The organism is Petroclostridium sp. X23 (assembly GCF_030013905.1).
Lineage (GTDB): Bacteria > Bacillota > Clostridia > SK-Y3 > SK-Y3 > X23.
This window is the reverse complement of the sequence record NZ_CP124862.1, coordinates 1,845,486-1,960,828: the sequence shown is the minus strand read 5'-3', so window position 1 is coordinate 1,960,828 and position 115,343 is coordinate 1,845,486. Positions and strand designations below refer to the sequence as shown.

The following is a 115,343-nucleotide window of genomic DNA, read 5'->3' as shown; positions in this document are numbered from 1 at the left end:
AGATGATTTTTGCCGTTATTGGCCTTGTACCGTTACTTGGGATAGCGGCAATATGCTTAGGGGTCAATAAGAATACTCAATAAATAATGGAGGGAATAAATCATGAAATACAAGCACTTGTTTAAGCCAATTCAAATCGGAAGCACGATCATCAAGAACCGTATCGCGATGGCGCCTATCAACAATTCCACGCAAATGGACCCTATTACAGGGCAGACTACCATGACTATGGTTGAGTATTTTGCTGAGCGTGCCCGCGGTGGTACCGGCCTACTTGTCACGGGTGTCTATAAGGTAGAATATGAAGTGGAACAGTGCATCAATAAGAAAGAAAATCTCAGGAAGTGGTGTTTCTTCAGCCCTCAGTCAATCCGGATGCTGGGTGAAATGGTGGCACGCATACATGCTTACGACAGTAAAATCTTTTTTCAACTGTCTGCCGGTCCGGGCCGCGTAACGCCTGCCGAAACCATTAAATCCGGTGTGCAACCTGTATCTGCATCTGAGAACCGTTGCTTTTTTATGCCGAATGTATGTTGCCGCGCACTTACCACCAAGGAAGTCGAGCAGATTGTAGAAGCGTTCGGTAGGGCTGCGGTGTTTGCAAAATCTATCGGAGCGGACGGTATTGAGATCCATGGTCATGAAGGCTATCTTATCGACCAATTTACCACTGCTGTATGGAACCGTCGTACTGATAAATATGGTGGAGATTTAAGGGGGAGGCTGACTTTTCCGATAGAGATACTCAGGGCTATCAAAGAGGCTGCAGGTGAAGATTTTACCGTTACTTACCGCATGGGCGTCAAGCATTTTGTGGAGGCTCCCTTTAAGGGGGCGTTGCATACGGGTATGAATGAGATAGGCCGTGAAATTGAGGACTCGGTTGAACAGGCCAAGCTGCTTGAAGAGGCTGGATATGATGGCTTCTCAATCGATATGGGCTGCTATGAGAGTTCCTACTGGTCTCATCCGCCGTATTATATGCCGCATGGTTACGGTGTAGACATTACCGCTGCCATTAAGACTGCCGTCAAGGTTCCGGTCATGGTAGCCGGACGGCTTGGTATGCCGGAGCTTGCTGATCAGGCAATCGCTGAGGGAAAGACCGATATGGTCGCGATTGGACGTGACCTGCTGGCGGATCCCGACTGGCCAAATAAGATTGCGCGTGATGAAATCGAAGAAATCCGTCCATGCCTTGGCTGCCATGACGGCTGCATGGAGCGTACTGGACAGGGAAGATTCCTCTCGTGTTCGGTAAATCCTGCTTGCAGCAGGGAAGAGATCAATAAGATCATACCTGCATACAGGTCCAAGAAGATCCTAATTGCCGGTGGCGGTGTGGCAGGTATGGAATTTGCACGTATTGCCGCCCAGCGTGGACATGATGTGACCATATTTGAAAAGACCAATGAGCTCGGCGGTCATTTGCTGGAGGCTGGGGTGCCGAATTTCAAAGATGATATCAAGCGCCTTGTTGCATGGTACCGTCGTCAAATTTCCCAGATGGATATTAAAGTGGAATTCGGTTGCCCGGTGGATATGGATGTGTTCAAAACACTCAACCCTGATGCAGTTGTCGTAGCCACCGGTTCCACATACAGACTTCCAAAGGTTGAAGGTGTAAACAAGAGCAATGTCGTGACCTGCTGTGAGCTTCTTCGTGGAGGGAAACAGGTAAAAGGCTGCGTTGCCATCATCGGCGGTGGTATAGAAGGCTCGGAAACCGCACTCTGGCTGGCACAGCAGGGGGTTAAGGTTACCATCGTTGAGTTGCAGGATGATATCGTAAAGACCGGTATGATCCGTTGCAACCGCAACATGCTCATCGATCAACTCAACGAGCTTGGCGTTAAAAAAATGGTGGATCAGAGACTATACCGTATTATTGACAGCGGCATAGAAGTGATCACCAAGAAAATGGAAATAAATACTATTAAGTGTGATACCGTTGTTATGGCAACCGGCGTAAAGGCCAATAATGAAGTGTATAGCAGCTTCCTTGGTACTGCAGGCGAGCTATACCAAATCGGCGACTGTAAGCAGCCTAGAAAGATTCATGATGCTATTTGGGAAGGCTGGTACATTGGTTTGCATATTTAATAGGCAGGCAGGGGTTTTACACTAAGAATACATTCATGGGCTGTTTGGTTGCTTGACAGTTGAGAAGGCTGTAGCGGTGGCGGGACAGCCCGTATTGTTTAAATAATGCAAATGGAGGGATGAATATGCGTAAGCCTATGATTGCAGGGAACTGGAAGATGAACCGAATACCCGAACAGGCGGTTCAATATGTAAGGGCCCTGATTCCACTTGTAAAGGACGCAGCTTGTGATATTATAGTAATGCCGCCGGTTATTTGTTGTTCATATATCAAGCCGATTATAGAAGGAACAAACATCCGCCTTGGGGCCCAGAATGTACACTTTGCCGAATGCGGACCATATACCGGAGAACTTTCTGTCCAAATGCTGATGGCTATTGGCGTTGAATATGTGATTATCGGTCATTCGGAACGCAGGCAATACTTTTGCGAAAACGATAAGACGATAAACCTCAAGACGAAAGCGGCCGTAAAATCCGGACTTAAGCCGATTGTCTGCGTGGGAGAAATGAAGGAAGAGCGTGATAGTGGTTATGCCGATATCAAGATTTCTTATCAGGTATTGATGGCACTTAACGGGCTTACCGATAAAGAAATCGAAAAGACGGTAATTGCCTATGAACCGATATGGGCTATTGGTACGGGGGTTATGCCGGCGCTTAACGAAGCAAACAATACGCTCAGTATGATACGTAGTGCAATTGAAAGAAACTATGGCAATAAACTTGCGCAGAAGGTGCGTCTATTGTATGGGGGCTCAATGCGTCCAAACAATGCGGGAGAGATTATTGCACAACCGGAAATTGATGGAGGACTTGTCGGGGCCGCCACGAAAGATGTGGAGGATTTTGCGAAGGTAGTAAATTTCCAGAAGGGAGGGAGGCAATAAGGGTGTATAAAAAACAAAGTGTTAATATTGCAGTTGTAAATTTTGAAGCTATAAAGGAAAATAAAACTGACAATTTGAACCGGATGAGAAAATATATTAATGAGGCGCATACCAAGAATGTTCAAGTGCTTGTATTTCCTGAAATGTCTTTGGCAGGATATTGTTCATCTGGCGATTCCGAATATGCTGTTGCCAATGCAGAATCAACAGATGGACCTTCTGCATTGGTGATTTCAGAGCTTGCAAAAAAGTTTGAAATGTGGATAGTATATGGCGGAACCGAAACTGTCAATGATGATTTGAAGCATGCGTATAATTCCGCTTTCATCTGCTCCCCTGAAGGCAAAGTAACCTCCTACCGCAAAATTCATCCGGTAGAAGGTGATTGGTGTATCTCTGGACAGAGACTCATGATGTTGGATACGGAATGGGGATTAATGGGTGTTGGGATTAGCCAGGATACATACTGTTCACCGGAAATAGCAAGGATTTATCGAGCTAACGGCTGCATTGCTTATTTGAATCTTTCTGCTTTGGAAAGTTTTGATAACTTTCAATGCTACTATTCGACGCACCTGGAACATTTAGTTTCAAGAGATGGAATGATTTGTGCAAGTGCAAATTTGACCGGAGCAGGTGGGCCCAACGGCAGTAACAAGTTTGCCGGCGGAAGTTGCGTTATCAGTCCGATACCTCATTACATCAAGTACATGGCCGGAAAAGCAGATAATACCGAACCGGGTTTATATACCGCCGGTGTGGATTTAACTTCCATTTCTCCTGAGAGCCTCATTACTGCCACATTCTTCAAACCTCAATTGTATTCCGAATTGTATCAGGAACTGGCGGATAAAGTGTCATCAGGCAGAAAACTAACATATACAAGTACAGTTGCCAAAGGTCCTAGGGTTGCAAATGTACAATGTGTTACAACATGGGGGAATAAAGCCGCCAATCTCCGCATGATGATTCAATATATTGAACAGGCAGCAAAGGAAAAAACAGATATGATAGTATTCCCTGAAATGGCTCTTACAGGTTATGCTTATTCCGAACCGGCGGATGATGGAAATACCATGCAGTTTAAAGAATCAGAAGTTCTGCCGGGAAAATCGTCAAATTTATTGTCGGAATATGCTCAAAAATATGGAATGTATATTATTTACGGTTTTCCGGAAATAAAAAACAGAAGAATTTACAACTCCGCTGCTATTCTGTCTCCTGATGGTAAACAGGCATCCTTTCAAAAGATTCATGGTATCCTCGATGAAATAAAGTGGGCTACTGATGGTACAAAACCTAATATGCTTGAGACCGAATGGGGCAAGATGGGAATTAGCATATGTATGGATGGGCATAATGTGCCTGAACTAGGACGGTATTATGCTGCAAATGGATGTACCATTTTAATCCATCTTACTGCAACCAATTATGGGGGGCAGTATAATCCCTCCAAATTACCATGGTATCGGCAAGGACGAATGGGTTCCTATACCATTCGGGATGGAATGGCTGTGGTTAGTTCCAACCTTTTGGGAAAAGAACTTGAGAATAATCCTTTTGCCGTATATGGCGGTTCCAGTGTTACTATTACAAAGCATACTAAAACAAATAATCCGCGCTGGGGCGCCCCCATTAATATGAATGGAACAAATAGAGCACCCTACATGACGGAGCCTCATATGTATATCACTAATTTGGATATGTCCGGTTTGGGGTTTGATTCATCGCAGTTTAAGCCGCAGTTATATGCTAATGAATATAAGAAACTTGAAATGTTGAAAAAGGCTTTACTGACTAAAGCTGATTCCCCAAAATAATCTTAACAAATCATATAAAAGAAACTCGGATATATTTTGATTATATAAGTTGAACTAAACAATTGTATAATTTATTCCGATGCACGCTTTTTTTGTTGGATTTCTTTACGTATTTATAGGTCAAAAATCGGCAAAATAGAGAATGCTGCAAATAATAGAAAAAATTTACTGATTTTTGGAGTGTTTGGTGCATCAGCTATAGACGGTAGGAGTATTTTGCTAATATATATTTATATGATCTTATCCTTTTTTTACATACACCAAATGAACAACAATCTTTTTTATCCTTGTTGACAACATAATATCAATATGATATTGTTTGCTGTGGATAGCTTAGTTCTGCCTCTAAAGATGTGGAAAGGCTTGGAAATCCAGGGGTTGATGCTTAATTATTTAGGTACTGTTAATAGAGCAGTGTACTATATAAAATTGAGCTATGAACTGAGGGACTTAAGAATAAATACCGAGTCAGATAGGATTGCTGAAAGAACCGGTCTTTCCGTTGAGAGGGCGGCGGCTGATTATATATATGAAAGGGAAGAGGTCATGAATAAAACAGAACTTTTAGGTAGATGGACAAAGGAAAAGTCTGAAGAACTATACGGTATTAAAAACTGGGGTGCCGGTTATTTTTCGATCTCTGATAAAGGAGAGGTATTAGTAAACCCTTACGAGGGAAATGATTCCGCTGCAATTAGTATAATGGATATTATTTCAGGTGTGCGTGAACGTGGGCTTGATATGCCGGTATTGTTGCGTTTCGAAAACCTGTTGGATTCACAGATTTCTTTTCTTAATAATTCTTTTAATGATGCGATTAAGAAGTTGAACTATAAAGGTGCTTACCGTGGTGTTTATCCTATTAAGGTTAATCAGCAGCAGCAGGTCATTGAGGAAGTGACCAAATTTGGTGAGCGCTATCACCATGGTTTGGAAGTAGGTAGTAAAGCCGAATTAGTGGCAGCACTTTCCCTTATGAAAGATAAGGAAGCCTGCCTGATTTGCAATGGATACAAAGATGAAGAATTTATTGATTTGGGTCTATATGCTGTGAAAATGGGATTCAAATGTTTTTTTGTTATTGAAATCCCAAGGGAACTTGATCTTGTGCTGGAGCGCTCACAGGCGTTAGGGGTTCAGCCGAATATAGGTATTCGAATCAAACTTTCCGCAAAAGCCGGAGGTCACTGGACTGAATCCGGCGGTGACCGCAGTATATTTGGCTTGAATGTATCTCAGCTTATATCTATGGTAGATACTTTGAAAGAGAAGAACATGCTGGATTGTCTCAAACTGCTTCACTACCATCTTGGTTCCCAGATACCTAATATCCGGGACATTCGTTCAGCAGTATTGGAAGCCGCCCGCGTGTATGCCGAGTTGGTAAAAGAGGGCGCGCCCATGGGTTATTTGGACTTGGGCGGAGGACTTGCGGTTGATTATGATGGCTCAAACACCAATTATACCAATAGCCGTAACTACACGGTACAAGAGTACTGTACCGATATCGTTGAGGCGGTAATGTCCATACTGGACACAAGTGATATTCCTCATCCTGTGATTGTGACTGAGTCAGGCCGAACGACGGTAGCATATTACTCAGTATTGCTATTTAATGTACTGGATGTGGAAACATTTGAGGAGCATCAGCTGCCGGATAAACTTGATGACAATACATCGGAGCAGATTAAAAACCTATATGAGGTTTATAAAAACATTACGTTAAAAAATATCCAGGAGTGCTATAATGATGCACTTTACTACCGTGACGAGATCCGCGATATGTTTAAACATGGAAGGATCAGCCTGCGTGACCGCTCGTTTTCGGAAAAGATCTTCTGGAATATTATCAATCAAATTGCAAAAGAAAAGAAAAAGCTTAAAAATGCTCCACCTGATTTAGAAGATATCGAAAGCGCTATTGCAGATATTTATTATTGCAATTTTTCGGTATTTCAGTCTATACCGGATAGTTGGGCGATTGATCAGTTGTTTCCGCTTATGCCGGTACACCGCTTATTGGAATTGCCCAAGCGCAATGTGGTAATAGCCGATATCACCTGTGATTGCGACGGAAAGATCGACCATTTTATAGATCTTCATGATGTCCGAACCACACTGCCTTTACATGAAATGAAAAACGGGGATGATTATTACCTGGGTGTTTTCTTGGTCGGTGCATATCAGGAAACACTAGGTGATCTTCATAATCTATTTGGAGATACCAATGTAGTCAGCGTCAGGGTCAATCCCGACGGCAATTATGACTTGGTAAAAGAAATTCACGGAGACAGCGTAGCGGATGTATTATCTTATGTTGAGTTTGACCCGAAAGATATGCTGGTAAGTTTCCGCGAGAAAGCAGAAGAAGCGGTCCGTACCGGACTGATTAGTGCAAGCGACAGACGGGAAATCATGCGGGCGTATGATAATGGACTTCGTGGCTACACTTATTATGAACGTTAAGTAATTAAATATAAGTACGTGTTAATACTAGCAATGCTACATGGGATAAACTTCCTATGTAGCATTGTTTTTTTATATTATTCAAAGAATGGTTCCCGTAAAATTCTGTGGATAATCTGGGTGTAGGGGCGCGTAGTGCGCGTCCGCCTGGGTAATCTGTGATAGTGGCGGACGGCCGATGGCCGTCCCAACAGTAGTTGGCCCTTAGACGTAATTTGTTCTGCCAATCATAATTAATTCGAATTATATAAATATTGTAGAATTCAAATAGTATATTTACTGATAATCATAAGAGATAAAACAAATACTATTTGTTATAAATAGTTCAAGTCAGCCTTATCATTTATTAAGTGGTATATTCAAAATTTATAATCTTATTATCTGAGTTGGTAACATATGTTACTGTATCGATAATTAATCATGATTATAATATAAGTGAAAAGAAAATCATAAAGCAATATTGGTAAAAAAAATACAAAAACTATAGGAAAGGAAGTTTAAAGATGAGTTTGTTTCTAGGAAAAATACACTATTGGTTATATAATAAGATTGTTTGGGCTGAAAGTTTGGAAGAAGAAATCATTGGCTGGGCAAAAAAAGCCGGTCTTCCTGTAGAAGAATGGCTACAGCCGATTTATTCAAGATATGGCATGCCGACAGGCAATAAACCTTTAGAGGAGATTATAGATACTTCCAATATCCATGGGTGGCTTCAGCAAACTATTGCAAAAGCGGAGTCAAGGCAAGCTGCCTTAATAACTCAAATAATAAATGATAACAAGGCTAATAAAGATGAACTCTTGAATCTTTTTAGTAAGCAAGGAAGCGCAGTGGCTTCCCAATATGAAGGAAAAATCAATACACCTGAAGATGCGTATAAGATATTAAACGATTTTATATTGGAAGGAATGCCTTGTGATAGAGTAGCAGAAGTAGTTGATAATAATGATCAGGAAATCGTTTGGCGTACAACGGCATGCTTGCATAAGTTCTACTGGGACGAAGTGCAAGGGGATGTTCAAAACTTTTATGATTTAAGAGAAGGTTGGATTAAGGCTTTTGTGGAAACATTGGGTAACGGTTTGCGATATATGAAGGTTTCAGCAGACACTCAAAAAATACAAAGGACATAAGGAGGAGACAATATGGATTGCATACAACTGATGGTAGACGAACATAAGTATATAAAAAGAATGCTCATAGTTATCCGGAAATACTGCTATAAAATGTTGAAGGGACAGGCAATACAGTATGAGGATTTCTTTAAAATGATCGATTTCGTTCGAAATTATGCAGATAAGCATCATCATGGGAAAGAGGAAGATTTACTTTTTAATAGAATGGTAGAAGAACAGGGACCGGCTGCAGAGAAATTAGTACGTATGGGCATGCTGGTGGAGCATGATTTGGGAAGATTGCATATGCAGGAACTGGAAGCAGCAGTTAGAAAAGTGATGGACGGAGACGAGGAAGCGAAGCTGGATGTCATTGCAAATGCTATTTCCTATACACACTTGCTTCATCGACACATTGATAAAGAGGATAATGTGGTTTATAAATTTGCGGAAAGAGGACTTTCACAAAACACATTAGATAAAATCAATGATGAATGTGTTGGTTTTGAAGCTGAGGCACAGGCAAAAGAAGTACAGGAAAGATATATCGGTTTACTTGAAGCGCTTGAGGCAAAAATTTAATATGAATGATTCCAGACTGTTTACGTATTACGGAAACAGTCTTTCTATATTTTGATGATTTTAGTTATTCATAGAAAAAATTCTATGAATGTATTTACCTAATTTTTACAATGTGATATACTTTATATGTTTGCAATATTAATGAAAAATATTACTAGTAAGGAGTGGGGAGTGGGGACCGGAGGGTTAGGAGAGGATACAAAAACTCCCCATTGTTCACTCCTCACTACATCATTGCAAACTATAATAGTTCTTGGAGGATTATAAGATGACAAAAGTCAAGGCCACCGTTTTTCTATTCATTACTTTCGTTGTAATATCAGTTCATACCTTGTGTTTTGCGGAAACAATCGATACAAAAGATACTATGGATAGTCAGCAAATAAGTGCTGAGCACTTGGAACAGCTGATTGAAGCTGTTGAAGCAAATGAGACAGGATATAGCTTGATGCAAGAAGGGAAGTATGAAGAGGCAATAAAATTATTCCAGAATGCGATAAAACTTGGTTTGCAAAATGATGCGGCTCTAAATAATCTAAGCTGGGCGTATTATGAGCTGGGAGAATATCAAAAAAGCTTCGAGTACAGCGAGAAAAGTTTAGCCATTCAGCCCAATGAAGATGCAGAATATGTTAATTACGGCAACGCATTATACGGATTGGGAAAATATGAGGAAGCATTAAAGGCATTCAACAATGCAATTAAGATGAATGAAAAATCCAGCTATGCATATTATGGAAGGGGAATGACCTATTTTGCTCAAGGGAAGTTCAAAGAAGCGTTTGGAGAATTTGAAAAATGTCTATTATATACGCCGGATGATTATGGCGCCCAGTGCTACAAAGCTATCTGCTATTTGTTGAACGGCAGTGAAAAAAAGGCTTTACAATATATTGAGCAATGTATAGAAAAACAGCCGGATATAAGCGATTTGTATTTAGCTAAAGGAAATATCCTTGAATATACGAGTACCTATGATGAAATAATGAAGTTTTACGAAGATGCAAGTAAACTTTTTCCTGATGATATAAGCTTCTTGTCAAAGTTGGGGAGAATAGCGTTTAATGCAGGTAATTATGATAAAGTACTCGAATATTTCATTCCCGGATTAAAAAAATATCCTAAAGAGCTTGAGTTATATTATGGAATTATATATAGCTACAGTGCGCAAGGGAATTTTGACAAAGTAAAGGAATATTGTCTAAAAGCAATCAATAACAATAAGAAAGATCCAGAGCTATATAATATTATAGGAATGCTTTATCTGGACGAAACGCTGTATAAGGACTCAGTACAATATTTCGATACCGCGATAAAACTTGATAAGAATTATCTTGATGCATATCTGAATAAAATGTTTGCTTTATACATTACTCACAGATACTCAAAGTGTATAGAAGTAGGGAATAGTATCCGCGATAAATTTGATGCAAATGAGAGTATCCTTTGGTACATAGCCGATAGCTATTACGGGCTCGACAAATTTGATGAGGCTATAAAAACATACGGAGAACTGGTAAGTATTAACGACAAAGATGATAGTGCATTGTCCTTCATTGCAATGGCATATTATAGAGATGATAATATTGGCAAAGCGAAGGAGTATGTGGATAAATGTTTGGATATTAACCCGGATAATCAACAAGCGTTATGGATAAAGACAGAAGTTGAAAATAAAGATAAGCCGTTTATAAAGCAGTTGGAGGAATTATTTGTAGACAATTATTTGTATTACGATGATTCCATTGATATTAAGTCTAAAATAGCTACACTGAAGGACAATGCCAATATTACTGACCAAGAGATTAACAACTTTGTTGAGGATATCAAAATGGCAGAGGACCAGTTTACTTTTGTAGTAAGTGGTAAAGATTATGATTATGTAAAAAGTAACGAGGAAGAAGATATAGCGCTTATGAAAATGAGCGATCATCTTTATTATACTAGGATTCTAAGTTTTAATGGCAATACTGATGAACGCTTTATTGAGCTGATGGATACTATAGAAGATACACAGAATAAGACGCTTATTATTGATTTAAGATCTAACACAGGTGGTGTTACGGATAGCGCGACCAATATCCTTAATGAAATGCTTCCGGAATGTAAAACCAGTTATCTGATATATAAAGATGGCTACACTTACGATTTTTATTCAGATGCCTCACAAACTAAATTCAAGAAGATATATATATTTGTTGACGAGTATACTGCAAGTGCTTCGGAATTAACGACATTAGGGTTAAAAACTTTTTTGAACAATGTTACTATAATAGGACAAAAAACGTATGGAAAAGGCGTAGGTCAGTACGTTTATGAGAACTCGAAAAGGAAAGTAATGCTTTTTATCGTCAATCACTATTGGAATGTAAGACAAAAAAATATCCTAAATGACCATATTGAACCGGACATATATGTTGAAAGTGATAATATAGAAGATTATTTCAAAGCAATTGATGATTTACAATAGTAGGTACTTTAAAGTTTTTTTATTTTTTACAAAACAATTTATGTAGAATTTTGTGGCTGTTATGATGGTAGGGGAGGCCATTGGTCATCGGTATTGGTAATCTGCGGTATTTGCAAACGACCGATGGTCACCTCCTACAGTAGTAGCACCAAAGTAAAATTTATTCTGATGACTATTTGAGTATATCCTTGCGGAAAGACATTTCAAGTCTATTTTACAGGTTGTTCTTCAATAAGTTCATTAAGTATCTCTTCATGATGTGATGTCTCTCCATAAAAGAAAACATCGTAGTATATACCGTTTTCTTTCCATAGGTAATTGAAGCAGTCCGGATCTTCAGGACTAAATTTGTTTTGATATTTGTATATATGCATTCCGGCAATAGTTAGCATTTCACTGTTGACTCTTTTAATTTTGCGGTCTTCGCCTTCAATAAATTCGAAATAACCTTGTTTCTTTAGGTCGTCATAATGCTTATTGATTTTCCCTTGTGTAAATACGATTGTCCCATTTTCCTCCGGTTGATAGAATATGTTCAGTTCATAGTTTTTATTTTCTTGGTTTCCATTCCATTCTGACGAAATATTTACCCACGCATCTACTGCTTTTATATTTTCTAGAAGGGTTAAAGGGAATTTCGGGGTGAACTCGAGTAAACCTTTGGTATTCTCTAAGTCGTCCTTGTCATATATGGCCATCTGACCGACTTCTGTTGAAGCTTCAGCCTGAATCTTATAGTTTGTATCGTTGATTTCTTGAGGATATTTTAAAGAGGTTATAATGACCTCGATATCATCAAAAGAAAGTTCAAAACGCTTTGTCAACTTTCCACTAGATGATTTGTAGCTTTCAAAAAATTTTATACCATACCATAACCGGTCATTTGTAAATACAAAGTATTTGGAATTTAGTTCCAATGATCCGAGTGTTTTGTCGATTGTTAATATTCTACCGCTTATTTCTCCGATGTTGAAGTGTTCCGTTATATTATAGACATTATTATCATCCTTGCCCGGCCCTCTGCCGTCAGTTTCTTTTAAAAGCTCTAAGATATCTGCGTCTGAAGCGTAGAAAGAAAATGTTATAGAGCGTGTATCTTTCTTAGAATAGAATATCTCCAGCATATTACTGGAATCCGATACTTTTTTTAGGTGGAGCGCGCTTGCCTTATTTCCTTGCAGGAGATCATCAGGAACTTTAAATTTAAAACCTGCAACTTCATTCACTTTATTGATATCAGTATATGATTTTAACGGCGCATCAATGAGAAATTTTCCGGTTTCACTTTCACTCTTATTATCTGAGGTGTTTTTGACTGCCGGTACATTAATCGGATCTTTGATGATTGCGGTGAAATCATCTGAAACTTTCTTAGAACTTGCTGCATTTGTTAAAGTACCTGCACTTACCAATATAAAAAATAGCATGGCAATTACAGATATCTTATATGACCCTTTTTTAAACGTTTTTATCATATGTATTCTCCTCTCGATTTGTTTGTCCGTTTGGAAAAAGCTAAGCAGACTTAATTGTTTACAATCGTTTGTAAAAAGCTTTGAAATATTCAATATTGTCATACCATAGGATACGGATTCCTGTTCTCCCAGAATCTCCAACACACAAGTGTCACATGCGAGTTCGCGGATCAGTTTCATTTTCTTCACTGCAAGCCATACCATGGGATTAAACCAATGTAGGGTAACTGCTAATGTGCCAAGAAGGTTATAGAATAGATCTTTTCTTTTATAATGGACCAATTCATGAAGAAAAATATGTAAGAGTTGTTGCTGTTTCGCTATATTCAGAGTTTCACGAGGTAAATATATTCTGGGGTTTATAATCCCTATAATGCAAGGACTTTTAAATGATTTATCTACATAAGCGGAAATCTGTTTTTTCATCCCTACCTTTTTGGTGCATGCTTCTAGTAAAGATAAGATATTCCGGTCAGTTATTCTATCATAAGTTGAAAGCGTTATTCTTAACTTGACAGCCGTTATAAAGATAGCAATAGCCATTAACATAAATCCAATCAGCCATATGAATGATACTATCTTAAGCATATAATGCATGATATTTGAGTGTTGAGTTCGATCATTGCTTGTAGATTGATTACCACTTGGTTGATCAGAAAAAACTGAATCATCATAAGGTTCATTAGCATCATAGCTCGAAGAAGGAGAGTATCCTTTGCTATTCCGGCTAAATATCCATTTTTGAATATTAACGGAATTACTGTAATAAGTATTGAATATGTTTTGATTTTTCAATGGCATAAGATTAAACAGACTCAGAGGGCTTTCGGGAACAACGGGTAATAAAAGTCTTGCGAGTACTAAAAGCCATAAAGCATGATATAATCTTATACCAATACGATTTTTTAGAATCTTTTTTAGCAGTAATACCATTAGTATAATAATACTGGCTGTAAGGGATGAATATAAAATCCGTAAGAAGACTGTACTCAAAATGTCCATTTTATTTTCTCCTTAACATTAGGAATTCTTTTTTTTCTTTTCTTCTAAAAGCTCTTGCAGTGCTTCTATCTCTTTTGCTGATAAAGATTCTTGTTCTAAAAAATTGGTAAAAAGCATCCCTACAGCTCCATCATATACCCTTTCAAGGAAAGATTTGTTCTCTGCTTTAATACAGTCTTTTTCAGAAATCAAAGGGTAATACATATAACATCTTCCTGATTTCTCATAGTCAATTACTTTTTTGTTTAATAGCCTATTGATAAATGTTTTGACTGTTTGTGATGACCAACGCATCTTATCAGTAAGTATAGAAATTAGTATGTCAGATGTGATAGGATTATTTTTCCATATTAACTTCATCACTTCCCATTCCGCTTCTGATATTTTAGGAATGTTCTTCATTGTGTATCCCCCCAATCAAATTTTGTTTACACATGTAAACTTTCATAATAAGTTTACATGTGTAAACAAAATTTGTCAATAGTTTTATTACATAATGGGTGTTTTTAGAAGGATGAGTTAACCTGGCTTCACTTACTGATTTATATCGGATTACTCAGCTTATAAATGAACTCTTATGCACTTGAAGTTTATTGCATAAATCGGATATACTTGCAGTTCCACTTAGGCTATCCTTAAAAAATAGCACAACATCATTGTGCTATTTTATTTTTATCAAAATTATAAATATTAGTAAAGTGAATAAAATAAAACATTTGTCTATATAAAGCTAAAAAATGATTTGCTATTATAATAATGTATTAACCAATAAAAAAAGGAGTGAAGTTATGAAAAGAAAAGGAATAGCCCTGATTTTAGTTCTTACGCTTATTCTTTCATTGTCATTGGCTGGATGTGGGACAAAGCAGATGACAAATGAAGAAACAAAACAACCCGCAAGTGAGGGGTCAAAAGACACTGCGAAAGAAAGTACTAAGAAACCGATTGTCTTGAGACTAGGTCACCACGTATCAGAAACTCATTCTACCAATAGAGAATTTATTGAAAAATTTATTGAGTTAGTTAACGAAAAATCCGGAGGAAATATTACGGTTGAAAATTATCCTAATGGACAATTGGGTGGACAGCGAGAATTATTAGAGGCGCTTGAGCTAGGCTCATTAGACATGTCCTATGCCGATTTGGGAATGTTTGCGAATTATGATTTAGCAATAGGTATTTTAGATTTACCGTTTATTTTTGATGATATTGACCATGGACAAAGAGCCCTCGATAGTGGGGTTGAAGCGATGATCCAAAAGAAAATTGAACAAGCTTCTAAAATAAAGACGCTTTCAATTATTCCAGTTGCCTTTAGAAGTACATTGCTGGCAACTAAGACAATTACTTCTTTAGAGGATTTCAAAGGGGTAAAAGTTAGAACGCCTGAATCACCGGTACTGATTGAAACCTTTAAAGCTTTAGGGGCTACTCCAACTGCTATTCCTTCAGGAGAAGCATACACGGCAATTCAGACCGGGGTAGTAGATGGAATGGAAGGCCACAAAGAATTCTTACATTCAATCAAAGTATATGAAGTAGCTAAAAAATGGACAGAAACAAAACACAACTTAACTTTCAATACAATTAATATCAGTCAAAAAGTGTTTAATGAGCTTCCGCAAGATGCACAAACAATATTAGTTGAAGCCGCAAAAGATGCAGCAAAGCATTTCTATAAGGCCAATAAAGAAATAGATGCGCAATTCAAAAAGGAAATGGAAGCAGAAGGTGTAGTCTTTAATGATATTGATTTAAATGAATTGAGAAAGGCAACAGAAAATATGGTTAATACATTTATTACTAAGAATAACGCGCAAGATATTTATGATGCAGTTAATGAGGCTCGATAGTACAGCCTTCATTTTAATAGGTTATTTAAAATGAGATAGCTTCCTATTAATGTGCATTACTACCTTCAAACAAGAACATTCGTTTTCGATTATGTTAGTATTGACAGTAAATAGATATACCATGCTAACGAATGTTCTTGTTTTGTTTTCTAAACGTTATTATTATATTTTGAATATTTAAGTTTTTTATCTACAGATCATACGCGTTAAGTTAAGCTATTTTTTACCAATTTAATTGAGCAAATAGTGTTCCTGCAATCGCTCAACCGTGGTTTTGCGATTACGTTTATCATGTAAGCTTTGTTCGGCCGCTCTTTTAAGAATCAGTCGCAGTTCCGATATTGCTTCAGTGGTTGCATAAAGGCTTGAAAATATTTTTTCCACCTTTGTCGCAATTAGTTTGATAAACGACATCATACTAATGCATCTGTTTTTTTGTTGGTACATGAGGGCATACAGTGCTGAGTAGACTGTGAAAATTAGTATAATGGCAATTAACCTTCCATATAGAAGACACTCTAATTGCTCTTTACCACAGTTGCCTACTTTGCCAAGGTTTAGATAGCTTTTGCAAGCCTTAAATAAAAGCTCTATCTGCCATCTAGCTCTGTACAATTCACAGGCTGCCTTTGGAGTAAGCATATGTGCTGGGGCGTTAGTAATTAGAAGGTTCCATCCTAATAACTCTAAGTCATAGTCACTCAGTGTTTTGCCTTGTGACTTTGCTTTTTTATTTGCTTTGCGCCTACGTTCATTAGCGACTTCATCAGGTAAACGTACACCAATCAGCCGACATTGTAGTAATTTAGAATACTTGGTGCCAAAGTATACATCTATATCAACACTGGAGCTGTTTTTTAAAACACTTAAAAGGTCTAAGGCTTTAAAAGATTTAGTGTCAGAATTTTGTATTTGAAAAACAGTATTTGATTTAATTCGGCTAAGAAAATATGCACCTTTGGATATTATTTTCCTAAACAAATCTTTACTGTAATATCCTAAGTCAGTAATTAACAGCTCACCATGATGAATGTGTTTTAGAAGTTCATCTTTATAGCCGGCATCTGGACCAGGCGCCTTTGTCAACTCCATATTTGTGATAGTTCTGGACTTAAGGCTATATATAGTCTGGATTTTTAGAGCAGCTTTTGCATTATTGCCACCAAGACCTTTCCAGACATCTGCTAATTTGTCCGGAAGAGTAACTTTAGAGCTATCACATATTTTTACATCAGTAAAAGCTTGGAGCACATCGAGATTCTGGACAGTTATTGCTCTCTTGGCAGAATACTCAACTGCTGACTGGAATACTTGTTTTAGCAATAAAGCACTTGTAGCCAAACGTTGAAAAAGTCCTTCGCGTGTTATACTAAGTCCGCGTTGAATATTTTCGCATTTAGAAGCAGTTTGACGTAAGGATGGATTAGGGGTGTCCCATAAGCCGAATGTAAATACTTTTACTATAGTATCTGGCAGCAGCTTAGAGCGGCGCACCGTAAACCCTGTGTCCTTAGAAATTTCCAGTATTTTTGTCTTTCCTAAAAAGCAAATAAAGCTTATAATTAGTGATATGGGAACTTGAAACATGGGAACCTCACCTTTCATTTCTCTATTACTTTGAGGTTCTCATGTTTTTTTCTTTTTTGCAAATGTAATTATTGGTTTACCATAACATGGCTTAGCTTAACGCGTATGATCTACAGATAGAGAAAATACATTAAATATGTAAGGAGGGTGTGACGGTTGAAAATCGTAAAGAAAATAGAGGAGATCGTAAATTATATTATTGTAACTTTTTTTGCCTCGCTTGTAATCATAGTACTACTACAGGTCTTTTTTAGATATGTTTTGGGACATTCCCTTGTTTGGGCAGAAGAAACCGCTCGAATTTTATTCATATGGATTATTTATATCGGTGGAATTGTGACGGTTAAGAAAGGAATGAATATAACTTTTGATGTAGTCATTGATTCGGTACCTGATAAAATTTGGAAGTACTTATTTCCTTTTGTTAATCTAGTAAGTTGTATATTCTTGTTATGTATCGTTGTACTTGGGCTTAAGATGTCCATCGCTAATATGAGACAGTTAACTTCGATGTTAAGAATCCCTATGGGAATCATCTATTTAGCTATTCCCGTAGGTGCTCTAGGAATGCTTTTTTCGCAAGTCAATTATTTTATTAAAAACTATAAAGAAAGGGTGGGAGGAATTTGTTAACGGTAGCTTTCATAACTTTCTTAATATTTTTATTTCTCGGTGTACCAATAGCTTTTGCGATGGGTACCGCAGCATTATTAGGTGTAGGATTGATGTCGGATGTTTCATTGACATTGATTTCTCAAAAACTGTTTGTTGGAGTAGATTCCTTCAGTTTAATGGCTATTCCGTTCTTTATGCTTTCAGGAGAACTCATGGAAACAGGAGGAATATCAAGACGACTGGTTGATTTCTCTCATTCCTTGGTGGGTCATATCAAAGGCGGTCTGGGAATGGTAAGTATTTTAACAAGTATTATTTTCGCAGGTGTTTCCGGATCTGCTGCGGCCGATACGGCAGCAGTTGGGAGCATACTCATTCCGGCAATGAAGAAAAAAGGCTATCCGGCGGGGATGGCAGCCATGCTGCAAGCATCGGCGGGTTCTTTAGGACCCATTATCCCACCAAGCTTGACCATGATTATTTATGCCACACTTACCGGAGTCTCTATCGGAAGCTTGTTCTTAGCAGGGATCATTCCGGGGCTTATCATCGGAATAGGACTAATGTTAGTCACTTATTATTATGGTGCTAAATTTAACCTTATGGGAGACCGGCGAGCATCATGGAAAGAAGTTTTAAAGGCGACTAAGGAAGCGAGTTTAGCATTGGTTATGCCACTCATTATTATCGGAGGTATTATTCTAGGGGTATTTACTGCAACTGAAGCGGGAGCGATAGCGGTTTTATACGCATTTATTGTCGGATTCTTTGTTTATAAAGAATATACATGGAAACAGCTGCCGGAAATTCTTTTGAAAGCAGCAGCCTCCACATCAATGGCAATGCTTATTATCGCGGCAGCTTCAACCATGGGATGGATTATTGCATTTGAAAAATTCCCACAGATAGTCGTAGGATTTGTGACTTCAATTACTCAAAGTCCAACGCTTGTAATGATGCTGGTGATTGTATTTCTAATTTTTGTAGGGATGTTTATAGAAACTTTATCTGCAACCATTATAGTGGCTCCTATTCTGATGCCCCTTGCAGCAAAATTTGGTTTTGATCCGATACACTTTTCTTTAGTAATGGTTGTGACTTTGGTTTATGCAGGAGTTACGCCTCCGGTCGGAGGAATCCTATTTATCACAATGGGGATCGCACGCACTAAACTAAAAGAGCTGTTGAGGTTCCTTCCTTCTTACGTAGGAATCATGTTGATTGTTTTATTAATTGTTGCGTTGGTACCTCAATTTTCATTGTTCATACCAAATATGATATTCAAGTAAAAATGTGTAGATGAGAGAGGAGAATAATTAGTATGTTAGCAGTGGTTTATGATGGAAAACCGGAAATGGAAATAAGAGAAATAGATATCAAGCCCGTAGGTGCCGATGAAGTGTTGATAAAGATAGATACGGCAACCATATGCGGGACCGATCTGCATATATTGGACGGAAAATTTGAGGTTAAGCCGCCGGTTGCGCTGGGACACGAGTTTTCAGGATATGTAGAAAAGATAGGGGAGGAAGTAACCAATTGTAAGGTGGGGGACTTGGTATCGGTAGAACCCCATATCTATTGCGGTTTATGTAAATACTGCCGCATTGGAAGACCAAACCTATGTGTGGCAAGAAAAGCATGGGGTATAAATATGAACGGAGGCTTCGGCCAGTACGTCGTTGCACGGCATGATACGGTATATCAAGTACCGGAGGCGGTTTCAGCAGAGAAAGCAGCCTTGGCCGAAACCATCGGATGCTGTTTAAATGGGATCAATCAAGTGAATATCCGTATCGGGGATACGGTTGTCATTCAAGGTGGAGGAGCCGCCGGTGTGATCATGACACAACTGGCAAAGCAAAGAGGAGCGGCAAAAATCATTGTATCGGAGCCATCGTTGGAAAGACGTGAGTTTATATTAAAAAGAGGTGCGGATATTGCTGTAAATCCTTTAGAGGATTCTTTGGTGGACATCGTAAAAAAAGAAACCAATAACTTGGGAGCGGATGTGGTCATTGATGCCGCCGGAAGAAAAGAAACGGCACAGTTATCTATGGAACTGGTATGTAAAGGGGCTAGGATCTTATTCTTTGGTGTAGTTTCTCCAGGTCAATATATCAGTGTTGAACCCAATTACATGTTTGAGAAAGAGTTAACCATTATGGGGTCTATCAGGAATCCATTTACCCATCATCAGGTGCTGGAGATTCTACCCAAGCTTGATTTGGAGGGAGTTGTTTCTCATCGTTTTCCTCTTAAAGACTTTGAAAAGGCATTTGAAATGGCCAGAAAAGGTCAAGGTTTTAAAATTGGCATTAGTCCCAATGAATAAGTGGGAGAGGAGACAGAGACATGATTGATTGCATTTTTTGTGGTGCGGCAGCTTATGACATCTTATTTCTGGTAGACAGAGTACCAAAGAGTGACCAAAGAATAGGCTCATACAAATCGGTAACCAGCGGAGGAGGACCTGCCGCTACAGCCTGTGTTGCGTTTAACTCTTTGAGAAAAAACGCCATGCTGGTAAGCGCAGTTGGAGATGACCTTTTTGGGAATCTGATTATCAAAGAGTTTAATGAAAGAGGAATAGATACCTCTGAAATAAAAATCATCCCTAACAAACCTTCATCCCTGTCAGTGATGCATGTCGAAAAAGACTCGGCAAAACGTACCATCACCTACTATGGAGGATGTCACAATGAGCTTAGCATAGATCAAATCAACAAGGAGATTTTCCATCAGTGTAGAAGTGTGCATTTAGACGGCAACAATCCTAGTCTGGCATACGAAGTAGCAAAATATTGCCATCAACAAACTGAGGCGGTGGTTTCCCTTGACGGTGGGAATATATCCAAAGAAAACATGATGGAAATATTACCCTATGTAGATATTTTTATTCCGGACAACAAAACCACCTTTAATGCACTAGGTGAAAAAGACATGAAAGAGGCCTGCAAGATCTTTAGGGAAATGGGTCCGGAGATTGTCTGTATTACTTTAGGTGCTGAAGGCAGTATCGCATTTGATGGTAAAAAATATTACTCCGTGCATGCATACCCGGCAAATGAAATAGATACAACCGGTGCCGGTGATAATTTTCATGGAGCCTTTATGTATGGCTATTTATCCGGATGGATGTTGGAAGATACATTAAAATTCGCCAGTGCTTATGCATCGTTGACATGTGAAGGATTGGGAGGAAGAGAAAGAATGCCTTCGGAACAGGAAGTCAAAGAGTTAATTGATAAAACCGATAAAAAATAAAATTTTAGGAGGATCGCATAATGCCTTTGGTAACGCTTGAGCCTTTATTAAAAGATGCTATAAAAAACAAATATGCCGTGCCGGAATTTAATATTGATAATATTGAGTTTGTACAAGCGATTTTAGAAGCAGCAGAGGAAGAAAAGACACCTTTCATCTTTGGTGTAGGGCAGGGTGCCATACAGGATGGAAAGTTGGAGCCATTAGCGGCGGTTGTAAAGCAGTTTGCAGAAAAGTCAAAGCTGCCTATTGCGCTGCACCTTGACCATAGCAGAAGTTTCGCCCAAATCATTCAAAGTATCCGGGTAGGTTTCACTTCAGTCATGATTGATGGATCTTATTTATGCTTAAGTGAGAATATAGCAGTAACAAACAAGGTATCGGAAATATGCCGAACAGTTGGTGTTTCTGTAGAAGCTGAACTGGGAAAAATCGGTGGGGTTGAAGATAATATAGAAGTTGGTGAAGAACAAGCGGATCTGGTGGATATAGAAGATTTGAAGAGATTTGTCTCGGAAGCACCGACAGATGTTTTGGCTGTGGCCATCGGAAGTGCACATGGCATTTATAAAGTGGAACCTAAATTGGATTTTAAGCTTTTAGAAGAAATAAATAGAATCACCGATATTCCTTTGGTGCTTCACGGAGGTTCCGGAATCCCTGCAGAATCGGTAAAAAAAGCAATTGAACTAGGTATAAACAAAGTAAATATAGGAACTGAAATGAGAGTTGGTTTTATAGAAGGTATGCATGAAGCGATACATCAGAATAAAGATATTTACAGTATCCTGGATAATGGCCGTAACAGGATTAAAGAGATCGTACGAGAAAAAATATATATGTGTGGTGCTCAAGGAAGAGCATAGAGACATAGAGAGGGTTGTTTGCATAGTAAATTTATCTATAAAACATATCTTTTAAAGATTAAACGCTCTGGAGTTATATAGAAGCAAATGTTATGCTTATATATAATTCCAGGGCGTTTGATGCTTTCAAACCGCCGCTATAGCCGGCAAAATAGTGATACTCGATGTTTGCGAGACAGATCCGCCGGTCTGCTTGGGTTACTGGGGTAAATATATCAACGGGAGTACCGCGTGAGGTCACACCAAGATGTTTGCAGTTCTCGGCGTCGCTGTCAATACAAGCTACTGACTCAAAAACTTCATCGCCTACTAAATATCGCATTTCCTCAGGGGTATGCTTTCGGTGACTGCCAAGGGCAAATACAATGGTAATATCCTGAGCCTTACAGCCTGCTGAATAGAGTTCTTCTAATAAAAGAGGGAGAACTTTTTTGCTGGGCATGGGTCTGGTAATATCGCTTGTTATAATTGCTATTTTCTCACCCGGTTTGATGATGTTCGAGAGGCGTTCGGACCCGATAGGGTTCATCAGTGCGGCTTTTATTACTGCGATTTCCGAAAGGTCTTTTTTTATTTCATTTGGTTTTATTATTTTTAATAAATTTTCTTCAGGAATATCAAAGCTGAGTTCCTGTTTGTCATAATGCAAAGCAAAGTTCACGGTATGCCTCCCTTATGTAAATTACGGCAAGCAGATTATCAGTACTTTGCTTGCCGTAATGTTTTGCTATTATATTTTTGGTTATTAAATCCTATTTTCATTAAATGTTTTATCACAACAACCAGTCAGTAGTATTTTTTCTTTAAAGTCCATTTGATACTATATAGTCGGTGGAAATTTTTTAGCAGCGTCACGAAGAGCTTTTACCGCCGGAAGTTCTTCTCCGGTCAGAAAGCGAATAAGAGCGCCGCCGCCGGTACAGATATATGACATGCTGTCTTCAAGTGCGTACTTATTGGTCGCGGTAATGCTGTCCCCGCCGCCAAGTACCGAATAGGCGTCGGAATTTGCGATTGCATGCCATATTTCCTTAGTGCCGTACTCGCTTTCGTCTTTTTCGAATACGCCCATAGGCCCATTGATAAATACAGTAGCCGCTTCACTGATGGTGCGTTTGTAAGCTTCCGCCGTTTGACTGCCGATATCCACCAATAGTGAGTCATCGGGAAGATTGTCGATACCGACTTCAATTCTCTTATTATCAATATATGCAAGATCATCAGGGAGAGCGATCTTTTCACTATGGTTTTTAAGAATATTCTTTGCTATATCTATGAATTCGCTAAGATTATTTTTTGTAATGAACGCCATTGATGAGGTACCTATATCAATATTCTTCGCAGCCAGCATAATATTTGCAACCAATCCGCCGGTAAGTACCTTATCTGCAATGCCGTTATCCAACACGGTATTCATCATTAAAAAAGCATCAGCGATCTTTGCGCCACCTAAGATAAATATACAGGGACGTTTTGGTGCTTCCATGATACTAGAGATAACACAGAATTCTTCTTCAAATAATCTTCCTATTGCAGAAGGCAGATATTGTCCGAAACCGCAGAGGGTAGGTTGACTTCGGTGAGCTGCTGCAAAAGCGTCGCAAACAAAAAGGTCGGCGAGCGGATAAAGCTTTTGTACCACTAACGTCTTTGATTGTTCTTCTAGTGAAAGATTAAGCTTTGTCTCGAAAAGCGTCATTTCTTCAGCCATATGGCGGACGTTATCAAGAAGCAGTATTTCCCCATCGTTTAGCTTGGATATTTCAAGCCTTGCAGAAGGGCCGCAAACATCATCTATGAATTTAACTTTTTTACCTAAAAGCTCAGTTAAAACTTCTGAATGCGGTTGTGTTGTATAATAATTTTTGTATTCTATATCACTGCCCTGATGGGCGAGGAGCACAACCTTTGCGCCTTTATCCGATAGTTCTTTTATGGTTGGAATACAGGCTTTGATACGTGTGGTGTCTTTTAACTTGTTGTTAACTTTATCAATGGGTTGATTGATATCTATTCTGCATAGTACGGTTTTGCCTTTCAATTCAAAATCATCCAGGGTACAGATCCCAAATTTCATAATAAAACACCTCTATTTCATGTTAAGGTATTTGTTGGTTTCAGACACACCTGTTATACGTTCGGTTTGCATGGAAAGTGATGCCCTTATACCGTCAATGCTTTCCGGAATAACAACAGATTCTTGAGGGATGTTGATGGCGAACATAATATCATTTCCCGAGTTTACGATCGCTTCTTCCCATGCAGCTATTTCGTACATATCACCGCGTGGGTTGCCCAAATCACGGGCATATCTGAATAAAGAAGCATTGCCTAAAAATCCGTCGGCAAGACGAACAACCCTGATGCGTGCATGTTCTTCGAAGAGTTCAAGTAAATCCTTTTTGATGATTTTTTTCTTTGGAGATGCCACGACGGTAATGATATGTCCATGAGTGACCGGTGTATGTACTAGTATACCTGTTGCATCAATGTGAGGCATAATTGTCATCAAATCTTCCGCTTGATGTGAAGGTGCCTTATCCACCTGTAAAGCATTGGTAAGTCCTCTGTGGTAATCGCCGGGGTCCGCAACACGCCGGATAATGGTGATCGCTACTTTCTCAACACCTACGGCACGGTCGATACAATCGACTGCTCTAATAACACCTGTGGTATTGCATGAAGTGAGTTTTAGGAATTGTTGCCCTATACCTTTTTCATAATTCGCGTATCCATGAAAGAAAACATCCGCTACGTTGTTTTTCTCACCACCTTGGAATATTGCCCGTTTACCCATTTTTTTATAGAGTTCTTTGTTTTTTTGACCGATACCGGCACTGGTGGCATCAAGAACAATATCGCATTGTTCCACCATATCTGTAAGAGAACCGGAAATAGGCACACCGGCGCTTTTTAACAGCTGGTCATTTTCAGGGAGTGCACTATAGAAATGATATGGCATCCCTTTTTCTACTAATGCTCGAATCGAGAGGGTTGGTGACACATCTGCAACGCCTACCAATTCCATATCACCTTGTCTTGCTACACCATCAGCAAGTCTTTGACCGATAACACCATAGCCTACTACACCTACTTTAACCACTTTAAATTCCCCCATTCATTTAAAAATAAATATTTGTAAAGTGTGATTCTACGAAACATATTTTCAATATGTTTCTATTTAGTTAATAAATATTACAAAAATAGACTGAATAAAAACAATAAGTGTAATTAATTATAATCAAATGATCTATATTCATAAAATATCATCATTTACTACACATGTCAAGTTAAAATTTACACAGGATCGATGATTAAAATGATATAATATTAAGTGGAATATTGCTTGAATTGCTGAAAATAGCATTTTTAATATGTTTCTAAAATGTTTCGAAAATGTTTTTAAAAATTTATTTTGCTTTACTTTTCTCTCTGTATGGTATTTACTTTTTAAAAAAGATACGCTATAATAAAACAACAAAAGCCATAGAAAAATTATCTATTAATATTTTAAAGGAAGAGGAGAAAGAGATGAGTACAATACATCGCCGGAGAGCTATAATGGATATATTGACAAACCATCAGGATGTGTCTATAGCAGAATTGATGGAAGAATTCTCTGTATCTTCAGTAACAATAAGAAAAGACTTAGCCGCTCTTGAAAAAAAAGGGCTTCTCACTCGTTCGCGCGGTGGGGCGCACCTGGAAAATCCTTCTCATGTATTGCCTTTTGCGTATAGGAATGAGATGCATTCGAAGGAAAAGCTTGCTATTGCAAAAGCTGCCTTAGAGCTAATTGAAGATGGAGATTCCATCATTTTTGATTCAGGAACAACCATCATGGCTATTGCAAAACAATTATCGGGTTTCTCCAATCTTACAGTTATAACTAATTCAGTCCCTATTGCCTCGATGTTATCCACTAACAATAACATAAGTACTTCTTTGGTAGGGGGAATTTTACTTAGTGATCATATGTGTCTTGTAGGGCCCGATGCCGAGATATATCTGGAGAATATTGAAGCGAAGAAGTTGTTTTTAGGTTGCAGTGGTACGAGAAATTCCATAGGAATTACGACATCTTCACCATTTGAGGCTAATATTAAGCGGCAAATGATTAAATGCGCAAAAAAGGTGATAGCTGTTATGGATTCAACTAAGTTTGAAACTACAAGTGTACATTTGGTGGCCAAATTCGAGCAGCTTGACTGTATAATTACCGATGGAAGAATGAGAAATAGAGAGATTATGAAAACGCTTGAAAGCTTTAATATTGATACTATTTACGCAGATTGACAAAGTATTTGTAAGCTTTAAAAGATTATGGCGGATGGAGACATTGTTTCCATCTTTTTTTATGCAAATTATAGTTTGATTTAACACGAAATAAATAGATAGTATATAAAGTTGTTTCTTTAGACTTTCCAAATGTTCAGTTTATATTACAAATTTTATAGAAAATATGTAATATAGTTTCGAAAATATTCTTGACAACTTTCGAATATGATGATATTTTATAATTATCATATAAAAAAACGATGTTTTTAAAAAGTTATGAAACACAAATAAAACATTTGTGTTTTATTTTAAAACTCAGCTATGTTTTTAATACTAATATTCAATTCAATTTCTAGGAGGATAATATCATGTGGCAGTTTTCCAATATGATCTTAAAGCTTCCTTATACTAATTCTGAGCTTAGATGTATAGATGTTATTCCTATTCTTACTAAAGGTCCAAACTAAGTGTCATTGAAATGAGTTTATGGAGAAGAAAGAGATTTAGATATTTTAAAATTTACAAGAAATGGAAGGGAAAATAATGCCGATTGTACCCTTAAGTCTTTTAATGGAAGATGCAGATCGAAGAAGCTATGCTGTTCCCGCCTTTAATATTGATAATTTGGAAATGGCAAAAGCGATTTTCTTAGCGGCAGAAGAAGAAAAAGCCCCATTCATCGTAGCGGTGGGTCAAGGTGCTATTGCTGAAAGCGGTATTGATGTTCTTGCTGGCATAGTACATACTCTTGCGGAAAAAACAAGCATTCCGGTGGCTTTACATCTTGACCATAGTCGAAGCTTTCCACAAATTGTGCAATGTTTAAAAGCTGGATTTTCTTCTGTTATGTTTGATGGATCACATTTTGAACTTGTACAAAATATTGCAATTACCAAAAATGTTGTAGAAGCTGCATATGCTGTGGGAGCATCAGTAGAGGCGGAACTTGGGAAGATTTCGGGAACCGAAGATGATTTGACGGTTGAAGAAGCGTCTTCCAATTTAGTTGATAGTAATGATGTAATCAGTCTTACATCTGCAGTAAAATTTGACGCTTTAGCAGTTGCTATAGGTAATGCGCATGGTATGTATAAGGGAGAGCCGAAGCTGGATTTCGAACTCTTAAAAAAAGTAAATGAAATCACAGGTATACCGTTAGTACTTCATGGGGGATCCGGAATTCCGGATGAAATGATAAGAAAGGCAATATCTTTAGGTATTTGTAAAATAAATGTTGCCACCGAACTGAGGATCTCTTTCATACAGGGAATTTCAGAAAAATGTGAAGAAGGATGTATGGATATATATAAGGTATTAAACTATGGAATTGATAAAGTGAAACAAACTGCCAAAGAAAAAATCAGACTTTTCGGAACTTCGGGAAAAGCGCGATAAATTGTGACTCGAATGATATCAATATACCCATCTAAGATTGTGCAGTATTTCTATTCAGTAATATTATCTGATTATGAAAAAGACCGATTGTCTAATAAGTGGCGTCAAACGTTATTTTTTATAAATAGTAATGCCACTTATTAGACTTGCTTATCAATATTGTGTTGAGCTTTGCTTGGTACTATTAGCATAGTTTCCGCTACTCATTAAATCTTGAGGTGTTAGTATGAAACGGACAAAAATATTTACTATTTTATTACTTATTGTAGTCATTGTATCTCTAATACTAACCATTGCTATTAAATTTAACAATCCATTTTTTAAAAATGAAGCGCCATATGAACTCCTTGAATCGTTTCAATATCATTTCATTGCAATACTCCCAACTAAAAATTCTTTTAATGATGATTTGCTTAAAGTAGGTTTGAATAAAGCAAGTACGGAATATAATTCGTTCACCGAGGTTTATGAAGTAGAAACCGGGCAAGAGCAGATTGAATTAATGGAAATTGCTATTCGAGCAAAAGTCGATGGAATTATTGTTTATCCTATCCAAAGTAAGAACATAGACAAATATATTGAACTTATCAATGTTGCTGCCGAGAAAAAAATACCCGTAATTACAGTAGGGTATGATATACCGCAGAGCAGACGTTTTAGTTATATTGGATCTACCGAAGTTTCCGCAAAAACAATCGCTTATGAACTTCTGAACATCACTAAGGCTAAGGGGAAGGTAGCGATCATTATTACTGAAGATGATTTTGAATATAATGTAATGACCATAAACGCAATAGAAGAGATTCTTAATAGTTATGGTGATCTAAGCCTTTCTGTTAATAAAATAGATAGGAATTTTTATACCGGACAAACTCAAGTAAAAATGATATTAGATGATAGTCCTGACTTGGTATTAAATTTAAGTCCCGATTCAGTTTATCAGGTTATTAAAACGGTTGAGGAATCTCGTAAGGATATACCTATTTTTGTATATTCAGATTCCTATGATGTATTTAATCTGGTTGCTAATAAAAAAATAAACGGATTATTTTTAAATAAAGGTGAATATATCGGATATCTTACAATTAAGTATCTACGCAGTAAGATACAAGAGAAATGGGTTCCTGAAAGATTGGATCCCGGACTAATTTTAATTAATAGTAAAAATATTAAAAACTATATTAATGATGAGGAATTTGCTAAATGAACAATGAATATTCATACATTCTTTTTATGGGGCTAAATCTTATCTATGATTATGTATTATTAAATGATCAAGAAAAGGCTTTAACTTGTATAGAAAAAATGTTATTTATACAACGATATGTTTCGGCTGGCCAAGATAAGCCGGTATCATTTAACAGCGAGATCCGCTGTATTGTTTATATTTTGGACCTATTTAAGCTTCGTTATGAAACTGCGTTTAAATATTTCATAGATGAGGATGAATGTATCAATGATATATTTATCAAAAAAAATTCAATATTACGACTGGTGGCACAAGTATTGCATTGCAATTTTTCAAGCTGTTTAGACACACCGGAGATTGCTTTATTTATAAAATTTAGTATGATAGATCATAGGATGAAGCTTAATATATGTGCAAATGCGACTACGCTATTAGATGAATGCATAGATGTAAAATAATTTTAAGACTAGAAGGAGTTAGTTTATTTGAAAATCTTCAGAAGATTATTCTCAAATTCATCTATTCATAAGAAATTGATCTTCTTTATATTAATCATTATTATCGAAACGGCTTCTGTTTGTTTAACAACAGTATTTTTGTCTAAAATAATCGTCAAAGATTATGATAATATTTTAAAAGAGATAACTATTTTAAATGGAATCAAGAAAAAAATAAGTGATGTAAAGTACCTTGCTGAAGATTATTATATGCTGGAAAATTATTCTTCAAAAGACCTGCTGATACAGCTAACTGATGAAATCAATACAGATTTGAAAATTTTGCCTAGATACATATATTCTGATAAAGGTAAAATACTGTACACCAACGTAGATAAAATTTCTAAAGGTTATTTTAAAAGCCTGGATATACTGATAAACTCCATGAACAGCAGTGTGAAATCGGACATGTATACTGAGGTGCTTAATGTAAATAACTATTTGGATAGAATGGTGAACTTATTGATAGATTATGAACTTGAATCTCATAGTCAGGTATATGAAATAGTACACAATCTCAATAATAATTTGATTAATATCATGATTGTCCTATTATTTATGATCTTTATTATTAATATTTATTACGCTTTCTCTTTTTCAAAAGATTTATACCAGCCTATTTCAAAGCTGGTTAATAGTGCAAAAGAATTATCCCAAGGAAATTTCTCCAGTCCCGATATAGAGGTTGCTCGTAATGATGAAATTGGTTACTTAATTGCTATATTCAATAAAATGAAAAATGATATTTTTGAATATATAAAGACTTCGGAAGATAGAGCGCGTATTGAAGCACTTTTAAAAGATGCTGAGCTGCGTGCGCTGCAATCCCAAGTTAATCCGCATTTTTTGTTTAATGCTTTGAGTATGGTCATAGAATCAGCGCTGCTTGAACAAGCAGATGAGACATTGGGTATAGTGGAGGAAATCTCTTATATCCTTCGGTATAGCTTAACCAGTTTCAAAAAAAAGGTATTTATTAACAATGAGATTGAAATGATGAAGAATTATATTTCTTTGCAGCATAAACGCTATGGTGACCGAATCAGAATTGATGTGATAATAGAAAATGATCTGCCCAATATTGAAGTGCCCAGTATGATTTTTCAGCCCATTATTGAAAATGCGGTCATACACGGTCTGGAAAGCAAACTTGAAGGAGGCAATATTAATGTTTATTTATGCAATATGGGAAATTATATTCTTTGCCGGGTGAACGATAATGGTGTAGGTATCAGTCATGAAAGATTAATAGAAGTGTTCTCAGATGACAATATCAGTCATGTGGGACATACCACTGGGATTGGGATAAACAATGTAAAAAGCCGTCTTGAAAATTTTTATAGAGCTGCAATGGAATCACAAAAAATAGACTTATTAACAATAAGCTCTGAAGTTGGAGTGGGAACTAGCGTTAAAATTCTATTACCAATCATTTATCCGTGGGGTGAAAGTAATGTATAAATTATTAATTGCTGATGATGAAATGAGAGAAAGAAATATCATAAAAGTCTTATTAGACAGGTACTGTAATGAGAGTTTCCAAATATATGAAGCTGCAAATGGCAATGATGCCGTAAAATTATTCAATGAAGTCCAGCCTGACCTTGTATTTATGGATATTAAAATGCCGGGACTAAATGGAATGGAAGCCATCAATAGTATAAGAACGCTGAATAAATGCGTATATATCATCATATTAACAGCCTATGATTATTTCGAATATGCAAAAGAAGCTATTAAATCAGGGGTCAATGATTATCTGCTAAAACCATTAACCAGAGATAAAATGAAAACAGCTCTTGAAGCTTTTTTTAGTGAACACTCAAGAAAAATAAAACCTATAGATATTCAAGACCACGAGAATATACATCATTATAAAAGTATTATTTCTAAGACGCTTGCTTCTGATTTAGCGTATTCTTTGTTTAATCAGACAAAGATTATCAAATATCTTAAATTATTGGATATTGATTTTCTGTTCGGTTTTTGTGTCATATTAAAAATAGATATTCCCACTTCAAGCAGAAATATTAGAACAGACTTTATTGAAAATTATTTGGAAAAGCTAAGTACTTATGTACATACACGAATGACAGAGTATAATATCGGATATGTCCGAACAGCAATGAGTAATAAACTGGTATTATTCATTTTAGCAGATAAACACAAGAATATGTGTAAAATTAGACTACAGAATAACTTAGCGATGGCACTTGATAATATAGAAACCAGATTTAATTTTTTTGCAGTAAATAGGGCGATAGGTGCTTGCTATACTGAAATCAGTAATATTCATAAATCCTTTGAACAGGCGATGCACCAATTAAATAATGCAGGTCATGTAGAGATGCCAATGGATATTGAGCAGTATAAAAAGATGATTACCAAGCTGGTAAGGGAGTCAAATATTCTCCACATTGAAGAAATTATTTCTGAATTGATTTCAAAGATTAATGTATTTCAATTAGAAATTGCGGTACAAAAAACTCTGTATGTGGAGCTCTTTACATATGTAACAAGAGAAACTATTAGCAAGAGTATGCAGAGAGAATATATCGACAAGCTAAGTAATATTATCAATCTATCCACTGTTGATGAGATTCGAAATTTCTGCATTGGATTCTCAGGTCAGCTTATTGTTGATGTTGAGAAACAATCTAAAGAGAGGACAAACTATATTATCGAGAAAGCAAAAGAATTTTTATATGAGAATTATAATAAGGAAATCACTGTTCAAGACTTAGCTGAAAAATATTCTTTGAATCCACATTATTTCAGTAAGCTATTCAAAATTTATGAGAGTACCGCTTTTAGTGATTTTCTGACAGATATCCGGATTAAAAAGGCCATCAATATGATGAGAGAAACAACGAAGAGTTTGAAAGAAATCTCTAATGAAGTTGGATATCAAGATCCGAATTATTTTAGCCGGGTGTTTAAAAAAACAGTTGGTATCAGTCCTAAAAAATATAAAAATAATTTTCTGAAATAGAGTCGGGAGTATAGTTTATTTGTTGAAACTATTAAAAAAAAGGAGTATAATAAAACTGTACTATTTAAGTTTAAAAGTACAATTTTATTATACTTTTTTTATGAGGATGAAGATAAACGTGAACCAAAGTCAGAAAAAGCTTCAGAGATTAATGAACAAAGCGGAGGAATTGTTTTGGACATACGGCTACAAAGCAGTATCCATGGACCAGATTGCCAAGGAAGCCGGAATCAGCAAAATGACAATGTACAAGCACTTTCCTTCTAAAGATGACCTGTTTATACAAGCTTTGAAGAATAACACCATATATCATATTGATAAAATCATGGATATCATCGGGCAGAAGGAACATACCCTGGAAAAAATAGAGTGCTTGTACCAGTATATGTCGGAAGTATCCAAGCAACTGCCGCCCACACTTACCAAGGATGTGATGGAGCGAGCGTATGTGATGGAAGCATTAGTACCTTTTAAGCGGGAAAAGGTACTGGCGATTTGGCGGCATATTTTGGAGCATGGGATACAAAAAGGGGAAATTCGGATGTTGGATGTTGAGTTCGCAGCCAACATTTTACTGGATTTGCCTATTCTCTTTATGAAACCGGAATATATAAGCGACGAAAAAGCACGAGAAGAGCTATACAAAAACTTTTTTGATTTTATAAAATACGGTTTGTTAGGCGGGATACAAAGTCCTGAATATTCCTCGGAGATGGAGTGTGCTCAAGATGCAGAAAAATGTTCTAATGAAAGTAGAAAAGATAAGTAAAAACTATCAAATGGGTGAAGTAATGGTGAGAGCTCTTGAAAACGCAAGTTTTGAGCTGTATGAAGGAGAGTTTGTCGTTATTCTGGGTCCCAGCGGTTCCGGGAAAAGTACTTTGCTTAATATTCTGGGAGGCATGGATTTACCGTCGGAAGGCCGGGTTTCGGTACAAGGAGAAGAAATAACAAACTATAATGACCGTAAGCTAACCGCTTACAGGCGGGATCAGGTAGGGTTTGTTTTTCAGTTTTATAACCTGATGGCGAATCTGACGGCGCGGGAGAATGTGGAGCTGGCTACGGAAATGTGCAAAAATGCTTTGAAAGTTGATGAAATCATGAAAGAAGTAGGATTAGGTGAGAGAATGAACCATTTTCCTTCTCAGATGAGCGGAGGAGAGCAGCAGCGTGTAGCCATCGCCAGAGCGGTTGCAAAAAATCCTCTGATGCTGCTCTGTGATGAACCAACCGGTGCACTGGATTTTAAAACGGGTGTAATGATTTTAGATTTACTTAAAAAAATTAATAGAGATTTTCATAAGACCGTGGTAATTATCACCCATAATATGGCCATCGGAGAGATGGCGGACCGGGTTATTAAGATGAGAAGCGGCAAGATCATAGAAATGAAAGAGAATGATCATCCGATTCCTCCGGAAAGGATCGAGTGGTAATGAAAAAATTAGATGTTCGTCTGCTGCGAATGATCAAGAACTCTAAAGGGCAATTCCTATCGGTTACCGTCATCATAGCGGTTGCATTATGCATCTATGTATTATTCAACATGACTACCCTCAATATAAAAAGTGCGGTAGATACTTATTATGATGTTACAAATATCAACGACATCCATGTGCAGCTATTAAAAATTCCAAAAGGTGCTATAAACGAATTGAAAACAATTGAAGAAGTAAAGGAGGTTCAAGGACGAATCAGCTTTGATGTACCGCTGAGGGTAGACAACAAGGATGAAAAGGTTACCATCCGATTGATATCCATTCCTGAGAAAGATGAGAAGATTAATAAATTGTACCTTTTAGATGGGCAGCGTATCAAGATAGGCAACGATCATGCGATGTTGCTGGAGCAATTTGCAAAGGCTAGAAATATAAAAGCCGGTGATGAAATATCCCCATATATCAATGGTAGAGCCTATAAATTGGAGGTGGCGGGTATTGCAGCCAGTTCGGAATTCGTTTATCTCATGGAGAACGATCAAGCGCTTTTGCCGGCGGCTGAAAAATTCGGAGTGGCCTATGTAAGTGAGGCCTTTGCACAGTCTGTTTACGGGTATAGAGATAGTTATAATGAACTGCTCATCACGGTGGAAGATGAAGCGAGAATAGATGATGTGCTTGATCAAGTTGAAAAGAAACTTGACAAATACGGTGTTAAAAGGATTACAAAACTGGAAGATCAATTGAGTAATAAGATGTTAACAGAAAAAGTAAAAGGCATTGACAAAATGGCATCAACGGTTCCGGTTCTATTCCTGATGGTTGCGGCGGTTATCATATCCATCATGCTTTCAAGGATTGTAAACAATGACAGGGTAGCGATTGGTGTGTTAAAGGCATTAGGTTATGGGAATTTAAACATTCTGTCCCATTATACGAAATACGCTTTGGCAATAGGACTGATGGGTTCTATGATTGGCATTACAGCGGGGACATTTTTAGCCGGACCTATGATTAAGGTATTTGTCGCCTATTTTAATATTCCTTTAGTCAGTATAGAAGTATACTATGACTTTATGATCAAAGCTATTATACTAACCGGTGTTTTCTGTATTGCATCGGGATTATTCGGTGCGAGAAACGTACTCCGGATTATGCCTGCCGACTCTATGAGACCCGAAGCACCCAAATCAGGAAAACGGATATTGCTGGAGAGAATCGGGTTTTTCTGGAATAGCATTGGTTTTAGTTGGAAAATGGTGATTAGGAATATCATGAGAAACAAACGACGGTTTATATTTCTGGTATTAGGTCTGGCGTTAACCTACGGTATTAATACCATTCCTCTTTACCAGGGGCATGCGATGACCGCTATGTTCGAACTGCAATACGGCGAATATCAAAAAATGGATTATACGGTGGAATTCACCCGTCCTATGAGCAAACGTGTAATGAATGATTTAATACACCTGATTGACGTGGATAAAATGGAACCAAAATTGGAATACCCCTTCGAATTCAGCAATGGCTGGCGCAAAAAAAACGTGAATATTATAGGCATACCCTGGGATACCTCCTTTTATGAATTCAGGGATAGTGATCAGAGGGAAGTAAAATTGCAAAAAACGGGAATAACCATCACTCAAGCATTGGCAAAAGCACTGCATGTAAAAGAAGGCGATGACGTTACCATTAAAAACTTCCTGCCCGGTAAGGAGGATGCTGTTGTGGAAGTAAGCAATGTGGTTGAGCAGTATTTGGGGATGAATGCTTATATGGATATTGATGTGATGGAAAGATTATTGATGGAAAAAGGAATGATTACCGGTGTAGTCATTGATAGCGATGATCAAGTAAAAGAGAAATTGGAAGATGTTAAAAATATTTCTTCGGTTCGCTCTGTTTCAGATATCAAGAACTCATTTATGGAGTATCTGGATACCATTGCAGTAGCCATAAACTTCTATATGTTATTCGGCGGCATTTTAGGATTTGCTATTATCTATAATTCAACCATTATCAGCATATCCGAGCGGAGCATGGAATTTGCCTCACTGCGGGTGATGGGATTTGATAAAAAAGATATTTACCGGATGATTAGTAAAGAGAATACATTGATGACAATCATAGCAATGCTTATAGGTGTTCCGATGAGTATAGCAATGATCCGTGGGGTTGCACAGTCTTTCAGCTCGGAAGTGATTACCTTCCCTGTTCTATTAACACCAAGGATTTTTATTACAGCAGCGGTTGCCACTGTGGTTTTTGTTGCCGGTGCGCAATTGGCAACGTTAAAGAAAATATATAACCTGAATTTCATTGATGCATTAAAAAGTCGGATTTCTTAGGAGGATGAACGATGAAAAAAATGATTTGGATAGCTATCATCATTGTTGTATTGATTGCCGCGGCCGGTGTATTCATTAGGATATCCGGCAGCCAGGCAGTTGAAGTGGATATGGACACGGTGGAAAAAGGAGATATCTATAAGTATGTAGAGGAAACCGCTGTAGTGCAGCTTGAAAATGAGGTTTCGGTCTATGCTAGGGAGAGTGGCAGCATTGTAGAGATATATGCCGATATAGGAGGTGCTGTGAAGGCAGGAGACCTTCTGGTGAAAATGGATGACACAGAGGTGGTGCTGCAAAAGAAGGCTTTGGAAGCACAGAAGCAATCCATAGCGGCACAATATGAAGAAATGAAAAGACCTGTAGACCAGGAAGAAATCCGAAAACTGGAAGCGCAGATGCGGTCTGCCCAATCTTCTTATGAAGAAGCAAACAGAGAGGTCAGCAATCATCGAACATTATATGAAGAAGGTGCTATTAGTTTTGATGTTTATCAAAAGAGTCTCGCCAAGCTAACTGAAGCAGAAGCCAACATAGAAGTGGCAAAGAGTAATATAGCATTAGCTAAAAAAGGGATATCGGGTTATGTGAAAAAGCAGTACGAAGCACAGATTGCCGAGGTACAAGCACGGATAGACCTGTTGACCAAGAAACAAAATGATATGGTAGTAAAAGCCCCTGTTGATGGAATAGTAATGGACAAAGAAACGGAAATAGGAAGTACGGTACAGCCGGGTACGCTGCTTATGGAGCTTGGTAGTGAAAAAGGTGTTTTTTTAGAAAGTGATATTCTGGTGGACGAAATAAGTGACGTGAAACAAGGTGCCGCTGTTTTAATCGAAAATGAAGATTTAGGTATAAAAAACATGAAAGGTACGGTTAGAAAGATCTATCCTAAAGCCTTCAGTAAAATGTCTGAACTTGGCATTGAACAAAAAAGAGTAAAATTGGAAATTGACTTTGACAATGATATTCGGGAATTAAAATCAGGATATGATGTGAATGTAAAAATTATTACTGATTATAAAGAGAATACAATCGTTATTGATGAAAAAGCGATTTTTGATTACCAAGGTCAAGATCATGTTTTTGTAAATGAGAATGGTACGGCAAAGCTTAGAGCGATAAAAAAAGGAATAGAAGGTGATGAAAAAGCAGAAGTGCTGGAAGGATTAAAGGAAGGTGAAAAAATCATTTTATCGCCTGATGAAAAATTAGCAGAAGGAGTCAAGATTAAATAATATTACCTAATAAAAATCGAATATTTCCTAATAATATGAATAGGACAAATGATGTTCAATTCAAAAAAATTAGGAGGGATTTTTACGAAAAGAAGACTCTATATTTTAACGCTAATCGTACTATTGCTTTTTACAGTATCATGTGCACAAAAAGCTGTAAAGGGTGTAGAATCTTCAGTCGCTAAAGAAGGAGACATTAAAAGAGTAAAAGTGACGGCCGAGAGAGCAGAGGTAAGAACAGGCTGTTCAAACGATACGCCTGTGATTCAGACTTCCGATAAGAATAGCACTTTAGATGTAGTAAACAAAGTTGAAGATTGGTATGCGGTAAAGCTTCCCAATAAGCAAATTGGATTTATTCCTCAGAACCAGTGCACACCGGTAGTAGTGGAAGATAATAAAACAGGTGCAACGCCCGCCACGCCTGGAACCACACCGGGAACGACGGTAGGAACTACCCCAGGAAGAACAAACGGAACAACACCGGGAACAACACCAGGGACAACTGGGACAACACCTAAAACAACACCTAAAACAACACCGGGAACAACCACGGGGACAACTCCAGGAACAACGCAAGGTACTACGCCGCAAATACCGGATAATACAAAAAATAATTCAACAACGCTTACCAGTCAAGAACAGGAAATGTTAAGATTAGTAAATGAGGCACGGTCTCAAAACGGTGTGGCGCCTTTGACAATAGATATGGAGCTAACCAATGTGGCAAGGATCAAGTCGCAGGACATGATAGACAATAACTACTTTAGCCATAATTCTCCGACATATGGCAGTCCTTTCGATATGATGAAGGATTTTGGAATAGAATATGTTCGCGCAGGAGAGAACATTGCGGGAAACCAGACGGTTCAAAAAGCACACGAAGCATTGATGAATTCTCCCGGGCATAGAAAGAACATACTAAGTCCTGACTTTACGCATATAGGATTGGGAATAAAAAGCGGCGGTTCTTATGGAAATATGTTTACACAGATGTTTATTAGCAAACCAAAATGATTATTCAAATATTGGCGGCAAGGGAGAATCTCGCTTGCCGCAATGCTTGTTTGCGTCTATTACTATACAGCCTATGTAAGTGAATAATTCAAGCTTCTTCTCTAAATTTCCCTAATTTTTTATTATATATGTTCACACACCGGTATAAAAATTCCTTGGTTTTTTCAAAATTCTATCATAGGTACATCTTGTTTTAAAGTTATAGTGAACTCAAATTTTCTTTAGTGAGCTTAACAGGCTCGAAATAGCTTTGATTTACCTTTTCTAATACTAGCTTATATATCTCTTCTTTTCCTTGATTGGTTACTTGCAACAAAACTCTTATTGAGTCGGCACTTTCTATATTAGGTGCTAGGTGGGGCTTACCACTTCGCCAGAATTGAATCTGTCCGATGTTGATTTCCTTGCTTTCAAGCTTCCCGGAAAAGAGCTTACCCAGTTGAATATTATCCACAGTTTCCTGAATTATTTCCTCTATTTCTTTCCGTAGTGTTGAGTAAGGAAAAGTACTGAAGCCTATAACATACCAATTACCTTCACTTTTGATTAATTCTAAAGCATAATCCATGGTATTGCTTCCGCCGTAGTAGTTTTTTGTGTCCACTCCAATGGTGATAGATGCACCATCACTCATAGAGTTGATGTCATAGCTTTTCATTTCAATCTTAATCATGTATGTCGAAAAAGCTTCTGCTAATGACCTGTTGGCTTTTTCTTTAAACATTATTTCCATATCCAGATAGGCCCACTGTTCAGGTAATTGAGTATTTTTAAAATACTTTTTTAAACTATTCCAGTTTTGTTCTCCTTTCAGCTCGAAATCATAAAGTGTAGTCATCGCTCCTCTAATTGTTGCGTATATCTTATGCAGATCGTCTGCTTCATAATCTTTTGTTTGAGTATTTTGTTGAACCAACTTATTTTGAACAAAGTCAACCTGCTGCCATTCTGGGCCGCTAATGTAGCCAGAGTTTCCATCAGGTAAAACAGCAACGCTGCCTCCATAGACTTTAAACTTTTTTAAGTAATCTCCGCTATTATCCACTATATGTAAATAGAACAGATTAGTATCTATATCATCGGCCTTTGTAGTATAGGCAATTTCCCCATTGGTAACAAATTTAACATCATAGACATACTCTTCTGTTAAAGCTATCATTTCGTCTAAGCTATTAATATCTCTGATGTAGTATAAGCCAAAGCCCGTTTCTCCAACGACTAACAGAGATTTTTGATATGCGTCTCTAAACCTTCCCTGGGTTAAGACTTTAATTATTTTTCCCTGTTTATCCAGAATAACCGTATTAATATCACCACCGGTTAAGTCCCACTTTGTTCCATAGTAATAGTTGCTGTCCAATTTTCCCTTGTAGTAGGTTTCTTCTCTAGTCTCATAAGCTTCTACCTTTTTTTGAGAAGCCAGATAGTAGATGCTGCCATTAGCTAAATTTGGCTGCTCTGAGTAGAGCTTATCTTCATTGACTGGTGACCAAAAAAAATTAGTAATAGTATCTTGTGCTAGTTTCTCATTCATAAGAACATTGTTATTTTCCACATCGTAAACTGTCAATTTTCCTCCCCCGCCAAAGGCCACCATATTTCCCTCTGTATTCCAAAGTACCTTAGAGACAAATGGAATGTTTTCTATAACAATCTTCTGATCTTTAGTAGCTATATCTTCCTTGATAATTCTAACCTTTTCATCTGGATCTCCCATAATCACATGTGAAAGGCTGCTTGCTTCAAATTTCTCCATTATATACATTTCGTTTCCATCTGGAGAAATAGTCAATAAGATACGATTTGAATTATATTGATCTACAAGGCTTTGGTTAACATACTTTTGAAAAGGGATTCTTCCCTCAATATTTAACATATCTCCTGCCTGTTCTTCATGGGAATTATCATCCTTTACCACATAAACTTGACCTTCCTTTATTTCTTGTTGAGTACAACCTGCCAGGACCAATATAAAGAAAAGAAAAAAAACTATTCTATTCATTCTACCATTCCTTTCACTCGCCTTTTTTTAATTATACATTTTTTAAGATATAAATAAAAGAGACCTCTATTAAGGAGGTCTCTAAGGTGTTTAATATGTTAATTTGCTACTATTCTTTATCTTGCTCTTGAATTTCGTTTTGCTCTTGAGCTTTGTCTTGTTCTGCATTTTGAGCTTTGTCTTGTTCTGCATTTTGAGCTTTGTCTTGTTCTGCATTTTGAGCTTTGTCTTGTTCTGCATTTTGAGCTTTGTCTTGTTCTGCATTTTGAGCTTTGTCTTGTTCTGCATCTTGAGCTTTGTTTTGTTCTGCATCTTGTACTTCTTTATCTAAGTTCTCTTCTTGCTGCTCTGCTGCTGGATTATCTCCTGGCTTTTTTTCATCAGTACAGCCAACCAACATAGTTAGTCCTAGCATAGCAACTAATAAAAGTGCAAGTACTTTTTTCATTTTTAAATTCACCCTTCCTATATTTTTTCCTTACAGATGTTATTATAGCAGGGGATTTTATCCAAATTACTTCTAACTTGTAACATTTTTGTAAACTTTATTTTTATTTTTGTACCTATACCAATCTTACTTTCTATTTCAAGTTCGGCACCATGCTCGTCTGCAATTTGATAACAAATAGCCAATCCTAAACCAATGCCTCCTTCTTTTCTAGAGCGAGATTTATCGATACGGTAAAAGGGCTCTGTTATCTTCTTTGTTTCACACTCTTCCATGCCCTTTCCTTCATCTGCTACAAAAATGCATACCTTTTCTTGGATTTTTTCGACTCCGATAGTAATCTTTTGCCCTGCATTGCTTGCGTTTATGGCATTATCCACTAGATTGGTAATGGCAACCTTTAATAAGTCTCTATCCAGTAGAATCCGAGTATCTTCTCCTACTACTTCCAAGACTATGCCTGCCTTCTCTCCCTTTACTTCCATAATATTTCTAACCTCTATTAACAAAGGCATAACCTGTACTTCTTTAAGCTGTAATGGTTTTTCTCGTACCAAAATCATATTCATCAGTGTTTTAGCAACCTTCAACATACGATTTCCCTCAGAGTAAATATAATTTAGGCTTTTTTGAAATATTTCCGGATTATATTTTGCCTTTAACAGGTATTCTGCATAACCTATAATTGATGTGAGAGGAGTGCGAAGCTCATGAGTCAGATTGTCAATAAACCGCTGCTGACGTTGACCTTCTTCCTCCAGTTGATTTATTTTTTGCTCAATCTTGTCAGCCATGGTGTTAAATTGCTCGGCTAATAGACCTACTTCATCCTTTCTATTCACTTTGGCTCTGACGTGATAGTTCCCTGATGCAATGTTTTGAGTTGTTAAACTTAGTTCTCTAAAGGGCTTTAGGAGAAATGTACTCAACCCCCATGTGATTATAGCCACAAAAGCCAGCCCTATTAGTCCAGTCCTTATAAAAAGTAAGTACTGTTCTTTTCGGTGGTTATTCACATGGGTGATGTCCTTAATAAGAGATAGGACAATTTTCTCCTCATTAATTTCTAAGACATTTGTGACAAATAAATAAAGTTGATCTTTATCTCGTTTTAGCACAAAGTTTTTTTGCCCCTTCAAGGCTACATCCAGCTCATCACGGGAGAAAAACCAGGCACGTGGAGCATTTGTGGCTAAAAGATTAAGCTTTTCATCAAATATCTCCAGGTAGTTTCTATCTGTCTTGACCATGTCAACCATACTTTTACTGTAATTTTTTAGTTCAATCTTTTCTTGAGCAATACGCTGATTGTTTAGTAAATACAAAGCTAAAGTAGAGTGAAGATTACTCTCTTCTTCTAAGCTTCGCTCTATGTCCTTTTTTAATAAACTCTTATATGTATTTTCAGTAACTACCATCCCCGTTATAGTCAGAGAAATCACATAAATTCCCATGCAAAGAAAAAAAATTTTCCAACCGAACTTCATTTTCTTAATCCTCCATTCGGTAACCAACCTTATATATAGTCTTAATCTTATCTATTTCCAGCTTATTTCTCAGCCGCTGGACATGTATGTCAACAGTTCTGGTGTTTCCTTCAAATTCATAGCCCCATACCAGCTCTAACAATTTATCACGAGACATGGCATTACCCTTGTTTTCCGCCAACAAACGCAATAAACCAAACTCCTTATAAGTCAGGTCTACTTCCTTGCCATTTTTCAAAACCTTCCGTTGGTCTAAGCAAATTTCAATATCGTCAACTACAATTCTTGTTTTTTCTTTTCCTGTTCTCCTTAAAACAGATTTGATTCGAACTAGAAGCTCCACAGCTTCAAAAGGTTTCGTCACGTAGTCATCTGCACCCATGTCTAAACCTCTAACCTTGTCCTTCAATCTATCTTTAGCTGTTAGCATGATTGTGGGAATATTCTTCTTTAGAAGTATAGGTAATAATTCATAGCCATCCAGCTTTGGAAGCATTATATCTAAAAGTACCAGATCTATTTTTTCGTTGTTTATATAATGGAGTCCCTCCTCCCCGTCACAGGCTTCTAATATTTCATAGCCTGCCATATCCAAATTTAACTTTATTAGCTCTCGAATAGGCTCTTCATCTTCTATAATTAAAATTACACTCACAAACTTCACCTCATTTTAACACTTTTTATACTACACCTAGAATTCTATTTTATTCGAGCAGGTTTTGCAATGAAAATTTTTCTGTGACATGGGGACCACTTTATTATTTAAAAGAGATTGAGGGATTTTTTATTTTATTTTGCTGCAAAAGTCAGGATACTACACCAAGGGGGCATATTTTTTATATGGAAGAAGATCAAGGCTTTTAAATGATAGTCTACTTACAGTCGATTGACAAAATTTTGGCTTATTTATATAGTGTAGCTATACTACTTTATGGGAGAAAAGGGGTAATAGATTGGATAATGAAAAATTCGGTAAATTTGTATGTGAGATTAGAAAGGAAAAACAGCTTACACAAAAACAACTTGCAGATCAGTTGCACTTAACAAATAAAGCAGTTTCTAAATGGGAACGAGGATTGAGCTTTCCGGATATTTCAGTCTTAGAAAAACTGTCACAAGTATTGGATGTGAGCATATTGGAACTTTTATGTGGTGAAAAAAAAGAAGAAAAAAGTGTTGAAAAGAAAGAAGTAGAAGAATTACTTGCAGATACAATGAAGGATTCTTTTAAGAAAGAAAAAGCTACTAGACAAAAATACTTTATTATTCAATTAACAGTTATCGTAGTCTTTTTATTTTTATTAGTTTTCCAGAAAAATATATTCAATTTTTGTATTGGTGCATTAACAGATAGGTTTGAAACAATTTATCATACTTGTAACTTTAACGTAAATAAAAGTCAAAATACAGATGTGATCGGATGCTATGTGTATGAAGAAATCCTGAAAGAGGAAGAAGGAAGATACAACTATCACGTTATGGGGATTGATAGTAATAAAACGGTATCCCAGTTGTTCGTTTTAGAAGAGACTGGAATGAAATTGGACCGTTCTCCGAAAATGATTTATGAGGAGGACTGTTTATATGTTTTATTTGAGGGATTAGATAATGAAGATTCAGTGGAACGAATATATGACGGCAAAATAGGAGCTGATCCACAGGCCTTTGTACCTTATCTTTATAAATATACTTTTTCTACAGAAGATGTTGAAAAAATAGACATTAAGAATAGCAAATATTCGCTGCTATTAGATGCTTTTTCTTATGACAATAAAGCGATCTATCTATCTCAACAATTCAAAGGAATTGTTGGGGGACTTGATTTGGGATTGTATAAAGGGGAAAAATCCTATAGTAATCTTGGTCAGGGGACTAAGTTAGTCAATTTAATTGGAGATGGTGGAATGAAAACAAATGGTTGTTTGAGTAACAATGTTTATTATATAGAGGGTTTATCTGGTATTTATCGATTAGATTTATTGAGTGGAAAAATAAGTTTGATTAAAGAAACTGATTTATCCTTATGTTATCGAAGCGAAATACGATGTATGATGTTGAAAAATGGGCAAAAGGGATATGCTACAGTTAATGGATTTGTGGATGAAGTAGGTCGGTTTAATGAACCTAAGACACTTAAAACAGTCGTTACTTTGTACGATGAAGGATTTCATGAAATAAACAAAACAGAACTAGATATGGGTGCATCTTCAATTGAATGGGGTAATGAAAGTGCTATTGTTTCGGAAGTGGAAGAAGATTGTTATAAGAGTATTTTTATTGATTTTAACACAATGAAAACAAAAGAGCTAATTAGTGCTTCATATGATGAGATTGCGAATGAATTAAAAGGTGTTAGATGGCAGGAAAAAGATCAATATCATTTAGATTTCTTAGATCGATGTACGAGCCAGTGGGTCTATTTACATGGACATAAAAAATATGTTTTCACAGGAGGAGATAAATTAGAAATAGAAGAGTAATTGAAAAGATTTATTACTTCATAATCAATTATTAATAGAATTGAATATTATGGGAAACTTATTTACAAATTATGTACAAGTCATTTGTACGAAATTTAGGTAACCAAGTATATATACAAGGAAGATGAGCAATCATCTTCCTTGTATATATGGAATCTACCCTTATAAATTATTAAACTTATTAGTCTTTGGAAATTTGATTATAGTATATTTCTAACTTCAGATTTGGTTATCTATAAGAGATCAATTTTATATTTATAGACATAAAGCCAAGTATCTTACTTTGATTTTCTTGCAATACTTGAGATAGCTTTCACAACTTCAGTAATAATTTTTATGTAAATAGTAACATCCTGGGCGCTTTCTCGAAAAACAGACACGGTTTCAGTAATACCTTCGCTGATGGCGGTGGCGGAAGAGTCAACTTTTTCTAAAGTATCTTTTACCGAGCCGGTGATATGACTTGTATTGGATGTTATGGAAGCTACATTTTTTGTTACTTCCGGCATGGGTTTGAGCATTTTGGTTATAGATTCTTCATTGGTTTCAACAATTTTTCTAACACGTTTTAATACCTCTGACAAATGGATCAATACTAGAATCAAATATACACTGAATATTACGGCGAGGATGAAAAGAAGAAAAAGTCCTAGGTCTGCCAATGTAATTGTCATCTGGAGCACATCATCACCCCTTTATTTATAAGTTAGTTTTCTTTTGTACATGAAATGCAGGCATACATACTTAGGATTGTTCGGATTGAATTGTATCTTCTTCCGGATTCAGTTCTTCCGACGTTTCATTTAACGCTTTCTTTTTCTCTTTCAATTCCATAAAAGATTCCTTTAACGTAGAGATGGCCTCTACAATATTTTTTTCAGCACTTTCAAGCCTATTTTTCAATTCTCCGGCAGAATCTTTTAATCCTTCTTTCACAGAATCAGTGGTTTCACCGATTTTGTCGGAAATATCTTTTCTTGTTTCTTTGCCTGATTTGGGAGCGAACAAAACCCCTATGGCAGATCCGACAATCGTTCCTATAGTAACCCCGGTTGCGATATTTTTAGCTGCTTCTCTTTTGCGTTCACGCTCTTTTTCTTTTTGGATATGTTCCATCCAATCTTTAATAAACACTCTGTCTACCTCCCTTAAATGATTTTATTATATTGTAGTAAATTTCACCATATATATACCACATTTGGCAGAAATTAAACGATTTAATGAAATTATAGGTAGAAATCGATTATTTTTATATTTTTAATACAAGATGTTTGCTTTTACGTTGAATGTTGGTTAGAATAACTATGATAGAAAAAATTGCCTATGGTAGGAGGAAGTAATATGTGGTTTCATCATAAGTTTTTTAAGTATGCAACAGGTATATTATTAACCTTATTAATTATCTATGTGTTTGGAAGAATAGATTTCTTTTTGCAGCCTTTTAAGGAAGTTTTTTATACGATTTCCATACCCATATTTATTGCCGGACTCCTTTACTATATACTTCGTCCTTTAGTCCGATTATTACAGAAATATCGTGCTCCTAAAACGGCTTCCATTATCATTTCCTGCATTGTGATTATACTGTTTTTTGCGTTGATGGCAAGCTATTCAGGCTCTATATTTGCAAAGCAGTTTGAACAGTTTAAGAATGATTTTCCGAGAATCTATCAAGCAGCGCAGGAAAGAATTACATATTTTATAAGTGATGAGCGGTTTGGCTTTATTTCCACTCTGAATTTGGAGCAAAAAATAATCGGTGCTTTTGAAAAAGTAACTCAAAGCTTGGGTACTATCATTTTCGGAGTGTTATCTACCCTTACAAATATAGGAACGGCACTCCTGATAGCGCCTTTTATCTTATTTTATCTTCTTAAAGATGATCATCATTTTATTGAAAATGTGATCAAGATCGTTCCGAAGAGGCATAAAGATAATAGCGTAATCATCATAAAAGGAATCGACACAGCGCTTTCTTCGTATATTTTAGGTCAGATGATTGTTGCTTTGGCCATTGGTATATTAATGTTGATCGGTTATCTTATGATAGGACTGAAATATTCTTTCCTGTTTGCTTTGTTTGCAATGATCACCGCCATTATTCCATTTTTCGGCCCATGGATAGGAATTCTACCGGCGCTGCTTATAGGGATTACCGACAGCCCGTTTATGATGGTTAAGATATTAGCGGTAATGATCATTGTACAGCAAATCGATGCCAGTTTGATTTCTCCGCAAATTATGGGCAAGAGTCTGCACATTCATCCGGTAACCATTATTCTTTTATTACTGGCAGGTGCCTCGCTATTTGGATTTATCGGATTACTGATAGCACTGCCGGTTTATGCAGCGTTAAAGACTACCATTAAAAACATCTATGAGATGTACTTTGTGGATAATATGAGATAAAGCGCTGAAATATAGCTGTTATAATGAAAAAGCTTTCTTGACTTCATTATTTAATAGCTATATAATAAGCGGTATAATACTTAAGTGACTTAATGATTAAGGGGGTAAAATATCGTGGGTAGAAAGAATTGGTTTGAAGATTTCGGAAAATTGTCTTTTGCAATTCATAAGAATATGAGGATATACCTGACAGAAGGTATTAATCCTGCTATTAGTATACCGCATATCTATTTGCTTGGATTCATCAAGGTGTATGGGCCGAGTATTGTAACAGATATCTCCAACTTTCTGGGTATTACATTAAGCGGCGTAACCAGCCTTGTAAATAAGCTGGTTAATTTGAAACTGGTAAACAGAGAACGAAGCGAAGAGGACAGGCGGATTGTAAAAATTTCTCTAACGGAAGAAGGAGAGCGAATCCTGGATATCGTACAGGGAAATAGAATGAAGTTGTTTGAAAAGTGCTTTTATAATATCACCGATGAAGAGATGAGTTTTTTCTTTAATGTTCAAAAAAAAGTTGCTGATAATTTGCTGGCGTTAAATCATCACGTTTAAGCAAGGATATTTTAAGTAAAAATTACGGGGGTTCATATGATTAATAAGAGTAAAATAAGTATTTTATGTTTAACTGCATTATTGATAGTTTCCATATTTTCAGGATGTGGCGCGAAGAAAGCGGCAGTGGATTCGGAAATCGATGTCCAATCTGACATTACCGTTGAAGCTGTGGCTGTCGGCAAAACAGACATTCATTCACGCATTACATTCAATGGAAAGATTAAACCGACACAAGAAGTAAGCATTAGTCCGAAGTCAGCGGGAAAAGTCAGCACCATCCATTTCGATGTAGGACAGCAAGTGAAAGCAGGAGATATACTCTTTACGCTGGAAGATACCGATGCAAGACTGCAAATGGCTCAAGCACAAGCCTCTTTGGCCAGCGCGCAGGCAACACTTCAGAAGACAAAGGGCGGATCTGCGGAACAGCAGATCTCACAATTACAAACTGCCCTTGCAAATGCGGAAATACAATATAACGATGCAAAGGAGAACTATGACCGGATGAAAGCGCTTTTGGAAAGCGGCGGTGTATCCCGGCAAACTTTCGAACAGGCGCAGACATCCTATAGGGTTGCGGAGCAGCAATATAATGCGGCAAAAACATCTCTGGATTTGACCGTTCATAAAATCAACCCTGAAAATGTGATGGCGGCGGAAGCGGGGGTCAAGCAGGCTCAGGTTGCATATGAGATGGCAAAGGTGCAGGTTGATAATACGATTGTCAGATCTCCCATTGCAGGTGTTGTCTCTTCAAGGAATATCGAAGTCGGAGAATTTGCGAGTTCAGCGGCAGCATCAATGACGGTAATGGACCTTAGCACAGTATCTGTTGATATTAATGTTCCGGAGAATGTTATTAATAAAATCAAGCTGGAGGATAAAGTTCAAATAAGAGTGGATGGTGCGGGTATGAATACGGTAGATGGTACGGTATCCAGTATCAGTCCGGCCGCTGATGTTAAGACACAGAGCTATCCGGTTAAAATAGCGTTGGAAAATAAGGATCAGTTACTTAAAAGCGGCATGTTTGCTGAGGTTGATTTTGTTGTAGAAAGAATAGAAAATACCGTTGCGGCACCTTTAACTGCGCTGATCGATGAGCAGGGAATCAAATATATTTATGTTGCTGAAGGGGATACGGCTAAAAAACGCCAAATAAAGACTGGTGCATCTGATGGCAAATTTATTCAAATTATCGATGGAGTAAAAGAAAATGAACTGGTGATTGTGAAAGGCCAAAACCTATTACAAGATGGATCAAAGATTACAATAGTAAAGTAGCAGAAACGAGGTGTAAATATGAAAATCCATGAAATATCTATAAACAGGCCTGTAGCAATCCTGATGTGTGTGATGATTGTTCTGGTACTGGGGGTCGTATCGTTAACCCATATATCGGTAGCACTCATACCGGATATCGAATTTCCAATGGCCATTGTTTCTACTACGTATTCAGGGGTAGGACCTCAGGAAATCGAAAGTATTGTTACCAAACCCATTGAAAATGCGGTTGCTACGGTAAATAACGTAAAAACCATACAATCTCAATCCTCAGAAGGAAATTCCATGGTAATGGTGGAGTTTAATTCCGGGACAGATATGGATTTTGCCGCTTTGCAGATGCGGGAAAAAATAGATATGTTTAAAGGAATGTTACCGGACGATGTCAGTAATCCGATGGTAATCAAAGCAGACCCCAGTATGATGCCGGTTGTAAGCATGGGAGTTGAAGGAAAATCTAATGAAGTGGAACTTAAAACCTTTATTGAAGATAGGATTAAGCCAAGATTGGAAAGTCTTGACGGAGTCGCATCCATTTCCGTGACCGGCGGCAAAACCCGTGAGATTCGGGTAGAACTGGACCCGCAGAAAATGGCAGGATACGGCATTACCTTCAATCATATTAGCAGTGCGCTTCAGACCGAAAACTTAAATCTTCCGGGAGGAAGTGTAGAGTACGGAGATAAGAATTTGCTGATTAGAACGACAGGACAATTCAAATCTGTCGAGCAAATAAAGAATATTCCTATGACCCTGTCAACAGGAAATATCATTTATATCCGCGATGTCGCCGAAGTGAAGGATGACTATCAAGAGGTTACTTCATATACCAGAATGAATGGGAAGGACAGCATCAGCATATCGGTACAAAAGCAAACCGATGCAAATACGCTAAATGTTGTAAATCTTGTAAAAGAAGAAATGATTAAGATACAAGATGAACATTCCGACATACACATGGATCTGATTTTCGATCAAGGTGAATATATAGAAAAGGCGATTGGCAATGTGGCGCAGAGTGCGATATTAGGGGGTATCTTTGCGGTAATCGTACTATTTATCTTTCTGAAAAATATACGAACTACTTTTATTATCGCAACATCCATACCGATTTCCGTTATTACTACTTTTATCGCGGTTTATTTTTCCGGCATCACCATCAATATGATTTCACTGGGAGGGCTTGCCCTTGGGGTCGGGATGCTGGTAGACAACTCTGTTGTTGTATTGGAAAATATATACAGGCATAGAAATGAAGGATACAGCAGGATTGAAGCGGCTAAACTGGGAACGCAGGAAGTTGGGGGCGCAGTAATGGCTTCTACGCTGACCACCGTTGCGGTATTTCTGCCCATTGTCTTTGTTCAAGGCATGGCAGGACAAATCTTTAAAGAGCTGGCTCTTACGGTAGCCTTCTCATTAGGGGCCTCACTATTGGTATCTTTAACGCTCATACCGATGCTTAGCTCCAAGTTTTTGAAAATGGTGAAGCCTCATGAAGCATCTAGAGCGAAAACCCTTAATAAAGTTTTTGATAAATGGGATGATATGTTAAACGGGCTGGATCATTTCTACCGGAAAGTACTGCAGTGGGTATTGGGACATCGAAAAACGACAGCGGTTACGGTTGCGGCCATATTTATTCTTAGTTTATGCGCCTTCCCGCTTATAGGGATGGAATATATGCCTAAAACCGACCAAGGACAATTTTCGGTGAATATTGAGCTTGCGCAGGGAGTTCTGTTGGAAGAAACCAATAAGATCACCCAGCAGGTAGAAAAAATTCTGATGGATATTCCTGAGCTGGAAAAAGCTTTTGTGAATGTGGCTACGTCAGGCAGAGGAATCAGCTTGGGCGATGAGTCATCAAATACTGCAAGTATTACGGGAACACTGGTATCCTTGAACCAGAGGCAGAGGAGTACGGCGCAGATTGTGGATGAAATCAGACAAAAGGTAAAGGCCATTCCGGGAGCGGACATAACCGTCAGTGAGGCAAGCTCTTCAATGGGCGGAGGGATGGGAAGTTCTTCTCCGATCTCCATTAAAATTAGCGGTCCGGATATGCAGAAGCTTGAGGAAATATCGACACAGGTTGTAGAGCTGGTAAGCTCCGTAGAAGGAACACGGCAGGTAGAATCCAGTATCGCTGAAGGCCGTCCGGAAGCGCAGATCTATGTAAATAGGGATAAGGCTTCTTATTACGGTTTGGGAACATCCCAGGTGGCATCGGCCATTAGAACTACCATCACAGGACAGGTAGCAACCACGTATAAAGTGGGTGGAGATGAAATTGATATAAGAGTTCAGGTGCCCAAAGAAAAAAGAAAAGATTTTCAGCAGTTAAAAAATATTAAAATCGTAACAGCTTCCGGAGTGGAAGTGTCTTTAACAGATATTGCCGATGTCGTTTTGGAAGAGGGACCGGTAGCCATTGGGCGTGAAAATCAGCAGAGATATGTCAGTGTCACCGCAGATATATTCGGAAGAGACTTAGGAAGTGTAAGCAGGGATATCGACGGCAAGTTATCCGGTCTTTCGGTACCGTCGGAATATGCGATTACTTCCGGGGGAGAACAGAAGGAAATGATGGAGTCCTTTGTCAGTTTGATTCAAGCACTGCTGTTGGCGGTTCTACTGGTATATATGGTGATGGCAGCACAGTTTGAGTCATTACTGCACCCGTTTACCATTATGTTTTCCATACCTCTTGCTTATACGGGTTCATTACTAGGGCTGCTGATTACAGGTAGAAGCTTAAGCGTAAATGGATTTATCGGTGTTATTATGTTAGCAGGGATCGTAGTAAACAATGCCATTGTTCTTGTAGATTATGTAAATACGCTGAGGGCGACCGGCATGGAAAGACGGGAAGCAATCCTGAAGGCAGGACCTACCCGATTGCGTCCTATATTAATGACAACGCTGACAACCATTCTGGGATTGCTGCCTATGGCCTTGGGAATAGGAGAAGGGGCGGAGATGCAAGCACCAATGGCAACGGTAGTAATCGGAGGACTGATTACTTCCACCATATTAACATTGGTAATCATACCTGTTATTTATACGCTATTTGATGATATCGGTATGAAGATCAAAAACCGCAGAAAAAATAAAAAAGCATCCCAGGCAGCAGTAGTTTGAATCGTTAAAGAAATTGTTAAATAAACCGTTAAATAAACCGTACTGAATATTCAGTATGGTTTATTTAACGATAAAAATTTATCGTAAAACAATAAAAATATATTGAAAAATAGTAAAAACCATATTATACTTATAATGAAATCTAAAAAGGAGGCATGAGAAAGTATATGATCATATTAGGCGAAAAAGGTTTATCGGGAATGGTAAAGTATCTGTTGGATTTGATTTTTGTAGGAGGAATCGGCATTTTTATCAGTTTGCCGTTTAGTTTAAAATGGTATCTCAATTATATGTATGGAGGGGTAAGTGACAACATCTATTATTTTTTGCTGGCATTGCTATATGTAACAGGCGTTTTGGCACTAATGATCGTAAATGAAATCAGAAAGATATTTAAAACATTAAACAGAAAGAATCCGTTTGAAATGGATAACGTACATAGTCTTAACCGTATCGCGGTTGCATCCTTCTTTATCGCTTTCTTTTATGTTTTTAAAATTATTTTCTTTACTTCGGTACTTACCATTATTCTTGTAATGGTGTTTATCATTGCGGGGTTTTTTTCGGTTATTCTGGCCGAAGTCTTTCGTCAGGCGGTAACGGTGAAGGAAGAAAATGATTTCACCATATAGAGGAGGTAGGCTATGTCGATCATTGTTAACTTAGATGTCATGATGGCAAAACGAAAAATCAGTTCTTCCGAGCTTGCGGAGAAAATAGGGATTACACAAGCGAATCTGTCTATTCTAAAAACAAGTAAGGCTAAGGCTATACGATTTTCTACATTGGAGGCAATATGCAAAGTATTGGACTGTCAGCCGGGAGATATTTTGGAATTTGTAGATGATAATAAAGCAGAGGAGGGAAAGTAACATGTTAAAACAGGGAGAATTAATACTATATAGTTTAATTTTAGGTGCTTTATACAGCTTCTTATTTTATGAGCTTCAACCGGGTATTTCCGTTATCATTTGGGTTATTGGGCTTTTGATGTTTATGATATATTTTATTAAGCAAACAGTAGGTTTGAAAAAGGATATGGCTTGGCTGTTCAGTATCCCCATATTCTTGTTGTCTTTACGATATTTTTTAAGCACAAATACCGTCCTTGATTTTTTCAACAGTTTTGTACTTGTATTTCTATGCGTAAGTATGTCGCTATTTTTAACTGGAAAATATAACTATACCTGGACCAATATTAGATTTATCGAAAAACTTTTTATAGCTTGTCTTTTACCTGTTCAGTTCTGTTTAAAGCCTTTTGAATGGGTGTATAAGCATGTCATTGGTAAAAGGAAGGTTAAGATTAACCCTAATATAAAAAAAGTACTGCTAGGATTGCTTATTTCGATGCCGTTATTATTGATTATTCTTACACTATTGGCTTCAGCGGATATGGTATTTAATAAGTCTTTATCATTTTTTCCCCAGTGGATGGAATGGATATTTGATAGTATGACTATAGGACGAATAATAGGAATCACTATACTTACGTTAGTCATTGCAAATTACTCTTACTGCTATGCCTATAATCTTCTTGAAAGGGAAAATAATGGAGAGAATACACAACAAGTTATACAAGTGACAAAAGATAAAAAAATAATTGACCCTGTGATTATCATGACCGTACTTACATCAATCAATGTTGTATACCTTGTATTTTCGGTTATTCAGTTTGCATATCTTTTCGGAGGTGGAGCAAATACACTGCCGGGAGGTTTTACTTATGCGGAATATGCCCGCAGAGGTTTCTTTGAACTGCTGTTGGTCACTATGATTAATTTCAGTATTATTCTTTTAAGTATGTTCTTTACAGAAAAAGAAAGTATAAGGAGTGCTAGGATAATAAAAAGCCTTCTGACAATAATGGGAGCAGTCACGTATGTGATGATTTATTCATCCTTTTATCGGATGGGTTTGTATGAGCAAAATTACGGATACACCCGTTTGAGAATATTTGTGTATTTCTTTTTATTATTGGAAACCGTACTTTTGCTGGCAACGCTAATTTATATTTTTGCATCACGTTTCAGTTTGCTTAGAATTTATATTCTTACATCTTTGATATTTTATATAGCATTAAATTATATAAATGTAGATGTTTTGATTGCAAAAAGGAATGTTGACCGATATTTTACAGAACAAAAAGTCGATATAGAGTATCTAACCCGTCTGTCTATGGATGCAGTACCTCAAGTCAGCCGATTATTGGATGCATCGGATGGAGAGATTGTACAGAGAGTAAGCGATTATCTTAATACAGTAAGAGAATCATTGGATAAGCCGCGCCAATGGCAGGAATTTAATGGAGTGGAGTATCGAGTGAAAAAGTTGCTGTCTACTATAGAACATACCAAATAAAAAATATATCGGTTTATAAAAAAGCAGACAGCACTGTCATGAGGGTGCTGGCCATAGCGTATTTATCTGAATTTTGATAAATATTATTATTTTACATGTAGGCGTGTTTTTTGTAACAGGGATTTAGTTACAGGTCTAAAGTGCCGCAGATGCTAATTTAGTCATATCATTCAAAAGCAATGCATATACAGAAATAGAAGCGACATGACGTATATGGAGGGAATGTTTATGGTAAGAAAAAAAATCAGTTATTTTATATTCCTGTGTTTACTTGCTGGGGCATTATATTTTGATAGAGGCTGGACCGAATATATAGCTTCTTCTGCAACACAACTACCGAATGATGATGTGACCATGAAACAAGATGTTTTATGCCTTATGATGGCTTATCCGGAATATGTAGTAGGAGTAGAGAAAAATGACGACGGAAATATCTATGTAGTCATGAAATCGGGCAGAAGAATATTGTATGATGACAAAAAAGTAAAAAACCATGCTCAAAAGCTGTCTAATCCTGATTTGCAGGATATGCTGGAACAGAGATATCCTTTGAGTGACAGTACAGGGATTATGCCTGTTGATTTTGACCCGGGACGTGCCCGAGTATATCCGTTACTCAAAGAAGTATATGGAGGTACAAAGGAAGAAATTCAAAAGAATCTTGTCAATGTCGGATTGGCAGCCGGAAGCTCTCAATTTAATAAGAATAATCATGCGGCTGCTTCTCTCAAAAAAGTGATGCAGGAATTGAAAGCACTAATGCAGAACAATACTAAGATATCGGGTTTTGTTTACCCGATGAGCGGAACCTTTAACTATCGTGTGATTGCGGGAACAAATCAACTGAGTCCTCATTCCTTTGGCATTGCCATTGACCTTGCGAGGGATAAAAGGGATTATTGGAAGTGGGCTTCAAGGGAGCAGGGGGAAAAAAGATTGGCTTCTTACTCTCGGGAGCTTGTACAGATTTTTGAGAATAACGGTTTTATATGGGGCGGCAAGTGGGGGCATTTCGATATCCTGCATTTTGAATACCGGCCGGAATTTATTATCAAAGCTAAGTATTTCGGAACTAAACCGGATATGGGAAAGCAATGGTACGAAGGGGTGCCCGTTGAAAACAATGAAGTGAAAAATTATATACAAGCAATTGATAAAGCATTTGAATAAATGCTCTAAATACAATATAATAATGTTAATAAAAAATATGAATTATTATGCCAAAGGAGAGAAGCCGATGGGAATCAAATCTTTTGAATTTTCCGGAGTACCCGATATTGTATTTGGTGCCGGTACATTTGAAAAGATAGACCAATATATTCTTAAATATGGGAAAAGAGTGCTTATAGTTACAGGAGGTGCTTCTTTTCGTGCGTCGGGCAAATACGACCGGTTTGTTAAAAAATTAGAAGAACAATCAATACAAGTATTTAGCGCTGCAGTAAGCGGAGAACCCTCACCGGAGTTGATAGATGAAATAGTCAATATCTATAGAGACGAACGTATAGATGTTATAGCCGCAATTGGAGGTGGCAGTGTAGTGGATGCCGGAAAGGCCATTTCAGCCATGCTGCCGCTGTCTGATTCAGTGATGAATTATATTGAAGGAGTGGGAACCGGAAAAGAGCATACAGGAGAAAAAGTGCCTTTTATAGCAGTACCCACCACAGCGGGCACCGGGAGTGAAGCGACTAAGAATGCGGTGCTTAGCCGGGTAGGTGCAGAGGGATTTAAAAACTCTCTCCGTCATGATCATTTTATACCCAATGTAGCGTTAGTAGACCCGATACTTGTTCTTTCATGCCCTGCAAGCATAACCGCCGCCAGTGGGCTGGACGCTTTTTCACAGCTTATTGAAGCATATGTGTCTTCTTCTGCTTCGCCGATGACAGACGCATTGGCATTTGATGGATTAAAGTATATCGTTAAAAATCTCATTCCCGCATGTACGACCGGAGCGAAAGAGGTAGATGTAAGAAGCGGGATGGCCTATGCGTCTTTGATGTCGGGCATCGTACTTGCAAACGCCGGATTGGGTATCGTACACGGATTGGCAGGACCTATTGGCGGATTTTTCAATATACCTCATGGTGCAACGTGCGGAACATTGTTGGCAGAGATGGTCAAAATAAATATAGACCTGTTGCGTCAGACCGAGGGACAAGAGAATATCTTCCTTAAAAAATATGCAAGAGTAGGCGCTTTGTTCATGGGACATGATGAAAACGATATAGATGAATGCTGCAATATGCTGGTACAGAAGCTTGAAGAATGGATTGTACAATTAAATATTCCGACTTTAAGCCAATATGGCGTATCCGAAAAAGATATTGATAAAATAGTTGAGAAGGGAAGCAATAAAAATAATCCTGTTAAACTGAACAAATATCAAATCAGGCAATTGTTGATGAATAGGCTGTAAAATATGTACATATAGAGGAGGAATGTGGGGTATGGTAACATCTACTAGAATAGTAAGAACAACCGGTGTTGACCCGTGGCGGAATCTTGCAGTAGAAGAGTATCTGCTGAATAATGTAGAAAAAGGGCAATGCATATTGTATTTATGGCAGAACCAAAATACCGTGGTTATTGGAAAAAACCAGAATGCTTGGAGAGAATGCCGGACGGACCTTCTTGAAAAAGAAGGAGGAAAGCTCGCGCGTCGCCTTTCCGGCGGAGGTGCGGTTTTTCACGATCTAGGCAATCTTAATTTCACGTTTTTAATGAACCGGGAGGATTATGATCTTGAAAAGCAGGTGACAGTGATTCTAAAAGCAGTAAATAAGGCGGGAATTCACGCTGAGATGACCGGAAGAAATGATTTGACTGTTGATGGAAAGAAATTTTCAGGGAATGCTTTCTGTTTTAGAAAATCCAATGCGTATCATCACGGTACCATTCTTGTAAAAGCAGATATGGACAAGCTTTCCAAGTATCTTCAGGTGTCTAGAGAAAAGATCGTGTCGAAGGGGATAGAATCGGTTCAATCAAGAGTTACAAACCTTGTAGAGTATAACGGACAGCTTACCATTGATCAAATGGCAACGCTATTAATGGAGGCGTTTGCAGAAATTTACGGGGGTTCATCAGAGTATAGCGATGGCGCCGAATTAATAGAAAACCAAGCTATTAAAGAACTATATGAAAAATATTCATCATGGGAATGGCGGTATGGACAAACACCTAAGTTTGACATAGAGATGACCCAGCGCTTTGCATGGGGTGGCATTGAAATAGGTATGCAGCTTAAAAACGGTATCATTGAAAAAGCAGCAGTTTATTCCGATGCGTTAGATGAAACATTTATAGAGATGCTTCCTGAAATTTTAGAGGGGTGCAGCTTCCAATCAACGGCTTTGGCTCATAAACTAAGAGCACTTGAGGTACAAGAGACAAGAAGAGAAATGATAGAAGATATCGCCGGATGGCTGGAAGAAAAGGGATTTTAATAGATTGGATATATATCATACTTAAACTAAGAACCCGTAAGCGTTTATGAGCGCTTATACGAGGATGTGATAAAGTCTAATTTAGCACGCAGAAGGAGTGAATCATGGGGACGGACCTACTGCTGCGCTTGCTTTTTAAGGAAGCAGTAGGTCCGTCCCCATGATTTGCGACTGACGAATCAAGCACTTTTTCACATCCTCCTATAAGGTTTTTATTGTTTTTTTCTAATTGAAGAAAATTAAACATTACTGTATTCTAATACGCTTATAAGGTCCGTTTTCAAACATGGATTCATAGTAGTTGTCTTTCACAGGGGAATACAGCAACCCTTGATACACTAAGTCGGGTACGTCGGTGTATTGGTAGACAAGATCGGAACTCAATTCCACTTCCAGTATTCGTGCATCAATATCATATCCCACACTTTTGATTTTTTCTGAGTTCACTGGTTGTCTGTTCATTGCATTCACTTCCCATATGTGTTTTATAAGAAAAAAGGGAGGGTCTTCTCATTTTTCTTATATCTCTATACTATATAAGTTGAATTAAAGATTTGAGTCGGAACGGCACAGGGGCCGTTCCCTACATAGAACACCAAATTCCATTCATACATGATTTGCAATTTGTAGGGAACGCCCCCCGTGGCGTTCCGTTGACTTGTAATATCCAATTATTTAATTCAACTTATATAAAATAGTATTTGAATTCTGGGAAATTAATATACCGGATAAAAGTGATATTAAAATTTTATATAGCTATTGCCGTCTAAAGGAATAAGTGCTTGCAAAGGAGGCGTACCATCCACAAGACCTACGGCGTAAACAGTATAAAATCTATTGGGCTGCAATGTAATGTTAGGAACATATAAAACGTTTTGGTCGGTTCCTGTAGGGCGAACATAAATCGCATATGTTCCCGGATTAACCGGTATATAATCTGTAACTTGCTTATAAGTTACGTTGTTAAATAATTTTGTTCCGTTAGGCAATACTACGTCAACATTTGGTGCATTTGGTGACAAGTGTGCAAATCTTACATATACTTTACCGGCAGGGATCGGCATTGTCGGTTCTCTTATAGGAAGAAGATTGAGATTTGCGAGTTTATTAACGGCTGCTACAGTATAGATGGAATAAGGTGGTATATTTAGGTCGGTAGTCAGTACGGCATTATCTTTTCTTCCTGTGGGGTAGACTTTAATATTATAACTTCCCGGAGTAACGGTTACATAAGGAGTGAAGCCTTTATAGGATAAGTTCCTGGCGATCAATTTATCGTTTGCATAGATATCTACTGCAGGTGCATCGGGAGAAGCGTGCAAAATCCTGATGTATGATTGTACCGGCTGCGCAATCTGGTAGTTGTATGATGTATAATACGGATTATAAAACATTGTATCAACCTCTTTCATATAAGTTCTAGTACAATATATGCATATGAAGGGTAAAAAGTTCACATAAAATAGAGCTGCATAAAATAACCATATTTTATGCAGCTCTATTTTAGTTGACTTCAATACTATAGTTGTTGCCGGAGTTGCTATCCCAGTGATTTGCACTATCTCGAAATGCGATTTGAAGGTAGCCTCTTTTTTTGAGGGGCAAATTAATTTCAAAACCATTTTGGCCATTTTTTTGCATTTCATCTTGCTGGGCAGTTTTCCATTCATTATTAAAGGTGTTAAACATCCAGATTTTATCTGCACCTTCTTTGGTTAATTCACCTTGATAAGTGATGCGTATCATATCGCCATAGTGGAAGTCTTCCGGGGTGAGGGTAATACCGTTTTGCTCAAAAGGTTGGTTGGGCATATTCAAAACCTCCTAATATCAATAGTGTTAATCATATATAAAATTATTTGCGAAATCAATTATTTTATCCATATGATCATTTATTAAAAATTTTTGTTTCGTCTTATGGACGAGTGGTATATATATAACATAATAGAACAAAGGAGATGATTCCCTTGAACCACTTAGGAGATGAAAATGGAATCGGTAAATCTTTGTAATGGTTTGATGAAATGTTCGGAATGCGAACAAAGGGATTCCCCTTAAGAGGAATACAAGTAGTAGAATTTGAGCACAACGATATATAGCATATGATGATGGAGATGATGCCATTGATGATTGTCTCTTAAATAGCAAGTATCCTTTGAACAGAGAGGACTCTGATTAGATAGATTCTGTTTGAGGAAATCAGTATTTGCTGCGAAGATAAAAATGTATTTTGTATGTTTACTGTAAAAGAAGCGTATACTCTAAGTTAACACAAGATTAAAAGGAAAAGAACCAGGTATGGATTCATATCATTGGTTCTTTTCCCATATGATTATATAGATTTTCATATAAATAGATAATTTAAAATTTAATTTTAATTGCCATCTCACAAGCCTCAGGTACGCTGGAATAAATACCTGCGCCTACACCGGCCAGCAGTGCTACACCCAGTGCCGGACCTTCGCTGGAATTGATAGTTACAATATCGGTATTGAACATATCTGCCTGCATCTGTCTCCAAAGCTTGCTCTTTCCGCCGCCTGATCGCCACCACCGCCGACGACAGGAGTACCTTCCGATAGGCCGATAAGCTTGGCGGCTTTAGGGTAAACTTTACCGCTGACTTCCTGTGATTCGTACACATCTGCCAATAATGCCTTATCAATTCCCAGTTTTCCTAATACTTCATCGTTCCATTTTCTTTCAGCTACATTCAGGAACTGCATGCCGCTTGCATCAGAGACTTCGGTGGCAAACTCACCGGTAAGCATAAAACGAATATAGTCCTTTGGAAGAAGTATCTTAGCTGCTTTTTCAAATATCTCAGGCTCATGGTTTTTAACCCACATTACCTTGGAGGCTGTAAATCCTGTTAAAGCCGGATTGGCTGTAATTTCTATCAATCTTTTTTTATCGACAAGTTCTGTGATTTGCTCGCATTCCTTGCCGGTTCGCTGATCACACCAAATGATGGACGGTCTGAGGACATTATTTTCCTTGTCCAGTAATACAAGACCATGCATTTGTCCGGATAAACCTATTCCTTTGATGTCTTCCGGTTTAACGCCACTCTTTTTAATGACAGCTTGAATTGTGCTGACAGTCGCATTCCACCAATCTTCCGGCTGCTGCTCCGCCCATCCTACATGAGGTTGATACAAAGGATATTCAACCAATGCACTGGCTACTGAATTACCGTTAACATCAAATAATACGGTTTTAGTTCCCGAAGTGCCAATATCAATACCTAATAAAAAAGCAGCGATTTCATCCAACTTCTTGTTTGTATCGGCAAGATTTTCACCCTCAGGGGCAATGTCTCTCTTTAAAAAGTTAATTTAAAAGTTTTGGAAGAAATACCCCTTTTATAGCAGCCTGTACTCTTTCCTTTGATTCACGTACAGCAGTATCGGGAAGTCCAACGATTTCAAAAGAAGGCAGACCGTTTGAAATATCCACCTCAACTTACCAGCAAATATCGACTTACAGGGTAGGGGCAGGCCTTGTGTCTGCCCGTCTACCATAGTTCGGGTAGGGCGATTTTTTTGTTGTGCTAAAAGATAGTTTGACGACAAAAAACAAATTTATTTAACAAATTTTAAATATATAATTAATTTTGCTGATAAACTGCGTTATAATAGTTGTAAATTAAGGTTATATTTGCTTGCAGATCCCCACATATTTCTACATGCGTTATGGTATAAAATGCTGTTTAAAAACTGGGGGAATTGTCACAGTTGCTGAAGAAGGCTAGTGTATTAGGTGCTTGCACATATAAGTTGGAATTTATAAAATAATAGCTTGGACGGTGAAATTATGAACGATGAAAAAGCAAATTTTAAAGTTTTACATCCTAAATTACCGAAGAAATTAGATATGCTTGATGTCTTAACTAAAAAAATTGAAAGTGAAGATGTTTTATCTTCAGGGATTATTTGTAATGGTACAATTGAAAATGAATTTGCAGAACATGTGGCTTTTAAGCAAATCATTTTTAAAAATGTTCTTTTTAAAGACGTATCATTTAAGTTCCTTGATTTGACGGATGTTAGATTTGAAAATTGCGATTTGTCCAACGTAAATTTGAGTGGGGCCGTAATTCACAGAGTAGAGATGGTAGAATGTAAAATTGTAGGTATTAACTTAAGTGATTCAACATTAAGAAATGTAATATTTGAAGACTGCAATGGGAAATATGCTTGTTTTCGATTCTCAAACTTGGGGCAGGTAAGTTTTAATAATTGTTTGCTCCGGAATGCTGACTTCATGGAGTCCAATTTCCTAAAGGTTAACTTCGAGTATTCTGACCTTCAGCAGGCCCAGATGTCAAGTACAAAACTAAGTCAAATTGATTTCAGTAATTGTAATATAGAAGGCTTAGGTGTTAGAGTTGAGGATTTACACGGTGCAATTGTTTCCCCTATGCAAGCAGTCTCTCTGTCGAAAATGATAGGTCTTATTATAAAAGAATAGCATAGTATAAATTGTTGGATTTGCGTAAGTTTAGGAAACAATAAGATGATTGAATGATATAGATTTACATAATAAAATAGACTTCATTATCAAAAGTGAAGTCCATTTATCTATATAAAAGAGAACTCTGTATCTAACTGAAGTAGGTATTAATATTACTCAAAAATATTAAGCAAAGTAAGTAGCTACTTCAGCAAATGTGATTAATGCACCAACTGCAAAGAAAGCAAGCATTCCGAAAAAATCTTTCATGTTCTTTCACCTCCTTGAATCTTTATATATTTATTATACAATCATATTGTTAATTTGTTAACATGTTATTTTGACAAATATCACAATTTAATACGTCAATTTTTGTGGATAATGCAAAAAACTTTTTGGCAAGTTATAGTAAAATAACAACTCAGATGAATAAATAGATATATTTTATATAGAAGTATTTCACATATTGACATCACCCTATTAGGCTTTTATTGCCGGTATAACCGTTGGTGTAGGTTCAGGTGATTATTTGATGGCGGCTGAGGTTTTAAAGTATCCTAACACGGTATACTTTCAAGATCACCCAGCAGAACCGGGATTTTTTGTAGTCAATTGATTTACTTAAGGTTTTATAAACTCATTGACAACTAAGAGAATTTCTGTTAATTTGTAGTAGAACAAACTTTCGCATCTTTAGTATGACATTCAAGGAGGACATCATTAATGATTGCTAAAGTAACAAGCTGTGGTTTGATGGGGGTAGATGGATTTGTGGTAGATGTGGAGGTGGATATTTCCAATGGCCTGCCTTCTTTTGAAATTGTCGGACTTCCCGATACCGCTGTACGTGAATCAAAGGAGAGAGTACGGGCTGCTATAAAAAACTGTAACTATGAATTTCCAATCAAACGGATCACTGTGAATCTTGCTCCCGCCCATATCAAGAAAGAGGGGCCTTGCTTTGATCTTCCTATATCCATTGCTATTCTACATGCTTCCGAACAAATACAGGTGGATGATATTAAAGACTACATGCTTATAGGGGAGCTTTCGCTAAATGGAGAATTACGACCTATCAATGGAGTACTCCCTATCGCGATGGCCGCATATAAAAATGATATTAAGAAGATCATCGTACCCACGCAAAATGCATATGAAGCTGCTGTAGTGAAAGGATTAGAAGTATATCCGGCAAATAATTTGTATCAAATTATTTTGCACCTTACCGGAGAAAAAAGAATAGAACCTTTTGCTGTTGATTTTGATAGCCTTTTTTCAAATACAGATCGGTATGGCGTGGATTTTAGTGATGTGAAAGGTCAGGATAATGTGAAGAGGGCTTTGGAAGTAGCGGCGGCAGGAGGACATAACTGTCTGATGATCGGACCGCCCGGCGCCGGAAAAACAATGATCGCAAAGCGTTTACCGGCCATACTTCCTGATATGACTTTTGAAGAGTCTCTGGAAGTAACTAAAATACACAGCATAGCCGGATTGATGCCCCAGAATATGCCGCTTATTACCACCAGGCCTTTTAGACATCCTCATCACACAATATCCAATGCCAGCTTGGTAGGGGGCGGAAAAGTTCCTAAGCCTGGGGAAATCAGTTTGGCGCACTATGGAGTTCTTTTCTTGGACGAGCTTCCGGAGTTTAAAAAAGATGTATTGGAAGTGATGAGACAGCCTCTGGAAGACGGGCAGGTGACAATTGCCAGAGTAAATGCTACGCTCACGTATCCTTGCGAATGTATGCTTATCGCTTCTATGAATCCATGTAAATGTGGTTTCTATGGAGATAACACGAAAGAATGTACCTGTACACCTTTGCAGATTCAAAAATATTTGGGAAAAGTAAGCGGTCCGCTGTTGGATCGTTTGGATATTCATGTAGAAGTATCGCCGGTAAGATATAAAAGTTTGGAATCTGATGAAACTTCTGAAAGTTCCAGCCGTATAAAAGATAGAGTGAACCGTGCAAGAAAAATACAAATAGAAAGATATAAAGGCTATAATATATTTTCAAATGCCCAACTGCAGCCATCCCATATGCATAAATTCTGTAACCTTGGTGATCAAGAGAAGAATCTGCTAAAAATGGCCTTTGACCGATTGGGGTTGAGTGCAAGAGCACATAATAGGATTCTCAAAGTAGCAAGGACCATAGCGGACTTGGATGAAAGCGAAAATATCCAAAGCAGTCATTTAGCTGAAGCCATCCAATACAGGAGTCTGGATAGGAAATTTTGGAGATAGTAATAGTACTGATGAGAAATACGGATATATCTGTTGTATATTGCGTTATAGCCGTTGGGATTTCAAAGCAAATCAAGGCGATAAAACGAATTTAGAATGTCCCAGTCTCCTTGTATATAGAGAGATCGTCCGGGTAGGGCGATCTCTTTTGCTTTATTATTTCAATCTTCAAGTAATAGATAAAGAATAGTTATTACAATAAGGAATATTACCAATGGAGAATACACTGATTTTTTTTAAAGACTTGTAATCATAACGTTACATAAAATTGATAATAAGATACTTTTTAGATTTTCCTTTTTTGCGAACTAATGTTTGCTAAAGAGGATAAATATGGTATAATGTCTTCAAGGAAGTTGAAGCCTACCAAGCAAATCTGACTTTCTTGAAGATTAAAAAGGTAGATAAGAAAGGGCAAAGGTGGTTGCATATGCTTATTGTATAATTTGTTACGTAATATAATTTATTTATTTTTTGTTATATATTGCATAATTATAGCCTAATATGTTACTATAACAAAAGTCATTAGTATATAGTACGAGTAAGTCAGTTATAGACGTCAATATAAACTGGATAGCATTGTGCATATGGGATTGGTTCCACGGTTTGAAATTATCGGACTTCTCGATATCGCTGCCAGCTTGGTAGGGGGTGGAAAGTTTCCTAAACCTGGAGAAATCAGTTTGGTGCACTATGAAGACATATCATGATTTTAAGATAGGAGAGATAAGATGCTCAACTCTAACTATAAATATTTAAAGGATGAAATTGAGTTTACCAGGAAAGCATTGGACGCAAAAATTAGTGAGTCTAAATGTGTAAATAGTCCGGAAATTATTGAGCTTAGTAAGAAACTGGATGACCTTATAAGCAGGTATTTAAAAAGCAGTAAGACAAGATGAATAACGGACTATTTTAAGCTATTCGATTACGAACTTATAACCGATTCCCCATACGGTTTGTATATATTTAGGGATTTTAGGATTATCTTCGGTTTTCATCCTTAGATGCCGGATGTAGACCATAATAGAATTATCATCAATAATGGTATCCCCCCATACCTTTTGATAAAGCTGTTCTTTTGAAAATATTCTATTGGGATTTTCAAGAAAAAACTTCATCAACATGGTCTCTTTTGTAGAAAGTATAATTTCCATACCGTTTTTATAAAGTTTGTATTCATTTAAGTTAAATTCAAAGGGGCCTTGGTTAATAACCAGGGTACTTTTTTTGGAATTCATCATGTCAATATTCCGGCGGATATGCGCCTTTACACGGGCACAAAGAATGGAAGGACTAAAAGGCTTGGTAATATAATCGTCAGCGCCTATGCCAAGCCCAAGGATCTGGTCATAGTCTTCAGCTTTTCCGCTTAATAATAGAATGGGGATGTTCATTCCGAGACCTCTTATTTTTTTTAATACCTCAAGACCGTCCATATCTTTCATCATAATATCAAGAATAATCAAATCAAAAGAATTTGTAAGCAGCATTTCTAACGCTTCTTTCCCACATGTAGCTTCAAAAGTAAGAATATTTTCTCTAGCAAAACTTTTTTTAATCAATTTTCTTACTGATGCTTCATCATCTACAATCAGAACTTTTTCATTAGCCATTGCTATACCTACCTTTCAATCTCATAGCGAACCTATAATTCATTATATCATAGAATATTTAAAAAAAAATTAAGATTTTTATTAAAAATTTTTAAGAATTATACAGAATATTTTAAGATTCATGCTTTATTATAGTAAATATAAACAAAAAAACATTTGCTTTCAAAGTTATTTTGATCAAAATGATTGAAAGTTATGATTCTGTTATGATTCTGTTATGATAACAAATATTTAGCAAAATAAAGAAGATATACTGTGTTACAAATAATAGGGCAGGGAAAAAATAATTAATATCGAATACTATAGAACAATCAAATTGATAAACAATATATTGTTTGGAGGTTTTGAAATGGATTTTCCTGCTGTTATTAAAAAAGTAATGAATAAAATTCCTGATAAATTGCAAGCAGTACATTGGAAGTTATTTCTTGTTAATATGATAAATAAAAGAAATGTCATTGTAGTAACCATTATTGTTCTAATTATCGCTCTATTTAGCCGGATAGGCTATAAAAATTACGTGGATTATCGAGATGAAGTGATTGCCCAGCAAATGAAGCATTTATTAACCATTGTAAGATCCATTTCAACAAGCCTTGAAATGTTTATTGGAGAAAGATCGAATGATCTCAAGATTATAGCCAATAATCCGAAATTACAGGAAAAGTTAGCCACTCACAACAATTATCATTATCTGTCATCAGATTTTGATGAATTGGATGCTTTATATAAAGTGCAAAGCGGAATCATGAATGCCGTTTATGTATACAATGCTTCAGGGATTGTTATCTATAGAGAATCGGCGGAAAACGAGGGTGCAAGGGTGAGGGAAGATAATGTAAGTACGCCGGATGTAGTGACTGTTTTGGCAACACATAAGCCGTATATAAGTAAAGCCTACAAGAATGGAATTGGAAAATTCATCATTGATATTATGGAACCAGTGTTTTATCAGCATCAGTTTGTAGGGGTGATTGTTGCCTCCATTGATTTGGAATATATGTATGCTCAATTGGTAGAGCCGGTGAAAGCAGGAGAGCATGGCTATGCATTAGTAAAAGATAATCAAGGCGTTATTCTGATGCATCCTGTGAAAGAACAAATAGGCGCTCAGGTTATCGAAACAAGAGAAGAAATGTATTCTTCTGTTGATCTTTCGGAATTGGAAGAAATGGTAAGAGAACAGTTAAAAGGAAAAGAAGGAACTGCCATCTATCACTCGTATTGGTGGCCGGAAGAAAAACTGGTAAGAGTTAAGAAAATGAATGCCTATACTCCGGCACATATCGATAATGATTTTTGGATCGTTTCGGTTGTGATGGCCTATGATGAAATTGAAGGCCCTATCAAACAAAAACTGAGCAGTGGCCTAAAGGTGGCAAGCATAGTAGTATTAGCATTTTTCATTGTTTTTTATATTGCTTTTAGAATACAGAAGAAGAAAGAAGCACTGGAATTAGAAACAAAATATCTTAAAGAACTGAATCACGCCTCTCAGGAATTACACAGAAAAGAAATGCAATTAATGCATTCGCAAAAATTACAGACAATCGGGACGCTGACCGGCGGCATTGCGCATGAATTTAATAACTTCTTAACACCGATTCTTGGGTATTCAGAGCTTATGATGAAGGATTTGCCGGAAGAAAGTGATTTGCATGAAAACGCAACTGAAATCTTGGAGGCTTCAAAAAAAGCCAAAGACCTTATAGAAGAAATTCTTATATTTAGCCGTAAAGAAACAGGATCATTACAGTATAAGCCAATTCAAATAAATAGATTAGTTAAGGACTCCTTGAAATTTGCAACATCAATATTGCCTCCTACCATTAACATTATAGACGATATTGCTGAGGATGATGTTTATGTGCTGGCGAGTTCAAGACAAATACATCAGGTAATTGTTAATTTGTGTACTAATGCGTACCATGCGATGAAAGAAACCGGAGGATTACTCAAAATAAGTACAAAATCGATAAGAGCTAGTATAGATCCGTCTTTAAAGCAAAAGGATGTTCCTGGTGAAGTATATGTAAAAATCTCTATCCAAGACACAGGATGCGGAATGAATGACAAAACAATGGCACACATTTTCGATCCGTTTTTTACTACAAAAGAAATAGGGAATGGGACAGGCTTGGGATTGTTTGTTGTCCATGGTATTATATCTAACCATAACGGAGAGATAACAGTTGAAAGCCAGGAAGGGAAAGGCAGCATCTTTAATATCTATTTGCCTCAAACAACAATGTGTGAAGAAGATGGACAAATACCTTTTGAAGAAAAAATTAAAGGCGATAAAACAATCCTGTTGGTAGATGATGAGCCTAAGATTACAAAGATGATGCAGAAGAAGCTAACAAAATTGGGGTATCATGTTATTTCAAAAACAAATAGTATGGAGGCTTTAACAGTACTTACAGAAAACCCTGAGAAATTCGATTTAGTGATCTCCGACCAAAGTATGCCCGGTCTAAAGGGTACAGACTTAGCCAGGAAAGTCAAAGAAATAGGAATGGATATCAAATTTATACTTTTTACAGGCTTTGTTGACACGGATTGTGAAACGTTAACAAAAGAAAAAATAATTGATGCGTTATTAACAAAACCTATTTTGACCAATGAGTTAGTAAGCACTATAGAAAAAGTTTTTTTGAAATATAGTTAACGAACTTTAGACTTCTAGTTTACCAAGTTATATATCACGCTAACAGTTAAGATTCCGTAGGGGCGGACGACTCTGTCCGCCCGCAGATAGGGTAATAGTACAGCGGGTGGACAGGGGCGTCCATCCCTACGATAATAGAACAGATATATTGAAACAAGAATAAAATATTGGTTTTTAAGAAAGAAGGATTGTATTTTAAATGAGGGTGGGGTGCTGATGGAGTTTGAATTGATTAAAGAACAGATTGTTCATCTGAATTCAAAGTTTGAAAAACAGCAGGTGATTGATTTTTTGGAAAAACAAAATCTCTCACTGGATAAAGGGGTGGAATATACCGTTGCTTTGGTTGATGGAGATAAAATGATTGGGACGGGCTCTTTTGAAGGGCGGATTCTAAAATGTATTGCAGTAGACGCACAGTATCAGAATAGAGGACTTTCAAATAAAATTATAACACACTTGGTGAATGAACAATATTGCCGGGGAAATACACATTTATTTCTTTACACAAAGCCGGAAAATGAATTCATGTTCTCGCAACTGGGATTTTATGAGATTTCCAGAGTACCGTCCAAAGTAATATTAATGGAAAACAAGCTGGGTGGATTGAAGCAGTATTTGACAGAAATCTCGTACCATAAGCAAAGAGGGGAAAATGTTGCTTCGATCGTAGTAAATTGCAATCCATTTACGTTAGGCCATTTATACCTTGTTGAATACGCAGCTTCAAGAAGTGACCATGTTCACCTCTTTGTGGTATGGGAAGATCAATCGGTCTTTCCGGCAGAAGTCAGATATAAGTTGGTAAAAGAAGGAGTAAAACATTTATCCAATGTTACTGTGCATAAAGGAAAGGATTATATTATTTCAAATGCTACGTTTCCTTCCTATTTCATAAAAGAGTACCAGGATGTAGTTGAGACACATGCAGCACTTGATCTAAGGATATTCGGACAGCATATCGCGCCGGTGATGGGGATTAACAAAAGATACGCCGGAGAAGAACCTTATTGCGCCGTTACAAGAACATATAATCAAAAGATGAAAGAGATTTTACCTCAATATGGTATTGAGGTAGTCCAAGTACCGCGAATGACTGTGGAGAGTAATGCAATCAGCGCCTCAAGAGTCAGGAAATATCTTCGAGAAGGGGAATTTGAAAAAATAAAAGTGCTGGTGCCTAAGACAACCTATTCATTTTTATGTTCTCAAGAGGCATTGGAAATTATAGAAAGAATTCGTGCGAGCAGTCAAAGACACTAAAGGAGGTTGTATAATGCTTGAGATTATCGAAAAAGCAGTGGCAGGAACACTGGAGTCCAGTGACATTACCATTTGGGTAGAAAAGAATGAAGGAAAAGGCATTGAAATCGAGTTAAAAAGTACAGTGCAAAACCAATTTGGCAATCAGATAAAAAAAGTAATCAAAGAGACACTTGAAGAAATGGGTGTAACCGATGTGATTGTTCATGCCAATGATAAAGGGGCACTGGATTGTACCATAAAAGCAAGGTTGTTGACAGCGGTGCACAGAGCAGCAAAAAATACAGATTATAACTGGGAGGAGAGATAGATGAAGCGATTAAGAAGAACCATGCTATATGTTCCGGGAAATAATCCGGGAATGATACGGGATGTTCATATTTATGGTTCCGACGCCATTATGTTTGATCTTGAAGATTCGGTGTCATTAAACGAAAAAGACGCAGCAAGATTTTTAGTCTACAATGCGTTAAAAACATTTGACTATGGAAAAACAGAAACAGTTGTAAGGGTAAATGGACTGGATACGCCTTTTGGTAAAGCGGATTTTGAAGCAATTGTACGGGCAAAACCCCATATCATTCGTCTGCCTAAGACCGAAAAGCCGGAAGACATTCATGAAGCAGACCAACTCATTACACATATTGAGAAAGAAGCTGGTATAGAACCGGGAACCATTAAGATGATGGCGGCAATTGAAAGTGCGCTGGGGGTCATCAATGCCTACGCGATTGCCACTGCCAGTCCGAGGTTGGTGGGGATTGCTATTGGGGCGGAGGATTTTGTCACTGATTTAAAAACTACCCGTTCGTTAGAAGGGATAGAGCTGCTCACTGCCAGAAGTCAAATTTTATTTGCGGCGAGAGCGGCAGGAATAGACGCACTGGATACGGTTTTCTCGGATGTAAATGATGAAGAAGGTTTTATAAACGAAGTAAAACTGATTAAACAGCTAGGATTTGACGGAAAATCTATTATCAATCCTCGTCAGATTGAGCCGGTGCATAAGATATTTACCCCTACTGAGGAAGAAATAAGAAAATCCGTTAGAGTAATAGAAGTGATTAAGGAAGCGGAAGCCAAAGGCTCCGGTGTAATCAGCTTAGATGGAAAAATGATTGATAAACCTATCGTAGATAGGGCTCGAAGAACGTTAGATTTAGCCGCTGCCGCGAGAGTATATGTTTAAGATGAGGTGATAAATGATGCAAAATAATATTGGCAGGCAAATTCCGGAAGAAATCATAGGACTCGGTAAACTGAAATCTTATCACGGTTTCAATAAAAAGGAACTAACAAAAGATACCGAAAGACTCAAGGAAAGGCAGACTTCTCCGGATCGGAATAAAATTGTACCTACATTGGAAAAAGCAATTCATGAAGCCGGGTTGAAAGATGGAATGACCATTTCGTTTCATCACCATTTCCGAAATGGCGATTATATCGTGAATATGGTGTTGGATACTATCGCAAAGTTGGGTATTAAAGACCTTGTAATTGCTTCCAGTTCTTTAACCGATATACACGCGCCACTCATTCACCATATCAACAATGGTGTGATACGGAGAATCGAAAGCAGCGGTTTGAGAGGCGCATTGGCCGAAGCTATCTCGGATGGGTTGATGGATATTCCTGTTTTATTGCGGTCCCATGGAGGAAGAGCAAGGGCTATCACCGGTGGAGAACTTCACATAGATGTTGCATTTTTAGGAGTGCCATCCTGTGACCCCTACGGAAATGCAAACGGATATTCCAGGGAAAGCTCGGTAGCATCGGTCTGCGGTGCGTTAGGCTATGCAAAAGTGGATGCACAATACGCAGATCAAGTCATCTTGATTACGGATAATATCGTCGGATTCCCCAATGTTCCTTTTGGGATTCCTCAATCCCATGTTGATTATATCGTGAAAGTGGATGCGATCGGCGACCCTAATGGCATTATGTCAGGAGCAACGAGATTTACTAAAAACCCGAGAGATCTTTTGATAGCAAAGCATGCTGCCGATGTGATAGAAGCATCGGGTTATTTTGAAGACGGCTTCTCTTTGCAAACCGGTTCAGGAGGTGCCTCTTTAGCCACAACCAGATTTTTAAGGGATAAAATGATTGCAAAAGGCATAAAAGCTAGTTTTGCGTTAGGAGGCATTACAGGTCAGATTGTCGATTTGCATGAGGAAGGGCTGATCAGAAAGCTTTTGGACGTTCAAAGCTTTGATCTTAAAGCAGCGGAGTCTCTCAAAAATAACCGGTATCATGCACAAATCGATGCTTCCTATTATGCCAATCCCGATAATGAGGGAAGTGCCGTCAATCAACTCGATATTGTAGTGCTAAGTGCTTTGGAGATAGATGTAGATTTTAATGTAAATGTAATCACAGGTTCGGATGGAATCATACGCGGAGCGATAGGAGGGCATTGCGATACCGCCGCCGGCGCATCTGTAGCTATCATCGTAGCACCGCTCATCCGCGGCAGGATGCCTACCATTTTAGACAGAGTGAATACCATCGTTACGCCGGGGAATACGGTGGATGTTCTTGTTACAGATCAAGGGATTGCGGTGAATCCTTTAAGGCAGGATTTATTACATCGTTTGAAAGAGGCAAAATTACCTGTATATTCCATCGAAGAATTGAAGGTTAAGGCTGAAAAAGTCGTTGGAAAACCGGATCCCATACAAGTTGAAGATAAAATCGTTGGTGTTGTGAACTACAGAAATGGTACGGTGATCGATGTGATCCGTCAGGTAAAAAGGGAGAGAAAATAATATATGAGCATTGCAAAAGAAGTGACTTTAAAAGAACTTCTTTTATCCAGGGACAGAAGAGCTGAAAGACAAAGGGAACTAATTAACCGTTTTGGAGTCGCACTTATCTCATTTACAATTAACATGCCGGGAAAATTCAAGGATACTCCGGTCAGCCGAACCCTTCATGGAGAAGGAATGCATGTTCTGCGCAAAGCATTGAGTGAAAAGGGGGCAATTGTACTTGACCAAGAGATATATAAGCCGATCACAGGACCGGAAGCGTATATATCTGTCAATATGGATGAGCTTGAACTTAAGAAAATACTAGTGGAAATCGAAGATCAACATCCGGTAGGAAGACTTTTTGACTTTGATGTGATTGATACAAGCTATCATATCGTGAAAAGGTCTGAAGTAGGACAGCCAAGTCGAAAATGCCTCATATGTGAGCAAGATGCTGTCATCTGTGTTCGAAGTCAACGGCATTCTTACGATGAGCTTATTGAAAAGATTAATATAACAGTAAAAGAGTATTTTAATCAAAAGTTTAATAAGCAATCTCTATTTGTATACTCACTGAATGATATATAAGCTTTTTTACAACAGTATACGATTTTTATATACCGTCTAGGATTACGCTTTTGTGTTTAGATGGTAATAAAATATAAAAATGTTATTTAAAGGAGGTGGAGTGGAGAATATTAGTTGTATAAGATCAAATGAAGGGGATTATGGTTAATTCCAAAACAATGAATGTATTTAAGTATAGGAGGATGATTATGAGAATTAAAAACAAGGCGGTAATGGTAATTGCTTCAATGCTAGTGTTAACTTTTATGTTTACAGCATGTAGTTCTGCAACATCCGGAAACAAAGAAACCAAATATCCGGTAAAGGCAATGGAGTTTATAGCACCCGGGGGAGCCGGTGGCGGTTGGGATTTAGCCATCAGAACGGTTGAGAAGACATTAAAGGATGCAAAGCTTGTATCTGTTCCAATGCCAATCACCAATAAGCCCGGCGGCGGCGGTGGGGTTACTTTATCCTACCTTCAGGAGAAAAAAGGAAGCGATAAAATTATATCGGTCTATTCTCCGCCATTATTGTTGATCAATTTAAACGGTTCGACTCAATTCAGCTATGAAAATACTACGCCTCTAGCAAGATTGCTTACCGATTATGGTGCGTTTGTTGTTGCTAAAGATTCAAAATATAAAACATTGGCGGATGTCATGGATGCGTTAAAGAAAGATCCCAAGAGTGTAAAAATCGGTGGTAATTCTTCTGCAGGAAGTATGGACCATATCCAGTTTCTAATTATTGCAAAAGCTGCCGGTGTTGAAAAGCTGAAAGAGATCGACTATGTAGCTTTTCAGGATAATGCAGGTGCCGCACAGGTTCTGGGGGGACACGTAGATTTATTATCTACCGGATTAGGTGATATTAAGCCTTTGCTTGAAAGCGGAGATATGAGAGCCCTTGGGTCAACAGCTCCGGAGCGTACAGGAGAAGGGGTCCTGGCTGAAGTGCCTACTGCGAAAGAACAGGGAATTGATGCTGTATTTGAAAACTGGAGAGGATTATTTGGCGCTCCGGAAATGCCTGAATATGCGGTAAAATATTGGTCCGAAACATTAGAAAAGATGGTGAAAACGCCTGAGTGGGCAGAAGCATGCAAAAGAAATGGTTGGGCTCCGGCTTATGCAAATGCTGAAGAGTTTAAGACATTTCTAAAAGAAACAAATGAACAGTACAAACAAATATTGGAAGAAATAGGGATGCTAAAAAAATAACTATATAAATAACACTAAGTACATTACAGATAGGCATAGAAGAAAAAAAGTGACATGGGGGATAGTCTGATTTAGCACGTAGAAGGGGTGAAGCACGGGGACGGACCTACTGCTGCGCTTGGTTTTTAGGGAAGCTGTAGGCCCGTCCCCGTGCTTTACGACTGACCGTTGAAGCATTTTTTCAGCATTCTCGAACTGTCCCGGTGTCACATTTTTGAACGAGTATGTAATATACTTAGTGTAACGTATATATATTAGGTACGGTAAAGATTTAGATAGAGTTTATTTCACGTGGGGAGTATGGAGTGAATAATGAATAGTGAAAAACTCCTTATTCCTCACTTAATAATATGTGGTTTCTTTAAATTTAAATGATTTGAGGTGAAAAAATGAATTTGCCGGCTTTAACAGGTATTATATCCATTATCTTTGGTGTTATCTATGGTATCCAAGCGTATAACTTGCCTAGGGCGAATGTAGGGAATCCCATAGCGCCTATATTGTTTCCATTGCTTTTGAGCGTTTTTATGATTATCTGCGGTATAGTTCTATTTATAAAAGAAACTGGAAAAAAAGAAGCGGTAAAAGAAAAAAAGCAGGATGCAAAAAAAGGAATGACACATTCCACCAAGCTGATTATATTCACTTGTGTTGCGAGTCTTATTTATGCTTTGGTATTTGAAGGACTTGGATATGTATTGTCTACTATATTGTTTATAGGTTCTATCCTGTTCGCGCTAAATGGAAAGCAGAACTGGAAGGTGAATATGATCGTAGCGGTGTGCTTTAGTGTGGGAATCTATTTTATATTCATGAAGCTTTTAGCGATTCCTCTTCCTATGCTGCCCATACTTGAAATATAATGATGGAGGTGATAAAATCATATGGATTCAGTATTAATTAATCTTTTTGACGGTTTTAAAGTTGCGATAGAAGCAGGTAATTTATTTTGGGTTACTTTAGGTGGTGTGCTAGGTACTATCATAGGGATGCTACCCGGGTTAGGGCCTGCAACTGGCGTTGCGGTTTTACTGCCTATGACTTTTTCCATGGGCCCGACCGCAGCACTCATTACCATGTGCGGAGTCTATTACGGCGCTATGTTTGGCGGTTCCAGAAGTTCCATATTGATTAACACGCCGGGAGATGGTGCAGCTTTGGCTGCGACCTTTGACGGATATCCGATGGCGATGAATGGACGTGCTGAAGCTGCACTTGCAATGTCAGCGATTGCCTCATTTATCGGCGGACTAATCGCTACTGTTTTCATGGTATTGTTGGCAGAGCCGGTTGCAAGATTTGCACTTAAATTTGGCCCGGCGGAATATTTCCTGTTGATGCTTGCCGCGCTGTCGGCGACGGCCTCCATGTCCAAAGATAATCTGGTAAGAGGATTCATTTCCATGTTTTTCGGTCTGGCAATCTCTACTGTTGGATTGGATGCTCAGTCAGGTGTTGAACGATTTACCTTTGGCATATTGGAACTACAGTCGGGAATTGACTTCCTTATTGTAATCATAGCTATTTATGCACTTGGGGAAGTGTTTAAGAGCTTTGCGGAAATTCACGAAGGCAAGAAAAAAATGCAGACAAAGTTTGGTAAGATATGGATCACAAAAGAAGACTGGAAGAGAAGCTGGCTTCCTATTTTAAGGAGTACGCCGCTTGGGTTTATCATAGGTGCGCTTCCTGGAGCAGGAGGGACCATGGCGTCATTGATGGCATATAACAATGAAAAGCAGATGTCTAAGAATCCAGAGGATTTCGGAAAAGGTGAAATCGTTGGTTTGGCGGCTCCTGAAGCCGCGAATAATGCTGCTTCTGTAGGTGCTTTGATACCGATGTTAACACTGGGCATTCCGGGTTCAGGAACAACCGCAGTCATGATGGGAGCGTTATTGATGCTAGGACTTCAACCGGGGCCATTGCTGTTTACCCAGCATCCTGATATCGCTTGGGGATTGATTGCCAGTATGTTCGTAGGAAACGTTATTTTAGCAATTGTCAACATACCGCTGGCAGGCATTCTGGTGAGAGTATTGGCGACACCACCGAAAATCCTTTATCCTATCGTTTTAGGATTGGCATTTATTGGTACGTATGCGATAGGTAACAACGTGATAGATTTTTATTTATTGGTGATATTCGGACTGGTAGGACTCTTCATGCATGCGGCAGGTGTGCCAACAGCACCTATGCTTTTAGGTGTAATTGTAGGAAACAGTATGGAAGTATCTTTCAGGCAGGCATTGGTCATTTCAAATGGCAGCTTTGGTATTTTTACAGGATCACCTATCGCCATTGTATTAATTATTGTCACCGTTGTGTCAATAGTATATCCGTTTTTGAAAGATTATTTGAAAGCCAAAAAGAATACTGCGGCAATATAGATATATTAAATGCATTAAGGATTTTACATGAAATATATTACTTTAGTGAGGAGTGGATAGTGAGGAGAATGTAAAGACTCCTCACTCCCCACTATCCACTCCTCACTAAATAAAGGGTGATCATATGACCTTAAAAACCGAATTATGTGAATATATAAGTAAATGCGCCGTTCAATCTATGCTCTATGAGGTCACGGCCACCCCAAAGCCTGGCCTTGTGGATAGGGCCAATTCCGGCGCGCATAAAGACATGGATTTTTTTTCGTTCATGTCAAGCAGTACCGTATTAGGACCGTTCTTCTATAGGTGTGCCCGCAAAGGCGTTGAGTATGACAGTCCAAATGTTGAAGGATTATTCCATCAAATCAGAGGATTGGGTGTAGAAGCAGAGCATAAAATGTTCCAGGCTACCGGAGGAGTGAATACGCATAAAGGACTTATTTTTTCTTTAGGCATTATATGCACTGCTGCCGGATACTATTTTTTAAATAAGACAGAGTTTCAAGTCTCTATAGAAAAAATATGCCATATCGTATCACAAATGACCAAAGGGATCACACAACGTGAACTTGTAAATATATGTAGAGCACAAGGTTTAACTTATGGGGAAAGACTGTATAAAAAATATGGAATAAAAGGTATTCGAGGAGAAGTGGAAGAAGGTTTTATTACAGTTCGTACAGCATCTCTCCCGATTTTTTTGAAACTGATGAAAGAAGAAAAAGGACACATTAACGATGTCTTGGTACAGGTATTGCTGCATTTGATGGCTGTGACTGAAGATACAAATGTGATTGCACGGCATAATATGGGTATGCTTGAGTATGTAAAGGAAAATGCCGCTGCCGCTTTAGAATTAGGTGGGATATATACAGAAGAGGGTAAAGCATTTTTAACAAGTATGGATATAGATTTCATAGAAAAAAATATTAGCCCTGGGGGATGTGCGGATTTACTTGCTGTAACCACCATGTTTTATCTTCTGACATTAAGAAAACAGCATATTGAATAGCATTGCGTTATATGAAAAAGGGAACACTGGCGAATTTTTGGAGGAGATAGCAGACCAAAAGGATAAGCTAGTACCAGTGTTCCTTTTCATATTTATACCAACACAAGAAATATAATTAACAAGGTTTTATAAAATTATAAATTTTAGATAGAAGGACATTAAAAAGGTAAAGCGTGCTGCTTTACCTTTTTGATGCGTCATTTCTTAAGGTTCTGTTCTAACTCTTTGCTGCGTATTCTTATTTTTTAAGCTGTTAGTAATCAATTCGCTTGCATAGCCCATCGGACATACTTGACACCAACTTCGCGGCTTAAATATGATCCCCATAATAATGCCCAGTGTCAGCGAAGCGGTCATAAGCCTGAAAATCGCGAAGGCAATTTTGGTGATATTAAAACCCGCATGACTTAACGATATGGAAAACATGATCATCATTATTCCCAGCATAACTTTTTTTGCTGTTTTCCCCCGTAAGCTTTTAGGTAAGTTATTATTCAAGTTAATATGTGTTAAAAACTTCCCTAACAAAGAACCTCTCGGACAGTAATGAGAACAATGGACTTTCCCTCTTCCCCGTAAAGCATGATATAAAGGGACGGTCATGCAAATCAATCCTAACAAACCGAAGCGGATATCAAGAATTGACAGCATAATGAACAACACCATAAGTATCCAGGACCATTCTTGATGATTTTTTCTTTTCATAACAAATACCTCCATAATAATAATAATCAATTTATTTGTACTATCTTTTGTGTTAGCAATTTTACATTTCTCATAATACATTATACGGGTATAGGGTATAAATGTCAACCTCTGAATGAAAAAAATTTATAAATTTTTTTCCGATTTTCGAACGATGAAGCACTTTATCACACCCTCCTATTTTGGAGTATAATACTGCCAATATTACAGCAATGTTAAGAGAATATTACAAAAATATTATTTGCTATATACCCCCAATTATTAAAAAGTATTTTCGAATATATATAGTAAACCAAATGAGTTAGGGAGGTATTTAAATTGAAAAAAATAATTAGTACAGTTCTAGTAGTATCACTTGTGCTATCGGCGGGTATGTCGACAGCATTTGCCGGTTCTAAAGGGAAGGTTCCACCGGGATTGGCTAAAAAAGGGCTTAAGGTCCCACCGGGTATAGCAAAAAAAATATTTAATGATCTGGATAACTATCCATGGGCTGAAGATGCCATTGAAAAGATGAACTTAAAAGGATTGATTAAGGGATACGGAGATGGAATATTTGCTCCACGTAATGCCGTCACAAAACTTGAGGCAGTGATCATGGCACTGAGAGTGATGGGATGGGAGGGAGAAACAAAAGATATTAACGAACTACCGAAAAAATATAAAGGAAAAGACATAGCTGATTGGGCTAAAGGCTATATAACAGTAGCTTATGAAAAAGAAATTCTTGATGATGTAGATATGATGTATTTTAACCCCCAGGAGCCGGCAAAAAGGCATGAAGTTGCGAAGTATGTGATTAGAGCGCTTGGTTATGAAGGTGAAGCTGAAGACCACATGGACGCAGAGTTATCTTTTGTAGATGCGGCTGCTGTTCCAGTAGGGTCAGTCGGATATGTTTATATGGTTAATCAAATGAAGATCATGCAAGGTGATAATGAAAAAAGATTTAATCCGATGGGTACGTTAACAAGAGCGGAGATGGCAGTATTATTTGAAAGAGTTGATGATAAGGTAGACAGCGATATAGATGAAGATGAGCTTGAAGGAGTAATTTACCGGATTGATGATGATAAAATCACACTTAGAGTAAATGGACAATTAAAGACTTATGAAGTAGAAGATGATATTGTTGTTTATGATCAAGATGGAAGGATAGACTACGATGATATCCAAAAAGGAAATACAGCCATATTACAATTTGAAGACGATGAAGTAGTATATATAGAAGTTGTTGACGAAGATGCAGATGATGATAAAATCATTAAACGGTATGCCGGTACAGTACTGGATGTAGACAGTACTGGTGATAGCAGCATAACCCTGCAGAATCAAACAATGAAATTGATTTTTGAAGTGACCGATGATACGAACGTATATTTTAAAAGGGTAGAAGGCAGCTTTGAAGATATTGAAGCCAATGATGCTGCGACCATAGTGGTGGATAATAAGAATAGAGCAAGAACTATCTATATCAATAGAACCACAGAACAACAAACTGAAAAGGAAATTGAAGGAACCATTACAAGTATCGATTTAACCGGAGTGTATCATATCTCTATCGACGATGAATCATACACCCTTTCAGAAGATGCCGATGTAGAAATAGATGGAACAAACGCTGACTTGGAAGACCTGGGTATCGGAGATGATGTCATAGTAAAAATAATCGATGATGTAGTTACAAGTATAGAAGTTGAAAATCAGACAGATGAAGTGGAAGGAATTATAAATGACATTACACAAAGTACGATTAAGGTGAAAGCAGGCAGTGAGATTAAACAATACCAATATGCCGATGTGTTTATGGTCTATGTAAATGGGCAGGTAGAAGGTTTTAATGATCTGGAAAAAGGCATGGATGTAGAATTAGAGGTTAGAAACAATCTTGTGTATAGAATTGAAGCGAGCGATAATAGATTTGAAATTGACGGAGAAATAGATTCCATTACACATGATAGTAGCGGCGTACAGCTAACGATTGACGAAGGTACTGAAGAAAACAGATATGCAGTCAGTGATGATGTAGAAATAGAAATTGATTCAGATGATGATCAGGATATTTCAGACCTTGAAATTGACCAAGAAGGTACATTTGAAATCGTTAATAATACGATCGTTGAAATTACAATTAAATAACGGAACATAAGTAAGTAACTTATGATTGATTATCAAAGCGGGACCGGAAGATGAATTATTATAAATATAATGCGTCTTCCAGTCCCGTTTTTTTTATTAAGATGGTTAAAAGGTTACACATTTTGTAACAATTGAGTATTATATAGTAAAAACAGTTTTGCGAGGTGATTTTATTGTTTAATTATATTTCTTCTTTCCAATGTCCGAAAGGAACAGCGCCTTACGTAATTAAGCCAGGAGATACGCTGGGAAGCATTGCGCGCCGTTACAATACAACAGTACAAGCGATTTATAATGTTAACCCGGGGATAGACCCGTATATGCTGCAAATCGGACAACAAATCTGCATCCCTTTAAGACAGCAGGAATACCCGTCATGTCCCACAACAAATTACTATGTGGTAAAAGTGGGAGATACCATGGAGTCCATTGCGGAGTATTTTAATATTACTTTTGAGGAACTCCTTCAGGCAAATCTGGGAGTGGAGCCGGGAGAACTCTATGAGGATATGTATCTTTGCATCCCAATTGCGCCACCGCCCATCAGCGTAGCAGTCAATACCAATAATAAAACATTGATTGTATACCGGGGAGACCGGATCGCTAAAACCTATCCGGTTGCGGTTGGAAGCCCGGAAACACCTACACCCAAAGGTACATATACGGTTCTATATAAGGAAGTGACGCCGGAGGCAGGATACGGGCTAAGACTCCTGGGATTGTCGTTGCCAAATTATTTCATTCACGGGACAAACAACCCTAATATTGTGGGAAGTGCGTCTACCAATGGCAATATTGTAATGACCAATGATGCTATTGACAACTTTTTTAATTTGGCACCTGTAGGAACAATGGTAAAAATATTTTAAGGAGAGAGGGTGATATGATGTTTAGCTATATATCCGTTCCTCAATGTCCCACAGGGGCAATACCGTATATCATTAAAGCGGGGGATACGCTTACTAAAATCGCACAGCAGTATAATACAACCCTTCAAGCAATTATTAGCTTCAATCCGGGAATAAACCCAGATAGGCTTTTCATAGGGCAGCAGATTTGTGTTCCCCAGCCGCAAACCCCGCCTGGTGTATGTCCGGCAGGCACTGGGCCTTATATTATTAAAGCGGGGGATACATTAACAAGGATTGCGCAGCAGAATAATACCACTGTTCAGGCCATACTCAATGCCAACCCCGGAATCGATCCGTACAGGCTTTTGATTGGACAGCAAATTTGTGTTCCCCAGAATTTACCGGCGGCTTGCCCGGTAGGATCAGTACCTTATGTCATTAAGGCAGGAGATACGCTGGGTGCTGTCGCAAAACAATATAATACCACTGTGGATGCTATTATCAATATTAATCCTGGAATAGACCCAAACAGGCTAGTAATTGGCCAAAGAATATGCATACCTAAAAATGAACCACAAACCTATGCAGGATGCCCGGAAGCCAATTATTACGTTATCGCACGGGGAGATACACTGTATTCTATTGCCGGTTATTTTAATGTATCCATTAGCGAACTGGTAAGGTTAAATCCTCAAATCAATCCCAATAATCTGATCGTTGGGCAGGCAATCTGCATCCCTGTAGCGCCTTCTCCGGTTCGGATAGAAGTGAATAAAAACGCTTTCAGGCTTACGTTATATAGAAATGGGAATATATTTAAGACTTATCCGGTAGCAATCGGAAAACCGGATACGCCCACGCCGGAAGGGACTTTTAGTATTGTAAATAAGCAGGTGAATCCGGGAGGGCCTTTCGGTACCCGGTGGATGGGATTATCCAAGCCACACTACGGTATTCATGGTACCAGTGCGCCGTCTTCCATTGGAAAGATGGAATCCAATGGCTGTATAAGAATGTACAATAGTGATGTGAACGAGTTGTTTAATTATGTACCGGTAGGAACAGAAGTAAGAATATTCTAGAGCCACATGCTATACAAAAAAATCAGTTAACTATCCATTGGTTAACTGATTTTTTGATTAAAATAATTTTGAAATACTATATTATTTTTGTAATTCTTGTTTTCCGGTTATTTTGCTTTTATCATCCATTTTAAATGTAGATTGGGCTTCTTCAGTAGTAAAATACACGTTTCCATCAACAGTAGCATCCACTAACTGGAAGTTGGGGGCAGAGACATATAGGTCACCTTTGAAGGTGCCGCTTTGAATCCTCGCTTCCGGACTATTAATTGTTAATTTCGGTGCCGTTAGAGTGAATCTGCCGGTGACGTTGCGCTGATCATCTTGCGTGTATAAAGCGATTTTACGTTGAATAATATCCTTGCCGTCAGCATCTTTCTTACCGTTTTTAAATTCACCATCCAGTACCAGTTCTTTATCAAAAGTCAAATCTTTTATGGTTGCAATAAGCCATGTACCGTTGTTGCTTATAGCCTTTTCAAACGCAGCTTCTTCATCTACTATCGAAGCTGTTGTTGTTACATCCGGCGTTGTTTCCGGCGGTGTTGTTTGTGGCGGAGCTGTTGGTGCCGGTTCAGGTTGCTCAGGCTGTTGAGCGCATCCTGCAAAAATAGCAATAGATAGTGCTAACATAAGTAATATAATTTTAGTTTTCATTGGAAGTCCTCCTTATGATAATGTAAATTTTACTTCAAATACATTATTACCAAAATAATAAAAATAAATGTAAAACCTATTACTTTACCGAACAATAATTTTTAAAATTAATGCGAAATGGGATATTATGCTTGTATTGCATTTTTGTATAATTGTATACATCTCCTCTTGTTTATAGAGTATTTTTATCGTATAATTAAACTGTTCAAAATTGAGATAAACATATTGAAAATCTTGCATTTTCAATATGTAAAAAATATAAGGAGGGTTAAAATGGTATCGGTTCATAATAAGGGTGCCTATCTATATAGAGGCAATACGATATTAGGTTATGAGGACCAGATTTCATTAGATGAGGTATCCAATTATTTATCAGGAAAGGGAGAATCAATAGCTGATATAGGGCAACTGTTTGATCGGGAAGCATCACGCAAGAATACAATTGCTTACGGTATTCTGACGGGACATAATACTTCTGATGATGTGGTGAAACTGAAAATAAAGTTTGATGTACTTGCATCACATGACATTACTTATGTAGGTATTCTGCAGACTGCAAAAGCAAGCGGTTTGCAGCAGTTTCCAATTCCATATGTTTTGACGAATTGTCATAACAGCCTTTGTGCGGTAGGCGGAACCATTAATGAGGATGACCACGTTTTCGGCCTTTCGGCAGCCAAAAAATACGGTGGAATCTATGTACCTGCTCACCAAGCTGTAATACATCAGTATATGAGAGAAATGATGTCTTCTTGTGGAAGTATGATTTTAGGATCAGATAGTCATACGCGTTATGGGGCGCTTGGAACCATGGGAATTGGTGAAGGCGGGCCGGAACTTGTAAAGCAGCTGCTTAGCAAAACTTATGATGTAACCTATCCCGAAGTGATTGCAGTATATTTGGAAGGAACTCCTAAATTGGGTATTGGACCTCAGGATGTTGCTCTTTCTATTATCGGAGCCGTATTTGATAAAGGGTTTGTTAAAAATAAAGTTCTTGAGTTTGTTGGTCCTGGCATTTCAGGCTTATCCGTTGATTTCAGAAACGGTATTGATGTTATGACCACAGAGACGACCTGCTTAAGTTCAATCTGGTGTACAGACGAAAAGGTTAAGGAATACTATGAAACCCACGGGCGTCCGCAAGGCTATACCAAATTGGAACCGGGGCTTGTTTCTTATTATGACGGTTTGATCAAGGTGGATTTGAGTAAGGTTGAACCTATGATTGCGCTTCCATTCCATCCAAGCAATGTGTTTAGCATATCCGAACTTAATAAGAATGCCGGAGAAATATTAAAGACGGTAGAAGCGGAAGGCCAAAAATTAATGGGTAATTCCGATACAAAGTTTAATCTTACCGATAAAATTGTGGATGGAAGGATAAAAGTAGACCAAGGGATTATTGCAGGTTGTGCAGGAGGAACATTTGAAAATATCTGCATGGCTTCAGAAATCATAAGCAATCATTCTGTTGGAAGTGACTACTTCAATATGAGTGTTTACCCAGCCAGTCAGCCAATCTATATGGAGCTTATTAAGAATGGCTCAATATCCAAGCTGATGGAAGCAGGCGTTACTTTAAAAACAGCATTTTGCGGACCATGTTTTGGAGCTGGAGATGTGCCGGCAAATAATGGCCTCAGTATAAGACATTCAACAAGAAACTTCCCGAGCAGAGAAGGTTCGAAGCCAGGTTCGGGGCAGATCGCATCCGTTGCTTTAATGGATTCATTGTCTATTGCTGCAACGGCTGTAAATGGCGGATTTTTAACCCCTGCTACTGAAATTGATTTTAACGCATCAGCCCCAACCTATAGCTTCAACAAAGAAGTATATAAGAATAGAATTTATAATGGCTTTAGTGAACCGGAACTTGATGCGGAGTTGAAATATGGACCAAACATTGCGGACTGGCCCAAGATGTCCGCGCTTACGGATAACATATTGCTAAAAATGGTGTCGGTAATCAATGACCCTGTTACAACCACAGATGAGCTGATTCCATCGGGAGAAACATCTTCGTACCGTTCCAACCCTATGAAATTAGCGGAGTTTACGTTATCAAGGAAGGATCCGCAATATGTAGGAAGAGCGAAGGCGGTACATGAATTGGAGAAAGCCAGAGGCTCTTTCTTGGAGAATGGTGTGGGCAATGAAGAATTAAAGAGTGTTTTCTCATTAATTGCTGGAAAAGAAAATATTTCAAATGAAGAATTAACTGCGATTGCCGGAACAACGATTGTTGGAAGCACGATTTTCGCTGTAAAACCTGGGGATGGTTCTGCACGTGAGCAAGCTGCTTCATGTCAGAAGGTATTGGGCGGTCTTGGGAATATCGCTGTAGAGTATGCTACAAAGAGATACAGGAGCAACCTTATTAACTGGGGCATTTTGCCTCTTACCGTTTCAGATATGGAGAAATGTGATTTCCAGGTAGGAGATTATGTTTATATTGAAGGGATAAGAGAGGCAATCCTTAATGGCACGGAAACTGTTAAAGCATATATAATTAATGAAAAGAGCAGAAGAGAGATCATACTTCAAATTCAGAATTTGACTGCGGATGAAAGAGAAATCATTTTGGCCGGCAGCCTGATTAACTACTATGCAGCAAGCAAGAACAAATAATATACATTAGATAATAACTATAATTGTCATGGTATTGACGAATACGTAAAAATAATAGAAACAATAAAGTTTGATTAAACGCCCGTGAGTGTTTGCAAGAGAAATCTTGTATGCATTCACGGGTTTTTTTATGTTTTTATGTATTTACTATGAATATATAAGTAATATTTCCAATAGATGAAATATATGATAAAATTATCATTGTCGATATATAGATAAAAAAGGAGAAAAAAGAAAAATAAGCGATTAATGGCAAATCAATAAGTGCAATTAGTAAAATTGTTTTTTCACCTATCATTATTAAGAGCCTATTGAAATATTTATTCAAAACTATGATAGAGAGAGGGAGTACGAATAATGTATTTTAAGTTAAAAGATTATGAAATAGTATGTAAGGTACATAATGGAATAAGATCGACTATTTTGAGGGCAAAGAGAACATCTGACGGACATGCTGTAATAATAAAAATGAAGAGTAAGGAATATCCTACTAATGAAGAGATACAAGGACTGCAAAGGGAGTTTGAAATCGGGAATAAAATTAAAAGCAATAATGTTATCGGGTATCTTGAAATAATAAATTGCGATAACGGTTATGTAATAATTGAAGAGGATTTTACCGGAGAATCTCTGGATAAATTAAATAAGCGCAATGCATTTGAGTTAAAAGAGTTCTTGTTAATTTCTATTGGGATTTGTGAAGGTCTGGAAAAAATTCATGCGGCAAATATTGTCCATAAGGATGTCAATCCTTCCAATATTCTTTATAATAGAAAAACCAGTCAGGTAAAAATTATTGATTTCGGCAGTGCTGCGTATTTATCTAACGAGAACTCCATATTGCAAAGTCCTAATATTTTAGAAGGTTCTTTAAAATATATTTCGCCTGAGCAAAGCGGAAGAATGACAAGAGCCGTCGATTGCAGGAGTGATTTATATTCGTTGGGTATAACCTTTTATGAAATGCTGGCCGGCCGGTTACCATTCGAAACTGCAGATCCAATAGAACAAATTTATCATCATGTTGCAAAGAATCCTGAGAGTGTTTTAAAAATAAATCCGGCTGTACCCAGCATCATCTCGGATATTGTCATGAAATTAATGTCAAAAAGTCCTGAAGAACGTTACAAGACTGCATCAGGTTTAAAGAAGGATCTGGAAAGATGCCTGACACAAATACAAAATATTGCAGATATCGGTTTTGAATTGGGCAAGTATGATTTTTCCGGGAAATTTCATATCGGGCAAAAATTATATGGACGTGACAATGAGATTCAAGTCTTGATGCAGTCCTTTGAAAAGGCTGCGGGTGGAGCGACAGAATTGCTTTTAATAGCGGGTCCGCCGGGAGTAGGAAAGTCTGCGCTGGTTCAGGAGCTTTGCCATTCTGTTCTGAAAAAGCAAGGGTATTTTATCGCCGGTAAATTTGAACAATTTCAAAATGATATTCCGTATAGTGCAATCATTCAAGCATTGGACAATTTTATCAACCAGCTGCTTGGCGAATCCCCTGATAGATTGAAGATACGGAAGCAAAGGATTTTGCAGGCGGTTGGGAATAATGGACAGGTTGTCGTAGATGTTCTTCCATCGTTAGAATTAGTCATAGGAAAACAACCACCCATTCCTCAGTTAGGTGCGACCGAAACCCAAAACAGGTTTAATTTGGTGTTCGAAAACTTTATGCAGACGATAGCAAGCGAGGAATATCCTTTGGTTATGTTTATTGACGACTGGCAGTGGGCGGATTCTGCCAGTTTAAGCTTCATAAAAATGTTAATGGCCAATCCGGCTAACAAGCATTTATTGGTTATAGGAGCATACAGGGATAATGAGGCTGACTTGCTTCGTCCTATCATGTCAATGATGGATGAACTCACTCAAAACAAACCCATTACGCATACAATCCATTTAAAAGTGCTCCAGAAGAAAGATGTTCATCAGCTTCTTAATGATACACTCATCAGTTCAAAAGGAAATTCGGCCGGCCTTCAAGAGATGGCGGGTTTTATATGTGATAAAACAGAGGGGAATCCGTTTTTTGTTAAACAATTTTTAAGGTCTTTGTATGATAGGGGATGCTTGTGGTTTGATAATAACTCACTGCGATGGCGCTGGGATACCGAAGAGATAGAAAAACTGGGTATAACGGAAAATGTAGTAGACCTGTTAGTCAGCAAAATCGAAACATTAAATCCGTCAACCATCGAGGAGCTTCAATACGGAGCCTGTATCGGAAATCAATTTGATTTGAAGATGCTGACTTTGATTCATGATAAGCCCTTTGAAACCATTCTGTCGGAATTGCAGCAAGCTGTGCACGAAGGTTTGATTTCTGTCGATAAGAGTGAAAGCCTGTATCAGGTACGGGAGAATATCAAATTCAAATTTGTTCATGACCGTGTTCAGCAGGCGGTTTATTCCATGATTTCCGAGGATATAAAATGTGATATCCATTTACGGTTAGGAAAGCGTTTGTTGGAAGACTCTTCTGATTCCAACAAATCGGAACAAGTATTTGAAATCGTGCGGCAGCTGAATGCAGGAAGGGCCATCATTATCGATGAATCTGAAAAGATCCGGTTGGCCGAATTGAACCTCAAGGCAGGTGTAACAGCAAAAAAATCGTCAGCATATCATTCAGCCTTTCTTTATTTTAAAACAGGCATTGAATTATTAAGCAGCAATGCATGGCAGGAGTTTTATGATTTGACTTTGCAGTTATATTCAGAAATTACAGAGGCGTCCTACCTCATCAGTGATTATGAAAAGATGAATACATTCGCCGAAATAGTACTTCAAAATGCGAGAACATTAATAGATAAAATTAGAACATATAAGATAATAATAGAATCTTTACAGGCGCAGCTTAATCTTAAGGAAGCCTTGAATACCTGTATAACGGTTCTGAAATTGACGGGAATCCATCTCCCGGTAGAACCAACCCAATCAGATGTTGAAGAGGCTTTCCAAAGCACCTGGAAAACCATCACAGGAATCAAAGTAGAGGACTTAGCGGATTTACCTCCCATGAAAGATCCTGTGATGCTTGGAGCAATGCAGATATTGCTGAATAGTGCGTCAGTGACATATAAAGCGGCACCTATGCTGATGCCGATTGTCATATGCAGAATGGTAGAGCTTTCGATAAAACATGGTAATGCTCCTTTTTCCCCAGCAGTTTATTCTCTCTATGGGCTCACACTTTGTTCATTCATCACGAATGTTGAGTTGGGAGATAAACTGAAAGATTACGTAGAACTCGCGTATAAAATGGCGAAAATCAATGCGGGTCTTGTAGAAAACCCGGGTATGAAGGCCTGTAAGGCTATCGTATTGGATGTAGACAATTGTTCTGTAATACAATGGAAGGAGCATATCAAGACAACATTAAAGCCGCTGATGAAAGGTTACCGGGCCGGAGTAGAGCATGGCAACTTCGAATATGGAGGTTACTGCTTGATGAATTATACTAAGCATTTGTTGTGCACCGGCCAACCGCTTGAGGTAATGGAAAAAGAAATAGAAACAAATATAAAAAGGCTGCAAAAAACCAGGCAAGGTTTTAGTGTGAATTGGGTATGTATCTTTGGACAACTTGTTCGGAATATACAGGGTAAATCAAAAGAACCACTTAAATTTGCCGGTGATTTATTTGATGAGGACAAGATGCTTCCGATGATGCAAGATATCGGTGATATGTTGGGAATGGTGTTCTTCTTTTTAAGCAAGATGATTCTCAATTATCATCTCCGAAACTACTTTGATGCTATTCAATCCGGGGAAAAAGTAGAAGAGAATTTGGCAGGAGCTTCAGCGACGATCGATATCGCTATTTATTATTTCTACGATTCCCTTGCAAGACTTGCAGTATATCCCATCATGCCGGATGATGAAAAACAGTTGATCTTGGAAAAAGTTCACAAAAATCAGACAATGATGAGTGTCTGGTCAAAACTTTGTCCCATGAACTTTCTTCATAAGTTTTATCTGGTTAAAGCTGAGCTTTGCCGGGTAACCGGAAATTTTAACGAAGCAAGAGAATGCTATAATCAGTCTATTAATCTGGCAAAGAAAAATGAATATTTGAATGAGGAAGCTTTGGCTTATGAATTGACAGGGAAATTCTACCGGGATGAAGGCAGTGAAGATATAGCAGTAACATATTTTCGGGTAGCCCGCCGGAAATATCAGCTTTGGGGAGCGGCGGCAAAAGTAAAGGACTTGGAAAATGAATATCCGGATTTCTTTGTAGAGAATAAGGTTATGAAAAACAAACCTCAAAATATTGATTTGTTTTCCATCATGAAAGCCTCCCAGGCAATTTCCGGTGAAATCAATCTTGAAGCCTTACTCAGCCGCCTCATGATGGTGATGCTGGAAAATATGGGAGCACAGAGAGGATTCCTCATCCTAAAGAGAGAAGGTAAACTTCTGATCGAAGCTTATGCGGATGAAGCATGCGGAGAAAAAGAAGTATTAACATCTTTGCCTCTTGACGAATGTGAGGAACTCCCTAAAACAGTAATCCGATTTATAGAAAGAACAGGAGAGGGCATAGTATTTCCATCAAAATCGAGTAAAGCTTTATTTGATAAGGATCCTTATTTGATTGAAAAAAAACCAAAATCATTTTTTTCAACAGCAATTAAGCTTAAAAATGAGATTAAAGGAGTGCTCTATCTTGAAAACAATTTGACGGAAGGTATATTTTCCCCGGATCGGGTGCAAGTGATAGAAATTCTGTCAACGCAGGCAGCGATTTCCCTTGAAAATGCCCTGGTGTATAACACTTTGGAGCAAAAGGTAGAAGAGCGTACCAGAGAGATAGAAAAGACGAATGCAGAACTAAGGGTACGGAAAGAATATATAGAGATGCTTTTTAATACGGTTCCCAGCGCTGTATTTTCGGTAGATGAAGAGAATAAAGTCACAAGCTGGAATAAAAAAATCGAGGCTGTCACGGGATATTCCAGCCAGGAAGTGCTGGGAAAGGAATGTGCTCTTTTAGGCTGCAAACCATGTATAAAATCCGCTTTGCTATCCGGGAGTCCGGATGAACCGATAGACAATCTGATATGTACTATAAAGAATAAGAAGGGTGAAACCAGATACGTTTCAAAAAATGTGGATGCTATAAAGAATGAATGGGGAGAAAAAATCGGACGGATTGAGTGCTTTAATGATATCACTGACAGAATACATATGGAAAAGCAGCTTCGTGAAAGCGAAATGAAACTGAATGTGACTGCAAGCAGTGCTGGAATCGGACTGTGGGATTGGAAGGTGCAAAGCGGGGAAGGGATCTTTAACGAGCAATGGGCCGCAATGCTGGGTTATACGCTGGATGAGTTGGTTCCTACAGGTATTGATACATGGTATAGGCTTGTACATCCGGAGGACAATGAAAAGGCAGAAGAGATTCTTAAACGATGCTTTTCAAAAGAATTGGATCTTTATGAATGTGAAATCAGGATGAAGCATAAAAACAGGGAGTGGATATGGATCCTTGATAGAGGTAGGGTGATTGAATGGGATGAAAACAATAAGCCCCTTCGAATGGTTGGAATCCATATAAATATCACTGAGAGAAAAAGAATTGAGAATGAACTGAAAATGCTTAAGGAAGCTGCCGAAACAGCCAATATTTTAAAAAATCAGTTCCTTGCGAATATGTCTCGTGAGATTAGGAAGCCGGGCGGAATTACCGGAGAGACTGATTTGATGCATATGATAGATAGAGCAATGGAGCTTGAGAGAACGTATCTCACTCTTGAAGAAGCAAATGCCATGCTGGAAGAGGAAATCATAAAACATAAGAGAACGGAAGCAGCACTGATACAGGCAAAAGAAGAGGCTGAAATTGCGAATATATCCAAGAACAATTTTATTTCTAATATAAGCCATGAGTTAAGAACGCCAATAGCTGTTATTTTAAGTATAGTACATTTAGCTGAGATGAATATCAGAAACAATGTACAAATAAACTTTGAAAATGTCGGTAAACATATCAGGACAGTGAAACAAAACTGTTACCGTCTGCTAAGACTGGTGAACAATATTATTGATGTGACAAAAATTGACGCGGGTTTTATGAATCTGAATTTAAAAAATCTCAATATCATTAATTTGATTGAGAATATGACTGCTTCAGTAGTAGAATATGCGAAAGGAAAAGAGATAAACGTACTGTTTGATACGGATGAAGAAGAGGTGATCATGGCGGTTGACCCCGATAAAATAGAAAGAATACTGCTTAACTTACTTTCCAATGCGATTAAGTTTACACAAAGAAACGGGAATATATTTGTAAATATTCATAACCGGAAGACAAAAGTTATTATTTCTGTTGAAGATACAGGGATAGGCATACCGGAAGAAAAAAAAGAACAGATTTTTGAGAGATTTCTACAGGTTGACGATACCCTTACCAGAAAGAATGAAGGCAGCGGTATAGGGCTTTCGATTGTAAGGGCTTTTGTTGAATTGCATGGCGGGAGCATTACCGTATCGAGTAAATTAGGCAAAGGAAGCAAGTTTATGGTTGAACTTCCGGTGAGAATACATGAGGATGATCAATTCCAACAAGCGCCAATTCAAACCGAAAATTCCGTAAATAATGTGGAAATGCTCGATATAGAATTTTCCGATATTTACTTTTAGAGCTTTTGTACAGTATGGGAAGGTGTAATCAGAAAAAGATTAGACCTTCTTTTTTTATGAGAAGGATTCGGATAAGTATATAATCACCACGTTTGGTCAATTATATGAGCAGATAATGAATGGAGGAGAAATATGGATGTTTGATTATATATCCAAAAAATTCCGTTTTTTCATTTTAAAAGATAGCAATAGAACATATAAGAATGTTTCCGGTAGAACATATGGTAATCCGATAACATCCGATCTTAAGAAAAATATAGAAATACTGCAAAATATACTGCATAATAATAGCGACGTAGTTGTACGGGAGTTTAATTTCGGGCATGATAGGGCCGCAAGGGGTGTGTTGATCTATTTAGAGGGCATGGTGAATAAAGATATACTGCACAAAAATGTTTTACAGCCTCTAATGTATGGCGTATTATTGCTTGATCCAAAAGGTTCTATTAAAAAAAGCTAACGCTGTTAAAAACGGCGTCAGCAAAAAACAAACTGTATTTAAATAATGTAAGGAGCATCAGGCTGAAAAAAGGAGCAGCTACCATTCTACTACACGGTAAACTGATACCGTTCACCGTTGATCAACTGTGTTCCTACAAAAACCGGCTGGTTTTCTGTGGAGTAAGCAATTGATTTAATCAAAAGCAGAGGAGATCCTTTTACAACCAAGAGATGTTGCGCCTCTTGTTGCGTAGCCCGGCAGATTTCAAGTGTTCTGCGGGATATGGACACTTCGGTACCGCTTCTTTTTTTCAATACATCAAACAGCGAGCCTTCATTAAGGTTTTCGTTGATCAGGAAAGAATATGCAATTGAGAACTGATTTGTCTCAATGGCTATTGGTTCGCCATTCATATAACGTAAACGCGAAATAAAAAGAACCTGTTCTCCGTCCGGTCTTCCTAACTTGCGCAGTGTTTTGGGGTCTGCCTCTACCAGCTTGCATTCCAATAAGCGGCTGCCTGCTGTCGTTCCGTTCAACCGGCATACTTCCGAAAAGCTGAGAACCTGCTGCAAATTCCGTTGATATTTCTGTGCAGCAATATAAGTTCCTTTACCTTGCTTTTTTTCAACCAGCCCTTCTTCAGCTAATTCATTGACTGCTTTTCGGGCAGTTATTACACTTACATGATATTGTTTGGCAAGGTCAACTTCTGAAGGAATTTTTTCACGGGGTTTGCGTTCTCCTGACTGTATCTGTTTGCGAAGCTCTTCCTGCAGTTGTTTATACAGTGGAACAACGTCATTTTTATTCAACATATATTCTCACTTCCTATCATTATATATCATATTATAACATATATATAAGTGCTTGTGCAATCACGTATTTGTTATAATCTTCCGATTTGTTGTTTTTCTCCCTGGGAAAAAATAGATTATTCATATCCTTATTGAATTCACTTATGCATTAATATATAGTATTTATATAACTGCCCATTTCTGCTGCTAAAGTATGACCGCTTTGTTGTTACTGCAATCCTAAAGACATCAGTTTTCAGTATAAATTTTTCCTGAACAGATTGACAATTCATATTAAATATTATATACTATGTATATGAGTTTATATAAGTGCACATACGTATATATAAGTGCGTGGTGCTGTGTCAATTCTAAAAGTCAAGGAGGTGAAACTTGAATTCTAAGTAAGGTATCATGGAAACCGACCGCCACATAGTATAAACAATAGCACAGTATGCAACGGTGGATACGGAAAGTTTCAGACAGAGTTATACTATAAAAACGGTTTCTCAACTGTTACAAATTTTTAAAAAGTAGAGGGTGTCTAGTATGGGAAACGCAAATACTTTTCTGAAGGCGAAGATCTCTGGAATACATAAAACAATAGACAAATGTATGAAAGTCTTCAGTATATTCACAGGTTATCTAATCGCTATTTTTATGGCCATTTTGTTTATACAGGTCATTCTAAGATTTGTTTTCAAGAATCCTATTTATGGTGCCGACGAGCTGGTGACAGCGCTGATGATCTGGTCGATGGCACTGGGCAATACCATTGTTTATTGGTACAATGAACATGCGGTCATTGAGTTCTGCATGAAGAAAGCCCCCAAATTTTTCAAGGTGCTGATGCACCATGTAACCAATCTGATTGTATTAATAACATCTCTTGTTTATATACCGGGTGGACTGAATTTGTTCAAGATGCAGCAGAAATTAATCCCGCTTGGAGGACTGCCTTTCACTAAAGCGTATTATTATGCTCTTCCTGTTATTGTTATGGGAATCCTTCTTGTAGCATTGAGTGCATTCAAAACTGTTGAATACATTGTTTTAAAAGATGAAAAATTGCTGATGCCTGCGCAGGGAGAAGGAGGGATTTCACTTGATTGATCCGATGTTGTGGATTTACTTTTTACTATTTGTTGTATTGATTCTAACGGAAGTACCCATTGCTTTTGCAATGGCGGGTTCGAGTTTACTCTATGCTGTCATGAACGGCCAAAGTTTTGTGATGTTTGCACAGAAGACAGCCAATTCGCTTGCTGATTTTAATATGTTGGCGGTTCCTGCATTTTTATTTGTAGGTATTTTTATGAATGAAATCGGTCTCACTGACCGGATATTTACCGCTGCGGAAAAATGGATCGGGCATTTCACCGGAGGACTCGCCCATGCCAATGTTCTTGCAAGTATGATTTTTGCAGGCATGTCCGGTTCCGCATTGGCCGACGCGGGCGGTTTGGGAACCATTGAAGTAAAAGCAATGAAGGATGCCGGTTATGATGAGCACTTTTCAGTTGCTGTTACGGCCGCTTCCTCCGCAATCGGTCCTATCATTCCGCCAAGTATTAACTTTGTTGTTTGGGCATTTCTCTCTCAAACTTCAACCCTTGCGATGTTCCTGGCCGGAATCGTTCCGGGCGTTTTGATGGGTGTTTCGATGATGGTCTGGATAGTCGTTGCGGTAAAGAAGCTGAATGTGAAGGCGCCTACCGTTGCAAAATCGTCTTGGGGAGAAAGATGGACGTATAGTTTAAAAGCGCTTCCGGCACTGGGCGGACCTATTATCTTGATTGGCGGTATTCTTTCGGGTATTTTCACGCCTACCGAGTGTAGTGTTGTAGCGGCAGCTTACTGTGTTGGACTCTCGATGGTCTACAAAAAGTTCTCCATTGACATGCTGACACGTGCACTGCGGAATACATTGTCTTCTGCTGCAATGGTGATGGCATTATGCGCGACGGGACTTATTTTTAACTGGATGATTGTTACTAGTGGTTTGATGACCTATATGGCTAATTTGATGCTATCTTTGGGGAATACTTATTTAATATTATTAATGCTTAATGCGATTCTGCTTTTTATGGGTTGCTTCATTGGCTCGATGCAGGTTTTGATTATGATTGCACCGCTGCTAATGAGTCTTTCCTCATCACTGGGTTTAAGCTTGATACACATCGGTGTTATCTCTGTGCTGAACCTTACACTTGGTTTGATCACGCCTCCAATGGCTCCGTCACTGTTTGTAACCGCGAAAGCAACAGGTGTCTCGTTTGACAAGTCATTGGGATATACGGTTCAGTTCTTGATTCCGCTGGTCATTACGTTATTGCTCGTAACCTTTATTCCGGGTATCACGATGTGGCTGCCTGGCATAATGGGAGCGATATAAAAATAAAAAGGAAAGAAGGAATGAATTATGAAAAAACTATTAGTAACAGTTCTTTGCGTGGTATTGTGCCTCAGTTTGTTTGCGGGCTGTGTGCAAAATGCTCCAACTACCCCCAGTCCGTCTTCGGGTACTTCCGATGATAAGAAACCTGAACAAACAGCCGACCAACCAAAGGATGGGAAAGCACCGATGGTATTCAAACTTGGTAACGCGGGTGCGATTGGTGAGCCTGCGGCTACGGTATGCCAACTGTTCACTGATTTGGCGAACGAAAGGCTGAAAGGGGAAGTCGTATTTGAATTCTATCCGGCAGAGCAGCTTGGAAATGAAGTAACCATGCTGGAAAACCTTCAGGTTGATCTCCAGCAAGGTGTTATGACTGCTATTGACACCCTTGGAACCTATTCTAGAGATTTCAATATCATCTCTATGGCGTTTGCTTTTGAAAATCATGAGCACTTGTTTAAATATTTGGATTCCGAACTCTCAAAACCGGCCTTTGACAAATTGGAAGAGCAGGGAATACACGTTGTAAACTATAATTTCCGTAAGAATCCCAGACTCATTTTTGCTAAAAAACCTATTAAAACGCCGGATGATTTAAAAGGTGTTAAATTCAGAATTCCGAACATCCCTATCTGGGAGAAAAACTTTAGGACGATGGGTGCGGTGCCGACCATTGTTGCATGGTCTGAATATCCGTTCGCATTGATGCAAGGGGTTGTAGATGCCGGAGAGTGTACCAAAGAGAGCTATTATGCTGCTAAATTCTACGAATCAAGTAAATACGTTTCTGAGGTTGATTATGCTTATCCTCTGGAAGCACTGAGCTTTTCCAAAGCAGCGTGGGAACGTCTGACTCCTGAACAGCAGAAGATTATAGAAGAGGTTGCGGAAGAGGCTGCAAATGAATTTAATACCACTATCAATAACAAGTGGGAAGAGGACAAAAAGAAGTTGACTGAATTAGGTGTGGAGTTTGTAGATTTCGATAAGAAGGCATTTATGGACAAAATGGCTCCTCTTGCAGGAACACTTGAAAAAGAAGGTTTCTGGGATACCCCGGGACTTTATGAGAAAGTACAGGCTCTGAAATAAGTGATGACTTTTTTGTTCGCAAAAAGTAGGATGACATGAAATAGTACGCTCATATTCCCGCTTGCAAAAGCGGGAATATCATGAGCGGAAGGATATTTGGAGGAGTTACATGCTAAAGGTTTTGGGAATAGGTGATAATGTATGTGATATCTATCTTCATTCTGGAGAGATGTATCCCGGCGGACAGGCGCTGAATTTTGCGGTTTATGCAAAGAACCTAGGAGTTTCGTCTGCTTATATGGGCGTCTTTGGGCAGGATGAGATTGCATGGCATATCATCCATACACTGGATGCGCTAAAAGTTGAGCATGTGCGTTGCCGCCAATACGAAGGTGAAAACGGATATGCAGTAGTGAATCTGGTGGATGGAGACCGTGTTTTCATGGGAAGCAACCGTGGGGGAATCACAAAGGAAAAACCAATTGTTCTTGAGGAGGCAGACAAAGAGTATATTCAAACATTCGATTTGGTTCACACAAGCAATAATAGCTATTTTGATGACCAATTGAAGTCTCTTCATGCATTGGAAATCCCCATTTCTTATGATTTTTCAAATAAATGGGAAGATTGGGAGCGCACTGCACGTATTTGTCCATATATTACTTTCGGATTTTTATCGTGTGGTTCTATGTCACAGGAAGAAACGCAGCAGATTTGTAAAAAAGTTCACCAGTTAGGTTGTAAAATTGTAATAGCTACAATGGGAAGCAAGGGTGCATGGTTATATAACGGAGAACTGATGCTTTTCCAACCGCCAAAAACTGTTGAAGCAATTGATACACTGGGGGCGGGCGACTCTTTTGCAACAGGTTTTTTAGTTTGTCTTTCAAAAGCGCAAAAAGAGAATCCTGATAAGTTGGATACGGATTCGAGTTATCGTGAACAAATATTTAAGCAGGCGTTGGAAGAGGGTGCTGTGCTGGCAGCTAAAAACTGTCTTGTAAGAGGTGCATTCGGATACGCTGCAAAAATCCCCGAATCGGTTTTACAGAAGCTTATTTGAAGCGGAGGGAAGAAATGGCTAGAATAAAAAAATCACGTATAGCTATTGGAAATTATCATTATGTTCGCTATCATTTTACACATTTTTTGAATACAGCCGTAAAACTCGGTATTGAAAATATTGAGGTTTGGGCGGCAGCGCCGCACTTCTGTTTGGATACATTAAACGAAAAATCACTTCTTGATACTAAGCATCAGATTGAGGATCGAGGTCTGAAGGTGGTTTGTGTCACTCCGGAACAGTGTTCTTACCCCATTAATATTGCAGCAGAAGAGTTCCCTCTAAGGACAAAAAGCATACAGTACTTTAAAACTGCCATTGATGCGGCTGCTGAATTAAATGCACCTTATGTGCTGGTTACCGCAGGTTGCGGTTATTTTGATGCCGATATTCAGGCAGCGTGGGAACGATCCCTTGCTGGGATGAAGGAGTTGGTTGCATATGCGGAGTGCAAGAATATTACACTTGCATATGAACCATTGTCGAAGTATTCATCTAATCTGGTGAATAATGTTTTTCAGCTTCAGAAAATGCTGGAGTCCATTCCGTCCAATCATATAAAGGGTATGTTGGATACGGGCCAAATGGCATTGGCAGAAGAGGATATCCATGATTATCCCCGTCTGTTGGGTGACAAGCTGGCACATGTTCATTTACTGGATGCTACCCCGATGGGGCATCTTGCATTGGGTGAAGGGCGGTTACCTCTAGGAGAATATATTGATGTACTTGAAGACAGCGGCTATAAAGGGTGGTATACCTTTGAATTTACTGCACTTCAATATAGGCATGAACCGGAGATAGCCGATGAAAAAAGTATTAACTGGCTGTTGGCAAACGATAAGCTCATTATAGAATGAGCATTACTATAGATATATAACGAGGCAAAAAATGTCAACTACCTCTATAAGTAGTGGGTACCCATTTAGTTTTTCAGGGAGGGGGATATCTCGCGTCTCGTTCAAACGGTGTGTTGTAATTGCTTGTGCAATTACTTCCGTTGGTATAAAAAATCAATCAAGAATTGAGAAAGGTGATATTATGGGTTATATGATTGGTGTTGACGTAGGAGGCACTTTTACCGATTTTTCTATGTTTAATACTGAAACACAAAATTTATTGCATTTTAAGCACAGTTCTACTCCTGAGGATCCATCTAAGGCGATTGTAAGCGGTATTTTGCATATTCTAACTGAACAGTGTATCAAACCGGAAGAAGTTAGCTATCTGGCACACGGGACTACTGTTGCAACCAATGCATTAATTGAAAAGAAAGGTGCTCGACTCGGCTTAATCACTACGAAGGGTTTTAAAGATTTAATGGAAATCGGATGGCAGAAGCGTCCTTCACTCTATGATCTTCTAAAGCAAAAACCGGAAAGTCTAATTCCGGCCGGACTCAAATGTGAGGTTGAAGAACGTATCTTGTATGATGGAACGGTGAGAACAGCTATCGATGAAGAGGGTGTTCGCAGTGCGGTTCGTTATTTAAAAGAACAGAAGGTACAGACCATTGCTGTATGTACGTTGTTCTCCTTTATTAATCCTGTCCATGAACAGCGTATTAAAGAAATTATTGAGGAAGAATATCCGGAAGTATATGTTTCTATTTCATCTGAACTGGTACCGGAATTCCGCGAGTACTCACGTATGAGTACCACCGTACTGAATGCGTATCTTGGGCCTGTAATGGAAAAGTACGTACACAGGTTCGAGAAGTCTATTTTGGATTCAGGTATTACGGTGCCTCCTTATGTTACTCAATCCAATGGTTCTGTTATTTCTATTGCCGAGACCATCGATTGTCCTATTAAAACCGCAGTTTCTGGACCAAGTGCGGGTGTTATAGGCGCGTGTTATATTGGAAAACAATGCAATATCGACAAGATTATTACTTTTGATATGGGAGGTACCAGCATCGATGTTAGCTTGATTGAAGATGGTAAAACACAGCTTTCAAATGAACGTTTGGTTGAGGGGTATCCCGCACGAATTCCTATGATCGACATTGTCACTGTTGGTGCCGGAGGAGGTTCCATCGCGCAGATAGATGACGGCGGTGCATTAAAAGTCGGACCTAAAAGCGCCGGGGCAACTCCGGGACCTGCTTGTTACATGCGGGGCGGGGAGATTCCTACCGTTACCGATGCAAACATTGTGCTTGGTAAGTTGAACCAGGAACGCATCCTGGGAGGAAGGATGGAAGTAAATCTTAAGCTTGCCGAGAAAGCTTTAACGGAACATATTTGCAATAAATCAACTCTCAGCATGCAACAAGCCGCAGCCGGCATTATTTCGGTTGTAAATTCAAATATGATGCGTGCGATCCGTGTTGTTTCGGTTGAACGCGGATACGATCCACGTGAGTTTACCCTGATGGCTTTTGGAGGCGCCGGTCCTTTGCATGCGTGCGAAGTTGCGCAGGAGATGAGTATTAACACCGTACTTATTCCACCGTCTCCGGGGACCCTTTGCTCTTTAGGACTTCTGATGGCGGATACAAAATTTGATATCAGCCGCTCGAACGTGTTGATTGCCGAAAAAGAGAATCTTCCGGTAGTACAGAGTATTTTTGAACAGATGATTGATGAAGGAAATATCATGTTAGATAAAGAGAAGGTTGCCGATAAAGATAGAAGTTTCTCTTGTATTATTGAGTGTCGTTATGAGCGCCAGAATTATGAGATCCCTATTGAGGTGGATGCTTCGATGACAGAAGAAGTGATGCAAGAAATGATCAACAAGTTCCACACAGAGCATAACCGCACTTATGGTTATTACAACGAAAACATGCGTATCCAGATGGTAAACTATCGCGTAAGTGCGGTAGGCAGCATCGAGAAACCGGATCTTATTGAAAAGCCGGTGAACCCTGATGCACAGCCGCCAAAACCGATTGAAGTTCGTAACGTGTTGTTTGATGTTGAGGAAGGCTACCTGCCTACCAATATATATCAAAGAAGCGATATTCAGCCGGGATGCACCATCTGCGGACCTGCAATTATAGAGCAGATGGACTCTACATCCATTATTCCGCCCAAGTGGATTGCATATACCGATGGATTTAATAATATTAGAGCAACTTATCAGGGAGGTGTAAAGTGATGAGTCGTAAAGTAGATGCAGTAACAGTTGAAATCGTTGGAAACCTTTTGCTTTCTATTGCAGAAGAAATGGGGATCGCGATCATCAAAAGCGCATACTCCACTAATATTAAAGAGCGTAGAGACATTTCCACTGCAGTATTTGACCCGGAAGGGAATATGGTTGCACAGGCAGAGCACGTTCCCATGCATCTCGGGTCCCTGCTCAGCATTATTCAAGAAGTTTATAAAAAATATTCTATTGAACAAATTAAGCCTGGTGATATGTTTATCGGTAACGATCCATATAACGGTGGAGGTACTCATCTGCCGGATATCACCATCGTTGCTCCGGTTTTTGTTGAAAACAAATTGATCGGATGGGTTGCTAACTTGGCTCACCATAGTGATGTGGGAGGAAAGGTGCCTGGATCTACCTCCGGGGATGCTGTGAGTATTTTCCAAGAAGGTATCAAAATTCCTATTTCCCGTGTCTGCCAGAACGATCAGGCAAATGAAGATGTACTTGGTTTTATTATGGCAAACAGCCGTATTCCGGGTGAACGCTATGGGGATTTGCAGGCACAGATTGCTGCAAACCGTGTTGGTATGCGCCGTTTGTTGGAAGCGTATGACCGGTATGGCGATTTGCTGGTTGACAGTATGTATGAGCTTCAGGATTATGCTGAGCGTCGTTTACGTGCAGGTATCACGAAACTGGTCGATGGTGATTATATATTTACCGACTACATGGATGATGCAGGTGTTGCCAGTCCTAATCCCATACCTATTTCGGTAAAAATCAGCATCTGCGGGGATACCATGGATTTAGATTTTGCCGGTACCAATGTACAGGTGGAAGGTCCGATTAACGTAACTTACAACGGTCTGCTTGCAACGGTTTTCTACTGCTTAAAAGCGTTAATTGATCCGGGGATTCCGTCTAACGCAGGGATCTACCGTGCATTCAACATCATTGTTGAGCCGGGCTTGATTATAAATGCGCAAAATCCTGCTCCGGTGGGTGCGCGTATTGATACTTGTATGCGTGTGGCTGATGTTATCTTCGGTGCGATGGCTCCTGCAGTACCGGAAAGAGCAATCGCCGGCTGCAACAGCTCCTGTACGACTGCTGTATTCAGCGGCAACGATCCAAAAGATAAAGACCACTTTTTTGTATACCTTGAAACAATTGCAGGTGGTGCAGGTGCAAACCGATATGCGGATGGTTTGAATGGTGTACAGGTACATTTAACCAACACCTCTAATTTACCGGTTGAAGCGCTTGAGATGGAGTTTCCGCTGGTGGTTGTACGCCAGTACTCGCTTGTAACAGATAGCGGCGGTGCAGGGAAATTTAGAGGCGGTCAAGGGATTTGCAGAGAGTTCGAAGCGCGTTTTGACAATGTTAGCTACACCGGGCTGGGTGACCGGCAGATATTCCCGCCATGGGGACTTGCAGGGGGCAAAGAAGGTACTGGTGGTGCTTATTATCTTACTCGTACAGATGGAACTATTGAAAAGCTGACTTCTAAATGTACAGGAATTATTTTAAATACCGGCGATGTTGTGAAGATACACACTCCAGGTGCGGGTGGCTATGGAGATCCTCACGAAAGAGATCCGCAAGCTGTCTTGGAAGATGTAATAGAAAACAAGGTTTCGGTAGAAAAAGCTTTAGAATTGTATGGTGTGAAGGTTGAGCCATTCGGAAGCACCTATAGGTTAGCTGAGTAATAACAAAAGATAAGAATATCCAAATAGATTATGCTATAAAAATAATATAAAGGTGCCCTTCATTTCGGATAAATCGAAATGAAGCGGATCTTTTAGAAAACTAGGAGGCACGATATGGAAATTAAACAGATTATTAGTGAAATAAAAACAAAAGTTGATGCAGCAGGTGGGTTGAATCAGGTTTATTTTGTAGGTTGCGGCGGTTCTCAAGCTGCTATATTTGGCGGTTATTATTTGCTGAACAGTGAGGCGAAAACTTTCGGTACAGCAATATACAATAGTAATGAGTTTGTTTATGCAACTCCTGCCAAGTTAAACGAGCAGAGTATATGTATTATCTGTTCGCTGAATGCAACAGCCGAAACGGTGGAAGCTGTAAGGGTTGCAAACAAAAAGGGAGCAATCACTATTGCAATGACCGGATTCCCTGACACTGAGATGGCTAAAAACGGTCAGTATGTTGTAGTATACTCCAATGGTGACAACCAGGTTTACAGCCAGGCAAACCAGGCGAAATCTCTGATGCTTGGATTTGAAATTCTCAAACAGTTTGAGAATTATGAAAAATATGATGCTGCGATGGATGCATTCACTAAGATTGATCAGATTGTTGCGAATGCAAAGAAATATATTGATCCTATCGGCAAAAAATTTGCGCAAGAATATAAGGATGAGGAACTGTTCTATGTTATGGCAAGCGGTGCTTGCTATAGTACTGCTTATACCATGAGCTGCTGCCACTTGATGGAGATGCAATGGAAACATGCGGTTATCATGCATACTGGTGAGTATTTCCATGGCCCGTTTGAAACAACTGATAAAAATTTACCTATTATCTTGTTAATGAGCGAAGGTCGCACCCGTGCACTGGATGAGCGCTGCCTGACTTTCTTAAACAGATATGCGAAAAAAGTGACTGTAATTGATGCAAAAGAGCTTGGTATCAATGTGATAGATGACAGTGTAGTAGAATTTTTCAACTCAGCTATTATGATTCCGATTGAACGTGAAGTTGTTTGCCGTATGGCAGATGCAAGAAACCATCCAATGAGTCAGCGCAGATATATGTGGAAAGTAGAATACTAGACGTTTATTATAAGCCGGATTTGAAAGTTTTTAGCAGAGCATTAGAAATTGCACAATGATTTATTTATTTGGATTGTTCCAAATTACACATAACAATAAGAGACCAGGGTTGACTCTGGTCTCTTATTGTTATGTGTAATTTGGTATATCCCAGAAATGAATTTATTAAAATACTGTTTTTATGTATGTCTCAATATATTTTGACGTAGTGAATTTTCTGGATGGTAAAACGTTTACTTAGATAGCTAGAATTAACTAGGTTTGCGTAGCTTGTACTGAGTTTAGAAGAAACAGAAAACCGGAAAAGACTATAAGCCTTTTAAATACGACGTTTTAGACAGGGTTATGATAGTGAGTTATAAATATTAATATATTCGGAAGACATTTTAACAAAAAAATATATAAAAAAATACAAATTATTAATATGAAATGCTTGACAAATAGTACTAGTTATTTTATAATTTAACCATCGACTGTTAAGTTAAATGTTGTTAGTAAAAAATATTCTTGCGCGGTTAATTTTTAAATGATTTATACACACATAAATCTGCATATAATGTAAATTTATAATTTATATATAAAATGTGTCCAGTCTAGCGCAACTAGTTTCCTTGTGTTCTAAATGATTTCATACACTTTTTTAGTTTTTAATTAAAGTTATAAAAGCAAGTATATAGATTTAATGAGGGCAATATAGGTAACGGTTTCTATAAAAAATATGATAGAACTTAAAATTCTATAAATTTATATTGATAATATCAAAACATCAAAAATTTATTACATTTATATTTTTATATATTTTTAAATAACTGTTTCAGATAGTTTGGCGAGCATAGAAAACGGTTTCTAATTATACTGAATAGAAAAAAATTTTATATGAGTAGAAAACGGTTTCTTATGCTTTGGACAAAATTACTTCAAAAAAAAGAAAGGGCAAATGATATGGTACCAAACATAAAACCAACTATAAGAATGGTTGCAGAAAAAGCAAATGTAAGTGTTACAACAGTATCCAGGGTTATTAATGGGAACTATCCTGTAAGTCCCGAGGCTAGGGCAAGTGTTGAAAAAGCAATAAATGATCTGGGGTATCGGCCTAATGTCGTTGCACAAAGTCTAAAAAGCGGGAAGACAAAGATGATAGGAGTCGTAATTGCCAATATTGCGAACAAGTTTTTTATGGAACTTGTACAAGGTGTTGAAACAGTAGTAGGAAAAGAAGGATATCATCTTATTATATGCAGTACCGATAATAATCCTCAAAAAGAATTGGAGCTTCTAAGCATGCTGAAAGAGAGGATGGTTGATGGGATCATAGCTGCTTCGTGCAATGATGATGGAAGTGTATTTAAGCAGTTGATTGATACCGGCACACCGGTGGCGTTGGTAGACAGACGCGTCCCGAATCTTAAAGCAGATTTCATCCTAGAAGATAACTATAGTGCGGTATATAAGATGGTAAAGTACCTTATTGATAATGGGCATGAGCGTATAGGTATTTTATTAGGACTTGAGCACCTGTCTATGAATCAGGAGCGTTTTGCCGGATATCGAGATGCATTGAAAGAAAACGGTATAAAGCTCAATAAAAGATATATTATCAAAGGAGAATTCAATACCAGCAAAGTGCATGCCAGCTTTTACAATATGCTCAAAAATTTATCAAAAGATGAACGTCCGACAGCACTGCTGGCATGCAGTGGTCCAATGGCTGAAGGAGTCATGCTGGCTGTTGAAGATTTGGGTCTTTCAATTCCGGAAGATATTTCATTAGTATCCTATGGTACGTTATCTTCTTCACTAATAAAACCTAAGATTACAGCAATTTCTCAAAAGAATTTTGATATGGGTGTGGAAGCAGGGAAACTTGTTTTAAAGCGATTGAAAGAGCAGAGTTTGAATAAAAAGCACAGGAAATTTACCGAGATTATTATAAATAATGAAGTGATATTCGGGAATTCGGTAAAAAACATAAAAAATCTATAGATTGAAACATTCAGTTGCAAAGAATTCATCCGATACATAACGGCCACTGAGAATCCTGTTTTTATAAGCAGGAGAAAAGTGGTGTAAGCTTATAGAAAACGGTTTCTATATTTCGAAAGAAGTTCAGTGTCTGGAAGATGCCTGTATCCAAAGAATAAAAAGCTCTCTTTGAAGCTGAAATTTCTGGTTATTAAGATATTCATTATACTTTGAATATAAATCATCACTACTTTTTAACAATGTATAAATTTTATGGAGGTGCAAAATGAAGAGGATTTTTATCAACCTTAAACGTTTTGAAGTGCCTAAGAACCTAGGAGGCATTTGTACTCGCGGTGATCCGGGAGAGTGGATTAAAGAAATTATTCAAAAAACAGTCGATTTTGAATTAGGTAAGATGAAGGAGGTAGAGATTACATACTTACTGCCTGAATCTCTTATTATGAAAGCATTTGAAACACTATCCGGCATTTCAAGTAAAGAGAGAGGCAGGATTAATATCGGGTGTCAAGGTGTTTTTAAAGATGATATCAAGGAAGGAGGAAATTTCGGAGCATTTACAACCTCCAGGCCTGCTGCATCCATGGTAAGCATAGGCTGCTCGTGGTCCATTATCGGCCATTCGGAGGAACGCCGGTGGCTTCAGGAATTGATGACCGAGTATGATCCGCACATCAATCATGACAAAGAACGCAGCATGAAGGCGAAGAAGGCTGTAAACACCATTATAAACAAAGAACTAAAAAGTGCATATTTGCGAGATCTGAATGTTCTTTTGTGTGTAGGTGAGTCTGCAGAGGAGAGAGGTGAAGGATCTCTCGAACAGCAGTATGAAAATATCAAAGCAGTGATAGGAAGCCAGCTTGAGCAATCCCTTGATGGTATTGAGAATTTATTAGGCGACAAGCAGCTGGCCATCGGTTATGAACCCATCTGGGCCATAGGTCCCGGAAAGACTCCACCCAACAGTGAGTATATCAGTTTCATCTCTTCATTTATCAAAGATTACGTCAAATCAAAATTCGCAGTTGTTCCTGATGTCGTTTATGGAGGCGGACTAAAGGAAGAAAATGTCCAATCTATTTCAAAAATTCCTGCCATTGATGGAGGACTTGTAGCCTTAACCCGGTTTACAGGAGATATTGGTTTTGAACCGGAAGGCTTAAGGAATATCGTGTTGAAGTATGAGCTATAAGGAGGTTAATCATCATGAAACTGGCTTTTGAGTATGGCGCGGGCCTGATGGAGGCAAATCTGCCGGATAGCACCGATGTCTTCATACCCAGTGAAACGGTTCCCGATCCGCCATATATTGAGAATATAGAGGAAGTTACCAGACAGTCGATATTAAATCCCATCGGTATGGATCCGATTTCCAAATCTGTAAAAAAAGGAAACAAGGTAACCATTGTGTTTCCCGATAAAGTTAAGGGAGGAATGCAACCCACGGCACATAGAAAAGTCGCTATTCCCATCATCATTGAGGAACTTCTTAAGGCAGGCGTGGAAAAGAAGGATATTAAGCTGATTTGCAGTAATGGATTGCACCGCAAGAATACAAAGGAAGAAATCAAAATGCTTCTTGGCGATAAGGTATTCAATGAATTTTGGTATACACATCAGATTACCAATCATGATAGTGAAGATTGGGATAATCTAGTAGATTTAGGCTATGATGAACTGAATAACCGCGTGATCATGAACAGAGAAGTCTATGAAAGTGATTTTGCCGTTCTTATCGGACATGCGATGGGCAATCCCTATGGCGGCTATTCCGGGGGATACAAGCACTGTACGACGGGGATTACTCACTGGAAGTCCATCATGCATCACCATGTACCTCATGTCATGCACCGGGAAGATTTCACACCTGTAAGCAAGGATAGTTTGATGCGTAAAAAATTCGACGCTATCGGGATGCACATGGAAAAATGCATGGGAAAGAAGTTTTTTACATGCGATGCCGCATTGGATACCTATGCCCGGCAAATTGGTATATTTACCGGTGATGCGGAGAAAATTCAGCCTCTATCATGGGAAGTTTGCGACAAAAGAACCAATATTCCGTGGGCTGAGAAAAAATATGACATCATGGTCTTCGGGATGCCTCAGGCTTTTCACTACGGAAACGGGATGGGCACAAACCCTATTTTAATGCTTCAAGCCATTTCTGCCCAAATCATTCGTCACAAACGGGTTATGAAAGACAATTGTGTAATCATTTGTTCATCATTGTGCAATGGATATTTTCATGAGGAGGAATTCCCGGCATACCGGGCATTATATGAGTCATTCCAGAAAGATTACCATCATACTTTGCCGGATATGGAGAAATACGGTGAATTCTTTTCCAATAATGAAGAATACATTAACAAATACCGTTTTAATTACGGATATCATCCTTACCATGCATTTTCAATGATTTCCTGCGGGCACATCGCTGAAATGAACTGTGCAGCCATTTATATCGTAGGCGCCATTGAACCGGGTTATGCAAGAGGTATGGGTTTAAAAACCAGGGCGACCTTTGAGGAGGCGCTTCAAGATGCACGAAAATATGTGGGGGATCGGCCTAACATCCTAGCGCTGCCCAAAACCTTCAAACTTGCTGCTGTGCATCTTGGTATGAAAGAAGATAAATAATGTAATGGAGAGGATCAATATGAAGATGATGAAGGCATGTGTTGTGCATGAGCCGGGCAACATTGTGTATGAAGATGTCCCTATGCCGGAATTAGGACCCGAAGAAGCACTGATAAAGATTGAATACACAGGGGTTTGCGGCAGTGACGCACATATTTATGCCGGGCGCTTTGATAACGAGTTTCCTATTATCCCGGGACATGAATATGTAGGAAAGCTTGTAGATGTGCGGTCGAATTTAAAAACAAATGCTAATATCGGAGATACCGTTGTAGGACAGATCTATTATTCCTGCAATAACTGTGAGCTTTGCAACAGCGGCAGGGATAACATCTGTTTTGATTTGAAGGTGATGGGGGTGCATGTTCCCGGATCGTTTGCGGAATACTGCAAGGTTCCGGCTAAAAAGGTGATGAAGGTATCTGATCACGTCGATACGAAGATGGCGGTACTGGCAGAACCGTTGGCAGTGGGTGTGCATAGTGTAAATACCGGTGAGGTAGGGGTAGGCGATAAGGTGTTCATCATTGGCGGCGGCGTAATAGGCATCTGTATTGCGGTAGCGGCAAAGCTTGCGGGGGCTTCAAATGTAATCCTGAGCGAAGTGAATAAAAAACGGATTGAATTTGCCAGAATGTTAGGATTTACAGTGATTGACGCAGGGGAAGAGGATGTATTGGAGCGTGTGATGGCATTAAGCAATCAGAAGGGAGCCGATGTAGTCTTTGAGGTTACCGGTACAAAAAGTGCTTATGAATTGATGACGTATGCCGTAAAACGCAGCGGAATTATTGTGCAAGTAGGAATCTCGCCTAATATGGTACCCATCCGGGTACGGGCATTTTCATTAGGAGAAATCCAAGTCAGAGGGGTGAGGATACATAATCAAAAGAACTTTGAAACTGCGGTAAAAATTATTGAAAGCGGTATTGCAGAGGATATGCTAAGCAAATTTGTTACCCATGAATTTGTATTTTCAAATATAAAAGAAGCAATGAATTTCCAAGAATCAAATCAAGAACACTTTAAAATAATCTTAAAACCATAATCATTAAAGTAAGGTGAATTAAATATGTTGACAAATCAAAAGGTGAAAGCATTGAATGTTTTCGCAAATGAGATCAGGATAGAAGCGATCCGTGCAATGGCAAGTGTAGGCATGGGGCATGTCGGGGGATCTATGTCCGTTGCAGAAGTGATTGCCGTACTCTATGGAGAAGTAATGCGTTATGACATCCAAAAACCAAATTGGATGCAAAGAGATAAGCTGATCCTTTCAAAAGGTCATTCCGGGCCGGGACTTTATGCGGCACTGGCGTTAAAAGGCTTTTTCCCGTTAGAAATGATAACTACCCTGAACGCGCCGGGAACCATGCTGCCAAGCCATTGCGACAGGAATAAAACGCCGGGTATCGACATGAGTACCGGCTCGCTCGGACAGGGGTTGTCCGTAGCAAGCGGTATCGCTTATGGAGATCGAGAAGACGGACGTGAAAGCTATACATATTGCATACTGGGTGACGGAGAATGTCAAGAAGGGCAAATCTGGGAAGCTGCGATGTTTGCGGCACATCATAGACAATCCAATTTGATAGCGTTTATTGACTATAACAGCAAGCAGTTGGATGGAAAATTGGAAGATGTGCTTAGCTTAGGGGATATTGCTAAGAAATTCGAGGCCTTTGGCTGGAAGGTGCAGGATATTGACGGACATGATGTATCAGCGATATATGAAGCGATACAAAAGGCAAAAGAAGTACAAGATGTGCCTAACATGATTATTTTGCGTACCATTAAGGGAAAAGGCTGTAGTTTTGCGGAAAAGCTTGATTTTAACCATAATATTCCGGTTCCTATGGATAAATCAAACGAAGCGATTGAGATGCTTAAGGAGCAGATTGCAGAAATTGAATCATAAAAAAGAACGACAGAGAGGTGAAAAAATGAGTATACCGTTTGGTGCCGAATATCAAAAAGAAAACGTAGAAATGAGGGCAGCATATGTAGATGCGCAAAGGGAATTGATCGCTAAAGGTTTGCCCATCATGTTGCTGACCGCAGATCTTGGTTTTGCTTGCGGCCTATTGGATGTTTTAAAAGAGGACCCTAAACATGCACTGAATATGGGCATTGCCGAACAAAACATGGCTAGTTTTGCGGCCGGGTTATCCCTTACGGGTAAGATTCCTTTTGTACATACTTTTGCATGTTTTTGTTCCCGTCGGGCACATGACCAACTGTATATTTCGGGGTCCTATGCAAAATTAAATCTGAAAATCGTGGGAACTGATCCGGGAGTGTCCGCGGCATTGAATGGAGGGACCCATTCATGTATGGATGACATATCGACATTTCGTGCGTTTCCGGAAATCACAATCGTTGAACCCACTGATTCAACAATGTTGAGGAAATTGATTCCCCAGATTGCAAATGAATACGGTGTGCATTATATACGTCTTTACAGAAAAAATGCGATAAGAATTTATGATGAAGACGCTGAATTCAAAATCGGAAAGTCAATGAAACTCAGGGAAGGAAAAGACATTACACTAATTGCTTCAGGCATGTGTGTTTATGAAGCTTTGCAAGCCGCTGAGATACTCTCGAAAGAAGGTATCGGTGCAAGGGTTTTGGATATGTTTACAATAAAACCCCTTGATAAAGACGCTGTATTGGAAGCAGCATCCAAGACTGGAGCTATCGTGACGGCAGAAAACCATACGGTAATAGGAGGCCTTGGCAGTGCCGTGAGCGAGCTTGTGAGCCAATATCACCCTGCAATTGTAGGAAAAGTGGGCATTCAAGATTTATTTGGAGAGGTAGGTGATGAAAGGTTTTTGATGGAGAGATTTGGGCTTAAAGCAGAGAGCATTGTCAAAAAAGCACAGGAAGTGCTGCAAATCAAAAAGGAGATTCATTGATCTCCGTGTGCCGGATATCACTAAAAATTTATGTATTTAAAAGGAGGTACCTGTACATGAAAAAAAAAGTAATGGCTATGGTATTAGCGATTGGATTGATCTTTTCACTTGGAGCTTGTGCAAACAATTCAGGAGAAACGACCAACAAAGAAGCAGACACCTCAAAAACAGAACAGAAAGCGGATGCAAATGCTTCTTCACCCGATTCTCAGAAGCAACCCGAACAGTTACAAAAACTCACGATTAGTCATCATCCTTCCACACATGGTTTACCTGCATATGTGGCATTAGAAAAAGGGTGGTTCAAAGAGCAGGGGTTAGATGTAGATCTAATGGTATACATTAGTGGGCCGCCGCAGATGGAGGCTTTGGCCAGTAATGCATGGGAAACAGGCGGAGCAGGCGGACCGGGAGCGGTGAACGGGGTAGTAAGTTATGATCTGTCCATACTTGGTTATGGTACTTGGGATGACCCTTCGCTTGATATTTATGTAAGAGAAGACAGTCCTATTTATAAATCAGGTAAAGGGAATATCCCCAATTATCCGGATATCTACGGGAAACCGGAAGATTGGAAAGGGAAGGAGTTTCTTCTTCCAAAGGGTACGACAGCACATCTTACTCTGCTTGCTACATTGGAAGCGATGGGGTTAAGTGAAGAGGATGTTAAGATCACACATATGGAAGTGCCGGCAGCTTACACAGCGTTTAAAGCCAATCAGGGCGATGGTGTGGTGCAGTGGATTACGTTCTCACTGAATGCGCAAAAGAACGGTTGGAAAAAAGTATCCGGCGCAGAAGCAGCTGGGGTACACATACCGACCTGCGTATTTGCAAGCAGCAAGATTTTAAAAGACCGTCCGGAGGTTGTTCAAAAATATCTTGATACATACATGGAAGCAGCCATGTGGATTAATGACAATCCGGAAGATGCAGCAGAGTATTTTCTCGAGTACTGTACCGAGAATGGTGTAAAAACAAGCTTGGAAGACTGCAAGAAGCTCTTGGAAATGCATAAGACGCCAACCGTGGCTGAAGTGGAAAAGATGCTGCAGCCTTCAAACGGAGATATGAATGAGTATAAGCAGGTCATGAGCGATATGATGGACTATTTCATTAAGATGGGCAATTACACCGAAGAGCAGAAGGAGAAGGTATTGGAATATATGGACGACACGTATATGATGAAAACGGTGGAATTCCTAAAAAATAACAAAAAATAGTTTTTGGTATGAGCATCTGCAAGGCTTTCAGATGTCTTGCGGATGCCATCATCTTAACGAAAAATATATATACTCATTTTAAAATATGGAGTGGATATGATGAAAACAAGCTTGGACATTACAAATCCGATAAGGCCTGAAGCTGTAAAATTTAAAAATGGGGTAAGCAAGGTGCTTATACTTAACATTACCGGAATTGCAGCGTTTATTTTGATATGGTACTTGTTGGTTGCTTTAAATATTGTTGATAAAAGAATGCTGATTTCACCTATCGATGTGTGTATTTCAGTCATCAATAAATTAGTCGATTCCAGACCGGATGGTGCGACGTTATTTGTGAATATCGGATCAAGTTTTTTGGTCGCAATCCTGGGTTTCTTACTTGCGATATTGATAGGAACCCCGTTGGGACTGTTGATGGGATGGTATAAACCATTTGACCGGTTTGTGCGGCCTGTATTCGAGGTCATTCGCCCTATCCCGCCAATTGCTTGGATACCGTTAACCATTTTGTTTTTAGGAATAGGCATCATGGCGAAGGCGTTTATTATCTTTTTTTCAGCATTCGTCCCAACACTGATTAATTCTTATACAGGCATTATCCTTACAAATCCTGTGCTTATAAATGTTGCGAAGACATGTGGTGCATCGAATAGAAGGATTTTTCTGAAGGTAGGGATCCCTTCAGCAATGCCGATGGTTTTTGCGGGTTTTAAGATATCTCTGGGCAGTGCTTGGTCCACCCTTGTGGCTGCTGAGATGCTCGCGGCAAATAAAGGACTTGGATATATGATTCTGATGGGAAGGCAGTTTATGCGGATAGATATTATCATTGGAGGCATGATTGTCATCGGAGTGATCGGGAATATTCTCGATATGCTGCTGACCAAAGTTGAGAATTCTGTGATTAAATGGAGGGTTCAGAAATGAACAGAAACACAAAAAAAATAGTCATGAATGTTTTGCCGGTATTATCCATTGTACTCCTGATCTTATTTTGGATTTGGGTATCAATGGATGAAAAAAGCCTCATACCGTCTCCGACAGAAGTTATACAACGGTTTATTATTCTTTTGCAGCACCCCATTAGTAAGACCTCCATTGAAAAGCACATATGGGCCAGCTTGAGCCGTGTACTTTCCGCACTTGTCTATGCTTCGGTCATAGGAATATCTTTTGGTCTTTTGATCAGTTGGAGCAAGACGTTCAGAGCACTTTTGAAACCATTATTTGAAATGATGCGTCCGGTACCTCCCATTGCATGGATTCCATTAATTACAATATGGTTTGGGATTGACGAATTATCAAAAATTATTATCGTGTTCATCGGGGCTGTGATGCCCATCGTTGTCAATACTTATACCGGTGTTACGCTGGTACCTGAGCTCAATCTTGATGCAGGACGTATTTTTGGAGCAAATAACAGGCAGCTGCTGCTTGATATCGTTTTACCGTCTTCCATCCCTGCCATCGTTGCCGGGGTAAAGACGGCCCTCGGTACAGGGTGGATGGTAGTGCTGGCCGCAGAGATGATATCCGCAAAGACAGGATTAGGATTTTTGATTATCAGGGGTTCCGACAGCGATGATATCGCTCTGACGATGGTCTCGATGATTTTCATAGGGCTGGTGGGAGCGTTGTTATCCACGCTATTAACATTGCTAGAGAGGTGGTTGTGCCCATGGAGAACAGATATAAACTGAGTGTTAAAAACATTTCCAAGACTTTTTATATGCAAAAACAAGAAGTGAGTGCTGTTGAGGACATCTCAATGGATGTGCGGGAGAATGAGTTTTTAGTGCTGCTTGGTCCGGGACAGTGCGGTAAAACCGTGTTTTTGAGTATACTTGCAGGATT

The 115,343-nt window shown here is 38.4% G+C and carries 93 protein-coding genes and 3 pseudogenes (2 of these 96 cut by a window edge); 75 read left to right on the top strand and 21 right to left on the bottom strand.

What is annotated here, in order from left to right; translation table 11 throughout:
* From QKW49_RS09500 to QKW49_RS09465, 8 genes are all read left to right on the top strand, one after another.
* Positions 1 to 83, top strand: partial view of an MFS transporter gene (locus QKW49_RS09500; protein WP_282867310.1) — the end only. 1,123 nt of this gene lie to the left of the window's left edge; the window shows 83 of its 1,206 coding nt (coding positions 1,124–1,206); its start codon lies beyond the left edge, outside the window; it ends in the stop codon at positions 81 to 83.
* Positions 84 to 102: 19 nt separating this feature from the next.
* Complete coding sequence (locus tag QKW49_RS09495; RefSeq protein ID WP_282867309.1) at positions 103 to 2,106, top strand: FAD-dependent oxidoreductase; 2,004 nt, start codon at positions 103 to 105, stop codon at positions 2,104 to 2,106.
* Positions 2,107 to 2,231: 125 nt separating this feature from the next.
* Complete coding sequence (gene tpiA, locus QKW49_RS09490) at positions 2,232 to 2,996, top strand: triose-phosphate isomerase (RefSeq protein ID WP_282867308.1); 765 nt, start codon at positions 2,232 to 2,234, stop codon at positions 2,994 to 2,996.
* Positions 2,997 to 2,998: 2 nt separating this feature from the next.
* Positions 2,999 to 4,816: a carbon-nitrogen hydrolase family protein gene (locus QKW49_RS09485; RefSeq protein ID WP_282867307.1), complete on the top strand. Its 1,818-nt coding sequence runs from the start codon at positions 2,999 to 3,001 to the stop codon at positions 4,814 to 4,816.
* 324 nt (positions 4,817 to 5,140) lie between these two features.
* Entirely contained in the window at positions 5,141 to 7,282 is a 2,142-nt protein-coding gene (gene speA, locus QKW49_RS09480; RefSeq protein WP_282867306.1) for a biosynthetic arginine decarboxylase, read from the top strand.
* A 503-nt stretch (positions 7,283 to 7,785) separates the two neighbouring features.
* Positions 7,786 to 8,415, top strand: coding sequence for a hypothetical protein (locus tag QKW49_RS09475; protein ID WP_282867305.1), 630 nt, complete (start codon positions 7,786 to 7,788; stop codon positions 8,413 to 8,415).
* 12 nt (positions 8,416 to 8,427) lie between these two features.
* Positions 8,428 to 8,979 (top strand): hemerythrin domain-containing protein, encoded by a 552-nt coding sequence (locus QKW49_RS09470; protein WP_282867304.1) that lies wholly within the window; start codon positions 8,428 to 8,430, stop codon positions 8,977 to 8,979.
* A 268-nt stretch (positions 8,980 to 9,247) separates the two neighbouring features.
* The gene (locus QKW49_RS09465; protein ID WP_282867303.1) at positions 9,248 to 11,449 is read left to right on the top strand and encodes a tetratricopeptide repeat protein; all 2,202 of its coding nucleotides are present in this window, start codon (positions 9,248 to 9,250) and stop codon (positions 11,447 to 11,449) included.
* 209 nt (positions 11,450 to 11,658) lie between these two features.
* On the opposite strand, the gene QKW49_RS09460 is transcribed toward QKW49_RS09465, so the two are convergent.
* A complete protein-coding gene (locus QKW49_RS09460) occupies positions 11,659 to 13,926 on the bottom strand; it encodes a M56 family metallopeptidase (RefSeq protein WP_282867302.1) in 2,268 nt (755 codons plus the stop codon).
* Between the two features lie 18 nt (positions 13,927 to 13,944).
* Positions 13,945 to 14,328 carry a BlaI/MecI/CopY family transcriptional regulator gene (locus QKW49_RS09455; RefSeq protein WP_282867301.1) on the bottom strand — a complete coding sequence of 128 codons (384 nt, stop codon included), beginning with the start codon at positions 14,326 to 14,328 and terminating at the stop codon, positions 13,945 to 13,947.
* 386 nt (positions 14,329 to 14,714) lie between these two features.
* Here QKW49_RS09455 and QKW49_RS09450 point away from each other — a divergent pair, with 386 nt between their 5' ends.
* Positions 14,715 to 15,779, top strand: a complete 1,065-nt coding sequence (locus QKW49_RS09450; protein ID WP_282867300.1) for a TRAP transporter substrate-binding protein — start codon at positions 14,715 to 14,717, stop codon at positions 15,777 to 15,779.
* A 231-nt stretch (positions 15,780 to 16,010) separates the two neighbouring features.
* Here the strand turns inward: QKW49_RS09450 and QKW49_RS09445 are convergent, their stop codons facing one another.
* Positions 16,011 to 17,366 (bottom strand): IS4 family transposase, encoded by a 1,356-nt coding sequence (locus QKW49_RS09445; protein WP_282863409.1) that lies wholly within the window; start codon positions 17,364 to 17,366, stop codon positions 16,011 to 16,013.
* Positions 17,367 to 17,522: 156 nt separating this feature from the next.
* Between QKW49_RS09445 and QKW49_RS09440 the strand changes: the two genes are divergently transcribed.
* Genes QKW49_RS09440 through QKW49_RS09420 form a run of 5 tightly spaced genes read left to right on the top strand, consistent with a single transcriptional unit; the run spans position 17,523 to position 22,114 of the window.
* Entirely contained in the window at positions 17,523 to 17,999 is a 477-nt protein-coding gene (locus QKW49_RS09440) for a TRAP transporter small permease (RefSeq protein WP_282867299.1), read from the top strand.
* Complete coding sequence (locus tag QKW49_RS09435; RefSeq protein ID WP_282867298.1) at positions 17,993 to 19,270, top strand: TRAP transporter large permease; 1,278 nt, start codon at positions 17,993 to 17,995, stop codon at positions 19,268 to 19,270. The genes QKW49_RS09440 and QKW49_RS09435 overlap by 7 nt, the downstream gene beginning before the upstream one ends.
* 32 nt (positions 19,271 to 19,302) lie before the next feature.
* Complete coding sequence (locus tag QKW49_RS09430) at positions 19,303 to 20,316, top strand: zinc-dependent alcohol dehydrogenase family protein (RefSeq protein ID WP_282867297.1); 1,014 nt, start codon at positions 19,303 to 19,305, stop codon at positions 20,314 to 20,316.
* A gap of 20 nt (positions 20,317 to 20,336) precedes the next feature.
* Complete coding sequence (locus QKW49_RS09425) at positions 20,337 to 21,248, top strand: PfkB family carbohydrate kinase (RefSeq protein WP_282867296.1); 912 nt, start codon at positions 20,337 to 20,339, stop codon at positions 21,246 to 21,248.
* Positions 21,249 to 21,268: 20 nt separating this feature from the next.
* The gene (locus tag QKW49_RS09420; RefSeq protein ID WP_282867295.1) at positions 21,269 to 22,114 is read left to right on the top strand and encodes a ketose-bisphosphate aldolase; all 846 of its coding nucleotides are present in this window, start codon (positions 21,269 to 21,271) and stop codon (positions 22,112 to 22,114) included.
* Between the two features lie 73 nt (positions 22,115 to 22,187).
* On the opposite strand, the gene QKW49_RS09415 is transcribed toward QKW49_RS09420, so the two are convergent.
* The 3 genes from QKW49_RS09415 to QKW49_RS09405 form a co-directional block, all read right to left on the bottom strand.
* Positions 22,188 to 22,775 carry a nickel-dependent lactate racemase gene (locus QKW49_RS09415; RefSeq protein ID WP_282867294.1) on the bottom strand — a complete coding sequence of 196 codons (588 nt, stop codon included), beginning with the start codon at positions 22,773 to 22,775 and terminating at the stop codon, positions 22,188 to 22,190.
* A 159-nt stretch (positions 22,776 to 22,934) separates the two neighbouring features.
* Positions 22,935 to 24,191 (bottom strand): phosphoglycerate kinase, encoded by a 1,257-nt coding sequence (locus tag QKW49_RS09410; protein ID WP_282867293.1) that lies wholly within the window; start codon positions 24,189 to 24,191, stop codon positions 22,935 to 22,937.
* 12 nt (positions 24,192 to 24,203) lie between these two features.
* Positions 24,204 to 25,217, bottom strand: coding sequence for a type II glyceraldehyde-3-phosphate dehydrogenase (locus QKW49_RS09405; protein WP_282867292.1), 1,014 nt, complete (start codon positions 25,215 to 25,217; stop codon positions 24,204 to 24,206).
* A 293-nt stretch (positions 25,218 to 25,510) separates the two neighbouring features.
* Here QKW49_RS09405 and QKW49_RS09400 point away from each other — a divergent pair, with 293 nt between their 5' ends.
* From QKW49_RS09400 to QKW49_RS09350, 11 genes are all read left to right on the top strand, one after another.
* Positions 25,511 to 26,410, top strand: coding sequence for a DeoR/GlpR family DNA-binding transcription regulator (locus QKW49_RS09400; RefSeq protein ID WP_349239099.1), 900 nt, complete (start codon positions 25,511 to 25,513; stop codon positions 26,408 to 26,410).
* 525 nt (positions 26,411 to 26,935) lie between these two features.
* On the top strand, positions 26,936 to 27,787 hold the full coding sequence (locus tag QKW49_RS09395; RefSeq protein WP_282867290.1) for a ketose-bisphosphate aldolase: 852 nt from the start codon (positions 26,936 to 26,938) through the stop codon (positions 27,785 to 27,787).
* A gap of 226 nt (positions 27,788 to 28,013) precedes the next feature.
* Entirely contained in the window at positions 28,014 to 28,994 is a 981-nt protein-coding gene (locus QKW49_RS09390) for a substrate-binding domain-containing protein (protein ID WP_282867289.1), read from the top strand.
* Positions 28,991 to 29,434, top strand: a complete 444-nt coding sequence (locus QKW49_RS09385) for a hypothetical protein (protein ID WP_282867288.1) — start codon at positions 28,991 to 28,993, stop codon at positions 29,432 to 29,434. The genes QKW49_RS09390 and QKW49_RS09385 overlap by 4 nt, the downstream gene beginning before the upstream one ends.
* A gap of 27 nt (positions 29,435 to 29,461) precedes the next feature.
* Positions 29,462 to 30,934, top strand: a complete 1,473-nt coding sequence (locus QKW49_RS09380) for a histidine kinase (RefSeq protein ID WP_282867287.1) — start codon at positions 29,462 to 29,464, stop codon at positions 30,932 to 30,934.
* Positions 30,927 to 32,465, top strand: coding sequence for a response regulator (locus QKW49_RS09375; protein WP_282867286.1), 1,539 nt, complete (start codon positions 30,927 to 30,929; stop codon positions 32,463 to 32,465). The genes QKW49_RS09380 and QKW49_RS09375 overlap by 8 nt, the downstream gene beginning before the upstream one ends.
* Before the next feature lie 118 nt (positions 32,466 to 32,583).
* Positions 32,584 to 33,234 carry a TetR/AcrR family transcriptional regulator gene (locus tag QKW49_RS09370; protein ID WP_282867285.1) on the top strand — a complete coding sequence of 217 codons (651 nt, stop codon included), beginning with the start codon at positions 32,584 to 32,586 and terminating at the stop codon, positions 33,232 to 33,234.
* Entirely contained in the window at positions 33,194 to 33,904 is a 711-nt protein-coding gene (locus tag QKW49_RS09365; protein ID WP_282867284.1) for an ABC transporter ATP-binding protein, read from the top strand. The genes QKW49_RS09370 and QKW49_RS09365 overlap by 41 nt, the downstream gene beginning before the upstream one ends.
* A complete protein-coding gene (locus QKW49_RS09360; protein WP_282867283.1) occupies positions 33,904 to 36,255 on the top strand; it encodes an ABC transporter permease in 2,352 nt (783 codons plus the stop codon). Before QKW49_RS09365 ends, QKW49_RS09360 begins: the two co-directional genes overlap by 1 nt.
* Before the next feature lie 11 nt (positions 36,256 to 36,266).
* Positions 36,267 to 37,496, top strand: a complete 1,230-nt coding sequence (locus QKW49_RS09355; RefSeq protein WP_282867282.1) for an efflux RND transporter periplasmic adaptor subunit — start codon at positions 36,267 to 36,269, stop codon at positions 37,494 to 37,496.
* Positions 37,497 to 37,544: 48 nt separating this feature from the next.
* Positions 37,545 to 38,513, top strand: a complete 969-nt coding sequence (locus tag QKW49_RS09350; RefSeq protein WP_282867281.1) for a CAP domain-containing protein — start codon at positions 37,545 to 37,547, stop codon at positions 38,511 to 38,513.
* A gap of 199 nt (positions 38,514 to 38,712) precedes the next feature.
* Here the strand turns inward: QKW49_RS09350 and QKW49_RS09345 are convergent, their stop codons facing one another.
* The 4 genes from QKW49_RS09345 to QKW49_RS09330 form a co-directional block, all read right to left on the bottom strand.
* A complete protein-coding gene (locus QKW49_RS09345) occupies positions 38,713 to 40,515 on the bottom strand; it encodes a lipoprotein (RefSeq protein WP_282867280.1) in 1,803 nt (600 codons plus the stop codon).
* Between the two features lie 109 nt (positions 40,516 to 40,624).
* Positions 40,625 to 40,963 carry a hypothetical protein gene (locus tag QKW49_RS09340; protein ID WP_282867279.1) on the bottom strand — a complete coding sequence of 113 codons (339 nt, stop codon included), beginning with the start codon at positions 40,961 to 40,963 and terminating at the stop codon, positions 40,625 to 40,627.
* Between the two features lie 17 nt (positions 40,964 to 40,980).
* Positions 40,981 to 42,450, bottom strand: coding sequence for a HAMP domain-containing sensor histidine kinase (locus QKW49_RS09335; RefSeq protein WP_282867278.1), 1,470 nt, complete (start codon positions 42,448 to 42,450; stop codon positions 40,981 to 40,983).
* A gap of 4 nt (positions 42,451 to 42,454) precedes the next feature.
* Positions 42,455 to 43,105, bottom strand: a complete 651-nt coding sequence (locus QKW49_RS09330; protein WP_282867277.1) for a response regulator transcription factor — start codon at positions 43,103 to 43,105, stop codon at positions 42,455 to 42,457.
* A gap of 298 nt (positions 43,106 to 43,403) precedes the next feature.
* Between QKW49_RS09330 and QKW49_RS09325 the strand changes: the two genes are divergently transcribed.
* Entirely contained in the window at positions 43,404 to 44,930 is a 1,527-nt protein-coding gene (locus QKW49_RS09325) for a helix-turn-helix transcriptional regulator (RefSeq protein WP_282867276.1), read from the top strand.
* A gap of 278 nt (positions 44,931 to 45,208) precedes the next feature.
* On the opposite strand, the gene QKW49_RS09320 is transcribed toward QKW49_RS09325, so the two are convergent.
* Together QKW49_RS09320 and QKW49_RS09315 are read right to left on the bottom strand one after the other, a co-directional pair.
* The gene (locus QKW49_RS09320) at positions 45,209 to 45,613 is read right to left on the bottom strand and encodes a hypothetical protein (RefSeq protein WP_282867275.1); all 405 of its coding nucleotides are present in this window, start codon (positions 45,611 to 45,613) and stop codon (positions 45,209 to 45,211) included.
* Positions 45,614 to 45,674: 61 nt separating this feature from the next.
* Positions 45,675 to 46,064, bottom strand: coding sequence for a YtxH domain-containing protein (locus QKW49_RS09315; protein ID WP_282867274.1), 390 nt, complete (start codon positions 46,062 to 46,064; stop codon positions 45,675 to 45,677).
* Positions 46,065 to 46,271: 207 nt separating this feature from the next.
* Here QKW49_RS09315 and QKW49_RS09310 point away from each other — a divergent pair, with 207 nt between their 5' ends.
* From QKW49_RS09310 to QKW49_RS09265, 10 genes are all read left to right on the top strand, one after another.
* Entirely contained in the window at positions 46,272 to 47,339 is a 1,068-nt protein-coding gene (locus tag QKW49_RS09310; protein WP_282867273.1) for an AI-2E family transporter, read from the top strand.
* Positions 47,340 to 47,453: 114 nt separating this feature from the next.
* A complete protein-coding gene (locus tag QKW49_RS09305) occupies positions 47,454 to 47,897 on the top strand; it encodes a MarR family transcriptional regulator (protein WP_282867272.1) in 444 nt (147 codons plus the stop codon).
* Between the two features lie 36 nt (positions 47,898 to 47,933).
* Complete coding sequence (locus QKW49_RS09300; protein ID WP_282867271.1) at positions 47,934 to 49,184, top strand: efflux RND transporter periplasmic adaptor subunit; 1,251 nt, start codon at positions 47,934 to 47,936, stop codon at positions 49,182 to 49,184.
* A gap of 18 nt (positions 49,185 to 49,202) precedes the next feature.
* Positions 49,203 to 52,328 carry an efflux RND transporter permease subunit gene (locus QKW49_RS09295; RefSeq protein ID WP_282867270.1) on the top strand — a complete coding sequence of 1,042 codons (3,126 nt, stop codon included), beginning with the start codon at positions 49,203 to 49,205 and terminating at the stop codon, positions 52,326 to 52,328.
* A gap of 155 nt (positions 52,329 to 52,483) precedes the next feature.
* The gene (locus QKW49_RS09290; RefSeq protein WP_282867269.1) at positions 52,484 to 52,960 is read left to right on the top strand and encodes a DUF2975 domain-containing protein; all 477 of its coding nucleotides are present in this window, start codon (positions 52,484 to 52,486) and stop codon (positions 52,958 to 52,960) included.
* Positions 52,961 to 52,972: 12 nt separating this feature from the next.
* A complete protein-coding gene (locus tag QKW49_RS09285; protein WP_282867268.1) occupies positions 52,973 to 53,200 on the top strand; it encodes a helix-turn-helix transcriptional regulator in 228 nt (75 codons plus the stop codon).
* A 1-nt stretch (position 53,201) separates the two neighbouring features.
* Positions 53,202 to 54,689, top strand: coding sequence for a DUF4173 domain-containing protein (locus QKW49_RS09280; protein WP_282867267.1), 1,488 nt, complete (start codon positions 53,202 to 53,204; stop codon positions 54,687 to 54,689).
* A gap of 228 nt (positions 54,690 to 54,917) precedes the next feature.
* A complete protein-coding gene (locus tag QKW49_RS09275; protein ID WP_282867266.1) occupies positions 54,918 to 55,859 on the top strand; it encodes a M15 family metallopeptidase in 942 nt (313 codons plus the stop codon).
* A 67-nt stretch (positions 55,860 to 55,926) separates the two neighbouring features.
* Positions 55,927 to 57,111, top strand: coding sequence for an iron-containing alcohol dehydrogenase (locus QKW49_RS09270; protein ID WP_282867265.1), 1,185 nt, complete (start codon positions 55,927 to 55,929; stop codon positions 57,109 to 57,111).
* A gap of 22 nt (positions 57,112 to 57,133) precedes the next feature.
* Positions 57,134 to 58,141, top strand: a complete 1,008-nt coding sequence (locus tag QKW49_RS09265) for a lipoate--protein ligase (protein ID WP_282867264.1) — start codon at positions 57,134 to 57,136, stop codon at positions 58,139 to 58,141.
* 246 nt (positions 58,142 to 58,387) lie between these two features.
* Here the strand turns inward: QKW49_RS09265 and QKW49_RS09260 are convergent, their stop codons facing one another.
* The 5 genes and pseudogenes from QKW49_RS09260 to QKW49_RS09240 all read right to left on the bottom strand — a co-directional run.
* Positions 58,388 to 58,603, bottom strand: a complete 216-nt coding sequence (locus QKW49_RS09260; RefSeq protein ID WP_282867263.1) for a KTSC domain-containing protein — start codon at positions 58,601 to 58,603, stop codon at positions 58,388 to 58,390.
* Between the two features lie 278 nt (positions 58,604 to 58,881).
* The gene (locus QKW49_RS09255) at positions 58,882 to 59,535 is read right to left on the bottom strand and encodes a DUF4397 domain-containing protein (RefSeq protein WP_282867262.1); all 654 of its coding nucleotides are present in this window, start codon (positions 59,533 to 59,535) and stop codon (positions 58,882 to 58,884) included.
* A gap of 109 nt (positions 59,536 to 59,644) precedes the next feature.
* Positions 59,645 to 59,953, bottom strand: a complete 309-nt coding sequence (locus QKW49_RS09250; RefSeq protein WP_282867261.1) for a carbohydrate-binding protein — start codon at positions 59,951 to 59,953, stop codon at positions 59,645 to 59,647.
* Between the two features lie 558 nt (positions 59,954 to 60,511).
* Positions 60,512 to 61,407 (bottom strand): annotated as a pseudogene (locus tag QKW49_RS09245) (FGGY family carbohydrate kinase); the annotation flags it as partial.
* Positions 61,408 to 61,491: 84 nt separating this feature from the next.
* A pseudogene (locus QKW49_RS09240) lies at positions 61,492 to 61,606 on the bottom strand (magnesium chelatase domain-containing protein); the annotation flags it as partial.
* Positions 61,607 to 61,957: 351 nt separating this feature from the next.
* Between QKW49_RS09240 and QKW49_RS09235 the strand changes: the two are divergent.
* The 4 genes from QKW49_RS09235 (at position 61,958) to QKW49_RS09220 (ending at position 65,754) form a co-directional block, all read left to right on the top strand.
* The gene (locus QKW49_RS09235; RefSeq protein ID WP_282867260.1) at positions 61,958 to 62,614 is read left to right on the top strand and encodes a pentapeptide repeat-containing protein; all 657 of its coding nucleotides are present in this window, start codon (positions 61,958 to 61,960) and stop codon (positions 62,612 to 62,614) included.
* Positions 62,615 to 63,319: 705 nt separating this feature from the next.
* Positions 63,320 to 64,852, top strand: coding sequence for a YifB family Mg chelatase-like AAA ATPase (locus tag QKW49_RS09230; protein ID WP_282867259.1), 1,533 nt, complete (start codon positions 63,320 to 63,322; stop codon positions 64,850 to 64,852).
* A 587-nt stretch (positions 64,853 to 65,439) separates the two neighbouring features.
* Positions 65,440 to 65,562, top strand: coding sequence for a hypothetical protein (locus tag QKW49_RS09225; protein WP_282867258.1), 123 nt, complete (start codon positions 65,440 to 65,442; stop codon positions 65,560 to 65,562).
* A gap of 21 nt (positions 65,563 to 65,583) precedes the next feature.
* Positions 65,584 to 65,754: an aspartyl-phosphate phosphatase Spo0E family protein gene (locus tag QKW49_RS09220; RefSeq protein ID WP_282867257.1), complete on the top strand. Its 171-nt coding sequence runs from the start codon at positions 65,584 to 65,586 to the stop codon at positions 65,752 to 65,754.
* 18 nt (positions 65,755 to 65,772) lie between these two features.
* Here the strand turns inward: QKW49_RS09220 and QKW49_RS09215 are convergent, their stop codons facing one another.
* Complete coding sequence (locus QKW49_RS09215; protein ID WP_282867256.1) at positions 65,773 to 66,468, bottom strand: response regulator transcription factor; 696 nt, start codon at positions 66,466 to 66,468, stop codon at positions 65,773 to 65,775.
* 349 nt (positions 66,469 to 66,817) lie between these two features.
* On the opposite strand from QKW49_RS09215, the gene QKW49_RS09210 reads away from it, so the two are divergent.
* The 10 genes from QKW49_RS09210 (at position 66,818) to citG (ending at position 78,344) form a co-directional block, all read left to right on the top strand.
* On the top strand, positions 66,818 to 69,136 hold the full coding sequence (locus QKW49_RS09210; RefSeq protein WP_282867255.1) for an ATP-binding protein: 2,319 nt from the start codon (positions 66,818 to 66,820) through the stop codon (positions 69,134 to 69,136).
* 216 nt (positions 69,137 to 69,352) lie between these two features.
* Complete coding sequence (citC, locus tag QKW49_RS09205) at positions 69,353 to 70,399, top strand: [citrate (pro-3S)-lyase] ligase (protein ID WP_282867254.1); 1,047 nt, start codon at positions 69,353 to 69,355, stop codon at positions 70,397 to 70,399.
* Positions 70,400 to 70,412: 13 nt separating this feature from the next.
* The gene (citD, locus tag QKW49_RS09200) at positions 70,413 to 70,709 is read left to right on the top strand and encodes a citrate lyase acyl carrier protein (protein WP_282867253.1); all 297 of its coding nucleotides are present in this window, start codon (positions 70,413 to 70,415) and stop codon (positions 70,707 to 70,709) included.
* Positions 70,710 to 71,588, top strand: coding sequence for a citrate (pro-3S)-lyase subunit beta (citE, locus tag QKW49_RS09195; protein ID WP_282867252.1), 879 nt, complete (start codon positions 70,710 to 70,712; stop codon positions 71,586 to 71,588). It abuts the gene before it with no gap.
* Positions 71,589 to 71,601: 13 nt separating this feature from the next.
* Positions 71,602 to 73,167 carry a citrate lyase subunit alpha gene (gene citF, locus QKW49_RS09190; RefSeq protein ID WP_282867251.1) on the top strand — a complete coding sequence of 522 codons (1,566 nt, stop codon included), beginning with the start codon at positions 71,602 to 71,604 and terminating at the stop codon, positions 73,165 to 73,167.
* Between the two features lie 3 nt (positions 73,168 to 73,170).
* Positions 73,171 to 73,740 (top strand): citrate lyase holo-[acyl-carrier protein] synthase, encoded by a 570-nt coding sequence (citX, locus tag QKW49_RS09185; protein ID WP_282867250.1) that lies wholly within the window; start codon positions 73,171 to 73,173, stop codon positions 73,738 to 73,740.
* 188 nt (positions 73,741 to 73,928) lie between these two features.
* Positions 73,929 to 74,942 carry a tripartite tricarboxylate transporter substrate-binding protein gene (locus QKW49_RS09180; protein ID WP_282867249.1) on the top strand — a complete coding sequence of 338 codons (1,014 nt, stop codon included), beginning with the start codon at positions 73,929 to 73,931 and terminating at the stop codon, positions 74,940 to 74,942.
* 389 nt (positions 74,943 to 75,331) lie between these two features.
* On the top strand, positions 75,332 to 75,805 hold the full coding sequence (locus tag QKW49_RS09175) for a tripartite tricarboxylate transporter TctB family protein (RefSeq protein WP_282867248.1): 474 nt from the start codon (positions 75,332 to 75,334) through the stop codon (positions 75,803 to 75,805).
* Positions 75,806 to 75,826: 21 nt separating this feature from the next.
* A complete protein-coding gene (locus QKW49_RS09170; protein WP_282867247.1) occupies positions 75,827 to 77,332 on the top strand; it encodes a tripartite tricarboxylate transporter permease in 1,506 nt (501 codons plus the stop codon).
* A gap of 124 nt (positions 77,333 to 77,456) precedes the next feature.
* Positions 77,457 to 78,344, top strand: a complete 888-nt coding sequence (gene citG, locus QKW49_RS09165) for a triphosphoribosyl-dephospho-CoA synthase CitG (protein WP_282867246.1) — start codon at positions 77,457 to 77,459, stop codon at positions 78,342 to 78,344.
* 204 nt (positions 78,345 to 78,548) lie between these two features.
* On the opposite strand, the gene QKW49_RS09160 is transcribed toward citG, so the two are convergent.
* Positions 78,549 to 79,049, bottom strand: coding sequence for a 4Fe-4S binding protein (locus QKW49_RS09160; RefSeq protein ID WP_282867245.1), 501 nt, complete (start codon positions 79,047 to 79,049; stop codon positions 78,549 to 78,551).
* Positions 79,050 to 79,367: 318 nt separating this feature from the next.
* Between QKW49_RS09160 and QKW49_RS09155 the strand changes: the two genes are divergently transcribed.
* The 4 genes and pseudogenes from QKW49_RS09155 (at position 79,368) to QKW49_RS09140 (ending at position 83,121) form a co-directional block, all read left to right on the top strand.
* Positions 79,368 to 81,188, top strand: a complete 1,821-nt coding sequence (locus QKW49_RS09155) for an S-layer homology domain-containing protein (protein ID WP_282867244.1) — start codon at positions 79,368 to 79,370, stop codon at positions 81,186 to 81,188.
* A 173-nt stretch (positions 81,189 to 81,361) separates the two neighbouring features.
* Entirely contained in the window at positions 81,362 to 82,057 is a 696-nt protein-coding gene (locus QKW49_RS09150) for a LysM peptidoglycan-binding domain-containing protein (RefSeq protein WP_282867243.1), read from the top strand.
* A gap of 14 nt (positions 82,058 to 82,071) precedes the next feature.
* Positions 82,072 to 82,767: pseudogene (locus QKW49_RS09145) on the top strand (LysM peptidoglycan-binding domain-containing protein); the annotation flags it as partial.
* The gene (locus tag QKW49_RS09140; RefSeq protein ID WP_282868101.1) at positions 82,768 to 83,121 is read left to right on the top strand and encodes a L,D-transpeptidase; all 354 of its coding nucleotides are present in this window, start codon (positions 82,768 to 82,770) and stop codon (positions 83,119 to 83,121) included.
* 81 nt (positions 83,122 to 83,202) lie between these two features.
* Here QKW49_RS09140 and QKW49_RS09135 read toward each other — a convergent pair whose 3' ends face one another.
* Positions 83,203 to 83,778: a hypothetical protein gene (locus tag QKW49_RS09135; protein WP_282867242.1), complete on the bottom strand. Its 576-nt coding sequence runs from the start codon at positions 83,776 to 83,778 to the stop codon at positions 83,203 to 83,205.
* Positions 83,779 to 84,051: 273 nt separating this feature from the next.
* Between QKW49_RS09135 and QKW49_RS09130 the strand changes: the two genes are divergently transcribed.
* The 3 genes from QKW49_RS09130 (at position 84,052) to QKW49_RS09120 (ending at position 93,532) form a co-directional block, all read left to right on the top strand.
* The gene (locus tag QKW49_RS09130) at positions 84,052 to 86,409 is read left to right on the top strand and encodes a hydratase (RefSeq protein WP_282867241.1); all 2,358 of its coding nucleotides are present in this window, start codon (positions 84,052 to 84,054) and stop codon (positions 86,407 to 86,409) included.
* Positions 86,410 to 86,766: 357 nt separating this feature from the next.
* The gene (locus tag QKW49_RS09125; RefSeq protein WP_282867240.1) at positions 86,767 to 93,072 is read left to right on the top strand and encodes an AAA family ATPase; all 6,306 of its coding nucleotides are present in this window, start codon (positions 86,767 to 86,769) and stop codon (positions 93,070 to 93,072) included.
* 136 nt (positions 93,073 to 93,208) lie between these two features.
* Entirely contained in the window at positions 93,209 to 93,532 is a 324-nt protein-coding gene (locus tag QKW49_RS09120; RefSeq protein ID WP_282867239.1) for a spore germination protein, read from the top strand.
* Positions 93,533 to 93,621: 89 nt separating this feature from the next.
* Here the strand turns inward: QKW49_RS09120 and QKW49_RS09115 are convergent, their stop codons facing one another.
* The gene (locus QKW49_RS09115; protein WP_282867238.1) at positions 93,622 to 94,332 is read right to left on the bottom strand and encodes a GntR family transcriptional regulator; all 711 of its coding nucleotides are present in this window, start codon (positions 94,330 to 94,332) and stop codon (positions 93,622 to 93,624) included.
* Between the two features lie 528 nt (positions 94,333 to 94,860).
* Here QKW49_RS09115 and QKW49_RS09110 point away from each other — a divergent pair.
* From QKW49_RS09110 to QKW49_RS09025, 18 genes are all read left to right on the top strand, one after another.
* Positions 94,861 to 95,424: a TRAP transporter small permease subunit gene (locus QKW49_RS09110; protein ID WP_282867237.1), complete on the top strand. Its 564-nt coding sequence runs from the start codon at positions 94,861 to 94,863 to the stop codon at positions 95,422 to 95,424.
* Positions 95,417 to 96,706, top strand: coding sequence for a TRAP transporter large permease (locus QKW49_RS09105; RefSeq protein ID WP_282867236.1), 1,290 nt, complete (start codon positions 95,417 to 95,419; stop codon positions 96,704 to 96,706). Before QKW49_RS09110 ends, QKW49_RS09105 begins: the two co-directional genes overlap by 8 nt.
* 27 nt (positions 96,707 to 96,733) lie before the next feature.
* On the top strand, positions 96,734 to 97,804 hold the full coding sequence (locus tag QKW49_RS09100; protein WP_282867235.1) for a TRAP transporter substrate-binding protein: 1,071 nt from the start codon (positions 96,734 to 96,736) through the stop codon (positions 97,802 to 97,804).
* 109 nt (positions 97,805 to 97,913) lie between these two features.
* Positions 97,914 to 98,807: a PfkB family carbohydrate kinase gene (locus QKW49_RS09095; RefSeq protein ID WP_282867234.1), complete on the top strand. Its 894-nt coding sequence runs from the start codon at positions 97,914 to 97,916 to the stop codon at positions 98,805 to 98,807.
* 14 nt (positions 98,808 to 98,821) lie between these two features.
* Positions 98,822 to 99,667: a sugar phosphate isomerase/epimerase family protein gene (locus tag QKW49_RS09090; RefSeq protein WP_282867233.1), complete on the top strand. Its 846-nt coding sequence runs from the start codon at positions 98,822 to 98,824 to the stop codon at positions 99,665 to 99,667.
* A 181-nt stretch (positions 99,668 to 99,848) separates the two neighbouring features.
* Positions 99,849 to 101,912, top strand: a complete 2,064-nt coding sequence (locus QKW49_RS09085) for a hydantoinase/oxoprolinase family protein (protein ID WP_282867232.1) — start codon at positions 99,849 to 99,851, stop codon at positions 101,910 to 101,912.
* Positions 101,912 to 103,627 carry a hydantoinase B/oxoprolinase family protein gene (locus QKW49_RS09080; RefSeq protein WP_282867231.1) on the top strand — a complete coding sequence of 572 codons (1,716 nt, stop codon included), beginning with the start codon at positions 101,912 to 101,914 and terminating at the stop codon, positions 103,625 to 103,627. Before QKW49_RS09085 ends, QKW49_RS09080 begins: the two co-directional genes overlap by 1 nt.
* A 114-nt stretch (positions 103,628 to 103,741) precedes the next feature.
* The gene (locus tag QKW49_RS09075; RefSeq protein ID WP_282867230.1) at positions 103,742 to 104,713 is read left to right on the top strand and encodes an SIS domain-containing protein; all 972 of its coding nucleotides are present in this window, start codon (positions 103,742 to 103,744) and stop codon (positions 104,711 to 104,713) included.
* A gap of 876 nt (positions 104,714 to 105,589) precedes the next feature.
* Positions 105,590 to 106,699, top strand: coding sequence for a LacI family DNA-binding transcriptional regulator (locus QKW49_RS09070; RefSeq protein ID WP_282867229.1), 1,110 nt, complete (start codon positions 105,590 to 105,592; stop codon positions 106,697 to 106,699).
* A gap of 265 nt (positions 106,700 to 106,964) precedes the next feature.
* Complete coding sequence (locus QKW49_RS09065; protein WP_282867228.1) at positions 106,965 to 107,894, top strand: triose-phosphate isomerase; 930 nt, start codon at positions 106,965 to 106,967, stop codon at positions 107,892 to 107,894.
* Between the two features lie 14 nt (positions 107,895 to 107,908).
* Positions 107,909 to 109,342 (top strand): lactate racemase domain-containing protein, encoded by a 1,434-nt coding sequence (locus tag QKW49_RS09060; RefSeq protein ID WP_282867227.1) that lies wholly within the window; start codon positions 107,909 to 107,911, stop codon positions 109,340 to 109,342.
* Between the two features lie 19 nt (positions 109,343 to 109,361).
* Positions 109,362 to 110,390, top strand: a complete 1,029-nt coding sequence (locus QKW49_RS09055; protein WP_282867226.1) for an alcohol dehydrogenase catalytic domain-containing protein — start codon at positions 109,362 to 109,364, stop codon at positions 110,388 to 110,390.
* Positions 110,391 to 110,414: 24 nt separating this feature from the next.
* Positions 110,415 to 111,260, top strand: a complete 846-nt coding sequence (locus QKW49_RS09050) for a transketolase (protein WP_282867225.1) — start codon at positions 110,415 to 110,417, stop codon at positions 111,258 to 111,260.
* A gap of 25 nt (positions 111,261 to 111,285) precedes the next feature.
* Positions 111,286 to 112,263: a transketolase C-terminal domain-containing protein gene (locus tag QKW49_RS09045; protein ID WP_282867224.1), complete on the top strand. Its 978-nt coding sequence runs from the start codon at positions 111,286 to 111,288 to the stop codon at positions 112,261 to 112,263.
* Positions 112,264 to 112,319: 56 nt separating this feature from the next.
* Positions 112,320 to 113,486, top strand: a complete 1,167-nt coding sequence (locus QKW49_RS09040; RefSeq protein ID WP_282867223.1) for an NrtA/SsuA/CpmA family ABC transporter substrate-binding protein — start codon at positions 112,320 to 112,322, stop codon at positions 113,484 to 113,486.
* Between the two features lie 96 nt (positions 113,487 to 113,582).
* A complete protein-coding gene (locus tag QKW49_RS09035; protein WP_282867222.1) occupies positions 113,583 to 114,416 on the top strand; it encodes an ABC transporter permease in 834 nt (277 codons plus the stop codon).
* Positions 114,413 to 115,189: an ABC transporter permease gene (locus QKW49_RS09030; RefSeq protein WP_282867221.1), complete on the top strand. Its 777-nt coding sequence runs from the start codon at positions 114,413 to 114,415 to the stop codon at positions 115,187 to 115,189. Before QKW49_RS09035 ends, QKW49_RS09030 begins: the two co-directional genes overlap by 4 nt.
* A protein-coding gene (locus tag QKW49_RS09025) for an ABC transporter ATP-binding protein (protein ID WP_282867220.1) crosses the window boundary here: on the top strand, positions 115,168 to 115,343 show its 5' portion. Its footprint extends 589 nt past the window's final position; the window shows 176 of its 765 coding nt (coding positions 1–176); it begins with the start codon at positions 115,168 to 115,170; the stop codon falls past the right edge of the window. Before QKW49_RS09030 ends, QKW49_RS09025 begins: the two co-directional genes overlap by 22 nt.

Excerpts from the sequence above, each read along its gene's own strand:
- QKW49_RS09280 (WP_282867267.1), top strand. The coding sequence starts at position 53,202 with ATGTTAAAACAGGGAGAATTAATACTATATAGTTTAATTTTAGGTGCT.
- QKW49_RS09090 (WP_282867233.1), top strand. The coding sequence starts at position 98,822 with ATGGCTAGAATAAAAAAATCACGTATAGCTATTGGAAATTATCATTAT.
- QKW49_RS09265 (WP_282867264.1), top strand. The coding sequence starts at position 57,134 with ATGTGGGGTATGGTAACATCTACTAGAATAGTAAGAACAACCGGTGTT.
- QKW49_RS09420 (WP_282867295.1), top strand. The coding sequence starts at position 21,269 with ATGCCTTTGGTAACGCTTGAGCCTTTATTAAAAGATGCTATAAAAAAC.
- QKW49_RS09170 (WP_282867247.1), top strand. The coding sequence starts at position 75,827 with ATGGATTCAGTATTAATTAATCTTTTTGACGGTTTTAAAGTTGCGATA.
- QKW49_RS09080 (WP_282867231.1), top strand. The coding sequence starts at position 101,912 with ATGAGTCGTAAAGTAGATGCAGTAACAGTTGAAATCGTTGGAAACCTT.
- QKW49_RS09335 (WP_282867278.1), bottom strand. The coding sequence starts at position 42,450 with ATGAAGTTCGGTTGGAAAATTTTTTTTCTTTGCATGGGAATTTATGTG.
- QKW49_RS09365 (WP_282867284.1), top strand. The coding sequence starts at position 33,194 with ATGCAGAAAAATGTTCTAATGAAAGTAGAAAAGATAAGTAAAAACTAT.
- QKW49_RS09225 (WP_282867258.1), top strand. The coding sequence starts at position 65,440 with ATGGGATTGGTTCCACGGTTTGAAATTATCGGACTTCTCGATATCGCT.
- QKW49_RS09235 (WP_282867260.1), top strand. The coding sequence starts at position 61,958 with ATGAACGATGAAAAAGCAAATTTTAAAGTTTTACATCCTAAATTACCG.
- QKW49_RS09350 (WP_282867281.1), top strand. The coding sequence starts at position 37,545 with ATGATGTTCAATTCAAAAAAATTAGGAGGGATTTTTACGAAAAGAAGA.
- QKW49_RS09215 (WP_282867256.1), bottom strand. The coding sequence starts at position 66,468 with ATGGCTAATGAAAAAGTTCTGATTGTAGATGATGAAGCATCAGTAAGA.
- citE (WP_282867252.1), top strand. The coding sequence starts at position 70,710 with ATGAAGCGATTAAGAAGAACCATGCTATATGTTCCGGGAAATAATCCG.
- QKW49_RS09040 (WP_282867223.1), top strand. The coding sequence starts at position 112,320 with ATGAAAAAAAAAGTAATGGCTATGGTATTAGCGATTGGATTGATCTTT.
- QKW49_RS09290 (WP_282867269.1), top strand. The coding sequence starts at position 52,484 with ATGAGAAAGTATATGATCATATTAGGCGAAAAAGGTTTATCGGGAATG.
- QKW49_RS09455 (WP_282867301.1), bottom strand. The coding sequence starts at position 14,328 with ATGAAGAACATTCCTAAAATATCAGAAGCGGAATGGGAAGTGATGAAG.
- QKW49_RS09260 (WP_282867263.1), bottom strand. The coding sequence starts at position 58,603 with ATGAACAGACAACCAGTGAACTCAGAAAAAATCAAAAGTGTGGGATAT.
- citX (WP_282867250.1), top strand. The coding sequence starts at position 73,171 with ATGAGCATTGCAAAAGAAGTGACTTTAAAAGAACTTCTTTTATCCAGG.
- citF (WP_282867251.1), top strand. The coding sequence starts at position 71,602 with ATGATGCAAAATAATATTGGCAGGCAAATTCCGGAAGAAATCATAGGA.
- QKW49_RS09110 (WP_282867237.1), top strand. The coding sequence starts at position 94,861 with ATGGGAAACGCAAATACTTTTCTGAAGGCGAAGATCTCTGGAATACAT.
- QKW49_RS09050 (WP_282867225.1), top strand. The coding sequence starts at position 110,415 with ATGTTGACAAATCAAAAGGTGAAAGCATTGAATGTTTTCGCAAATGAG.
- QKW49_RS09295 (WP_282867270.1), top strand. The coding sequence starts at position 49,203 with ATGAAAATCCATGAAATATCTATAAACAGGCCTGTAGCAATCCTGATG.
- QKW49_RS09445 (WP_282863409.1), bottom strand. The coding sequence starts at position 17,366 with ATGTTTCAAGTTCCCATATCACTAATTATAAGCTTTATTTGCTTTTTA.
- QKW49_RS09070 (WP_282867229.1), top strand. The coding sequence starts at position 105,590 with ATGAGTAGAAAACGGTTTCTTATGCTTTGGACAAAATTACTTCAAAAA.
- QKW49_RS09035 (WP_282867222.1), top strand. The coding sequence starts at position 113,583 with ATGATGAAAACAAGCTTGGACATTACAAATCCGATAAGGCCTGAAGCT.
- QKW49_RS09100 (WP_282867235.1), top strand. The coding sequence starts at position 96,734 with ATGAAAAAACTATTAGTAACAGTTCTTTGCGTGGTATTGTGCCTCAGT.
- QKW49_RS09270 (WP_282867265.1), top strand. The coding sequence starts at position 55,927 with ATGGGAATCAAATCTTTTGAATTTTCCGGAGTACCCGATATTGTATTT.
- QKW49_RS09060 (WP_282867227.1), top strand. The coding sequence starts at position 107,909 with ATGAAACTGGCTTTTGAGTATGGCGCGGGCCTGATGGAGGCAAATCTG.
- QKW49_RS09430 (WP_282867297.1), top strand. The coding sequence starts at position 19,303 with ATGTTAGCAGTGGTTTATGATGGAAAACCGGAAATGGAAATAAGAGAA.
- QKW49_RS09355 (WP_282867282.1), top strand. The coding sequence starts at position 36,267 with ATGAAAAAAATGATTTGGATAGCTATCATCATTGTTGTATTGATTGCC.
- QKW49_RS09220 (WP_282867257.1), top strand. The coding sequence starts at position 65,584 with ATGCTCAACTCTAACTATAAATATTTAAAGGATGAAATTGAGTTTACC.
- QKW49_RS09065 (WP_282867228.1), top strand. The coding sequence starts at position 106,965 with ATGAAGAGGATTTTTATCAACCTTAAACGTTTTGAAGTGCCTAAGAAC.
- QKW49_RS09095 (WP_282867234.1), top strand. The coding sequence starts at position 97,914 with ATGCTAAAGGTTTTGGGAATAGGTGATAATGTATGTGATATCTATCTT.
- QKW49_RS09075 (WP_282867230.1), top strand. The coding sequence starts at position 103,742 with ATGGAAATTAAACAGATTATTAGTGAAATAAAAACAAAAGTTGATGCA.
- QKW49_RS09085 (WP_282867232.1), top strand. The coding sequence starts at position 99,849 with ATGGGTTATATGATTGGTGTTGACGTAGGAGGCACTTTTACCGATTTT.
- QKW49_RS09385 (WP_282867288.1), top strand. The coding sequence starts at position 28,991 with ATGAACAATGAATATTCATACATTCTTTTTATGGGGCTAAATCTTATC.
- QKW49_RS09030 (WP_282867221.1), top strand. The coding sequence starts at position 114,413 with ATGAACAGAAACACAAAAAAAATAGTCATGAATGTTTTGCCGGTATTA.
- citD (WP_282867253.1), top strand. The coding sequence starts at position 70,413 with ATGCTTGAGATTATCGAAAAAGCAGTGGCAGGAACACTGGAGTCCAGT.
- QKW49_RS09120 (WP_282867239.1), top strand. The coding sequence starts at position 93,209 with ATGTTTGATTATATATCCAAAAAATTCCGTTTTTTCATTTTAAAAGAT.
- QKW49_RS09400 (WP_349239099.1), top strand. The coding sequence starts at position 25,511 with ATGTTTTTAAAAATTTATTTTGCTTTACTTTTCTCTCTGTATGGTATT.
- QKW49_RS09375 (WP_282867286.1), top strand. The coding sequence starts at position 30,927 with ATGTATAAATTATTAATTGCTGATGATGAAATGAGAGAAAGAAATATC.
- QKW49_RS09055 (WP_282867226.1), top strand. The coding sequence starts at position 109,362 with ATGAAGATGATGAAGGCATGTGTTGTGCATGAGCCGGGCAACATTGTG.
- QKW49_RS09115 (WP_282867238.1), bottom strand. The coding sequence starts at position 94,332 with ATGTTGAATAAAAATGACGTTGTTCCACTGTATAAACAACTGCAGGAA.
- QKW49_RS09450 (WP_282867300.1), top strand. The coding sequence starts at position 14,715 with ATGAAAAGAAAAGGAATAGCCCTGATTTTAGTTCTTACGCTTATTCTT.
- QKW49_RS09460 (WP_282867302.1), bottom strand. The coding sequence starts at position 13,926 with ATGGACATTTTGAGTACAGTCTTCTTACGGATTTTATATTCATCCCTT.
- QKW49_RS09465 (WP_282867303.1), top strand. The coding sequence starts at position 9,248 with ATGACAAAAGTCAAGGCCACCGTTTTTCTATTCATTACTTTCGTTGTA.
- QKW49_RS09045 (WP_282867224.1), top strand. The coding sequence starts at position 111,286 with ATGAGTATACCGTTTGGTGCCGAATATCAAAAAGAAAACGTAGAAATG.
- QKW49_RS09285 (WP_282867268.1), top strand. The coding sequence starts at position 52,973 with ATGTCGATCATTGTTAACTTAGATGTCATGATGGCAAAACGAAAAATC.
- citC (WP_282867254.1), top strand. The coding sequence starts at position 69,353 with ATGGAGTTTGAATTGATTAAAGAACAGATTGTTCATCTGAATTCAAAG.
- QKW49_RS09135 (WP_282867242.1), bottom strand. The coding sequence starts at position 83,778 with ATGAAAACTAAAATTATATTACTTATGTTAGCACTATCTATTGCTATT.
- citG (WP_282867246.1), top strand. The coding sequence starts at position 77,457 with ATGACCTTAAAAACCGAATTATGTGAATATATAAGTAAATGCGCCGTT.
- QKW49_RS09125 (WP_282867240.1), top strand. The coding sequence starts at position 86,767 with ATGTATTTTAAGTTAAAAGATTATGAAATAGTATGTAAGGTACATAAT.
- QKW49_RS09470 (WP_282867304.1), top strand. The coding sequence starts at position 8,428 with ATGGATTGCATACAACTGATGGTAGACGAACATAAGTATATAAAAAGA.
- QKW49_RS09255 (WP_282867262.1), bottom strand. The coding sequence starts at position 59,535 with ATGTTTTATAATCCGTATTATACATCATACAACTACCAGATTGCGCAG.
- QKW49_RS09275 (WP_282867266.1), top strand. The coding sequence starts at position 54,918 with ATGGTAAGAAAAAAAATCAGTTATTTTATATTCCTGTGTTTACTTGCT.
- QKW49_RS09360 (WP_282867283.1), top strand. The coding sequence starts at position 33,904 with ATGAAAAAATTAGATGTTCGTCTGCTGCGAATGATCAAGAACTCTAAA.
- QKW49_RS09410 (WP_282867293.1), bottom strand. The coding sequence starts at position 24,191 with ATGAAATTTGGGATCTGTACCCTGGATGATTTTGAATTGAAAGGCAAA.
- QKW49_RS09210 (WP_282867255.1), top strand. The coding sequence starts at position 66,818 with ATGGATTTTCCTGCTGTTATTAAAAAAGTAATGAATAAAATTCCTGAT.
- QKW49_RS09310 (WP_282867273.1), top strand. The coding sequence starts at position 46,272 with ATGTGGTTTCATCATAAGTTTTTTAAGTATGCAACAGGTATATTATTA.
- QKW49_RS09425 (WP_282867296.1), top strand. The coding sequence starts at position 20,337 with ATGATTGATTGCATTTTTTGTGGTGCGGCAGCTTATGACATCTTATTT.
- QKW49_RS09130 (WP_282867241.1), top strand. The coding sequence starts at position 84,052 with ATGGTATCGGTTCATAATAAGGGTGCCTATCTATATAGAGGCAATACG.
- QKW49_RS09175 (WP_282867248.1), top strand. The coding sequence starts at position 75,332 with ATGAATTTGCCGGCTTTAACAGGTATTATATCCATTATCTTTGGTGTT.
- QKW49_RS09345 (WP_282867280.1), bottom strand. The coding sequence starts at position 40,515 with ATGAATAGAATAGTTTTTTTTCTTTTCTTTATATTGGTCCTGGCAGGT.
- QKW49_RS09300 (WP_282867271.1), top strand. The coding sequence starts at position 47,934 with ATGATTAATAAGAGTAAAATAAGTATTTTATGTTTAACTGCATTATTG.
- QKW49_RS09475 (WP_282867305.1), top strand. The coding sequence starts at position 7,786 with ATGAGTTTGTTTCTAGGAAAAATACACTATTGGTTATATAATAAGATT.
- QKW49_RS09250 (WP_282867261.1), bottom strand. The coding sequence starts at position 59,953 with ATGCCCAACCAACCTTTTGAGCAAAACGGTATTACCCTCACCCCGGAA.
- QKW49_RS09395 (WP_282867290.1), top strand. The coding sequence starts at position 26,936 with ATGCCGATTGTACCCTTAAGTCTTTTAATGGAAGATGCAGATCGAAGA.
- tpiA (WP_282867308.1), top strand. The coding sequence starts at position 2,232 with ATGCGTAAGCCTATGATTGCAGGGAACTGGAAGATGAACCGAATACCC.
- QKW49_RS09390 (WP_282867289.1), top strand. The coding sequence starts at position 28,014 with ATGAAACGGACAAAAATATTTACTATTTTATTACTTATTGTAGTCATT.
- QKW49_RS09495 (WP_282867309.1), top strand. The coding sequence starts at position 103 with ATGAAATACAAGCACTTGTTTAAGCCAATTCAAATCGGAAGCACGATC.
- QKW49_RS09230 (WP_282867259.1), top strand. The coding sequence starts at position 63,320 with ATGATTGCTAAAGTAACAAGCTGTGGTTTGATGGGGGTAGATGGATTT.
- QKW49_RS09160 (WP_282867245.1), bottom strand. The coding sequence starts at position 79,049 with ATGAAAAGAAAAAATCATCAAGAATGGTCCTGGATACTTATGGTGTTG.
- QKW49_RS09340 (WP_282867279.1), bottom strand. The coding sequence starts at position 40,963 with ATGAAAAAAGTACTTGCACTTTTATTAGTTGCTATGCTAGGACTAACT.
- QKW49_RS09180 (WP_282867249.1), top strand. The coding sequence starts at position 73,929 with ATGAGAATTAAAAACAAGGCGGTAATGGTAATTGCTTCAATGCTAGTG.